The organism is Aeromicrobium camelliae, from assembly GCF_003850045.1.
Classification (GTDB): domain Bacteria; phylum Actinomycetota; class Actinomycetes; order Propionibacteriales; family Nocardioidaceae; genus Aeromicrobium; species Aeromicrobium camelliae.
Window position 1 is genome coordinate 1 of the sequence record NZ_RQJX01000004.1, and the last position, 112687, is coordinate 112687.

The 112687-nt window shown below is 70.2% G+C and carries 109 protein-coding genes, 2 tRNA genes, 1 other RNA gene and 1 pseudogene (1 of these 113 cut by a window edge); 47 read left to right on the forward strand and 66 right to left on the reverse strand.

Annotated elements, in window-relative coordinates; translation table 11 throughout:
• Nucleotides 1-168: 168 nt before the first annotated feature.
• On the reverse strand, nt 169-858 hold the full coding sequence (locus EHW97_RS04095) for a GntR family transcriptional regulator (RefSeq protein WP_124235901.1): 690 nt from the start codon (nt 856-858) through the stop codon (nt 169-171).
• A gap of 20 nt (nt 859-878) precedes the next feature.
• Entirely contained in the window at nt 879-1772 is an 894-nt protein-coding gene (locus EHW97_RS04100; RefSeq protein WP_124235902.1) for a dihydrodipicolinate synthase family protein, read from the reverse strand.
• 114 nt (nt 1773-1886) lie between these two features.
• Between EHW97_RS04100 and EHW97_RS04105 the strand changes: the two genes are divergently transcribed.
• Genes EHW97_RS04105 through EHW97_RS15685 form a run of 3 tightly spaced genes read left to right on the forward strand, consistent with a single transcriptional unit; the run spans nt 1887 to nt 4830 of the window.
• On the forward strand, nt 1887-3218 hold the full coding sequence (locus EHW97_RS04105; RefSeq protein WP_124235903.1) for an MFS transporter: 1332 nt from the start codon (nt 1887-1889) through the stop codon (nt 3216-3218).
• Entirely contained in the window at nt 3215-4204 is a 990-nt protein-coding gene (locus EHW97_RS04110; protein WP_124235904.1) for a dihydroxyacetone kinase subunit DhaK, read from the forward strand. Before EHW97_RS04105 ends, EHW97_RS04110 begins: the two co-directional genes overlap by 4 nt.
• Entirely contained in the window at nt 4201-4830 is a 630-nt protein-coding gene (locus EHW97_RS15685) for a DAK2 domain-containing protein (protein WP_124235905.1), read from the forward strand. Before EHW97_RS04110 ends, EHW97_RS15685 begins: the two co-directional genes overlap by 4 nt.
• A gap of 286 nt (nt 4831-5116) precedes the next feature.
• Here the strand turns inward: EHW97_RS15685 and EHW97_RS15690 are convergent.
• A pseudogene (locus EHW97_RS15690) lies at nt 5117-5491 on the reverse strand (class I SAM-dependent methyltransferase); the annotation flags it as partial.
• Nucleotides 5492-5619: 128 nt separating this feature from the next.
• Between EHW97_RS15690 and EHW97_RS04125 the strand changes: the two are divergent.
• Nucleotides 5620-6294, forward strand: a complete 675-nt coding sequence (locus EHW97_RS04125; protein ID WP_124235906.1) for a hypothetical protein — start codon at nt 5620-5622, stop codon at nt 6292-6294.
• A complete protein-coding gene (locus EHW97_RS04130; RefSeq protein WP_124235907.1) occupies nt 6291-8240 on the forward strand; it encodes an acetoacetate--CoA ligase in 1950 nt (649 codons plus the stop codon). Before EHW97_RS04125 ends, EHW97_RS04130 begins: the two co-directional genes overlap by 4 nt.
• Before the next feature lie 25 nt (nt 8241-8265).
• On the opposite strand, the gene EHW97_RS04135 is transcribed toward EHW97_RS04130, so the two are convergent.
• The 11 genes from EHW97_RS04135 to EHW97_RS04185 all read right to left on the reverse strand — a co-directional run bounded on the left by EHW97_RS04135 (nt 8266) and on the right by EHW97_RS04185 (nt 21107).
• On the reverse strand, nt 8266-9303 hold the full coding sequence (locus EHW97_RS04135) for an aspartate-semialdehyde dehydrogenase (RefSeq protein WP_124235908.1): 1038 nt from the start codon (nt 9301-9303) through the stop codon (nt 8266-8268).
• On the reverse strand, nt 9300-10604 hold the full coding sequence (locus EHW97_RS04140; RefSeq protein ID WP_124235909.1) for an aspartate kinase: 1305 nt from the start codon (nt 10602-10604) through the stop codon (nt 9300-9302). The genes EHW97_RS04135 and EHW97_RS04140 overlap by 4 nt, the downstream gene beginning before the upstream one ends.
• Before the next feature lie 227 nt (nt 10605-10831).
• A complete protein-coding gene (gene recR, locus EHW97_RS04145; protein ID WP_124235910.1) occupies nt 10832-11431 on the reverse strand; it encodes a recombination mediator RecR in 600 nt (199 codons plus the stop codon).
• Nucleotides 11432-11498: 67 nt separating this feature from the next.
• On the reverse strand, nt 11499-12137 hold the full coding sequence (gene cofC / locus EHW97_RS04150; protein WP_124235911.1) for a 2-phospho-L-lactate guanylyltransferase: 639 nt from the start codon (nt 12135-12137) through the stop codon (nt 11499-11501).
• Entirely contained in the window at nt 12134-14632 is a 2499-nt protein-coding gene (locus EHW97_RS04155; protein ID WP_124235912.1) for a bifunctional FO biosynthesis protein CofGH, read from the reverse strand. The genes cofC and EHW97_RS04155 overlap by 4 nt, the downstream gene beginning before the upstream one ends.
• 13 nt (nt 14633-14645) lie before the next feature.
• Nucleotides 14646-15308 carry an NADPH-dependent F420 reductase gene (npdG, locus tag EHW97_RS04160; protein ID WP_124235913.1) on the reverse strand — a complete coding sequence of 221 codons (663 nt, stop codon included), beginning with the start codon at nt 15306-15308 and terminating at the stop codon, nt 14646-14648.
• A gap of 82 nt (nt 15309-15390) precedes the next feature.
• Entirely contained in the window at nt 15391-16314 is a 924-nt protein-coding gene (gene cofE / locus EHW97_RS04165; RefSeq protein ID WP_124235914.1) for a coenzyme F420-0:L-glutamate ligase, read from the reverse strand.
• Nucleotide 16315: 1 nt separating this feature from the next.
• Nucleotides 16316-17293, reverse strand: a complete 978-nt coding sequence (gene cofD / locus EHW97_RS04170) for a 2-phospho-L-lactate transferase (RefSeq protein ID WP_124235915.1) — start codon at nt 17291-17293, stop codon at nt 16316-16318.
• Between the two features lie 16 nt (nt 17294-17309).
• Nucleotides 17310-18119: an SDR family NAD(P)-dependent oxidoreductase gene (locus tag EHW97_RS04175; protein WP_124235916.1), complete on the reverse strand. Its 810-nt coding sequence runs from the start codon at nt 18117-18119 to the stop codon at nt 17310-17312.
• A 17-nt stretch (nt 18120-18136) separates the two neighbouring features.
• Nucleotides 18137-18967, reverse strand: coding sequence for an SDR family NAD(P)-dependent oxidoreductase (locus tag EHW97_RS04180; RefSeq protein ID WP_124235917.1), 831 nt, complete (start codon nt 18965-18967; stop codon nt 18137-18139).
• 85 nt (nt 18968-19052) lie between these two features.
• Nucleotides 19053-21107 (reverse strand): acyl-CoA dehydrogenase family protein, encoded by a 2055-nt coding sequence (locus tag EHW97_RS04185; protein WP_124235918.1) that lies wholly within the window; start codon nt 21105-21107, stop codon nt 19053-19055.
• Nucleotides 21108-21168: 61 nt separating this feature from the next.
• Between EHW97_RS04185 and EHW97_RS04190 the strand changes: the two genes are divergently transcribed.
• A complete protein-coding gene (locus tag EHW97_RS04190) occupies nt 21169-21771 on the forward strand; it encodes a TetR/AcrR family transcriptional regulator (protein ID WP_208001875.1) in 603 nt (200 codons plus the stop codon).
• Here EHW97_RS04190 and EHW97_RS04195 read toward each other — a convergent pair.
• Complete coding sequence (locus tag EHW97_RS04195; RefSeq protein ID WP_124235920.1) at nt 21762-22541, reverse strand: SDR family NAD(P)-dependent oxidoreductase; 780 nt, start codon at nt 22539-22541, stop codon at nt 21762-21764. The two genes, EHW97_RS04190 and EHW97_RS04195, sit on opposite strands and share 10 nt — an antisense overlap.
• Entirely contained in the window at nt 22534-24186 is a 1653-nt protein-coding gene (locus EHW97_RS04200; protein WP_124235921.1) for an FAD-dependent oxidoreductase, read from the reverse strand. The genes EHW97_RS04195 and EHW97_RS04200 overlap by 8 nt, the downstream gene beginning before the upstream one ends.
• Before the next feature lie 73 nt (nt 24187-24259).
• Here EHW97_RS04200 and EHW97_RS04205 point away from each other — a divergent pair, with 73 nt between their 5' ends.
• From EHW97_RS04205 to EHW97_RS04225, 5 genes are all read left to right on the forward strand, one after another.
• A complete protein-coding gene (locus tag EHW97_RS04205) occupies nt 24260-24682 on the forward strand; it encodes a universal stress protein (protein ID WP_124235922.1) in 423 nt (140 codons plus the stop codon).
• 71 nt (nt 24683-24753) lie between these two features.
• Nucleotides 24754-26376, forward strand: coding sequence for a flavin-containing monooxygenase (locus tag EHW97_RS04210; RefSeq protein ID WP_124235923.1), 1623 nt, complete (start codon nt 24754-24756; stop codon nt 26374-26376).
• 15 nt (nt 26377-26391) lie between these two features.
• Nucleotides 26392-27603, forward strand: coding sequence for a CaiB/BaiF CoA transferase family protein (locus EHW97_RS04215; RefSeq protein ID WP_124235924.1), 1212 nt, complete (start codon nt 26392-26394; stop codon nt 27601-27603).
• Nucleotides 27587-28519, forward strand: a complete 933-nt coding sequence (locus EHW97_RS04220) for an alpha/beta hydrolase (RefSeq protein WP_124235925.1) — start codon at nt 27587-27589, stop codon at nt 28517-28519. The genes EHW97_RS04215 and EHW97_RS04220 overlap by 17 nt, the downstream gene beginning before the upstream one ends.
• Before the next feature lie 99 nt (nt 28520-28618).
• Entirely contained in the window at nt 28619-29347 is a 729-nt protein-coding gene (locus tag EHW97_RS04225; protein ID WP_208001876.1) for a FadR/GntR family transcriptional regulator, read from the forward strand.
• Nucleotides 29348-29359: 12 nt separating this feature from the next.
• Here EHW97_RS04225 and EHW97_RS04230 read toward each other — a convergent pair whose 3' ends face one another.
• Genes EHW97_RS04230 through EHW97_RS04245 form a run of 4 tightly spaced genes read right to left on the reverse strand, consistent with a single transcriptional unit; the run spans nt 29360 to nt 33213 of the window.
• Entirely contained in the window at nt 29360-30163 is an 804-nt protein-coding gene (locus EHW97_RS04230) for an amidohydrolase family protein (RefSeq protein WP_124235926.1), read from the reverse strand.
• 4 nt (nt 30164-30167) lie between these two features.
• Entirely contained in the window at nt 30168-30917 is a 750-nt protein-coding gene (locus tag EHW97_RS04235; protein WP_124235927.1) for an SDR family NAD(P)-dependent oxidoreductase, read from the reverse strand.
• A 2-nt stretch (nt 30918-30919) separates the two neighbouring features.
• On the reverse strand, nt 30920-32047 hold the full coding sequence (locus EHW97_RS04240; RefSeq protein WP_124235928.1) for an acyl-CoA dehydrogenase family protein: 1128 nt from the start codon (nt 32045-32047) through the stop codon (nt 30920-30922).
• Nucleotides 32048-32061: 14 nt separating this feature from the next.
• Nucleotides 32062-33213, reverse strand: a complete 1152-nt coding sequence (locus tag EHW97_RS04245) for an acyl-CoA dehydrogenase family protein (RefSeq protein ID WP_208001877.1) — start codon at nt 33211-33213, stop codon at nt 32062-32064.
• A 110-nt stretch (nt 33214-33323) separates the two neighbouring features.
• Here EHW97_RS04245 and EHW97_RS04250 point away from each other — a divergent pair, with 110 nt between their 5' ends.
• From EHW97_RS04250 to EHW97_RS04260, 3 genes are read left to right on the forward strand one after another with little or no spacing between them, the layout of a single operon-like run.
• Nucleotides 33324-34520, forward strand: coding sequence for a thiolase family protein (locus tag EHW97_RS04250; RefSeq protein ID WP_124235929.1), 1197 nt, complete (start codon nt 33324-33326; stop codon nt 34518-34520).
• 25 nt (nt 34521-34545) lie between these two features.
• Entirely contained in the window at nt 34546-35316 is a 771-nt protein-coding gene (locus EHW97_RS04255) for an SDR family NAD(P)-dependent oxidoreductase (RefSeq protein ID WP_208001878.1), read from the forward strand.
• Complete coding sequence (locus tag EHW97_RS04260; protein WP_124235931.1) at nt 35313-36095, forward strand: crotonase/enoyl-CoA hydratase family protein; 783 nt, start codon at nt 35313-35315, stop codon at nt 36093-36095. Before EHW97_RS04255 ends, EHW97_RS04260 begins: the two co-directional genes overlap by 4 nt.
• Before the next feature lie 206 nt (nt 36096-36301).
• Here the strand turns inward: EHW97_RS04260 and EHW97_RS04265 are convergent, their stop codons facing one another.
• The 5 genes from EHW97_RS04265 to EHW97_RS04285 are packed head-to-tail and all read right to left on the reverse strand — an operon-like array spanning nt 36302 to nt 42185.
• Nucleotides 36302-37774 carry an aldehyde dehydrogenase gene (locus EHW97_RS04265; protein WP_124235932.1) on the reverse strand — a complete coding sequence of 491 codons (1473 nt, stop codon included), beginning with the start codon at nt 37772-37774 and terminating at the stop codon, nt 36302-36304.
• A 16-nt stretch (nt 37775-37790) separates the two neighbouring features.
• On the reverse strand, nt 37791-38801 hold the full coding sequence (locus EHW97_RS04270; RefSeq protein WP_124235933.1) for an LLM class flavin-dependent oxidoreductase: 1011 nt from the start codon (nt 38799-38801) through the stop codon (nt 37791-37793).
• A 52-nt stretch (nt 38802-38853) separates the two neighbouring features.
• Nucleotides 38854-39735 carry an HpcH/HpaI aldolase/citrate lyase family protein gene (locus EHW97_RS04275; protein ID WP_124235934.1) on the reverse strand — a complete coding sequence of 294 codons (882 nt, stop codon included), beginning with the start codon at nt 39733-39735 and terminating at the stop codon, nt 38854-38856.
• Nucleotides 39736-39747: 12 nt separating this feature from the next.
• Nucleotides 39748-41403 carry an AMP-binding protein gene (locus EHW97_RS04280; RefSeq protein WP_124235935.1) on the reverse strand — a complete coding sequence of 552 codons (1656 nt, stop codon included), beginning with the start codon at nt 41401-41403 and terminating at the stop codon, nt 39748-39750.
• Nucleotides 41400-42185, reverse strand: coding sequence for an enoyl-CoA hydratase/isomerase family protein (locus tag EHW97_RS04285; protein ID WP_124235936.1), 786 nt, complete (start codon nt 42183-42185; stop codon nt 41400-41402). Before EHW97_RS04285 ends, EHW97_RS04280 begins: the two co-directional genes overlap by 4 nt.
• A gap of 80 nt (nt 42186-42265) precedes the next feature.
• Here EHW97_RS04285 and EHW97_RS04290 point away from each other — a divergent pair, with 80 nt between their 5' ends.
• Entirely contained in the window at nt 42266-43345 is a 1080-nt protein-coding gene (locus tag EHW97_RS04290; RefSeq protein ID WP_124235937.1) for a Zn-dependent alcohol dehydrogenase, read from the forward strand.
• Between the two features lie 84 nt (nt 43346-43429).
• Here EHW97_RS04290 and dctP read toward each other — a convergent pair whose 3' ends face one another.
• The 16 genes from dctP to EHW97_RS04370 all read right to left on the reverse strand — a co-directional run bounded on the left by dctP (nt 43430) and on the right by EHW97_RS04370 (nt 60365).
• Nucleotides 43430-44698, reverse strand: a complete 1269-nt coding sequence (dctP, locus tag EHW97_RS04295; RefSeq protein ID WP_166367385.1) for a TRAP transporter substrate-binding protein DctP — start codon at nt 44696-44698, stop codon at nt 43430-43432.
• 31 nt (nt 44699-44729) lie between these two features.
• Entirely contained in the window at nt 44730-45542 is an 813-nt protein-coding gene (locus tag EHW97_RS04300) for an SDR family NAD(P)-dependent oxidoreductase (protein WP_124235939.1), read from the reverse strand.
• A gap of 9 nt (nt 45543-45551) precedes the next feature.
• A complete protein-coding gene (locus EHW97_RS04305; protein WP_124235940.1) occupies nt 45552-46019 on the reverse strand; it encodes a MaoC family dehydratase in 468 nt (155 codons plus the stop codon).
• A complete protein-coding gene (locus EHW97_RS04310; RefSeq protein WP_124235941.1) occupies nt 46019-47182 on the reverse strand; it encodes an acyl-CoA dehydrogenase family protein in 1164 nt (387 codons plus the stop codon). The genes EHW97_RS04305 and EHW97_RS04310 overlap by 1 nt, the downstream gene beginning before the upstream one ends.
• Nucleotides 47183-47191: 9 nt before the next feature.
• Complete coding sequence (locus EHW97_RS04315; RefSeq protein WP_124235942.1) at nt 47192-48241, reverse strand: alcohol dehydrogenase catalytic domain-containing protein; 1050 nt, start codon at nt 48239-48241, stop codon at nt 47192-47194.
• Entirely contained in the window at nt 48238-48642 is a 405-nt protein-coding gene (locus EHW97_RS04320) for a Zn-ribbon domain-containing OB-fold protein (protein WP_208001880.1), read from the reverse strand. The genes EHW97_RS04315 and EHW97_RS04320 overlap by 4 nt, the downstream gene beginning before the upstream one ends.
• Nucleotides 48639-49799, reverse strand: coding sequence for a thiolase C-terminal domain-containing protein (locus EHW97_RS04325; RefSeq protein ID WP_124235943.1), 1161 nt, complete (start codon nt 49797-49799; stop codon nt 48639-48641). The genes EHW97_RS04320 and EHW97_RS04325 overlap by 4 nt, the downstream gene beginning before the upstream one ends.
• Entirely contained in the window at nt 49796-50254 is a 459-nt protein-coding gene (locus tag EHW97_RS04330) for a hotdog family protein (protein ID WP_124235944.1), read from the reverse strand. The genes EHW97_RS04325 and EHW97_RS04330 overlap by 4 nt, the downstream gene beginning before the upstream one ends.
• Nucleotides 50251-50841 carry an FAS1-like dehydratase domain-containing protein gene (locus EHW97_RS04335; RefSeq protein WP_124235945.1) on the reverse strand — a complete coding sequence of 197 codons (591 nt, stop codon included), beginning with the start codon at nt 50839-50841 and terminating at the stop codon, nt 50251-50253. Before EHW97_RS04335 ends, EHW97_RS04330 begins: the two co-directional genes overlap by 4 nt.
• On the reverse strand, nt 50838-53291 hold the full coding sequence (locus EHW97_RS04340) for a CaiB/BaiF CoA-transferase family protein (protein ID WP_124235946.1): 2454 nt from the start codon (nt 53289-53291) through the stop codon (nt 50838-50840). Before EHW97_RS04340 ends, EHW97_RS04335 begins: the two co-directional genes overlap by 4 nt.
• A complete protein-coding gene (locus tag EHW97_RS04345) occupies nt 53284-53499 on the reverse strand; it encodes a ferredoxin (protein ID WP_124235947.1) in 216 nt (71 codons plus the stop codon). Before EHW97_RS04345 ends, EHW97_RS04340 begins: the two co-directional genes overlap by 8 nt.
• Before the next feature lie 3 nt (nt 53500-53502).
• Nucleotides 53503-54702, reverse strand: coding sequence for a cytochrome P450 (locus EHW97_RS04350; RefSeq protein WP_124235948.1), 1200 nt, complete (start codon nt 54700-54702; stop codon nt 53503-53505).
• A gap of 23 nt (nt 54703-54725) precedes the next feature.
• Entirely contained in the window at nt 54726-56228 is a 1503-nt protein-coding gene (locus tag EHW97_RS04355) for a TRAP transporter large permease (RefSeq protein ID WP_124235949.1), read from the reverse strand.
• The gene (locus EHW97_RS04360) at nt 56225-56752 is read right to left on the reverse strand and encodes a TRAP transporter small permease (RefSeq protein WP_124235950.1); all 528 of its coding nucleotides are present in this window, start codon (nt 56750-56752) and stop codon (nt 56225-56227) included. The genes EHW97_RS04355 and EHW97_RS04360 overlap by 4 nt, the downstream gene beginning before the upstream one ends.
• Nucleotides 56753-56817: 65 nt before the next feature.
• Nucleotides 56818-58104, reverse strand: coding sequence for a type 2 periplasmic-binding domain-containing protein (locus tag EHW97_RS04365; protein WP_208001881.1), 1287 nt, complete (start codon nt 58102-58104; stop codon nt 56818-56820).
• A 128-nt stretch (nt 58105-58232) separates the two neighbouring features.
• Complete coding sequence (locus EHW97_RS04370; protein ID WP_208001882.1) at nt 58233-60365, reverse strand: acetate--CoA ligase family protein; 2133 nt, start codon at nt 60363-60365, stop codon at nt 58233-58235.
• 71 nt (nt 60366-60436) lie between these two features.
• Between EHW97_RS04370 and EHW97_RS04375 the strand changes: the two genes are divergently transcribed.
• Nucleotides 60437-61660, forward strand: a complete 1224-nt coding sequence (locus EHW97_RS04375; protein ID WP_124235952.1) for an NAD(P)/FAD-dependent oxidoreductase — start codon at nt 60437-60439, stop codon at nt 61658-61660.
• On the forward strand, nt 61657-62097 hold the full coding sequence (locus EHW97_RS04380; protein WP_166367386.1) for a nuclear transport factor 2 family protein: 441 nt from the start codon (nt 61657-61659) through the stop codon (nt 62095-62097). The genes EHW97_RS04375 and EHW97_RS04380 overlap by 4 nt, the downstream gene beginning before the upstream one ends.
• A 12-nt stretch (nt 62098-62109) precedes the next feature.
• Here EHW97_RS04380 and EHW97_RS04385 read toward each other — a convergent pair whose 3' ends face one another.
• Genes EHW97_RS04385 through EHW97_RS04395 form a run of 3 tightly spaced genes read right to left on the reverse strand, consistent with a single transcriptional unit; the run spans nt 62110 to nt 67689 of the window.
• Complete coding sequence (locus tag EHW97_RS04385) at nt 62110-64647, reverse strand: chorismate-binding protein (RefSeq protein WP_124235954.1); 2538 nt, start codon at nt 64645-64647, stop codon at nt 62110-62112.
• Nucleotide 64648: 1 nt separating this feature from the next.
• Nucleotides 64649-66664 (reverse strand): DNA polymerase III subunit gamma and tau, encoded by a 2016-nt coding sequence (locus EHW97_RS04390; protein WP_124235955.1) that lies wholly within the window; start codon nt 66662-66664, stop codon nt 64649-64651.
• Nucleotides 66665-66708: 44 nt separating this feature from the next.
• Nucleotides 66709-67689, reverse strand: coding sequence for an alpha/beta hydrolase (locus EHW97_RS04395; protein ID WP_124235956.1), 981 nt, complete (start codon nt 67687-67689; stop codon nt 66709-66711).
• Between the two features lie 136 nt (nt 67690-67825).
• Between EHW97_RS04395 and EHW97_RS04400 the strand changes: the two genes are divergently transcribed.
• Nucleotides 67826-68791, forward strand: coding sequence for a class I SAM-dependent methyltransferase (locus EHW97_RS04400; RefSeq protein WP_208001883.1), 966 nt, complete (start codon nt 67826-67828; stop codon nt 68789-68791).
• Between the two features lie 18 nt (nt 68792-68809).
• Nucleotides 68810-69694, forward strand: a complete 885-nt coding sequence (locus EHW97_RS04405) for a glycosyltransferase family 2 protein (protein ID WP_124235957.1) — start codon at nt 68810-68812, stop codon at nt 69692-69694.
• Here the strand turns inward: EHW97_RS04405 and EHW97_RS04410 are convergent.
• The gene (locus EHW97_RS04410; protein WP_208001884.1) at nt 69680-70429 is read right to left on the reverse strand and encodes a glycosyltransferase; all 750 of its coding nucleotides are present in this window, start codon (nt 70427-70429) and stop codon (nt 69680-69682) included. The genes EHW97_RS04405 and EHW97_RS04410 overlap by 15 nt on opposite strands.
• Before the next feature lie 59 nt (nt 70430-70488).
• Here EHW97_RS04410 and EHW97_RS04415 point away from each other — a divergent pair, with 59 nt between their 5' ends.
• Nucleotides 70489-71724: a polysaccharide biosynthesis protein gene (locus tag EHW97_RS04415; protein WP_124235958.1), complete on the forward strand. Its 1236-nt coding sequence runs from the start codon at nt 70489-70491 to the stop codon at nt 71722-71724.
• Here EHW97_RS04415 and EHW97_RS04420 read toward each other — a convergent pair.
• Genes EHW97_RS04420 through EHW97_RS04435 form a run of 4 tightly spaced genes read right to left on the reverse strand, consistent with a single transcriptional unit; the run spans nt 71666 to nt 75798 of the window.
• Complete coding sequence (locus EHW97_RS04420) at nt 71666-72634, reverse strand: glycosyltransferase (RefSeq protein ID WP_124235959.1); 969 nt, start codon at nt 72632-72634, stop codon at nt 71666-71668. The genes EHW97_RS04415 and EHW97_RS04420 overlap by 59 nt on opposite strands.
• Nucleotides 72627-72992 carry a DUF2304 domain-containing protein gene (locus EHW97_RS04425; RefSeq protein ID WP_124235960.1) on the reverse strand — a complete coding sequence of 122 codons (366 nt, stop codon included), beginning with the start codon at nt 72990-72992 and terminating at the stop codon, nt 72627-72629. Before EHW97_RS04425 ends, EHW97_RS04420 begins: the two co-directional genes overlap by 8 nt.
• Complete coding sequence (locus tag EHW97_RS04430) at nt 72992-73726, reverse strand: glycosyltransferase family 2 protein (protein WP_124235961.1); 735 nt, start codon at nt 73724-73726, stop codon at nt 72992-72994. The genes EHW97_RS04425 and EHW97_RS04430 overlap by 1 nt, the downstream gene beginning before the upstream one ends.
• 44 nt (nt 73727-73770) lie before the next feature.
• Nucleotides 73771-75798 carry a DUF6541 family protein gene (locus tag EHW97_RS04435; RefSeq protein ID WP_124235962.1) on the reverse strand — a complete coding sequence of 676 codons (2028 nt, stop codon included), beginning with the start codon at nt 75796-75798 and terminating at the stop codon, nt 73771-73773.
• A gap of 52 nt (nt 75799-75850) precedes the next feature.
• Here EHW97_RS04435 and EHW97_RS04440 point away from each other — a divergent pair, with 52 nt between their 5' ends.
• The 3 genes from EHW97_RS04440 (at nt 75851) to EHW97_RS04450 (ending at nt 79561) form a co-directional block, all read left to right on the forward strand.
• Nucleotides 75851-77173 carry a threonine/serine exporter family protein gene (locus EHW97_RS04440; RefSeq protein ID WP_243696301.1) on the forward strand — a complete coding sequence of 441 codons (1323 nt, stop codon included), beginning with the start codon at nt 75851-75853 and terminating at the stop codon, nt 77171-77173.
• Nucleotides 77174-77242: 69 nt separating this feature from the next.
• Nucleotides 77243-78403, forward strand: a complete 1161-nt coding sequence (locus EHW97_RS04445; protein WP_124235964.1) for an acyl-CoA dehydrogenase family protein — start codon at nt 77243-77245, stop codon at nt 78401-78403.
• 6 nt (nt 78404-78409) lie between these two features.
• On the forward strand, nt 78410-79561 hold the full coding sequence (locus tag EHW97_RS04450) for an acyl-CoA dehydrogenase family protein (protein ID WP_124235965.1): 1152 nt from the start codon (nt 78410-78412) through the stop codon (nt 79559-79561).
• A 110-nt stretch (nt 79562-79671) separates the two neighbouring features.
• Here EHW97_RS04450 and EHW97_RS04455 read toward each other — a convergent pair whose 3' ends face one another.
• From EHW97_RS04455 to EHW97_RS04465, 3 genes are all read right to left on the reverse strand, one after another.
• Nucleotides 79672-81222, reverse strand: coding sequence for a choice-of-anchor G family protein (locus tag EHW97_RS04455; RefSeq protein WP_124235966.1), 1551 nt, complete (start codon nt 81220-81222; stop codon nt 79672-79674).
• Between the two features lie 104 nt (nt 81223-81326).
• Entirely contained in the window at nt 81327-81989 is a 663-nt protein-coding gene (locus EHW97_RS04460; protein ID WP_243696302.1) for a methyltransferase, read from the reverse strand.
• Between the two features lie 149 nt (nt 81990-82138).
• Nucleotides 82139-82223: transfer RNA gene (locus EHW97_RS04465), tRNA-Ser, on the reverse strand.
• 81 nt (nt 82224-82304) lie between these two features.
• Between EHW97_RS04465 and ffs the strand changes: the two genes are divergently transcribed.
• The 3 genes from ffs (at nt 82305) to EHW97_RS04480 (ending at nt 83366) form a co-directional block, all read left to right on the forward strand.
• Nucleotides 82305-82401, forward strand: an RNA gene (ffs, locus tag EHW97_RS04470) — signal recognition particle sRNA small type.
• A gap of 129 nt (nt 82402-82530) precedes the next feature.
• Complete coding sequence (locus tag EHW97_RS04475) at nt 82531-82836, forward strand: type II toxin-antitoxin system VapB family antitoxin (RefSeq protein WP_124235967.1); 306 nt, start codon at nt 82531-82533, stop codon at nt 82834-82836.
• Nucleotides 82833-83366 (forward strand): LytR C-terminal domain-containing protein, encoded by a 534-nt coding sequence (locus EHW97_RS04480; RefSeq protein ID WP_124235968.1) that lies wholly within the window; start codon nt 82833-82835, stop codon nt 83364-83366. Before EHW97_RS04475 ends, EHW97_RS04480 begins: the two co-directional genes overlap by 4 nt.
• Nucleotides 83367-83369: 3 nt before the next feature.
• Here the strand turns inward: EHW97_RS04480 and aroQ are convergent, their stop codons facing one another.
• Complete coding sequence (aroQ, locus tag EHW97_RS04485) at nt 83370-83804, reverse strand: type II 3-dehydroquinate dehydratase (RefSeq protein ID WP_124235969.1); 435 nt, start codon at nt 83802-83804, stop codon at nt 83370-83372.
• Nucleotides 83801-85588, reverse strand: a complete 1788-nt coding sequence (locus EHW97_RS04490; RefSeq protein WP_124235970.1) for a bifunctional sugar phosphate isomerase/epimerase/4-hydroxyphenylpyruvate dioxygenase family protein — start codon at nt 85586-85588, stop codon at nt 83801-83803. The genes aroQ and EHW97_RS04490 overlap by 4 nt, the downstream gene beginning before the upstream one ends.
• A gap of 89 nt (nt 85589-85677) precedes the next feature.
• Between EHW97_RS04490 and EHW97_RS04495 the strand changes: the two genes are divergently transcribed.
• From EHW97_RS04495 to EHW97_RS04505, 3 genes are all read left to right on the forward strand, one after another.
• Nucleotides 85678-86313: a TetR/AcrR family transcriptional regulator gene (locus tag EHW97_RS04495; RefSeq protein WP_124235971.1), complete on the forward strand. Its 636-nt coding sequence runs from the start codon at nt 85678-85680 to the stop codon at nt 86311-86313.
• A 92-nt stretch (nt 86314-86405) separates the two neighbouring features.
• Nucleotides 86406-87281 (forward strand): shikimate dehydrogenase, encoded by an 876-nt coding sequence (locus EHW97_RS04500; protein ID WP_124235972.1) that lies wholly within the window; start codon nt 86406-86408, stop codon nt 87279-87281.
• A gap of 25 nt (nt 87282-87306) precedes the next feature.
• Nucleotides 87307-88638 carry an MFS transporter gene (locus EHW97_RS04505; protein WP_124235973.1) on the forward strand — a complete coding sequence of 444 codons (1332 nt, stop codon included), beginning with the start codon at nt 87307-87309 and terminating at the stop codon, nt 88636-88638.
• Between the two features lie 41 nt (nt 88639-88679).
• Here EHW97_RS04505 and EHW97_RS04510 read toward each other — a convergent pair whose 3' ends face one another.
• Nucleotides 88680-89432 carry an IclR family transcriptional regulator gene (locus EHW97_RS04510; protein WP_124235974.1) on the reverse strand — a complete coding sequence of 251 codons (753 nt, stop codon included), beginning with the start codon at nt 89430-89432 and terminating at the stop codon, nt 88680-88682.
• 77 nt (nt 89433-89509) lie between these two features.
• Between EHW97_RS04510 and pcaH the strand changes: the two genes are divergently transcribed.
• The 12 genes from pcaH (at nt 89510) to EHW97_RS04570 (ending at nt 99366) form a co-directional block, all read left to right on the forward strand.
• Entirely contained in the window at nt 89510-90304 is a 795-nt protein-coding gene (gene pcaH, locus EHW97_RS04515) for a protocatechuate 3,4-dioxygenase subunit beta (protein WP_124235975.1), read from the forward strand.
• A 4-nt stretch (nt 90305-90308) separates the two neighbouring features.
• Complete coding sequence (gene pcaG / locus EHW97_RS04520) at nt 90309-90866, forward strand: protocatechuate 3,4-dioxygenase subunit alpha (protein ID WP_124235976.1); 558 nt, start codon at nt 90309-90311, stop codon at nt 90864-90866.
• 5 nt (nt 90867-90871) lie between these two features.
• Entirely contained in the window at nt 90872-92080 is a 1209-nt protein-coding gene (locus tag EHW97_RS04525; protein ID WP_124235977.1) for a lyase family protein, read from the forward strand.
• On the forward strand, nt 92077-93264 hold the full coding sequence (gene pcaDC / locus EHW97_RS04530; protein ID WP_124235978.1) for a bifunctional 3-oxoadipate enol-lactonase/4-carboxymuconolactone decarboxylase PcaDC: 1188 nt from the start codon (nt 92077-92079) through the stop codon (nt 93262-93264). Before EHW97_RS04525 ends, pcaDC begins: the two co-directional genes overlap by 4 nt.
• Before the next feature lie 60 nt (nt 93265-93324).
• Complete coding sequence (locus tag EHW97_RS04535; RefSeq protein WP_124235979.1) at nt 93325-94095, forward strand: IclR family transcriptional regulator domain-containing protein; 771 nt, start codon at nt 93325-93327, stop codon at nt 94093-94095.
• 95 nt (nt 94096-94190) lie between these two features.
• Nucleotides 94191-95372 (forward strand): thiolase family protein, encoded by a 1182-nt coding sequence (locus tag EHW97_RS04540; protein ID WP_124235980.1) that lies wholly within the window; start codon nt 94191-94193, stop codon nt 95370-95372.
• Nucleotides 95369-96061, forward strand: a complete 693-nt coding sequence (locus EHW97_RS04545; RefSeq protein WP_124235981.1) for a 3-oxoacid CoA-transferase subunit A — start codon at nt 95369-95371, stop codon at nt 96059-96061. Before EHW97_RS04540 ends, EHW97_RS04545 begins: the two co-directional genes overlap by 4 nt.
• Nucleotides 96058-96738, forward strand: coding sequence for a 3-oxoacid CoA-transferase subunit B (locus tag EHW97_RS04550; protein ID WP_124235982.1), 681 nt, complete (start codon nt 96058-96060; stop codon nt 96736-96738). Before EHW97_RS04545 ends, EHW97_RS04550 begins: the two co-directional genes overlap by 4 nt.
• Nucleotides 96739-96766: 28 nt before the next feature.
• On the forward strand, nt 96767-97141 hold the full coding sequence (locus EHW97_RS04555; protein WP_124235983.1) for a YidH family protein: 375 nt from the start codon (nt 96767-96769) through the stop codon (nt 97139-97141).
• The gene (locus EHW97_RS04560; protein ID WP_124235984.1) at nt 97138-97437 is read left to right on the forward strand and encodes a DUF202 domain-containing protein; all 300 of its coding nucleotides are present in this window, start codon (nt 97138-97140) and stop codon (nt 97435-97437) included. The genes EHW97_RS04555 and EHW97_RS04560 overlap by 4 nt, the downstream gene beginning before the upstream one ends.
• 26 nt (nt 97438-97463) lie before the next feature.
• The gene (locus EHW97_RS04565) at nt 97464-98348 is read left to right on the forward strand and encodes an alpha/beta fold hydrolase (protein ID WP_166367387.1); all 885 of its coding nucleotides are present in this window, start codon (nt 97464-97466) and stop codon (nt 98346-98348) included.
• 7 nt (nt 98349-98355) lie between these two features.
• Complete coding sequence (locus EHW97_RS04570) at nt 98356-99366, forward strand: adenosine deaminase (RefSeq protein WP_124235986.1); 1011 nt, start codon at nt 98356-98358, stop codon at nt 99364-99366.
• A 28-nt stretch (nt 99367-99394) separates the two neighbouring features.
• Here EHW97_RS04570 and EHW97_RS04575 read toward each other — a convergent pair whose 3' ends face one another.
• Nucleotides 99395-100030, reverse strand: coding sequence for a hypothetical protein (locus tag EHW97_RS04575; protein ID WP_124235987.1), 636 nt, complete (start codon nt 100028-100030; stop codon nt 99395-99397).
• 134 nt (nt 100031-100164) lie between these two features.
• Nucleotides 100165-101055 (reverse strand): DMT family transporter, encoded by an 891-nt coding sequence (locus EHW97_RS04580; protein WP_208001886.1) that lies wholly within the window; start codon nt 101053-101055, stop codon nt 100165-100167.
• A gap of 75 nt (nt 101056-101130) precedes the next feature.
• Here EHW97_RS04580 and EHW97_RS04585 point away from each other — a divergent pair, with 75 nt between their 5' ends.
• Nucleotides 101131-101706: a TetR/AcrR family transcriptional regulator gene (locus EHW97_RS04585; protein ID WP_124235989.1), complete on the forward strand. Its 576-nt coding sequence runs from the start codon at nt 101131-101133 to the stop codon at nt 101704-101706.
• Here EHW97_RS04585 and EHW97_RS04590 read toward each other — a convergent pair.
• The 3 genes from EHW97_RS04590 to EHW97_RS04600 form a co-directional block, all read right to left on the reverse strand.
• Nucleotides 101678-102493, reverse strand: coding sequence for a serine hydrolase (locus tag EHW97_RS04590; RefSeq protein ID WP_124235990.1), 816 nt, complete (start codon nt 102491-102493; stop codon nt 101678-101680). The genes EHW97_RS04585 and EHW97_RS04590 overlap by 29 nt on opposite strands.
• A complete protein-coding gene (locus tag EHW97_RS04595; protein WP_124235991.1) occupies nt 102490-103512 on the reverse strand; it encodes an LLM class flavin-dependent oxidoreductase in 1023 nt (340 codons plus the stop codon). Before EHW97_RS04595 ends, EHW97_RS04590 begins: the two co-directional genes overlap by 4 nt.
• A gap of 100 nt (nt 103513-103612) precedes the next feature.
• Entirely contained in the window at nt 103613-104737 is a 1125-nt protein-coding gene (locus tag EHW97_RS04600) for a MalY/PatB family protein (protein WP_124235992.1), read from the reverse strand.
• A gap of 119 nt (nt 104738-104856) precedes the next feature.
• Here EHW97_RS04600 and EHW97_RS04605 point away from each other — a divergent pair, with 119 nt between their 5' ends.
• The 5 genes from EHW97_RS04605 (at nt 104857) to EHW97_RS04625 (ending at nt 109727) form a co-directional block, all read left to right on the forward strand.
• A complete protein-coding gene (locus tag EHW97_RS04605; protein ID WP_124235993.1) occupies nt 104857-105723 on the forward strand; it encodes an isocitrate lyase/PEP mutase family protein in 867 nt (288 codons plus the stop codon).
• 9 nt (nt 105724-105732) lie between these two features.
• The gene (locus EHW97_RS04610) at nt 105733-107001 is read left to right on the forward strand and encodes a 3-isopropylmalate dehydratase large subunit (protein WP_208001887.1); all 1269 of its coding nucleotides are present in this window, start codon (nt 105733-105735) and stop codon (nt 106999-107001) included.
• A complete protein-coding gene (locus EHW97_RS04615; protein WP_124235994.1) occupies nt 106998-107537 on the forward strand; it encodes a 3-isopropylmalate dehydratase small subunit in 540 nt (179 codons plus the stop codon). The genes EHW97_RS04610 and EHW97_RS04615 overlap by 4 nt, the downstream gene beginning before the upstream one ends.
• Nucleotides 107534-108847 carry an MFS transporter gene (locus tag EHW97_RS04620; protein WP_124235995.1) on the forward strand — a complete coding sequence of 438 codons (1314 nt, stop codon included), beginning with the start codon at nt 107534-107536 and terminating at the stop codon, nt 108845-108847. Before EHW97_RS04615 ends, EHW97_RS04620 begins: the two co-directional genes overlap by 4 nt.
• Before the next feature lie 88 nt (nt 108848-108935).
• Nucleotides 108936-109727, forward strand: a complete 792-nt coding sequence (locus tag EHW97_RS04625) for an IclR family transcriptional regulator (protein ID WP_208001888.1) — start codon at nt 108936-108938, stop codon at nt 109725-109727.
• Nucleotides 109728-109739: 12 nt separating this feature from the next.
• On the opposite strand, the gene EHW97_RS04630 is transcribed toward EHW97_RS04625, so the two are convergent.
• The 6 genes from EHW97_RS04630 to EHW97_RS04655 form a co-directional block, all read right to left on the reverse strand.
• Nucleotides 109740-110411 carry a uracil-DNA glycosylase gene (locus tag EHW97_RS04630; RefSeq protein WP_166367388.1) on the reverse strand — a complete coding sequence of 224 codons (672 nt, stop codon included), beginning with the start codon at nt 110409-110411 and terminating at the stop codon, nt 109740-109742.
• Nucleotides 110412-110413: 2 nt separating this feature from the next.
• The gene (locus tag EHW97_RS04635; RefSeq protein ID WP_124235997.1) at nt 110414-110713 is read right to left on the reverse strand and encodes a DUF2277 domain-containing protein; all 300 of its coding nucleotides are present in this window, start codon (nt 110711-110713) and stop codon (nt 110414-110416) included.
• Nucleotides 110714-110802: 89 nt separating this feature from the next.
• Nucleotides 110803-110892 (reverse strand) — tRNA-Ser (locus EHW97_RS04640).
• 147 nt (nt 110893-111039) lie between these two features.
• The gene (locus tag EHW97_RS04645; RefSeq protein ID WP_208001889.1) at nt 111040-111603 is read right to left on the reverse strand and encodes a carboxymuconolactone decarboxylase family protein; all 564 of its coding nucleotides are present in this window, start codon (nt 111601-111603) and stop codon (nt 111040-111042) included.
• Nucleotides 111604-111648: 45 nt separating this feature from the next.
• Nucleotides 111649-112257: a CE1759 family FMN reductase gene (locus EHW97_RS04650; protein WP_124235999.1), complete on the reverse strand. Its 609-nt coding sequence runs from the start codon at nt 112255-112257 to the stop codon at nt 111649-111651.
• Nucleotides 112254-112687, reverse strand: partial view of an LLM class flavin-dependent oxidoreductase gene (locus EHW97_RS04655; protein WP_124236000.1) — the end only. It continues 658 nt past the right edge of the window; the window shows 434 of its 1092 coding nt (coding positions 659-1092); the start codon falls outside the window, past its right edge; the stop codon is at nt 112254-112256. The genes EHW97_RS04650 and EHW97_RS04655 overlap by 4 nt, the downstream gene beginning before the upstream one ends.

A 112687-nucleotide genomic window follows, 5' to 3' on the forward strand; every position in this document is an offset into this window, starting at 1 on the left:
TCGACACCCACGAGCATCAACGAGCGGTCTTGCAGATGACGTGAGACATGCCTTGCAGATGTCCTGAACCAGCACACTGTCACCCCGACTCTCAGAAGATCGACACAGAAGACCCCCGAACCTCTGGTTCGGGGGTCTTCTGTGTCGAGCGACGGAACAGGCCGGCCGTCAGGTGGCGATGAGTCGCGACGACATGTCGTCGAGCGTCCACTCCTCGATTTCGTCCAGGTGCGTGGCCGCATGCGACTGGGCAGCGGCCACGTCACGCTCTGCCATGGCATCGAGGATCTTCAGATGGCGGGCAGTCGAACCCGCGATGCGATTCGCCCCTGTCGCGCCGAGAACTCGAAGCCAGTACACGAACGGTTCGACCGATGATCGCGATGCGATCAGACGCGAGTTGCCGGTGAACTCGATGATCTCCCGGTGAAGCCGGGTGTCGCTCTCGAAGAACGGCTCGAAATCACCGGCTTCCGCTGCCTCGAGAGCCGCGACCGCCTGGGCCCGCAGATCGGCGATCTGCGCCGTTGACATCTTCTGCGCCGCGATTCCCGTCGCCAGCCACTCAAGGCCTTTGCGGAGCTGGCAGACCTCATGGACGTCCTGGCGCGTCGGGCGGACCACGAAGCTGCCCGACCGGGGCCGAGTCTCGACGAGTCGCTCATGCTCGAGTTTGATCAGGGCGTCACGGATCGGCGTCTTGGAGACACCGAACTCAGCGGCGATGGCTCCAGAGTCGATCCGCGAGCCCGGAGCCATGACGCCCGTCGTGATGCGGTGTCGCAAGACGTCGTGCAACTGGTCGGCGATCGACGCAGCCAGCACCGGCCGGCCTGCGACGCCCAGATCGTTCGACATCACGCTCCTCACTCAGTGCATCAGATGTCATCGATCAGATTAGCCGTGACCATCGCCGCGCGGATGCGTTCCTTGTCTTCCGCGGTGGCCGGTGCGAAGGGACGACGCGGCAAGCCTCCCCGGCGGCCTTGCAGCTCAAGGGCCGCCTTGATCTGCGCCGGGAGGTTCGGCCTGTCGATGGCGCGCCACACCGTGAGGATCCGCTCATGAAGCTCGAGAGCCGTCGCGTGGTCGCCCGACCGAACAGCTTCCCACAGCTCCACACTCAGGCGCGGCGTCACCGTCGGGATGGCGGCCAGGGCCCCGTGGGCGCCCATGACGAAGGCCGGGTAGTGCAGATCGTCCAAAGCGGCGAGGATGGTGAACCGGTCCCGCACCCGGTGCAGCAGATCGGCGAGCAGGTGGATGTCGCCACCTGACTGCTTGACGGAGATGACCTGGGGCACCTCGGCGAGCGCTTCGATCGTCTCGATCGACAAGAGCGCCCACGGGACCACGTTGTAGAGGATGATGGGAAGGTCAGTCGCTTCTCCGATCTCCCGGTAGTGCGCGACGTTCTCCTCCTTCGAGGGCGCGAAGACGTAGTGGACCGGAGTCACCTGGAGAACATCCACGCCCGCTTCCTTGAGAGCGAGGGAGTACCGCTTCGCCTGCGCCGTGGAATTCTGGATGACCCCGCCGATCACGGGGACACGACCTGCCACTTCATCCACGACGACTTCGCAGATGGCGACGCTCTCTTCGAGGGACAGCGTCTGCCCCTCTCCGGTACTGCCACAAGCACAGATCGCGGTGACACCCTGCTCCAGGAGGTACTTCACCTCCGCCCTGAGCAACTCGAGGTCGACCTGGTCATCGGCGTCGAACGGCGTCACGACCGTCGAGATCATTCCGCCGAGTTCAACGTGCTTCATAGAGCCCTCCGTGCCACTGTTGCCCGCATCACAACGAGCATGTAATGTCTGATGCATCAGATATTAGCACGTCGTTGATCGACCGCGAAGTGTCGCGACGTTCCAAGGAGCACTATGTCCCAGCAAGCAGTAGAGAGCGCGAAGAAGACCCCGTTGAGGCGGGTGGTGACCGCCAGCGCTCTCGGCACGACCGTCGAGTACTACGATTTCACGTTGTACGCGACGACGGCGGCGCTCGTCTTCGACCGCATCTTCTTTCCCGACGCCTCACCCCTGGTCGGCACTCTCGCCGCGTTCGCAACGTACTTTGTGGGCTACCTCGCCCGCCCCCTCGGCGGCCTGATCTTCGGTCACTACGGTGACAAGCTCGGCCGCAAGAACGTTTTGATCATCACGATGCTGATGATGGGGATCGGCACCTTCGCGATCGGCCTGCTGCCCTCCTACGACCAGATCGGCATCTGGGCACCGCTGCTCCTCGTCCTCATCCGGGTGATCCAAGGGTTGGGCATGGGCGGCGAGTACGGGGGCGGCGTACTCATGGCCCTCGAATACAGCCCTCGCGAACGGCAGGGCCTGTTCACCTCGATCGTCCACGTGGGCACCCCGGCAGGCGTGCTGCTTCCCGTGGCGTTGATCGCCGCGCTCGACCTGGTACTCCCGGCAGACGCCTACGAGAATTGGGCCTGGCGCATCCCGTTCCTCCTCAGCATCCTGCTCATCGGCGTCGGCGTGTACATCCGTCTGCGCGTGACGGAGAGCCCCGAGTTCGTCAAGATGCGCGCTGACCGAGAGGTGCAGAGTCTGCCGGTCCGCGAGGTCGTCACCCGGCAGTCCGCGACGGTTCTTCTCTCGGTGCTCGCGAAGCTCGCCGAGAGCGGCCTCTTCAACATCTACTATGTCGTCGCCATCACCTACGTGACGGTCGAGCTCGACCTGCCTCGCGGCCCGGTCCTCACCGCGGTGCTCATCGCCTGCTTCATCGAGTGCTTCACTCTCCCGCTCTTCGGGCATCTCTCCGACCGCATCGGACGGCGCAAGGTCTACGCGGGCGGTGCCATCTTCCAACTCGTCCTCGCCATCCCGTTCTTCCTGCTGATGCAGACCGGGAACTTCTGGGCGTACACGCTCGGGATGGCGCTCGGGTTGGGCGTCGGTCACGCGGCGATGTACGGAGCCCAGGGAGCACTGTTCGCCAACCTCTACCCGGTGAACGTCCGCTACACGGGGCTCTCGCTCACGCAGCAGGTGGGTGCGACACTCGGTGGCGGCCTTTCGCCGATGATCGGCACCAGCTTGCTGGCCGCCGGTCACGGTAGCTGGCACCTGCTTCCCATCTACTGCTTCACGGTGGCGATCGTCTCGGCCCTCGCCGCCTCCCGGCTCCGATCGGGCGAGGCGCAGTACTCCTCGCGGACCGTGGTCGAGGAGGTTCGGAACTCATGAGCTCACTGTTCCTCACTGACGACGGGGTGGACCTCGCGCTACGGGGCTTCGCTCGCGTTCATCCGCAGGTGTCACTTCACGCGGATCCGACGTACGCGACGACGAACGACCGCCATCCCAACCGTCGCGTCGGCCTCGTCTCTGGCGGCGGTTCCGGCCACGAACCACTCCACGTGGGCATGGTCGGACGAGGGTTGCTCGACGCAGCAGTTCCCGGCCGGATCTTCGCCTCTCCTCACAATCGCCAGGTTCTCGAAGCAAGCCGTCGCGTTGCCGGACCCGAGGGTGTCCTCCACATCGTGAAGAACTACACGGGCGACCGCATCAACTTCGGCATCGCGGCGGAACGGTTGCGGGACGAAGGGATCGCCGTCCAGCGAGTCCTCGTCGACGACGACATCGCCACCGAGAACGCCCAGACAGCGACCGGCCGGCGAGGCACCGCCGGCACCGTCATCGTCGAGAAGGTCCTCGGCGCGGCGGCCGACGAAGGCCATGGCCTCGACGATCTCGTCGAGGTCGGTGCCGACGTGGCCAGGCGGTCACGCAGCGTCGCGGTGGCGCGCCGCGCACAGACGACGCTCAGCGGCGGGCCCGCCTTCACGCTGGCCGATGACGAGCTCGAGTACGGGGTGGGCATTCATGGTGAGCGCGCCGCCGAGACCATCCCTCGCCCCCCGCTCGATGTCCTCGTCGGACGCATGCTCGACGACCTTCTCCAGCGCCACGAGGAGCAGCGCGGCGTTGTCCTCCTCGTCAATGGCCTCGGTGCCACCACGCAGCTGGAACTACTGACGATCGCCGAGCTGGCCGCGGAGCACCTCGGGTCGCGCCGCGTCCGGCTCCTGGATGTTCTCGTGGGGACCTTCGTCCCCGCGCTCGACATGAGCGGATTCTCCCTGACCACGAGCGCAATGACGTCAGACCAGTTGCACTACTGGCGAGCCGAGGCCGACGCCCCCGGCTGGCCGAGGAGGCCACGATGACCCACGCGATCCAGCGAGCCACGGCAGCCGCCCTCGGCGCACACGTCATCTTGACCGAGTACGACCAGCTCAGCGGCGACGGGGACTTCGGCGACAATCTGTGTGAGGGATTGCAGCGCGCGGTCCGGCAGATCGACGCGCGACCTCACGAGGATCCCTTCGCGGTGACCGCACAGGTGTTCCTCGACGAGGTCGGCGGAACGAGCGGGCCGCTACTGGGTCTGCTGTTCAACGAGCTGGCCAAGGCACGCGCATCGGGCGATCCCCGCTGGCTGTCCACGGGCCTCGAAGCCGGTGCGGCGGCGATCCAGCGTGTCGGCGAAGCCCAACGCGGCGACCGCACCCTGCTGGATGCCCTCGTTCCCGCAGCTGAGGCGGCGAAGGCGGATATCGCACCGAGCGCCGTCGCGGATGTGGCGCTACGTGCCGCCTTGGATACTGCCGCATTCACCGCGCGGCGCGGCCGGTCGAGTTACGTCGGCGCGAGGGCCCTCGGCGTGCCGGACCCCGGAGCCGTGGGCATCGCGATCCTGCTCTGGTCGATCGCGCATGAGGACATCGCGCCGGAGGCGGCCGGGGCCGCCGTGACGGCACTGCTTCCCCGCCCCGCGTCGCCGCTGCGTTGAGCGCCCTCGCCTGTGCCGGGGTGAAGTAGGGGTGAAAACCGGGACGAAGATGCCGATTAATGGCACCGTCAGGGTTCGATGACGGGTTGACGGTGCGGCCGTTCGGTGCCGTCACGTTCCGCGGCCCTTCCTCGGCTCTGACCAGCTCCCAGGCGGTGCCCGCAAGCCGCGCCGTGATGCCGTCGGCGTCGGCGGTGGCGGCGCTCGGGTGGTGGTGCTGGTGGTTCGGGGACGCGAGGTGTCCGACGATCAGCAGCGTGCCGCCCGGCGCGACCCAGCGGCTGATCCGCTCGTAGAAGTCGAGCTGCGGAATCTGGGGATGCGCGTAGTGCGTCGTCACCAGATCGAAGGTCTGCGCTGGTTCCCAGGTGGTGAGGTCGGCTTCGACCCGGCGGACAGCGGGAATCTCGGCGCCGGAGACCTCCCCCGCCGCGGCGCGCGCGAGCGCCACGGCGGAGATGTCCACCGCTGTGACGCGCCAGCCCTGCGCGGCGAGCCACAGCGCTTCGGTGCCTTCACCGCTGCCTGCGTCGAGGGCCGTGCCCGGTGAACGCTCTGCGGCTGCGGTGATCAGCGCGGGATGTGGCGGCACCCGGTGGTCGCCTCGTCGTTCCGCGTCCCGCCAGTGTTCTTGCCAGTACGTCGCATCGAACTCACCCATCCGCCTAGCATCCCGACGTGTCTGCCGAACCGCACATCATCTTGCTGCATCAGCAACTTTTTCCTGTGCGCTTCCGCGCGCTCCCTCGCGCGCGCGAGTCGTCATGAGAGCTGTGCCACACTGCTGCCATGGAGGAGCCGGAGTCCCCGCGACGTGTCAAGAAGGTCGTGATCCGGCGGGTCGCACCCCAGACGAAGACCCCGGAATCCGCGCCGGCGGACGAGCGCCGTCCCGTCGCCACGATCCCGCGGGTTCGTCGGCCTCGCCGCCGACCGCGTGACACCGAGCCCACGCCACCCGCAGCTCCCCAGCGCACGCTCGCTGATCGCGCCGCCACCGCCGGGCGCAAGGCATCGGCCGGCGCTCGCCTAGTCGCGGAACTCACGGTCGCCGAACTGCGCCACCTGCACTGGCCGCAGTGGGAGAGCTGGCTGGCAGCCACCGTGGTCGGCGCCGGTGCCGGCGTGCTCATGGCGGCACTCGGTGCCGTCGCCACGGCGATCGTCGCCGCGGTCCGAGGGGTGTCGGGAGGAGCCGGGGCCGCGGGCTTCGCAGCGGTCGCCCTCCTCTCAGTGTTGGTGGTGAGCGCGGCCGCCTTCTGCCTGCGCCGACTCGGTTCCCCCCGCGCCTGGACGGTGGCTTCACTCGGCGCCGTCGTCGTGACGGTGCTGGTCCTCGCACTCTTCCTCCGCCCGGCGGCGACCGCGTGGGCGTTTCTCATTCTTCCGGCGCTGGGAGCGCTCGCCTTCCTCGCCGCCGACCGTGTTCTCGACCTCGCCGAACGCCAAGGAGACGACGCATGACCGCTCCCGTCCTCTGGTCACCACCGCTTGACGGATCGAGCCGGATGGAGGACTTCATGCGGTGGCTGGCGGAGGAATCCGCGGCCGATGTCACGGACTACGACAGCCTCTGGCAGTGGTCTGTGGACGAGCCGGACGCCTTCTGGTCGGCACTCTGGCGCTACTTCGACGTGCCCTCGGACGGCGACCCGACCCTCGCCCTCGCCCACGACGCCATGCCCGGGGCGGTCTGGTTCCCGCACGTGCGCGTCAATTACGCGGAGACGATGCTGCGCCTGCCCGGCCGCGCAGACGACGACATCGTCGTGTTCGGCCGATCCCAGAGCCGCGAGGACGTGGCACTGACGGCCGCCGAGCTCCGCGACCAGGTAGCCCGAGCGCGAGCGGGGCTCGTGCGCGCCGGCGTGAGCGAGGGCGACCGCGTGGCCGCCTACGCACCGAACGTGCCCGAGACGCTGATCCTGATGCTGGCGAGCGCGAGCCTCGGAGCGGTCTTCACCTCGTGCGCACCCGAGTTCGGCACGCAGAGCGTGGTCGACCGGTGGCAGCAGATCGAGCCGACCCTCCTCCTCGTCGTCGACGGTTACCGCTACGGCACCAAGCCGATCGACCGTCACAGCGAGGTCGAGGCGATCCGCGCCGCCCTACCGAGCGTCCGCACGACCGTCTGGCTGCCCTACCTCGACGCGGACGCCTCCGCGCCCGACGGCGCTGTGACGTGGGCCGACTTCACCGCAAAGTCCGCTCAGCTCGAGTTCAGCCGGCTCCCCTTCGCAGCCCCGCTGTACATCCTGTTCTCATCGGGCACCACCGGCCTGCCCAAGCCGATCGTCCACGGCCACGGCGGCATCACGATCGAGCACCTCAAAGCACTCGCGCTGCACTGCGACCTCGGTCCCGGCGACCGGTTCTTCTGGTTCTCCACCACCGGCTGGATGATGTGGAACTTCCTCGTCTCGGGTCTCGCCACGGGCTCGGCGATCGTCATGGTCGACGGCGATCCGGCAAGTCCGGACCTCGGCGCGCTGTGGCGCATGGCCGGCGAGCTGGGCGTGACCTACTTCGGTACCAGCGCGCCGTTCCTGCTGCAGTGCCGCAAGGCGGACATCCATCCGCGGCAGCTCGCGGACCTCTCGGCGCTACGCGCCATCGGCTCCACCGGCGCTCCGTTACCGGCCGAGGGATTCTGGTGGGCCGCCGAGGAGTTCGGGCCGGCCGTGCAGATGTGTTCGGTCTCGGGCGGCACGGACGTGTGCGCCGCATTCGTGGGGTCGGCGCCGATCGTCCCGGTGTACGCAGGCGAGATCTCGTGCCGGTGCCTCGGCTGTGCGGTCGATTCCGTCGACCCCGAGGGCCGCCCGGTGCGCGACCAGCTCGGCGAGCTCGTCGTCACCCGCCCGATGCCGTCGATGCCCGTCGGCTTCTGGGGGGACCCCGACGGCAGCCGTTACCGGGCCGCCTACTTCGAGGACATCCCCGGAATGTGGCGCCACGGCGACTGGATCCGCATCACCGACTACGGCAGCTGCGTCATCACCGGACGCAGCGACGCGACGCTCAACCGTGGCGGAGTCCGGCTGGGCACCTCGGAGTTCTACAGCGTCGTGGAGTCACTGCCGGAGGTCGCCGACAGCCTCGTCGTGCACCTCGAGGACGATGAGGGCGGGGCGGGGCGGCTCCTGCTGTTCGTCGCGACCGCGGACGGCGCCGAGCTCGACGACGACCTCTGCCAGCGCATCCGCGGCGAGCTGCGGTCGCGGCTGTCGCCGCGGCACGTGCCCGACGAGATCCACCAGGTCCGCGGCGCTCCGCGGACGCTGTCGGGCAAGAAGCTCGAGGTGCCCGTCAAGAAGATCCTGCGCGGCACGCCGATCGACGACGCCGCCGCACGCGGAGCCCTCCAGAACCCCGAGGTCCTCGAGGACTACACCGCGTACGGCAGTTGACACCCTCCTTGGGGTGGCAACTCGCTCACACGAGCAGTTCGGCGATCTGGATCGTGTTGAGCGCGGCACCCTTGCGGAGGTTGTCGCCGCTCACGAACAGCACGAGGCCACGGTCGCCCTCGACCGAGCGGTCCTGACGGATGCGGCCCACGAGGCTCTCGTTGCCTCCGGCGGCCGCCAGAGGCGTCGGGACGTCGGTGAGCGTCACGCCGGGCGCCGCAGCGAGCAACTCCGTGGCCCGCGCCGCCGTCAGGTCGCGCGCGAACTCGGCGTGGATCGACAGCGAGTGGCCGGTGAACACCGGAACCCGCACGCAGGTGCCCGCGACGCGCAGGTCGGGGATGCCGAGGATCTTGCGGCTCTCGTTGCGGAGCTTCTGCTCCTCGTCGGTCTCGTTGGAACCGTCATCGACCACTGAACCGGCCATGGGAAGCACGTTGAACGCGATCGGCGCGACGTACTTGTTCGGCTCGGGGAAGCTCACGGCCTGACCGTCGTGCGTCAGCGCGTCGGCCTTGTCGACGACCGCCTTGGCCTGCTCGTGCAGTTCTTCGACGCCGGCGAGACCAGAACCGGAGACCGCCTGGTAGGAGCTCACGACGAGACGGACGAGATCGGCCTCCTCATGCAACGGCTTGAGCACCGGCATCGCGGCCATGGTGGTGCAGTTCGGATTGGCGATGATGCCACGACCGGCGGGTCCGTCACCGACGGGGATGTCGTGCGGATTGACCTCGCTGACGACGAGCGGAATGGCCGGGTCCTTGCGCCATGCGGACGAGTTGTCGATGACGGTGACGCCGGCCTCGGCGAATCGCGGCGCTTGGACGCGGCTCATCGTCGCACCGGCGGAGAACAGGGCGATGTCGAGACCGCTCGGGTCGGCGATCTCCGCGTCCTCGACGACGATGTCCTCGCCCTTCCACGGCAGCGTGGTGCCGGCGGAACGGCTCGACGCGAAGAAGCGCACCGAATCAGCCGGGAAGTCGCGCTCCTCCAGCAGCTTGCGCATGACGGTGCCGACCTGTCCGGTCGCACCGACCACACCCAGTGAGAGAGTCATCGTCCGGTCCCTCCGTACACGACGGCCTCGACCTCATCGGTGCCCAGTCCGAAGGCCTCGTGCGCCGCGCGGACGGCGGCATCGACGTGGCTCTCCGCCACGGTCACCGAGATGCGGATCTCCGAGGTCGAGATCATCTGGATGTTGACGCCGGCCGCGGCCAGCGCCTCGAAGAACGTCGCGGTGATCCCCGGCTGCGAGCGCATGCCGGCGCCGATGATCGACACCTTGCCGACGCCGTCGTCGTACTGCAGGCGCTCGAAGCCCACCTGGTCCTTGAGCCGCGCCAGCGCCGTCATGGCGGTCTGGCCGTCGGCGCGCGGGAGCGTGAAGGAGATGTCGGTCAGCGCCGTGGCGGCCGCCGACACGTTCTGCACGATCATGTCGATGTTGATCTGGGCGTCGCCGAGCGCGCGCAGGATCGCCGCGGCCTCGCCGACCCGGTCGGGGACACCGACGACGGTGATCTTGGCTTCGCTGCGGTCGTGGGCGACGCCGGAGATGATGGCTTGCTCCATGGCGGTGTCACCTTCCGTGGATTCGTTGTCGAGGTAGCGCGCGACCTGGTCGGCGGCCACGACCCACGTGCCCTGCTTCTCGGAGAACGAGGAGCGCACGTGAATGGGCATGTCGTTGCGGCGTGCGTACTCGACGCATCGCAGGTGGAGGATCTTCGCGCCGTTGGCCGCCATCTCCAGCGTCTCCTCGTACGAGAGCGCGGGGATGCGACTCGCCCGGGGCTCGATGCGCGGGTCCGCGGTGAAGATGCCGTCGACGTCGGTGTAGATCTCGCAGACGTCGGCCTTGAGCGCGGCGGCGAGCGCGACGGCCGTGGTGTCCGAGCCACCGCGGCCGAGGGTCGTGATGTCCTTGGTGGTCTGCGAGACGCCCTGGAAACCGGCCACGATGACGATCGCGCCCTCGGTGAGCGCGTCCTGCAGACGGCCGGGCGTGACGTCGATGATCTTGGCGCGGCCGTGCGCGTCGTCGGTGATGACGCCGGCCTGGGAGCCGGTGAACGATCGCGCCTCCTGGCCGAGGTTGCCGATCGCCATGGCCAGCAGCGCCATCGAGATGCGCTCACCTGCGGTGAGGAGCATGTCGAGCTCACGGCCCGGAGGGAGCGGGGAGACCTCGTTGGCGAGATCGATCAGCTCGTCGGTGGTGTCACCCATCGCGGAGACGACCACGACGACGTCGTGACCGGCCTTCTTGGTCGCCACGATGCGTTGGGCGACTCGCTTGATGCTCGTGGCGTCAGCCACGGACGAGCCGCCGTACTTCTGCACGACAATGCCCATGGAGGGTTCCTGATTCTAGTGAGGACGGGAACATGAACGCCACGCTGCGCCATCGCTTAGTCTACGCACTCATCCCTCGACGTCCGCTCCCCTCCCGCGAGATGGGCGCCGACGGCGCGTCGGGCTGCGCGCGGATTACCAGGTTACGTAGGTTCTTTGTCACTCCACCCGGCGAATTCACCCGGTGACGTGAGGGAAAAACTACGTAACCTGGTAATCCGCGCCGCTCACTGACCGACGGACGTGCGGTGCTCGAAGGCGCGGCCGAGGGTGACCTCGTCGGCGTACTCGAGGTCGCCGCCGACGGGCAGGCCGCTGGCGAGTTTGGTGACGCGGATGCCGAGCGGCATCAGCATGCGCATAAGGTAGGTGGCGGTCGCCTCGCCCTCGAGGTTCGGGTCGGTCGCGATGATGACCTCGGTGACGGTGCCGTCCTGGAGCCGGCCGAGCAGTTCCTTGATGCGCAACTGATCGGGACCGATGCCGGCGAGAGGGCTGATCGCCCCGCCGAGCACGTGATAGCGACCGCGGAACTCCCGCGTGCGCTCGATCGCGATGACGTCCTTGCTCTCCTCGACCACGCACAGCACGGCAGGGTCACGCCGCGGATCGGCGCAGATGCGGCATTCTGTCTCGACCGTCACGTTGCCGCACACGACGCAGAAGTGGACCTTGGTCTTGGCGTCGACGAGGGTGGCGGCCAGACGCTTGACGTCCTCGGGGTCGGCGTCGAGCAGATGGAACGCGATGCGCTGAGCGCTCTTCGGACCGATGCCCGGAAGCTGGCCGAGCTCCTCGATGAGGTCCTGGATCACGCTCTCGTACACCTGTCCAGCCTAGTCGGTCGGCTCCAGCACACACCGCAACGCGCGGGGTCCTGCGGCACGCGGCTGACTAGGCGGGGAGAAAGCGCGCAGCAGGAGCGATACCCTGCGTGGCGATCAGCCTCGCGACGCCGGGTCCGACCCCCAACTCGCCGACGCGCTCGAGATCGTCGAGGGTGTCGACATCGTCCCGGACACCGGGCCACGCGCCCGGCATCGCTATCGCGCCGAGTTCGCGATGACGCGCTGCGGAGGCTCCGCCGTAGGCAGCCACCAGTTTGCCGGGACCACTAGCCGTCAGCAGCGTCGTGCCGGAGCCCTGATGGTCGGCCCAGAAAGCAGCTTGGTGTCCGCGAGCAGCGGCGAGGGCGGTGTCGAGACGGCGAGACGTGAGCGCCGGCAAGTCGGCGGGAACCACGGCGACTGGAGCGTGCGGTCGGCGGTCGAGCGCCCAGCGCCGGCCCGCTTCCACCGCGCCCGGCAGCGACCCCGGATCCGGGATGACGATCACATCCGCGCTTCTGGCGACAGCGCTGCCCTCACCCACGAGCACCACAGCAGCGACCTGTTCCGCATCGAGCGCAGCAGTCACGACGTGAAGGGCGAATGCTTGGGCAAGACCCTCGCGCTGCTGCGAGGGCAGCGCGAGCCGTGACTTCGCCCGGCGGTAGCGCTTGACCGGAACAATGGCTGTGTAGCCCGCCGTCAAGCCGGCACCCGCTCGTACGTGGTGGTCCGCTGCACCGCGGGACGACCGGCGAGTGTTGCCATCTGCTCCAGCTCCGCGATGGACTTACGCGAGCCGTTGGTGGAGCCGGCCATGCGGCTAATGGTCTCTTCCATCAGGGTGCCACCGAGGTCGTTGACGCCACCGTCGAGCACCTGCGCGCACAGTGGTGGACCGAGCTTGACCCAGGAGCACTGGATGTTGTCGATGAGGCCATGAAGCATGATGCGCGACATTGCGTGAACGGCGCGGTTGTCACGGACCGTGGGGCCAGGGCGCGCGACGCCCGCAAGGTAGATGGGGCTGGACTGGTGGACGAAGGGCAGCGGGACGAACTCGGTGAAGCCACGAGTGCGGCGCTGGATGTCGGCGAGCGTTCGTAGATGCGCCACCCAATGCCGCGGGTGGTCCACGTGCCCGTACATCATCGTCGCGGTCGTCGGCAGCCCGATGTCGTGTGCGGTCGTAACGACCTCGATCCACTGAGCGGCGGGAAGCTTGCCCTTCGTCAGGACCCAACGAACCTCATCGTCGAGGATCTCCGCGGCGGTGCCAGGCAGCGAATCGACCCCAGCCTCTCGAATCGACACGAGGAACTCGCGGATGCTCAGTCCGGTGCGGGCGACGCCGTTCATGACCTCCATTGGACTGAACGCATGCACGTGCAGGGACGGGGCCGCGGCCTTGACCGTGCGAGCGATCTGCTCGTAGGCGCTGGCGGGCATCGCCGGGTCGATGCCACCTTGCAGGCAGACCTCAGTGGCTCCGACCTCGACGGCCTCGACGGCGCGGGCGGCGATCTCGTCGAGGGAGAGGGTGTAGGCGTCGGCGTCGGTGGCGCGTTGGGCGAACGCACAGAACCGGCAGCCGGTGTAGCAGACATTGGTGAAGTTGATGTTCCGGTTGACCACGTAGGTGACCACGTCACCCACTGCCTCGCGCCGCAAGTCGTTCGCGAGGGCGCACACGGCGTCGAGCGCGGGTCCTTCCTCCGCAGTCATCAACGTCAACGCCTGGGCCTCGGTCAGCTCGGCGGGAGCACGTTCAGCCGACCGCAAGGCCGCCGCCACATCGGTGGAGCCGAGCCACTGCCCGGCCAGATGCGGCGAGGAGCGAACCTGCTCACGCAGCGCCGCCCAGTCACCGTAGACGACGTCGAAGTCGCCGCGCCGGTCCGCTGAGCGGCCTTCGCGGTCGATACCGGTGTGCAGATCGACGCGACCCTTGCTCTGCCAGCCGCCGTCCGGCTCCTGCCACGGCCGCCCGATCGCGCGCGCCTCCGGGTCGGCCAGGCCATCGGGACCGGCCAGCGCTTCGACATGACTGCGCACCCGCGGATCCAGCCACGGCCCGCGCAGATACGGCGGGTGAACCGTCAACCGCTCCCGGAGCTCGAAGCCCTCCTGCTCGCACACACGCGCGAGCCGGTCGATCTGCGGCCACGGACGCTCGGGATTGACGTGATCGGGCGTCAGCGGGCTGATGCCGCCGAAATCGTCGATGCCCGCGTCCAGCAGCGAACGGCATTCGTCGAGCTCCACCAGGTTCGGCGGCGCCTGCAGCCGAACCGCCGGCCCGAGCACCACCCGACAGGCGGCGATCGCGGCCAGATACTCCTCAAGCGGAAGGTCGTCGCTGTGGCGCATGGCGGTATCGGGCTTGGCGCGGAAGTTCTGCACGATCACCTCTTGCACCGACCCGTGCTCACGGTGAATTCGACGAAGGTGGAGCACGGCGTCTGCCCGCTCCTGCAGCGTCTCGCCGATCCCGATCAGCAGACCGGTCGTGAACGGCACGGACAGACGGCCCGCGTCCTCCAGCACACGCAGACGCACCCCGGGATCTTTATCGGGACTGCGGTAATGTGGCTGCCCCTTCTCCAGCAGCCGTGTGCTCGTCGTCTCCAGCATCATGCCCATCGACGGCGCCACCGGCTTGAGCCGGTTCATCTCGCTCCAGCTCATCACCCCAGGGTTCAGATGCGGCAGCAGACCGGTCTCCTCCAGCACCAGAACCGCCATCGCCCGCAGGTACTCCAGTGTCGAGTCGTACCCGGCCTCCTCCAGCCACCGCCGCGCCTGCGGCCAGCGGTCCTCCGGCCGGTCCCCGAGGGTGAATAGGGCCTCCTTACACCCTTGTTCCGCTCCCCGACGCGCGATCTGCAGCACCTCGTCGGCCGACAGATACGGCGACTCGCCCCGCGCCTCCAGCACCGCCGGCGACGTCACGAACGTGCAGTAGTGACAACGATCGCGGCAGAGCCGGGTCAACGGGATGAACACCTTGCGCGAATACGTCACCACACCCGCCAGCCCGGCCTCACGCAGCCCTGCCTCACGCACCCGGCGCGCCGCCGCCATCAGCCGCTCCAGCGCCGCCCCCCGCGCAGCGAACAACGCCGCGATCTCCTCGGAGTCGAGCGTCCGGGCGGCCTCGGCACGCGCGACCGCCCGCGCGATCTGCCGGTCGTTGGGCATCGCGTCCTCCTCATCAGCGATCGGCCGGGATGCCCGTGATCGCCACACCCGAACGAGTCTTGTACCGCTTGTTCATGCTGATCAGCACCGCCGTCAACGGCTCCAGCTGACGCGCCAGCCGCAACGCACCCGCATCGATCCCACGACGACCGGTCACCGACACGGCCAGATCCTGCACCAACGACGTCGCCTCGGCATCATCACCACACACCAGGACGTCCTCATGAGTCAACGGCTCAGCCGTCTTCCACAACGACAACGCCGCCACATGATGGAACGCGCCCACCACCCGAGCCTCCGGAACCAGCCGCTGCGCCTCCTCAGCCGCCGACTCCTGCAACGTCAACCCATACGGGCCCCGTTCATCGAACCCCAGCGGATTGACACAACTGATCACCACCTTGCCCGCCAACTCACCCGCCAGCGAACCCACCAGCTCGGCATGACCGTCCCACGGCACCGCCAACAACACGACGTCCGCCTCGGCCGCAGCCGCCGCGTTACCCGCCCCCGCCACAGAGGCCCCCGCCCGCTCCGCGATCTCAGCCGCCTTCTCCTTCGCCCGCACCTCATCACGCGAACCCACCGTCACGTCATGCCCGGCGAGCGCGAAACGATACGCCAAGCCCCGCCCCTGAGGACCGGTCCCACCGATCACGGCAATGCGCTGCTGCATAGGTCTCCCGCCAATCTGTGATAATCATCTGGCTCATCTAGTGTGTCACAGTCCACACCCGAGCGAAAGAACCACCGCCCACTCACCGACGGACGTCGACCGCGAGCTCCAGCCCCTCGGCGAATGCCACGGCCCGCAGCCGCTCCATGAGCGCTCCCGCGGCGACGGGATCCTCGCGCGCATCGATCGTCACACGGCCGCCTTCACGGCGAGCAGCCACCTCCGCGGCGGCGATGAGGTCGTCCACAACGGCCCAGTCGTCGGTCGGGTCGAGGAAGCCCCGCCGCGACCCCCGCACCGCCGCGGCGCGCACGGCTTCACGGGCGCCGAGCCCGAAGAGGTCCTGGCCTTCGGCACGCACGAGGACTGCGGCCCCGGGCCCGTCGTCGGCGAGCAGCAGGGCAGGGTCGAGTCCTCGGACGATGACGACCGGCCGGCCGCCCAGCTTGCCCGAGACGAGCTCCGCCGCGCCGGCGACCTCGTCGGCGACCGCCGGCGCCGTGACCACCAGCGGGTTGCCGTGAGCGTCCGTCTGCCCCGCGAACGTCTGGACGGGCAGTATCCCGGCGCAGCCGATCGCCATGTCGGTCTGCCCGACCCGCCAGGCGCGGCCCGCCGTGTCGGCGATGATCACGGCGACGGCCAAGCCGGTGGCGGCACGGATCCGAGCGCGCAGCTCGCGGGCCTCGGCGTCGGGATCGCGCGGCAACGGCACGACCGAGCCGGACGCCACGTTGGAAGCGTCGACACCGGCGGCGGCCATCGTGAGCCCGTGCCACGTCCTGACGATCGCGGTGGGGCCGCGGCGCGCGACCACCCGGTCGGTCTCCTCGGCGATGACCTCGTCCCGCGGCCGGCGCGTCACCAGACCGGCTGCCTTGGCGACGATCTTGCTGGTGACGACGAGGACGTCGCCCGCACGCAGCTCCGCGTGCCGGGTCACGACGGCGGCGACGTCGTCCCCCGCGCCGACCTCGCCGATGCCGTCGACGGCGAAGATCTCCACGTCAGCGCCTCCGCACCAGCGCGTCCGCGAGACCGACGGCGTCGGCGGCCAGCTGGCGGGTGGTGGCGTCGTCGTTCATGTAGAGCGGCACGGCACGCGCGGTGATCCCCTGGGCGTGGAGCCGGTCGACTGCGTCGCGATCGGCCGGGTCGACGAGCCAGCCGTCGAGGACGCCCTCGCCCTCGCGCGCGCCGTGATACTCCGCGACGGCCGCGGCGGAGACCTCCAGGCCCAGCCCGCCCAGCAACTGGTCGGCCATGCCCCGGACATGACCCCCGGCGATGATCGGCGAGACGCCGACGACCGGGGCCGCCGACGAGCGCACGAGGTCGCGCAGGCCCGGGACCTCCAGGATGGGGCGCAGCGAGACGACCGGATTGGACGGCGCGAGCACGATGGCGTCGGCCTCGGCGAGCACCTCGGCGACGGCGGGCGCGGGACGCGCCGCCTCGATCCCGGCGTAGCGCAGACTGCGGAGGGGCGCCTCGGCTCGGTACCGGATCCAGTACTCCTGGAAATGCAGGTCGCGCTCGCCCTCGGGGAGCTCCACGACGATGCGCGTCTCGACCTCGTCGTCGGTCATCGGGACCAGCCGCACCCCCGGGCGCCACCGCCGGCACAGCTCCTCGGTCACCTGCGAGAGCGTCGCGCCCGCGCGCAGCCGCGCGGAACGGACCAGATGCGTGGCGAGGTCGCGGTCGCCGAGCCCGAACCACGAGTCCGGCTCACCGTAGTGCCCGAGCTCCTCGCGTGCGTTCCACGTCTCGTCGCGGCGGCCCCAGCGCCGCTGCGGGTCGATGCCTCCGCCGAGCGTGTACATCACCGAGTCCAGGTCCGGGCAGACCCGCACCCCGAAGACCCACAGGTCATCGGCGGTGTTGACGATCGCCGTGACCTCTGCCTCGGGGCAGGCGGCACGGACCCCTTCGAGAAAGCGGGCTCCGCCGATCCCGCCGGAGAGCACCACGATGCGTCGCATCACGCCATTGTGACGGTCAGTCGACGGTGATGTCGTCGCGGACTCCTCGCCACGCCATCGTCCCGCCGTCCACCGGGAGGTTCACGCCCGTGATGAAGGACGCGGCGTCACTGGCCAGGAAGCAGACGGCGGCGGCGATCTCGTCGACCTCGCCGAAGCGCGGGATCAGGTGATTGCCGTACATGGCGCGGGCGCGCGCGACCTTGTCCTCGGCTGCGTCGAGGTGCGACTGGCTCATCGGCGTGCGGATGGACCCCGGTGAGAAGGCGTTGACGCGGATGTGCGGCGAGAGGCCGATCGCCGCGGTGCGTGTCAGCTGGATGACGGCGGCCTTGCTCACCGAGTAGGCCGTCATCCCGGCGCCGGTCATGCCTGCCACGGAGGCCGCGTTGACGATCGACGGACCGTTCGTGGAGGCCATGAGGTGCGGTGTGGCCGCCTTGATGGCGAGCCAGACGGCCTTGAGGTTGATGTTCATGACGGTGTCCCAGACCGCCTCGTCCAGCTGGTGCACCTGGACCTGGTCCGCCGGCGTGAACACGTGGTCGAGCACGCCCGCGTTGTTGACCAGCGTGTCCAGGCCGCCCGCGGCGGCGGCGAAATCGTCGACCATGGCCGTCACGCGGTCGCCGTGGGCGAGGTCGACCTCGAGCTCGGTGACCTCGGCGCCGATCGCGGCGAGCTCGCCGGCGAGGCTGCGCAGGCCCTCGGCGTCGCGGTCGGCGATGCCCACGTGCGCCGCACCCTGCCGCGCCGCCTCCAGCGCGATCTCCCGGCCCATGCCCTGGGCCGCCCCGGTGACGAGGATCAACTTGTCGGTGAGCATCCGTTCCCTTTCTGTCGTCACGAGCTGCGCCCGCCCTCGAGCAGGGCGCCGCGGCCGGCGTAGCTCTCGCGAGCGAAGGCCGCCGAGCCGGAGGCGTGGGTGTAGCCCGCGTCGACGAAGACCTCGCTGCCGGTCATGTAGCGGGCGTCCTCGCTGGCCAGGAAGGCCACGGCACCGGCGATGTCGGCCGGCTGGCCGGCGCGATCGAGCATCGCCGTGCCCGCCATGGCCTCCGTCGCGGCATCGAGGGCGTTCGCGTCGCCGACGACCGCCGAGGCCGTCATCTGCGACACCACCGCGCCGGGAACCAGGGTGTTGACCCGGATGCCCCAGTCGCGCAGCTCCGCGGCGACCGACCGGGCCAGCCCGATCACCCCCGCCTTGGTCGCGCTGTAGACGTGCGGGCCGGCGCCGCCGACGATGCCACCGGGGCTGGCGGTGACGATGATGCTGCCGCTGCGCTGCGGCTGCATGACGCGCGCGGCGTGCTTCAGGCACAGCAGGACGCCGCGCAGGTTGACGGTGATCGTGAGGTCCACGTCGGCGGTCCGCTGCTCGGCGATCGGGCCCACGGCGCCGAACACCGCGGCGTTGGCGAAGAAGACGTCCAGACGCCCGTGCCGCTCGACGACCGTGTCGACGAGCGCGGCGATGCTGGTCTCGTCGGCGACGTCGGTGCGCACGAACTCTGCACCGTCGAGCCGGGCGACCAGTTCGCGCCCAAGCTCCTCCTGGACGTCGGCGACCACGACCTGCGCGCCCTCGGCGTGGAAGCGCTCGACGCACGCGGCGCCGATGCCGGCCGCCCCACCCGTCACGACGACGACGGCTCCGTTCAGACCCCGCATGCGCGTCCTCTCCTGGTGCTAGCTAATTCATGATCACGATATACACCGAGCGGCCAGCTGACCAGACCGGGTTGCCGGCGGCCGATCACTCCCGCGGGAGGCCGAGCCCCCGGGCGATGATGCCGCGCTGGACGTCGTTGGTGCCGCCGCCGATGACGTACATCGGGGCCAGCCGGAGCATGCCCTCGAAGCGTCCGGCGGCGAGGCCCTCGACCCCGAGCAGGTCGAGGGCGAGACGCCCGAAGTCCTCCGCGAGATCGCCGCTCAGCACCGCGGACACCGGTCCGAGCAGACGCGCCTCGTCGCCGTCCATGCCCCGTGTCGCGGCGACCACGAGCGTCCGGGCGGCCTGCAGCCGGGCAGCGAGCGCGGCGAGGCGGTCCAGGTCGGCCGCGGCCGGCGCGGCCGCACCGCGCAGCTGGTCCAGGAGCGCGTCGAAGTGGCTGAGCAGTGTCGCGGCGACGCCTCCCATGAGCACCCGCTCCGCCGCGAGGGCGTCGGTGATGACGCGCCAGCCGCCGTCGACCTCGCCCACCCGCATCGAGTCGGGGACCCGGACGTCGTCGTAGAAGACCGTGCAGGAGATCTCTCCGGACAGCGCCCGGTGCTGGTGGACCGTGATGCCCGGGGTGTCCATCGGCACGAGGAAGATCGTGATGCCGGCGTGGCGCGGGCGCGCATCGGGATCGGTCCGCACGGCGAGCCAGACGTGCGAGGCGGTGTGCGCCCGTGTCGTCCAGAGCTTCTGCCCGTCGATCACCCAGTCGTCCCCGTCGCGCACGGCCCGGGTCGAGAGCGATGCGAGGTCAGAGCCCGCCTCGGGCTCTGAGTATCCGAGGCAGAAGGCGAGCCGGCCGTCGCGCAGCAGCGGCAGGAAGGCGGCGCGCTGCTGGTCGGTCCCATGCCGCAGGAGGGAGTGCCCGATGAGCATCGTCGCGCTCATCGCTCGGTCGACGGGCCCGCCGGCGTACTTCATCTCCTCGTTCACGACGACCTGCTCCTCCAAGCTCGCTCCCCGTCCGCCGTACTCTCGCGGCCAGGCCAGCGCGAAGACGCCGGCATCGGCCGCCGCGGCGCGGAGTCCCTCGACGTCGAAGCCGTCGCCGTCGCGGTGGTCGTCGAGCAGCGACCGGATCTCCGCGCGCAGCGCCTCGGCCTGCGCGCCGAGGCTCAACCGCGGCAGGGGGCGCTCGTGAGCCAGCAGCATCCGCTCGAGCCGCACGGCCTCGGGCAGCGCGCGTTCGATCTCGCGCAGCCAGGTGAGCTCGGCATGGACGAACCGGAACAGCCACGCCACCTCGTGCTCATCGAAGTACCCGATGGCCCCGAGGGTGTGCTGCGCGCCGGCGAGCACCGCGGCCGAGCGGTCCCGGGCATGCCGCGCTGCCAGCGCGCAGGCCATGAGGGGTTCCCCGGACGCGAGGGACTGGACCGCCTCGTCGATCAGCGCGCTCTGGGCGGTGACGTCGATGTGACTGGCCGCGACCCGCTGCTGCACCGCACCGAACGCGCCGATCGGCCGGCCGAACTGCCGGCGCATGGTCGCGTGCGCGACGGACAGCCGGTGAGCGCGCTCCACCGCTCCGGTGAGCCGCGCCGCGGACGTCAGCCGCACGAGGGAGAGCGCTTCCTCCAGCATCGCCGGGTCGACGGCCTGGCCGACCGGCTCGCCGACGCTGACCCGGGACCAGGCCGGCTCGGGCAGACCCGGGACCTCCTCGATGTCACGGACGGGCGCCAGGGTGACCCGGCCGGCGGTCATGTCGACGATCAGCACGTCGGTCAGCCCCGCGCCGGCCGGCACGAGCGGCCGGCTCTGCGACCCCCGACACAACGCGACGCGGCGACGGCCGCTCGCCAGATCGCCGGCGAGTTCGGGAAGGAGGCGGGACGCGACGTACGCGTCCTCGACGAGGAGGGGGCAGGCCCGCTCCCCCAGCAGGCGAGCGAGGGCCACGAGGTGCTCGGCGGCTCCTGCCTCGCCGAGCTCGAACCAGCCCTGTTCGACGGCGAGAGCGTGGAGTGCGGACCAGCGCGGCTCCCCCGCGCTGGTCGCGTCGGGCCACAGATCTGCGAGCGCTCCCGTGACACTGCGCGTGAAGGCGCGCAGCTCCTCATTTCCTGATCGGTTGTCGTACATAAAAGCATATAGTGGACGATGGGCGTCCGAAATCCGAACCCGCCCGGCTACAGTGCCTGACGTGAACGCGCGCAAGTCCCCCGGACGTCCACGGAATCCCGCCGTCGGCGGCCGCATCGCGGCGGCAGCGGTCGAGGTGTTCGCTCGGCAGGGATGGGCAGGGTTCAGCATCGACGCCGTCGCCCGCGCCGCCGGGGTGGGCAAGGCGTCCATCTACCTGCGCTGGGCCGACAAGGAGTCGCTGTTGACCGAGGCGATAGCCGGGGTCTTCGCCCCCATCGCCGAGATCGACACCGGTTCCCTGCGCGGCGATCTCGAACAGCTCGCCCTGCTCCTGCTCGACGTGTATTCCGACGGCGTGCGCGGAACCGCCGCGCGGCGGATCGTCGTGGAGTCGGAGGTCATCGAGACGGTGCGGGGCTATTGGCAGCGCGTCCGTGCCGATCAGATCCGTGCGACCCGCGCGATCGTGCGGCGCGGCGTCGAACGCGGCGAGATCGACGGCGGCGCCCCCATCGCCCTGATGCTCGACACCCTGTGCGGGGCGGCGATGCTCCATCCGGTCGCCGCGCCGGCGGACCGGCCCACGGACAACCGCAGGCATGCGCGGGCGCTGGTCGACTTCGTGCTCGGGCGCTCAGCGCCCCGCCGGGCTCAGGAGTAGTACGCCCTCCCGGCGGTCCCGAGCACCGCGTCGCCGCCGTCGACGACGAGCGTCGCCCCGTTGACCCTCCGGGCCCGGGACAGGAAATACGCCGCCTCCGCCACGTCCTCGCTCGTCGTCGGGACGCCCGAGGACGAGCGTGCGGCCAGCTGCTCATAGGCCGTCCGCAGATCGTCCGGACTCGTGCCGATGAGGCCCGCCGAGAGCGAGCTGACGGTCCCGCCGGGAGCGACCGCGTTGACGGTGAGACCGTACGGGGCGACCTCGACCGCGACGGACTCCACGAGACCCTTCACGGCGTGCTTCGCAGCGGTGTAGGCGTGCGGACCGAGGCCGCCACGGAGGCTGGCCACCGAGGCGGTGGCGACCATCGCCCCGCGGCCACGGTCGCGCATCGTCGCCACGGCGTGCTTGAAGGTCACGAAGACGCTGCCCACGAGCAGGTCCAGGGTGGAGCGGAAGTCCTCCACCGCGGTCTCCACCAGGGTGCCGGTGACCCCGACCGCCCCGGCGTTGGCGTACACCGCGTCCACCGGACCCAGTTCACGCTCGGCGTGGGCGAACACGGCTCGGACGTCCTGCTCGGCAGTCACGTCGGCGCGCAGGAACCGCGCCGACGACCCCAGCCGACCCTCGAGCGCGCGCCCGGCCTCCTCGTCGAGGTCGGCGACCAGGACACGGCCGCCGTCGCGTACGACCGTGCCGGCGATCGCGGCGCCGATGCCCCGAGCGCCGCCGGTGACGACGGCGATCTGGGGCGGTTCAGCCATCGTTGCGGCCGACCGCTATGAGATCGTCGACCCGGACCTGCTTGACCCGCGGCCGTCCGGCCGGGCGCCCCGCCGCCCGCTCGTGGCGGTCGATCCGCTTCCAGGCCGCGGCGTCGAGGTGCTCGGGCAGGATCTCGGCGATGTCGGCGCTCTCCGCCAGCTCCGGCCCGACGACGCCGTCGCGTACGTCGCGCAGCAGCGCCGTGACCGTCTCCTGCGCGCACAGCTTGTTGGTGCCGATGACGCCGGAGGGCCCGCGCTTGATCCAGCCGGCCACATAGGCCCGCCCGGACCACGATCCCTCGGGGTCGACGACCTTGCCCTCACTGTTGGGCACCACGCCACGGTCGCTGTCGAACGGCAACCCGGGGATGGGCTCGCCGTAGTAGCCGACCGAGCGCAGGAGAAGATCGCAACCGAGCTCCTCGGTGACCCCTGTCGGCCTCGCCGCCATCCGCCCCGCTTCGTCGACGAGCTCGTTGACCGCCAGGCGGACGCCCGTCACCCGGTCCTCGCCCAGGACGGCGGTCGGGGAGGCCAGGAAACGCAGCGTGATCGTGCGGTCGCCGGGCCGGGGCTCGCTGGCCGCCGCCTCTCCCAGCACCTCGACCTTGAGCCGGGCGATGTCGTCGGCCGCCGAGATCGCCGCCGGATCGGCGCCCTCCACGCGCACGTGGACGCCTCGCGTGGCGAGCAGGCCGAGCAGTTCGGGCGTGGTGTAGGCGGCCTCGGCGGGTCCGCGCCGGCCCACCACGACCACCTCGCGGATCCGGGAGGACCGCAACGCCTCGAGCGCGTGGTCGGCGATGTCGGACTGCTCCAGGACGGCCACGTCCGCGGTCAGCACGCGCGCGACGTCGAGCGCGACGTTGCCGTTGCCCACGATGACGGCCCGCTCGCCGCTGAGGTCGAACGTCCGGTCGGCGTGGTCGGGGTGGCCGTTGTACCAGCCGACGAACTCGGTGGCCGCGTGGCTGCCCGGGAGCTCCTCACCCTCGACGCCGAGGCGGCGGTCGCGCGTGGCACCGACCGCGAACACCACCGCGTGATAGCGCTCCTGGAGCTGATCGAACGTGACATCACGTCCGACCTCGACGTTGAGGAAGATCCGGAATCCCGATCGCCGGAACAGCGAGGCGAAACTGTCGGCGACGACCTTGGTGTCCTGGTGGTCCGGAGCGACGCCGTAGCGCACCAGGCCGAAGGGCACCGGCAGCCGTTCGAACATGTCGACCTGGACGTCCAACCCTCGGGTCCCGAGCAGTTCCTCGGCCACGTAGCAGGCGGAGGGGCCGGACCCCACGACGGCGACGCGCAGCGGCCCTTCCCACGTTCCGTCCCACTCGCGGTGACGCGGCGCGTTGGGCGTCTGCGGGTAGTCGGCATGCTCGGGGTCGAGGTAGTAGCGGGCGTTGATCTGCTCGTACCGCTCCATCGACTCGGGCAGCTCGTAGTCGGGGGCGATCGCCGACACGGGGCAGACGTCCATGCAGGCGCCGCACTCGACGCAGACGTCCGGGTCGATGTAGAGCATCTCCGCGGTGCGGTAGTCCGGCTCGTCGGGCGTCGGATGGATGCAGTTGACCGGGCAGACCGGCACGCACGAGGCGTCGTTGCAGCAACTGCGCGTGATGACGTAGGGCATCCGATGAGACCTTCCTCACACCTGTGGGGGATTCGGTGTATACGATAGTCATAGATTCCCCGAGGAGGAACCCATGGACCTGATCATCGTCGGCGTCGACGGCAGCAGCACCGCCCTGAGCGCGGCCCGGACCGCCGCCGCTCTCGCCCGAGCGCTCGAGGCACGTCTGCACGTCATCACCGCGGTCACCCGCGACTCCCTCGACTACGAGGACGCCCAGCACCACGTCCAGGTCGACGTCGCCGGCGATGCCGAGGACCTCGCCGCACAGACGGCCGAGACCCTGCGCTCGGTCGCTCCGCAGGTCACCTCCGCGGTGGTCACGGGCCGGCCCGCCGACGCCCTGGTGAGCGAGGCCGAGCGGCTCGGTGCGGACCTCATCGTCGTGGGCAACCGCCGCGTCCAGTCGTCGGTCGCCCGCGTGATGGGGAGCATCGCCACCGCGGTGGCCCACCACGCCCCCTGCGACGTCTACATCGCCCACACGTCGCGATGATGTCCCCCGTGTGGTTGCTGTCACACGCCTAGATCCGTATTATTCATATTCATCGTTTGAGGAGGCTAGGGATGGCGACCACTTCGCACCGCAATCCGGTGCCCGGCGAGCTCGACGTGCTCGTCGTCGGCGCGGGTTTCTCGGGACTGTACAGCGTGTACCGGCTCCGCGAGCTCGGGTTCCGCGTCCACGGGATCGACGCCGGTGACGACGTCGGCGGGGTCTGGTACTGGAACCGCTACCCCGGCGCGCGGTGCGACATCGAGAGCGTCGACTACTGCTACTCCTTCTCCAGCGACCTGGTCCGTGAGTGGGACTGGACCGAGCGCTATCCGGCCCAGCCCGAGATCCTGCGCTACATCAACTTCGTCGCCGACAAGTTCGACCTGCGGGCGAACTTCACCTTCGGCACCCGCGTGAACGGCGTGACGTGGAACGACGAGACGAACCGCTGGCACGTCACGACCGACCACGGGGATCGCGTCACCGCCGCCCACGTGATCATGGCCACCGGCCAGCTCGCCGTCCCCCAGCTTCCCGACATCCCCGGCATCGACGACTTCGCCGGGCGGACGCTGCACACCGGCGCCTGGCCGCACGACGGCGTCGACGTCTCCGGCCAGCGGGTCGCCGTCATCGGCACCGGCTCGTCCGGCGTCCAGGTCATCCCCCAGCTCGCGAAGCAGGCCGACCACCTCACGGTGCTCCAGCGCACGGCGCACTTCGTGGTGCCCGCCAAGAACCACCCGCTCGACCAGGAGTACGCCGAGGATCTCAAGAGCCGGTTCGAGGAGTACCGCGAGGCGGCACGCCACCATCCCGGCGGGACCCACCGCGCGATCGGGACCCGCTCCGCGCTCGAGGTGAGCGAGGAGGAGCTGCGGGAGGCCTTCGACGAGTACTGGGAACGCGGGGGCCCGGACATCCTCGCCGCCTACACCGATCTGCGCACCAGCGAGGAGGCCGCCGAACGGGTGGGCGAGCTGGTCCGCGAGAAGATCCGCGGCATCGTGCACGACCCGCAGACCGCGGAGCTGCTGTGCCCGCGGGGCTACCCCTTCGGCTCCAAGCGCCTGGTCCTCGAGATCGACTACTACACGACGTACAACCGCGAGAACGTCACGCTCGTCGACGTCGCCTCCGATCCGATCGAGCGCATCGTGCCCGAGGGCGTCCGGCTGCGCAGCGGGCGCCTCGTCGAGCTGGACACGCTCGTCTTCGCCACCGGATTCGACGCCCTCACCGGCGCGCTGTTCGCCGCGAACATCACCGGCGTCGGGGGCCTGACGCTCCCCGAGGCATGGAAGGACGGTCCCCGCACCTATCTGGGCATCGGGACGCATCGCTTCCCGAACCTCTACTTCGTCGCCGGCGCGGGCAGCCCCTCGGTGATCAGCAACGTCCTGATCTCGATCGAGCAGCACGTCGAGTGGATCACCGACCACATCGGCTGGCTCCGCGAGCACGGTCACGAGCGCTCGGAGGTGACCGAGGAGGCCCAGGACGACTGGACGCGCCACGTGTTCGAGACCGCCGAGCCCACGCTGTTCATGAAGGGCAACAGCTGGTACGTCGGGGCCAACGTCCCCGGCAAACCACGGGTGTTCGCGCTCTACCTCGGCGGCGTCGGACACTACCGCGCCGTCTGTGCCGACATCGCGAGCCGCGGCTATCCCGGCTTCGCCACGACCTGACACAAGGAGTTCTCGATGCCCGACACCACGACGACACCTCCGCTGGCGGGGGTCCGCGTCATCGAACTCGGCTCCATGTACGCCGCCCCCACCGCGGGCCGGATGCTGCGCGACTTCGGCGCCGAGGTGATCAAGGTCGAGGATCCCCGTCAGGGTGACTTCGCCCGGCAGTGGCAGCCGGCCCACGAGGGCATGGCCATCGGCTTCGCCCGGCTCAACTCCGGCAAGCGCTCGGTGGGCATCGATCTTCGCGAGCCGGCCGGGCGCGAGATCGTCCGCGATCTCGTCCGGGGCGCCGACGTGCTCATCGAGAACTTCCGGCCGGGCCGGCTCGAGGCCTGGGGCATGTCGTACGCCGAGCTGTCGGCCGATCAGCCCGGACTGGTGATGACACGGGTCAGCGGGTTCGGGCAGACCGGCCCCTACCGCGAACGCCCCGGCTTCGGCACGGTGGCCGAGACGGCGAGCGGGTTCGCCTTCCTCAACGGATGGCCCGAGACGCCCCCGACGGCTCCTCCCTTCGGCTTCGCCGACTCCATCGCCGGCATCTCCGCCGCCTTCGGCACCGCGATGGCGCTGTTCCGGCGCGAGATGTCCGGCGGCCGCGGCTCCGAGGTCGACGTCGCGCTGTACGAGCCCCTCATGTTCATCCTCGGCGACGCCGTGCTCAACTACACCGCCAGCGGCACGGTGATGCAGCGGCATGGCAACGCCTCCGGCGCCGCCTCCCCACGGGGGATCTACCAGGCCGCCGACGGCGGATGGCTCTCCATCGCCGCCTCCAACCAGGCGATCGCCATGCGGCTGTTCGAGGCGATGGGCCGTCCCGAGCTCAAGACCGACGAGCGCTACGCCACCAACACCGCCCGCATGGCCAACAACGACACGCTCCAGCAGATCGTCATCGAGTGGGTCGGCTCCTACGACCGTGACGAGGCGCTCAAGATCCTCGACGACCACGAGGTCGTGGCGGCGGCCGTGAACGACTCCCGCGACATCAGCGAGGATCCGCACTTCCTGGAGCGGACGCTGCGTCACCTCCAGAACACCGTGCTCGGGCCGGCCCTCACGCCGGGCCCGGTGCTGCACGTGGCGGGGTACGACGGGCCCGAGTACGACGGCGTTCCGGCCGTCGGCGAGCACACGCACGAGATCCTGCGATCGCTCGCCGGCTACGACGACCGGCGCCTCGCCGAGCTGGCCGAGCGCCATGTCATCTCGGGTTGACCCGCTCGATCCCGCGATCGCCGCCCTGCGCGACGGGGCACGGGGATCGGGGGCGGCGGCACTGGTCGACCTCACGCCCGAGGAGGCCCGCGAGCGCGTGAGCGGGGGCGACGCCGCGTGCGCCGCCGGCCCGCCGGTCGACCACGTCGAGGACCTGCTGGTGCCGACCGCGACCCAGGCGTCCCCGATCCGGGTGCGCCGCTACGAGCACGGAGCTCCGCACGCCACCCTGGTGTACGCGCACGGCGGCGGATGGGTGACCGGCGACCTGGAGTACGCCGACGAGCTGTGCCGGTTCCTCGCCGCGCGCGCCGGTCTGCGCGTCCTGAGCGTCGAGTACCGGCGCGCCCCCGAGCATCGTTGTCCGGCGGCCGTCGACGACGTCGACCGCTGCCTGGCGTGGGCCGCCGAGCAGCACCGGGACCTCCCGTTGTTCGTCGGCGGCGACAGCGCCGGCGGGAACCTCGCGGCGGTCGTCGCCCAGCGGCGCCGGGACCTCGTCACCGGGCTCGTCGCGGTGTATCCGGTGCTGGACCACGACACCACGCGTGACTCGTACCGCGAGCAGCAGGACGGCTTCCCGATCGGAGCCCGTGACATGGCGTGGTTCTTCGACCACTACACCGACCCCGACCAGCGCAGCGATCCCCGCGTGAGCCCGCTGCGCGGCGTCCGGGCCGGTCATCCGCCGACCTACCTGCTGACCGCCGGGCACGACCCCCTGCGCGACGAGGGGTTCGCCTACGCCGACGCGCTGCGCGCCCTCGGCGTCCCCCTGCGCCACGACCACGAGCCCGCCCTCTGCCACGGCTTCCTGCGCACGACCGGGCCGTCCGACGGTGCTCGCGCGGCCCGCGATCGGCTCGTCGAGGCCGTCGCGGGCTTCGTCCGCGATCAGACGTCCGTCCAACAGTGACGCGGTCGCTCGCCTTGAGGACAGATTGATGCATAGGATTCTCGTGAGTGAACGGCCAGTAACCGCCGGCCCACGTTCGATGGAGGAAAGATGGCGTCTGTGACCCACGCGCGACCGCCGAAGACGGCGATGCTGCTCGCGCAGCAGATCGTTGCCGACATCAACCGGCGGGGCAACCACGTCGGCGACCGGCTGCCTCCCGAGCGCCTCATGCTCGAGGAGTACCAGGTCGGCCGCGGCACCCTTCGCGAGTCGCTGCGCTTCCTGGAACTGCAGGGCGTCATCAGCCTGCGCCCGGGTCCCGGCGGCGGTCCGGTGGTCGAGCGCCCGGACTCGACGGCGCTGGCCACCTCGCTGACGCTGCTGCTGCAGTTCGCGAACGCGCCGTTCCGCACCATCGCGGAGTCACGCGCCGGACTCGAGCCCGTCATGGCGCAGCTCGCGGCCGAACGCATGAGCGACGAGCAGCTGGCCGACCTCAAGGCGAGCGTGGACACGATGAAGCGCCATCTGGGTGACCAGCGGATCTTCCTGGAGGAGAACAAGCGCTTCCACGACGTCATCGCCCATGGCTCGGGCAACGCCATGTTCGGCTATCTCATCGACGCACTGCTGGACATCCTCGACGGCTCCGCGATCGGCATCGACTACCCGGAGGTGCGCCGCGAGGCCGTCCAGGACGCCCACGCCCAGATCTACGAGGCGATCGCCTCCCGCGATCCGCTGGCCTCGTCCCAGGCGATGGCCGATCACATCGACCAGTACCTGCGATACGCGGAGCGCAAGTTCCCCGACGTGCTGAACGAGCCGATCAGCTGGACCGGCTGAGACCGCCGACGCTCAGGCGCGCCAGTGCGACGGCAGGTCGAGCATCCGGGCCATCGTGCCGCCCAGCACCAGCTTGACCTCGTCGTCGCTCAGCCCCAGGGCATCGATCGCGGCGATCTCCTCGGCCGGACTCGTCATCGGCCAGTCCGAGCCGAACACGATGCGCTCGGCCCCGTGGTCGCGGATGAGCCGCCGCACGACCTCGGGTCGCAGCGTCGCCAGGCTCGGGGGCCACGAGGTCTCCAGGACCACGTCGACTCCCGAGAGGATCTCGCGCGCGTCGTCGAACAGCTTGTAGCCGCCGAAATGGCAGGCCATGAGCCGCAGCTGCGGGAACTGCCGGGCGATGTCGCGGATCATCCGCGGATTGGACAGGGCGTTGGCCTCCGGCGAGCCACCCTCGCCCACGTGCGTGATGACGGCGATCTCACTGCCGAACGCCTCGAAGATCGCCCAGAGCCGCGGGTCGTCGAGCGCGAAGTTCTGGAACAGCGGGTGGATCTTCACCGCCGTCACGCCGTGCCGGCGCAGGCTCGCCAGGTTCTCCTCCGGCGACAGCTCGACGTGGACGGTGCCGAACCCGAAGCGCTCCGGGGAGCGCAGCGAGGCCACGAACTCGTTGACGCGATCGACGTGCCGGGCCTGGTTGGCGATCCCCAGGCAGCAGGAGAGGCTGACGCCGCTGGCGGACATGTCGGCCATGAGGCCTCCCACGGTCCCGTCGCCGCGGGCCTGCAGGCCCGGGAGGCGGTTGCCGGCGAGCGCGGCGTGGGCGATCTTGTCGGGCCAGACGTGGGCGTGGGCATCGATGATCATCGGATCACAGCTTTCCGGACTCGCCACCGTCGACGACGAAGACGCCACCGGTGGTGAAGGGGGATGCGGGCGAGACGAGCAGGCAGGCGAGCGGCACCAGCTCGGCGGGATCGGCCATGCGTCCGGCTGGGATCTTGGCGACACGCCGGGCGTGAAGCTCCGGCGACTCGGTCACGGCCTTCTGCGCCTCGGTGACGAAGGCACCCGGAGCGATGCAGTTGACCTGCACGTTGTGCCGTGCCCACTCGGCCGCCAGGGCCTCGGTCATGCGCACGACCGCGCCCTTGGAGGTCGAGTAGCCCACCAGATGCGGCTTGCCCCGGACCCCGGTCGTCGAGGCCACGTTGACGATGCGCCCGGCCTGCTGCTCGATCATGTGGCGTCCGGCGGCCTGCGCCAGCATCATCGGCGCGATGACGTTGACCGCGAGCGCGTCCTTCCAGATGGCCGGGTCCTGGTCCACGAACTTGCCCGCCGGCGCGATCCCGGCGTTGTTGATGAGGCCGTCGATCCGGCCGTGGCGGGCGATGACCTCGGGGACGAGCGCGGCCACGGAGGCCTCGTCGCGCATGTCGGTCTCGACGGTGGAGATCCGGCCGCCGCCCTGCTCGGCCACGGCCTCCAGGCTCTGTGCCGAGCGCGCGGCGGCGACGACGTGGGCGCCCTCCGCGGCGAGGGCGATCGCCATCGCGGCACCGAGACCACGGCTCGCTCCGGTGACGACCACCACGCTGTCACGCAATCGCAGATCCATCCTCAGCGTCCCTTCTTGTTCAGCCGGCGGGCCAGGGAGTCGAGCAGGACCTCCGTGGCACCCTCGTAGACGCGCAGCGGGCGGGCGTTGCGGTACAGCCGCTCGATCTTGCTCCCCCGGACGAGCCCGAACCGGCCCATGGTCTGCACCGAACGGTCCACGATGCGGCTCGCCGCTTCGGTCGCGCTGACCTTCGCCATCGAGGAGAAGTCGAGGTGTCCGAGCGGGTCGTTCTTCGCGAGGGCGGCCGCGCGGTACACGAAGGAGCGCGCCGCCTCGGTCTCGGTCCAGGAGAGCGCGAGCGACTGCGAGACCGCACCGAGCTCGGCCAGGGGGCGGCCGAACTGCGTGCGCTCCTGGGCATGGCGCACCGCCTCGTCGAGGGCCGCCTGAGCGAGCCCCACGGCCGAACCGGCCACCGTGACGCGGAAGACCGCGAGCGTCTGGAGCATCAGGGAGAACGCCTTGCCCGGCACCCCGAGACGGTGGGTCGCCGGGACGCGGACGCCGTCGAAGGTCAGCTCGCCGAGGATGTGCGGCGCGATGAGCCCGGCACCCGGCTCGATGCTCAGTCCCGCCGAGTCCGCGGGGACGAGCGCCATCGAGTAGCCGTCCCCCTCGCGAGCGAGCACGCAGTAGAAGTCGGCCGCTCCGCCGTTGGTGATGAAGGACTTGCGGCCGTCGATCACCAGCTCGTCGCCGTCGACCGTCAGGGTGGTGGTGACCGCGCGAAGGTCCGAACCGACGTCGGGCTCCGTCAGCGCCAGGCCGGCGATGGCCTCCAGCGCCGCGACGCGAGGCAGCCAGGTGCGCTTGAGCTCGTCCGAACCGCCGACCGAGAGCGAGTAGCTCCCGACGCCCTGCATGCCGAAGAGCGAGTCCAGGTGCGCCGAGGAGTACATCAAGGCCTCGCGCACCACGGCGATCGTCAGCGGATCGAGCTGCTCGCTCACCCCGCCGTACTCCGCGGGCACGACGTGACGGGCCAGGCCGCTCGCGCGGAGCTCCTTCAGCACGCCCGGATGGACCTCGGTGTACTCGTCGGCCTCGTCGGCGTAGGGGGCGACGGCCGCCGCGACCTCGCGCGCGACCGCCTGGGCATCGAGGTGCTCTCTGGTCAGCTCGAACATGGGTCTACCTTCCCTCACCGTCGCTGGTCGAACTTGCGGCCCAGCAACTCCGAGACGATCCGGATGCGCTGCATCGTCGGCGTGCCGCCGGCGATCGCCCAGCCGTGAGCGTCGCGGTGCAGGCGCTCGATGCCGTACTCCTCGGTGTAGCCGTTGCCGCCGTGCAGCTGCATCGCGATGTCGGTGACGCGCTTGGCCATCTCGTTCGCGGTGCACTTGGCCAGCGAGACCTCATAGGAGTCCGGCAGGCCGACGCCGGCGGTCGCGGCGGCGCGGTCGCGCAGCAGTCGGGCGGCCTCGACCTGCAGCGCCATGTCGGCGAGCAGCACCTGGACGCTCTGGAACTCCACAAGCGGCTTGCCGAACTGCTCGCGCTCCTGGACGTACTTGATCGTCTTGTCCAGCGCGGCCTGGCCGATCGCGATGCTCATCGTCGTGTTGCCGAGGCGCTCGACCGAGAAGACCCCGAACAGCTTCGAGAAGTCGCCCGCCGGCACCACGACGTTCTCCTGCGGCACGCTCACGTTGTCGAAGTAGATGTCGGCCGAGGGAATGCCGCGGAAGCCCATGAGGCGCTCGCCGGCGCCGAAGCTCAGGCCGGGCGTGTCCTTCTCGACCAGGATCGCACCGATGCCCTTCGAGCCCGGTGCGTCCGAGAGGCGGCAGTAGACGAGGTACTGATCGGCCTCACCGCCGTTGGAGATCCACCGCTTGGTGCCGTTGATGACGTACCGTTGGCCCTCGGGCTTGGCCGCCGTGATCATGTCGGTGGCAGCCGAGCCCGCGTCGGGCTCGGAGATGGCGACCGCCATCGTCTTGGCTCCGCTGACGATGTCGGGAAGCCAGCGCTGCTTCTGCTCGTGGGTGCCCAGGTGCGAGATCACCTGAGCCGGGCCGGTGTTGGCCTCGAAAATCTGGAACGCCGCGGGGCGGCACACCTTGCCGAACTCCTCGACCACGGCGAGCGCCTGGGCGAGCGGCGCCCCGGAGCCGCCGTACTCCTCGGGGTGCGCGATGCCGAGAAACCCCAGCGCCCCCAGTTCCATCCGCTGTTCGCGCGAGATGGGCTTGCGCTGAACGTCGAGCTCCTCGGCGATGGGCTCGTACCGCTCACGAGCCACTTGCGCAGCCAGTGCGCGGATCTCTGCCAGATCATCGTGCGCCACGACGATCACCTCCTCATGTGGTTAATCATTATCCTAGATTGTGTGACGTAGGTCAACTCCACCACCCCGGCGGTTGGACGCCCCGGACGAAATCATGATAATGGTTAGCTATGTCACTCCACCCACGCGACACCGTCATCGTCGATGCCGTCCGCACCGCGAGCGGCAAGGGCCGCAGCGGGGGCAGCCTCGCGGAGGTCCACCCGGTGGACCTGCTGGCACAGACCTTCCAGGCGCTCCTGGGCCGCAGCCCCGCGCTCGATCCCGCCGAGGTCGACGACGTCATCGTCGGTTGCGTCTCCCAGGTCGGTGAGCAGTCCGCGACCCCGGGCCGCATGGCCTGGCTCGGCGCCGGGTTCCCGGCCCACGTCCCCGCCACCACCATCGACCGCAAGTGCGGATCGGGGCAGCAGGCCGTCCACTTCGGTGCCCAGGGGATCGCCGCCGGGAGCTACGACGTCGTGGTCGCCGGCGGCGTGGAGTCGATGAGCCGCGTGGTCATGGGCTCCGCCCGGATGGGTGCCGACCCCTACGGATCGCTGGTGGCGGAGCGCTTCGCCCCCGGCCTCGTCTCCCAGGGGGTCGCCGCCGAACTGGTCGCCGAACGCTGGAAGCTCGATCGCGGCGCCCTCGACGGACTGGCGGTCGAGTCGCATCGCCGCGCCGCTGCCGCGCTCGAGGGCGGGCAGTTCAGTCGCGAGACGATCCCCGTGTCGACTCCGGCCGGTCAGGTCGACCGCGACGAGACCGTGCGGCCCGGCAGCAGCATCGAGAAGCTCGCGACGCTCCCGGGTGTCTTCCGCACCGACGAGCTGGCCGACCGCTTCCCGGGGGTGGGCTGGAACGTGACCGCCGGCAACTCCTCCCAGATCACCGACGGCGCGAGCGCCCTGCTGCTCATGAGCGCCGAGCGCGCCGCGGCCCTGGACCTGACCCCGCGCGCCCGCATCCACACCATGGCCGTCGTGGGCGACGACCCGCTGCTGATGCTGACCGCGCCCATCCCCGCGACCCAGCGGGTGCTCGAGCGCTCGGGACTGTCCCTCGACGCGATCGACCACGTCGAGCTCAACGAGGCCTTCGCGTCCGTCCCGCTCGCGTGGATGGCCGAGTTCCCCCAGGTCGATCCCGCCCGGGTCAACCCCCGCGGCGGCGCGATCGCGCTGGGCCACCCGCTCGGTGCCTCCGGCGCGCGGCTCATGACCACGATGCTGCACGCCCTGGAGGACACCGGCGGCCGGTTCGGCCTGCAGCTCATGTGCGAGGCCGGCGGCATGGCCAACGCCACCATCATCGAGCGCCTCTGAGGCGCCGCCACCACCCAGAAGGAGGATGCCCCCTGTGGACGTCTCACACGGTTCAGCGCTCGTCACCGGAGGAGCGTCGGGCCTCGGCGCCGCGACCGCGCGGGCGCTCGCCGCACGCGGAGCGCACGTCGTCGTGCTCGACCTGAACGAGGAGCTCGGGCGGATCGTCGCCGACGAGATCGGCGGCACCTTCGCCCGTGCCGATGTCACCGACACCGCCGCGGTCGACGCCGCTCTCGACGCCGCCGTCTCCCACGCCCCGCTGCGCGCGGTGGTGCACTGCGCCGGCAAGGGCGGCACCGTCCGTGTCGTCGAGCGCGACGGCGAGCCCGGGTCACTCGAGACCTACGAGCAGCTCATCCGGCTGAACCTCGTCGGCACCTTCAACGTCCTGCGGCTGTCCGCGGCGCGCATGGCGCGCCAAGACCTCGTCGAGGACGAGGAGCGCGGCGTCGTCGTGCTGACCGCCTCCGTCGCGGCGTACGAGGGTCAGATCGGCCAGATCCCCTACGCCTCCGCCAAGGCCGGTGTCGTCGGCATGACCCTCGTGGCCGCCCGGGACCTGGCCAGCAAGGCCATCCGGGTCGCCACGATCGCACCGGGGACGTTCGACACCCCGATCCTCGCCCGCTTCGGCCAGGAGGTGCGCGACAAGCTCGCCGCCCAGACGCCGCACCCGCGCCGGCTGGGCCGGCCGGAGGAGTACGCCAGCACGGCGCTGCACATCATCGAGAACCCCATGATCAACGGCGAGACCATTCGCCTGGACGGAGCGATCAGGATGGCCCCGAAGTGACCGCCGCACCGAACTCGGCCCCCGAGCTCCACGTCGAGGAGCGGGGCCGCGTCCTCGTGCTGACGATGGACCGCCCGCAGGCCCGCAACGCGATGTCGATGACCATGGCGCACCAGATCGCCGAGGCGCTCGAGGAGTTCGATCGCCGCGCCGACCTGAGCGTCGCCGTCATCACCGGCGGGGGCGGCACCTTCTGCGCCGGGATGGACCTCAAGGGGTTCGCCCGCGGCGAACGCCCCGTCGTCGAGGGCCGCGGGTTCGCCGGCATCGTCAAGCGCCCCCCGGCCAAGCCGATCATCGCCGCCGTCGAGGGGTACGCCCTGGCCGGCGGGTTCGAGATCGTCCTGTCGTGTGATCTCGTCGTCGCCTCCCGCGAGGCGACCTTCGGCCTCCCGGAGGTCAAGCGCGGCCTCACGGCGGCGGCCGGCGGCCTGCTGCGCCTGCAGCACCGCGTGCCCTACCACCTCGCGATGGAGCTCGTGCTGACCGGGCGCATGTGGCCGGCGACCGAGGCCCACGAGGCAGGGCTGGTCAGCCGCCTGGCCGACGCGGGCGGCGCTCTCGATGCCGCGCTCGAGCTGGCCGAGCAGATCGCCGAGAACGCTCCCCTCGCCCTGGCCGCCTCCAAGCGGGTGCTCGTGGAGTCCGTCGACTGGCCGCTCGCGGAGAAGTTCGACCGCCAAGAGGCGATCGTCAATCCCGTGCGCGAGTCCGAGGACGCCAAGGAGGGCGCCCGGGCCTTCGTCGAGAAGCGCGCACCCCAGTGGTCCGGGCGGTAGCCCGCAGCAGCACAGAACGTCGAACGCCCCCGAGCCTGAGCTCGGGGGCGTTCGACGTTCCCTCCCTCGCCACCTGGCGGTGACTGACGCACCTTTGCATCCCCGCGAGCGGTGAGCAACGCACCTTTCCGCCGCCGCGAAGTGTGCCTCACTCACCGCTCGACCGCGGGAAGGGTGCGTAGCTCACCGCCCCGGGGAGGGGACGCTCAACCGCGGCCGATGGCGATGGACTTCGTCTCCAGGTAGCTGCGGTAGCCGTACTCGCCCATCTCGCGCCCGATCCCGGACTGCTTGTAGCCGCCGAACGGGGCACCGTACGCCTGCGGGTAGCCGTTGATGCTGAGCATCCCCGTGCGCACCCGGCGGGCGACGGCGATCGCCTCGTCCTCGTCGGCGCCCCAGACCGAGCCGGAGAGCCCGTACGGCGAATCGTTCGCGATGGCGACGGCCTCGTCCACCGAGTCGTAGGGCACGACGGCGACGACCGGACCGAAGATCTCCTCACGGACCGCCCGCATCGAGTTGTCGACGCCGGCCAGCAGCGTGGGCGGCACGAACCAGCCGTCGGAGAGCTCCGGCGGCAGGGTCAGCGACGAGCCGATGACCCGGGCGCCCTCCGAACGCGCGAGGTCGACGTAGCCGGTGACCTTCTCGTGCTGATCGCGCGAGACGAGCGGGCCGATCTTCGTGGCCGCGTCCATCGGGTCGCCCACCGTCCAGCTCGCGAGCGCGTCGGCGAAGGCGTCGACGAACTCCTGCTCACGCTGACGCGGCACCAGGATGCGGGTCTGCGCGATGCACAGCTGCCCGTTGACCATGAGCGCCATCGGCAGCACGGCGTTGACGACCTGGCCCGCGTCGGCGTCGGGCAGCACGACGGCCGCGGACTTCCCGCCCAGTTCCAGCGTGACGCGGGCGATCCGCTCGGCCGCGGCGTGCATCATGGCCCGTCCGGCGGCCGTGCTGCCGGTGAAGGCGAGCTTGTCGACCTCGGGGTGCTCGATGAGCGAGCGCGCCGCCACGCGACCGGCCGGCACGATGCTCAGGACACCCTCGGGCAGGCCGGCCTCGCGGAACGCGTCGGCGAAGGCGTAGGCGGTGAGCGGCGTCTGCGACGGCGGCTTGAGGACCACCGAGCATCCCGCGGCGATGGCCGGGGTGATCTTGAGGCTCGGCGAGCTCAGGGGACCGTTCCAGGGCGTGATCGCGCCGACGACCCCGACCGGCTCCTGGGTCACCAGACTGCGGAGACCGGAGTCGTCGGTGATGACATCGTCGAGGTCGTAGTTCTCGGCGAGGCCGGCGTAGTACCGCGTGTGCCGGATGGGATTGGGCACGTGCGCCTGCTGGCTGAACCACAGCGGGCAGCCCAGCTCGGCGGTCAGCACGACCGCGATCTCCTCGGCGCGCTCCTCCAGCAGGTCGGCGGCGCGGCGCATGACCGCGGCCCGCTCGGCGCCGGGGAGATCGCGCCAGCGACCGTCGTCGAAGGCCTCGCGGGCGGCGTCCACCGCCTGCTCGAGGTCGGCCGACGACCCCAGCGCGGCATGGCCGACCACGCTCTGATCGGCAGGATTGCGCACCTCGACGATCTCCCCGCCGGAGGAGTCCTGCCAGTGTCCACCGATGAACAACTGCCGGCGCTCGGCCAGATCCTCAGCCACCGTCACAGACGTCATTGCTTCCTCCTCACCGTCACCGGAAGGCCGGCAACACGTCGTTCTTGAACATGTCGAGCGTGGCCAGCACCTGCTCCTGCGGCAGGCCGTACCACTGCATCCGCAAGATGATGTAGGTCAGCCCCTGGGCCTCGAGCTCCTTGAGCGCCGCGATGGCGCCCTCGGGGTCGGTGAACAGATACGACGCGTCGGCCACATCCGTCGCGGACTGCGCCGACTGCAGGTGGCGGTAGGCGTCGCCCTGCTGGGGGGCGTTGTACTGCGCGTACTGGGCGGTCACGTCGCCACGCGCCTGGAGTCCGATCGCCCGGGCCCGCTCACGGTCGCGGTCCAGCACGAGCTCGCGCCGCACGACCAGGTGCTTCACCGGAAGACCGAGCCGTTCCTTCTCGGCGCGGTAATGCCCCAGGACGACCTTGAGGCGCTCGGGTTCGACGTGCGGCGGGACGATCCAGGCGTCGCCGAGACGCGCCGCGCGCTGCGCGCCCTTCTTGTGCGGCCCCGCGCCGATCCAGATCTCCGGGCCTCCGGGCTGGACCGGACGCAGGCTGATGCTCTGGTCCTCGATCCGGTAGTACTCACCGTCGCGCGTCACCGGCTCGCCGCTCCAGAGGTCGCGGATCATCGCGATGCTCTCCTCGAAGCGCCCGACCCGCTCGTCCAGGCCGATCCCGAAGGACGCGAACTCGTTCTCCCGGTATCCCATCCCGAAGCCGGCCACGGCCCGGCCGCCGGTGATGTGGTCGAGGGTCGAGAACTCCTCGGCGACCTCGACCGGATGCCGCAGCGGGAGGATGAACATGTTGGTGCCCAGCTGCATCTCACCCGCGTCGGCGGCCAGCGCCGCGAGGGTGGGGACCGGCTGCAGCGTGGGCATCCCGCCGAGATAGTGCTGCAGGACCCAGGCCGACGAGATCCCGCTCTGCGACGCCGCACGCACCTGCTCACGCATCGCGGCGATCCGGTCGGCGGGGACGACGTCGGGCGGGAAGTCGTTCATGATGGCAAGGCCGAAGGTCAACGGCATGGTGTCTCCCGTGTGGTGCTGTCGGATGGGTGTGGTGCCACGTCCGGGCCGCTCATTCGCCACGCACCAGGCGGGCGTGAGCGAGCCAGTCACGCGCCTTGTCGGCGTGCGCGAGGTCGACGTGCTGGCCGCGGTAACGCACGGCGCCGTGGCCCCGCGCGGCGGCCTCCTCCACCGCGGCGACGAGTCCTTCGTGATAGGCGACCTCGTCGTCGCTGGGGGTGTAGATCTCGTGGATCACGGGCACGTGGGTGGGGTGGATGGCGATCTGCCCGCGGAAGCCGAGCTGCAGGCCGTAGTCGGCGAACTCGCGCAGGCCCTCCAGGTCGCCGAGGTCCTCCCACAGCCCGGTGAGCGCGTGCAGCCCGTACTGGCGGCAGGCCAGCAGGATCCGGCTGCGCAGGTAGAGCGTCTCGCTGCCCTCGCGGGACTGCCGGTAGCCCACCGCGCGGGCGATGTCGGCGTGCGCGGACGTCGGCCCGATCATCGCGCCGACCCGCTCGGAGGCGCCGGCGATCTCCTGACAGTTGGTGATCGCGTCGACCATCTCGACCGGGACGATCATCTCCAGGCCGTCGGCGCCATTGCGCGCCTCGAACCAGTCCAGCAGCGACTCCCAGCGGATGACGTCTCGCGCATCGCGGATCTTGGGGGCGAACACGCCGTCGAGCTCGGGGCCGACGACGGCCTCGAGGTCGGCGCCGGCCAGACGGGTGTCGAGCGCGTTGGGCCGCACGAACAGACCCACCCGCTCACTGCGCGACCGCAGGTCCCGCAGGGTCTCGCGAGCGGTCTGCCGGCTCGCCTCCTTCAGATCGGCGGGCACCGAGTCCTCGAGATCGATGACGATGCAGTCCGCCCCGCTCGCCAGGGCCTTGGCGGCCCAGTCCGGCTTGTGAGCAGGGGCGAACAGCAGGGAGCGGTACGGGTGCACGTCTGTTCTCCTCTACCGGGCGGACTGTTCGCGGTCGTGCGTGTCGTCGGTGATGCCCAGCTCGCGCAGCTTCGCCTTCTGCACCCGCTGGGACGGGGTCTTGGGCAGCTCGTCGACGAACCGGATGTACCGGGGGATCGCGAACGAGGGGATGCGCTTCTCGAAGTGCGCCCACAGCTCCTGCGCGGTGACCTCCTCGCGCGCGATCACGTAGGCCATCACCTCGTCCTCACCGGCCTCGGAGGAGGCGGGGACCGCGATCACGGCGGTCTCGACCACGGCCGGGTGGCTCAGCACGGCGGTCTCGATCTCATAGGAGGAGATGTTCTCGCCGCGGCGGCGCAGTGCGTCCTTGAAGCGGTCGACGAAGTAGAACCAGCCCTCGGCGTCGCGCTTGAGGGCGTCACCGGTGTGGAACCAGAGGTTGCGCCAGGCCTCCACCGTCTTCTCGGGCATGTTGAAGTAGCCCATCGAGCAGATGAAGGGGACCTTCGGGCGGATGACCAGCTCGCCCACCTCGCCGACCGCGACCTCCTCGTCGGTGTCGGGGTCGACGAGCGCGACATCGAACCACTCGTCGGCGGCGAGCCCGGCCGCGCCGGCGGGACGGTCCTCGCCGTACGGGGAGATGATCGGCGCCGAGGTCTCGGTCAGGCCGAAGACCTCCACGAACGCCTCGATGCCGTAGCGCTGCTTGAGCGGCTCGACGAGGGTCGCGGCGGTGGGCGCGGCGAACACGCAACGCAGCGGGTTGTCGGCGTCGTCGGGCCGCGGGTCCTGCTTGGCGATGAAGTCCATCATGACGCCGATGAAGTTGGTGACCGTCACCTGGCTCTCGCGGATCTGGTCGATCCAGCGACTGGCCGAGAAGCGGCTGCGGGTGACGAATCGCGCGCCGGCCACGAGGGTCGGGTAGGCGGCCATGAACTGCGCGTTGCCGTGGAAGAGCGGCGTCACCGACATCCACGTGTCGAGGCTGCTCAGGCGCACGAGGGAGACGCACTCGTCGGCGAAGAAGTACATCTGGGCATGCGGCATGGCGACGCCCTTGCTCGGACCCGTGGTGCCGGAGGTGAAGAGCACCGAGGCGAGATCCTGCGGGCGCACGTCGGGAAGCTCGATCTCGTCGCTCACGCGGGAGTCCTCGTCGAGGTTCTCCCAGGGCTCGGCCCGCCATCCGGCGGCGCGCAGGGCGGCGATCGCCTCGTCGCGTCGGCCGGTGTCGATCACCCAGAACGTGCCGATGGTCGAGGCGGCCTCGGCCACGTCGACGAACCGGGAGGCGAAGACGTCGTCGATGACGGCGTGCGTCGCCTCGACCGTCCGGACCTGGTGCGCGAGGAAGTCGTGCTCGTACGCGGTGTTGATCGGCACCTCGACGAGCCCGGCGACCGCCGTCCCGACCCAGGTGCGCACGAACTGCGAGGAGTTGGCGGCCACGATGACGACGCGGTCGCCCGGCGCTGCCCCGGCGTCGAGCAGCGTCCGCCCCACCCGCTCGGCGGAGGAGAGCATCTCGGCGAAGGTCCAACGCCGGCCCTCTTCGGGCGCGTCGAGCCAGACAGCACCGGGCCGCTCGGCCGCCTGATGCCGCAGGACGGTGGGCAACGCCCAGTCGCCACGCTCGACGAAGGTGGGCTTGAGGTCTCGGTAGTAGCGGAAGCTCATCGCTCGTCCTCTCGCGCGCTGCGGGCCCCGCGGAAGTCCGGGCGCCGCTTCTCCAGGAAGGCGTTGGCGCCTTCGATCATGTCCTCGCTGCCGATGGCCTGGATCAGCATCCCGAGGCCGGACGACATGTTGTCCTTCGACAGGTTCCACCACTGGTTCGCGCTGATCTTGGCGATCTCCAGATAGCGGGGGCTCAGCTGGTGGATCTCGGCGAGCCAGCGCTCGACGGCGGCCTCGAGGCCGTCATCGGGGACGACCTCGTTGACCAGGCCCATCGCCAGCGCCTGCTCCGCGGAGTACCGACGGCACAGCATGGCCATCTCCCGCGCGCGCTTCTCCCCGATCTGCACCGACATGAGGTTCGTGGCGCCGAGCACGGGAGCCGAACCGACCTTGGGACCGGTCTGGCCGAAGGTCGAACGCTGGGTCGCGATGGCGAAGTCGCAGGCGACGACCAGCTCGTTGCCGCCACCGGCGGCCGCGCCGTCGACGGCCGCGATCACCGGCCGCGGGCACGCACGCAGGGCGTCGACGAGCCGCAGCGACGTCGTGAAGAGTTGGCGCAGGCCCTCGGGGTCGGGCGTGCCGAGGTTGTTGAGGGCGCCGCCGGCGCAGAAGGCGCCCCCGGCCCCGGTGAGCACCACGGCCTCGGCATCCGCGGCGTCTTCGACCGCCGCGATCATCGCGCGCGCCATGTCCAGGTCATAGGCGTTGCGCCGCTCCGGCCGGTTGATCGTGATCCAGACCGCCCCGTCACGTCGTTCGACTTCGACCCCGCTCACGCCACTCCTCCATAATCCATGCCTTTGATGATAAGGAATCTAGTGTAGTGTGCATCACAAGTCAAACCGGAGGGAGTCCCATGCGTGCAGCCGTGCTTCACAGATTCGGATCCGAGGTGCAGATCGAGGACGTCAGGACCGCGGACCCGGCACCCGACGAGGTCCTCGTCCGCACCGCCGCCTCCGGCGTGTGCCACACCGACCGTACGATGCAGAACGGCGCCAACGCGCTGCCCCTCCCCCTGATCCTGGGCCACGAGGTCGCGGGGGTCGTCGAGGCCGTCGGCCGCGATGTCACCGACGTGCGGCCGGGCGACGCCGTGGCGACCTGTGCCTCGTCGTTCTGCGGCGTATGCCGCTGGTGCCAGCGCGGCGCCCTGCAGCACTGCGAGAACAAGGGGCGGTCACGACCCGCCGGAAGCCCGCCCCGGCTCACGCTCGGCGATGCCCCCGTGGAGCCCTTCGTCGGACTGGGCGGCTTCGCCGAGCAGTTGCTCGTCCACGAGCGCACCCTGGTGAAGCTCCCCGGGGACATGCCGCTGGACAAGGCGGCACTGCTGGGCTGTGCCGGGATCACCGGCCTGGGTGCCGTCCGCCACGCGGCCGGCGTCCGCGCCGGGGATACTGTCGCGATCATCGGCTGCGGGGGCGTGGGCCTCAACGCCGTCCTGGGGGCGCGGCTCGTGGGCGCGGCGCGCATCATCGCCATCGATCGCCTCCCCGCCAAGCTGGATCTCGCCCGACGTCTGGGCGCCACGGACACGATCGACGCCTCCGAAGTCGATCCCGTCGAGGCGGTCCGCGAGCTCACCGGTGGCGGCGTCGACCACGCGATCGAGGTCGTGGGCATCGCCGCGACGATCGAGCAGGCGTTCGCGATGCTCGACACGATGGGCACCGCGACCGTCGTCGGCGTCGCCCATCCCGATCTCAAGGTCCAGATCCCGGCCGCTCAACTGCTGCTGGAGAAGCGCCTCCAGGGCACCAAGATGGGCTCGACGCGCTTCCGCCTCGACATCCCGTTCTACTGCGACCTGTACCTGTCGGGCCGTCTCGATCTCGACGCCCTGCTCAGCGAGACGATCGGCCTCGACGAGGTCAATCGCGCGCTCGAGGACCTCGACGCTCCCACCGGGGCCCGGACGGTCATCACCTTCTGAGCCCCGGCGGGACACGGGACGAGCCGGTCTCCCGGCTAGGGCGATGCGCCGAGGTGTCAGGACACCTCGGCGCATCGCCATGGGTCACGCCGGCCTTCTCGCTCCCATCGCGCCTTCCCAGAGAGCGTCGAAGTAGCGCTGCAGGTCAGGGGCACCGTCGGCGTACCACTGCGGGAACTCCTCGTAGGACGTCCCGACACCCTCCAGGCCCAGTGCATCGATCCTGTCGGCCCACTCCTGCTCGAACTCGCGGGCCATCTCCACGAGCGCCTCGCCGTCGGCGACGGCACCACCCTCGGCGACACCGCGCTCCACCTCGTCATGGACGGCTGCGAGAGCGTCGGTCGCCGACGAGGGGAGCGGCGCGAAGGAGCCGCCGGCGCTGAGGACCTGCTCCACGGCCGCACTCGTGTTCTCCCAGGCGCCCTCGAAGTTGGCCTGCATGAGCACGTCGAGTCGGTCGACCATCAGCTGCTGCGCCGCGAGCGGAAGCTCGTTCCAGCGCGCCAGGCTCATCGCGATCGAGCCGCCGGGGGCGTTGAAACCCGTCTCCTCGTCGAACAGCACGTGAGGGGCGGCCGCGATGTATCCGCCGAGCGCCGCTCCGGTCACCGTGGTGAGAGCGCAGTCGACCACCCTGCGCTCGAGCGCCTCGAACATCTCGTTGTAGCTGATCGACATGGGGTTCATCCCCAGCGCCTCGCTCTCACGGTTCTGGACACCGCTCTGGGTCGCCACACCGCGCCCGGCCACATCCTCGGCGGACTCCGCTCCCTCGGCGCAGTAGGGCATGTACGCCCCGGAACCGAACGCGGGAAGCAGCAGCTTCATGTCCTTCGCCTCGTACTCCTCGTCGACGTCATCGATGGCCGCCGACATGTCGAGCATGATCCCGTGCCACTGGAGCATCCAGTCGACGGGAAGCTGGCGGCCCAGGTGACTGAGGTCGTTGAGCGCATTGGCGGCGGGGAACTCGGCCGGCACGAGAGCGGGCATCACCGAGCCGATGTCCAACCGTCCGTCGGCGAGGGCCTGATGCACCTCCGTCGGGGGAGCCACCGCGTTGGAGTAGAAGAAGTTGAAGGTGATCTTGCCGCCCGACCAGTCCTCGACGGCCTCCGCGTAAGCCTCGAAGCGACGCCCGGTGGCCGACCCCTGGGGTCCCGTGGACTGGATGGTCAGCTCGACCGGCTCCATGTCCTGAAGCGCCTCGACGTACTCGGCCCGGTCGGCGCCGTACTCGACGCTCGCACCTCCTCCCCCGTCGCCTGATCCGCCCTGCTCGGCGCATGCCGACGTCACCAGGAGGGCAGCCGCCGCACCCAGCGCGCCGATGATCCGATATCGCCGCATCTGCATCATCCTCTTTCTCTTCTGTCGTGGATCAACTCGTCGTCGGCGCGCCGGTCGCGATCCGTTCTGCCAGCGGCAGCGATCGTCCCGCCAGGAAGCCGCCGTCCACGCCGTAACACGAACCCGTGACGAACCCCGCCTCAGGCGAGGCCAGGAAGGAGACCACCGCCGCGACCTCCTCGGCCTTCGCCAGCCGCCCGACCGGATGCGCCGACGCGAGCTGCGCCAGCTCAGCTGGAGTGCGACGGTCGCGAAGGAACGCCGTGTCGACGAAGCCCGGCACCACGGCGTTGACTCTGATGCCGTCGTCGGCATACTCGAGCGCGGCCGATCGCACGAGACCCGTCAGCGCGTGCTTGGTCGTCGCGTAGGGCGCGGCACCGGCGAAGCCGACCTCGGCCCCGACCGACGACACCACGACGATGCTGCCGCCCCCGCCCGTCGCCGCCATGAGACGCAGCTCTTCACGCAGGCACCGGAACGTGCCGTTGAGGTTGATGTCGACGACGCGCTCCCACTCGTCGTCGCTGTGGGCGTGGAGCCGACGCGCCGGGCCGCCCACGGCCGCGAGATTCACCGCGACGTCCAGACGTCCCCAGCGGTCCGCGATCTCGTCGAACGCCGATCTCACGCTGGCGCTCGAGCGCACGTCGACGGCGATCGCCTCTGCCGCACCCGTCCGGTTCATCGCGGCCGTGGCCCGCTCTGGATCGAGGTCGGCCACGACCACCCGGAATCCGCGGGCGACGAGCGCGGCCACACAGGCCGTTCCGATGGCGCCGGCTCCCCCGACCACCACGGCGATTCCTGGAGAATCAGCGGCGACGTCGGACGGGCGACTCATGCTGCACCCTCAGGACATCACTTCGTGGGCCGGGCGCTTCATCATGAGCCCGGCGCGTTTGCAGACCATCACGAGCACGTCGTCCTGGTTGTAGCCGCGGTGCTCGAACCACACGATCCCGGAGTCATCGCGACTCGTGGACAGCCGCTTGTCGAGGATCGTGGTCTCGCCGCGCAGCGTGTCACCGGCGAAGACCGGTGCCGGGAATCTGACGTCCTCGTAGCCGAGATTCCCCAGTGTCGTTCCCATCGTGAGCTCCGGGACGTGAAAGGCACCGATCAGCGCCACGGTGAAGAGGCTGTTGACCAGCGGCCTGCCGTGGATGGTCGTCTTCGCGTATTCGGCGTCGAGGTGAATCGGGGCGACGTTCATCGTCAGCGACGTGAACAGCACGTTGTCCATCTCGGTGATCGTCCGCCGGAAGGCGTGCTCGTACGTCTTGCCGATCTCGAACTCTTCGAAGTACAGGCCGCGCATCAGTAGCTCCTGGGAAGACCGAGCACGTGCTCGGCCACGTAGTTGAGGACCATCTCTTGACTGATCGGCGCGATCCGCATCAGCCGCGCCTCCCGGAAGTAGCGTTCGACGTGGAACTCCTTGCTGTACCCCATCCCGCCGTGCACCTGGAGGGCGACGTCGGCGGCGTAGTAGCCCGCCTCCGCGCACAGCCACTTGGCGTAGTTGGCCTCCGCCGCACAGGGCTCCTGTCGGTCGACGAGCCAGGTCGCCTTCTGCAGCACCGCATCGGCCGCCTCGATGCGGATCTTCGCCTCGGCCAACTGGAAGGACAGGCCCTGGTTGGCGCCGATCGGGCGACCGAAGACCACACGGTCCTTCGCGTACTGGGTGCCGCGGCGCAGGGCGGCCTCGCCGATGCCGAGCATGGCGTTGGCGGCGACGACGCGCTCGGCGTTGAGGCCGGTCAGGATGACCTTGAAGCCCTTGCCGACCTCGCCGACGACGTCCTCGTCGGCGACGAAGAGCTCGTCGATGAACAGCTCGTTGCTGTCGACCGAGTTGCGCCCCATCTTCGGGATGGCGCGCACCGTGACCTTCTCGCGATCCAGGGGCGCGAAGAAGACCGTGAGTCCGTCGGTCTTCTTCGCGCACTCGCTCTTGGGCGTGGTGCGGGCGAGCAGCAGCATGCGCTCGGCACGCTGGGCATTGGAGATCCAGACCTTCTTGCCCGAGACGAGCCACCCCCCGTCGACCTTCGTGGCGAACGTGGAGATGTTGGTGGTGTCAGTGCCGGCATCCGGCTCGGTGACGGCGAAGGAGATCTGCAGATCCCCCGCCGGCACGCGCGGCAGGAAACGCCGCTTCAGCTCCTCGCTGCCGTGGTGGAGGATGGGCTCGAAGCCGAAGATCCCGATATGGACGGCCGAGCATCCCCCCATCCCGGCGCCTGACGCAGCGATCTCCCGCTCGACGATGGCGGCCTCGGTGACACCGAGGCCGCCTCCCCCGTACTGCTCGGGGATCGTCAACCCCAGCCAGCCGCCCTCCGCGACGGCCTGAAAGAACTCACCGGGGAACTCATGGCGTTCATCGTGCTCGGCCCAGTACTCGTCGGGGAACCGCGAACACAGGGCGCGAACGGCGCTTCGGATGTCGTCGTGAACTGGGCTGGTCTCGTACATCGGGTGTGTTCACCTTCCTCGAGCTGGATCATCGGCGCGCATCCGCACGACCGCCCGGCCGCGGATGTCGCCCTCCGCCAACCGTCGGTACGCCTCAGGCGTCTGTTCGAAGGGAAGCTCCTCCACCACCGCTTCCACCTCGCCCGAGCGCGCGAGCTCGAGCACCTGGTGGAGCTCTGGCCGGGTTCCCCAGAAGGGCAGGTCGGTGCGTGCCCCCAACGGCAGGGCGTGCATGCCGACCGCCAACCGATCGGCACCGACCCCCACGATCGAGACGACTCCGTCGCGGGCCAGGACGGCTCGGGCGAGCTCCAGCGTCGAGTGGTGGGCGACGAAGTCGAGCACCACGTCGGCAAGGCGGCCGTGGGTGAGGTCCCGGATCTCCTCGGCCGTGCCTTCACCACCGAGCACCTGGTCGGCGCCCTGCCGCCGGGCCAGCGTGCGGGCGTCCTCCTCCCGGTCGACCGCGATCACCGTGGCACCCCTGAGCTTGGCCAGCCGCACCGCGAGGTGACCGAGGCCGCCGACACCGATCACCACGACGACGAGGCCGAGAGGCGGTCGGCCGATCATGGCGAACGCACGGTTCAGCGCATGCAGCGCCGTCAGGCCGGCATCGGTCATGACCGCCGCCTGAGCCGGGGGCAGACCCGCCGCCGGGACGAGATGGGACGCCGGGACGGCGACGAACTCCGCGAGTGCGCCGTCGCTGCCCAATCCCAAGGGAAAGGAGGTCGCGCGGCCGTGGCAGTAGTTCTCGGCGCCCGCCGAGCAACGCGAGCACCGACCGCATCCCCGTGGCCCGTAGCCGACGACAGGATCGCCGACCTGGACCTCACCAGCGCCGGCTCCGACCTCGACCACGACGCCGGCGAGCTCGTGACCCAGAACCACGGGCAGGCTGAAGGGATGCTGCCCCGGCGCCCGGGACACCAGGGTCAGATCAGAATGGCACAGACCTGCGGCCGAGGTCTGCACGATCGCGTGCCCTGGCGCTGCCTGCGGGTCGGGAACGTCACGAAAACCGCCTCCCTCCCGGCCGAGTACGAAGGCCCTCACACCACGTGACCGACCGGCAGGTGCTCGCTACCCTCAGGCTGGACGAATCCGATCCGGACCGCCCGGCCGACCGCGAGGCCTGCCGGGTCGCACTCGGGGAGCTGGACCGAGAGCCACGGGCCCTCGTCCAGTTCGACGATGCCGATGACGGTGTCGGGCGTGACGACGTCGTCGCGCCGCCGGCCCGGCTTCACGGTCCAGGTGACGAGGTGGCCCGTCCCTGCCGCCTCCCGCCACTCCAGATCGGCTGCCTGAGTCGTGGAGCAGACCAGCGCCGCGGGCTCGGACCAGGTGTCCTGGCTCGGCGAATAGCGCAGCAGCAGCCTGCCCTCGGCGGCCGCCTCGAAGAACGGCGCGGAGAAGTCGTCACGGACGACTGCGGCGAGTGTCACGGTGGTCACCGTCCCTTCCGGTGCGGGCTGAGGATGAGCGTGGAGTGGAAGTCCAGGACGCCGCCGTTGCCCGAGACCATCACCACGTCGTGCCGGTCGACCTGGCGCTCGCCGGCCTGCCCACGCGCCTGAATCACGGCCTCCGACAGCGGCGTCATCCCCCACATGTAGAACGAGGAGAGCTCGCCGCCTCCGGTGTTGGTGGGATGGGATCCGCCGGGGGCGAGAGCCCCGCTGGCCACGAACTCGCCGCCTTCGCCCTTGGCGCAGAAGCCGTAGTCCTCGAGCGTGACGAGGGTCGTGAAGGTGAAGCAGTCGTAGAGCTGGCGAAGATCCACCTCGTCGACGCTCACGCCGGCCATCTTGAGGGCGTCGGGTCCGGACTTCGCGGCGCCGGTCACGAGACCGAACTGGCTGTCGCGGTGCTGCACGTAGCCCGGATGCGCCTGGCCCCAGCCCCACACGTGGACGGGAGGCTGACGCAGCGTCGCGGCGCGGTCGGCGCTCGTGACGATGATCGCGACGGCACCGTTGCTCACCAGGCAGCAGTCGAGCAGCCGCAACGGGTCGGCGATCATCCGGGAGGCCTGATGGTCCTCGAGCGTGAGCGGATCGCGCATCTGGGCCGCGGGGTTCATCGCCGCCCACTGGCGCGCCGCCACCGCGACCGCGCCGAACTGCTCGCTGGTGGTGCCGTAGGTCTCCATGTGCCGGCGGGCCGCCACGGCGTACCGCTCGGGTGCCGCCTTGAGACCCGCGGCGAAGGGCAGCGATCCCACGCCCACCATGGCACGCGCCTGGCCCGGATAGGCGTCCGAGGAGCGCTTGCCCTCCTTGAGCGGGGCGTCGGCGTACACGCAGGCGACGACGTCGGCCATGCCGGCCTCGATCGCCATCGCGGCGTACTGGACCATCTGGCCGGCCGACGAGCCGAAGCCCTGGATCGTGGCCAGGACGCGGGTGTCGCGCATCTGCAGCGCCGACTGCAGCCGCAGATCGGTGTCGTTCTTGACCCCCGGGTTGACGTAGAGGCCGTCGATGTCCGCGAGCGAGAGACCCGCGTCCTCGGCCGCCCGGCTGATCGCCTCGACCGCGAACTGCGTCGCGGTGCGTCCGTAGACCTTGCCCATCTCGGTCATCCCGAGTCCCACGATGGCCGCGCTCATCGCTCGTCCTCCCCACCGGTGGGCAGGACGACCTCGACGACGCCGGGGCCGACGGTGACGCCGGAGGAGTTCTCGCATCGCACCGTGACCTCGACGACGCCGTCCTGGCCGTCCCTACGGGTCGCGGTGACCTCGCCGAGGACGCGCATCGTGTCGCCCACATAGTTGAAGGAGCGCATCCGGAAGCCGCGGATCGCGCGGAGCCGGGCGCCCGGGCCCGCCCAGTCACGGACGAGCCTCTCCCACGAGCTCATGAGGAACGACGTGTTCGCGTACATCTCCTCCGCTCCCGTGGACCGGGCGTACTCACTGTTGTGGTGGATCGAGTTGAAGTCGCGGTTGCTCCCTGCCGCCATCACGAGGCGGTAGACGGTCAGCGGCAGACGCACCTCGGGAAGCTGGTCGCCGACCGCGACCTCCTCGAAGACGCGCGTGGCCGCCTGCGCGGTGGTCACGACTGTTCTCCCTTCTGGTGGGGGACATAGGCGTAGGTGCCGATGCGGATCAGGCCGACCACGTCACCGCGGTCGCTGACGATCTCGCTCTCCCAGGTCATGAAGGCGCCCCGGCCGACGCCCGTCTCCTTCGGGGTGCACGCCACGAGCCGGCGGCCCCGGCGGCCGATCCGCTCGCCGGCGACGACCTCGCGGTGGAAGTCGACCTCGATGTCCGTCCCGAAGAACCCGGTGGTCTTCGGGCCGATCGGCATGTCGGCGTTGTTGATCGCCGTGTGGACGGGCTGGGCGTCGCGGTCGGCGGAATCGAACAACGTCTCCCCGGGCCGCCACGCGGCCGGGATCGTCCACGCGATGACGCCGGTGTAGGGCATCGTGACGTCCTCGAAGCCCGCGGCCCGCGCGACCTCGGGATCGGTGTGCAGCGCACAGTCGAACTCGAGCGGCTCCAGATAGCGCCGGATCGCGCCGCGTTCCACCGGATCGCCGCCCCACGTGATCTCCCCGTCGGCGAAATCACGGCCGACGGCGTCGACCACCGGCTGCCACGCGGCCTTCCATTCCGTCTCGGTCTCCGTCGCGGTCATCGCAGGATTCCTTTCGTCTCCAGTCGCTCGATCGTCGCCTCGTCATAGCCCAGGACGGACTCCAGGACGCGGCGGTTGTGCTGGCCGAGGGTCGGTGCGCACGAACGCGGGCCGCCCGGGGTGGCATCGAGACGGACCCGAGCACCCTCGACCACCGTCATGCCGTGCAGTGGATGGGCCAGCTCCACCAGGTGCTGGCGGTGCACCACCTGGGCGTCGCGGGGATAGTCCTCGGGGCGCAGCGCGAGATAGGCGGGGATCCCCGCCTCCTGGAGCCGGCGCTCCACCAGCTCGCCGTCGCGCTCTGTGGTCCACGCGGCGATGGCGGCGTCGAGCTCCGTGGTCGCCGCACGACGTCCGGCCGCCGTCGCGAGATCCTCCCGGACGAGGTCCGGCCGGCCCAGCACCGCGACGAGCCGCTGCCACTGCAGGTCGTCGGTCACCGCGATCGCGACGAACCGCTCGCCGTGCTCGTCGGGCGACACCGGATAGACGCCGTGGGGAGCCCACCGTGCGTCGTCGTTGCCGCGGCGCTCGGCCACGGTGCCGTCGAACCCGAAGTGCGCGATCTGCGGCGCGAGGAAGTACACCCCGCTCTCGACCTGGGACACGTCGATGTAGCAGCCGTCCCCGGTGCGGGCCCGGTGCCGCAGCGCGGCGAGCAGTGCGACCAGCGCCGTGCGGGGACCCAGGTAGTCGGTGTACGGCCCGAACGGGCCCATCGGCAGGCGATCGGACCAGCCCACGAGGTGCTGGAAGCCGCTCAGCGACGAGCCCACGTTGCCGAAGCCGGCGAGCTTGGACCAGGGACCATGCTGACCCGCGATGGAACTGCTGAGCATGACGAGCCCGGGATTGACGGCGCGCAGCGCCTCCTCGTCGAGTCCCCACTTGGCCAGCTGGCCGGGCGAGAACGACTCGATCACCACGTCGGCCCAGCGGGCCAGGTCACGCACGACCTGCTGGCCCTCCGACGTCGTGAGATCGAGTGTCATCCCGAGCTTGCCGGCGTTGCAGTTGCCGAACAGCGCCGACCCCTCACGGTCGGGGCGGCCGTCGTGGAACGGTTGCATCATCCGCGCGGTCTCGACCCGCACCCCGGATTCCACTCGCACCACGGTCGCCCCGAAGTCGGCCAGCGTGCGCCCGATGAGCGGACCGGCCACGACCCAGGAAAGGTCCAGGACCTTCAGTCCCTCCAGCGGGAGCGTACGGCCGCGCGACGGCACGGCGGACTGTGGCACGACGGTCGCGAGCCAGTCGCGCGCGACCTCCTCGTGGTGCTCCCCCACCTTGGGTGCCCGGGCCCGCACGTGCGGGCCCGGCGCGCCGCGCACGTGCGCGAACACGGAGGGGACGGGCACCGCCACGCCCTCGATGTCGAGGTCCGCGAAGAACCCGCGCTGCGCCAGGTGCTCACTCGAGGCCACGTCGGCGACGTCGAAGATCGCCATGGACAGCAGGCGGCGGCGCAGCGCCTGCTCCACCACCTCCGCCTTGGTCTTCGTCGCGAGGAAGGCACGCACCGCCGCGCGCGCGTCGTCGAGGTCGGCGAGATCCAGCGTCCCCTCGGCCACGAGCGACGGGACCTCCCGCCAGTCCCACGCCGCGATGCGGTCGTCGACGGCTCCCTCCTCGTGCATCCAAGCGAAGAGCCTGTTCGTGAAGGCGCCGGCGGCGGCACCGATCGACAGGTGCAGCTCGATCATGCCGTCACGACAGTGCCACTTCTTGAGGCTGTTGGGGGTCGCTGCCCCGCTCCCGGACTGGTCGGCGCGGGCGGTCGGCTGCTGCTGCCACTCGGGGTTGTCGTCGCCCACGGCGTGCGCGAGGATGCGCGCGAGCGTGGCCTGCCCGACCGAGCTCTGGGCGGAGACGTCGACGAACTGTCCTCGGCCGCTGCGATCGCGTTCGAGCAGGGCGAGCAGGACTCCCGTCGCCGCGTCCGCGGCCGCATGCAGGAAGGCCTGGGGGACGCTGATCCGCAGCGGCGGGCGATCACCGTCACGATGGGGAGCGAGCGGACCGCCCGCCGCCCAGACCGTGAGATCGCTCGCCGCCAGCCGCGAACGCGGTCCGTCCCATCCGTAGGCCGTGATGGCCGCCACCACGGCCTGGGGTGCGAGGGACAGCACCTCGTCGGGCGTCATGCCCCAGCGCTCGAGCTCGGCGTGGTCCCACGAGGTGACGACGGCGTCGGCCCGGCGCACCAGGTCCTGGAGCAGTTCTCGGTCGCGCTCGGGATCGAGCGCGATGCCTCGCTTGCCGGCCGCGAACGTCTGCCACGTGAACGAGATGCCGGTGCTCGGGTCGACCGGGTCGGCCGTGCGGGCCGGCGACCCGCTCAGCGGCTCGACCTGCACGACATCGGCCCCGAGATCGGCGAGCAGCCGACCGCAGAGCAGACCCCGTTCGTCGGTCAGGTCGAGGACGCGCAGACCGTCAAGCATCGACGGGAGCGGCCGAACTGACGGCGATCGCGCCTTCGGGGCAGGCGTCGACGGCTTCCTGCGCCTGGTCCAGCAGGTCCGCCGGCACCTCCCAGCGCTGTCCTCGCTCGGCGACGAACCCCTCGTCGTCATCGGTCAGCAGGTCGGGGGCGACGGCGTAGCAGCGCCCATGACCCATGCACTTGGTCGCGTCGATCTCGATGAACATCCTTCAGACCTCCCACTCCAGCGGCAGCGACTGCAACGTCAGCTGCCCCCCTCGTTCCTTCAGCTCGGTACCGGCGGCGATGCGGTAATCCGGAATGCGCTCGTGCCACTGCTCCAGCACGACCTTGAGTTCGAGCCGTGCCAGGTGCATGCCCAGGCACCGGTGCGGTCCGCCGCCGAACGCGAGGTGCTGGTTGGCGCCCGGGCGGTCGATGATGAACTCGTCGGGATCCTCGAACTTGCGGGGATCGCGGTTGGCCTGACCGATGCCGAGCCACACGACGTCGCCCTTCTTGAGCTCGAGGCCCTCGAACTCCTGATCCTCCTGGACCTCACGCCCGGCCTGGAAGACCAGCGGGTAGAGCCGCAGGAACTCCTCCACCGCCTTGCCGATGAGATCGGGATCCTCCACGAGCTCACGACGGTGGTCCTGGTGCGTGGCCAGGTGGGTGTAGACGTAGCCCAGGGCCGAGCGGGTGGTGTCCAGACCCGCGAGCATGAGGGTCAGCAGGATCGTGAGGATCTGGTCCTGCGTCAACGGCTCGTCGTCGATCCGCGCCTCGAGCAGGCGCGTCACCATGTCGGTGGCCGGGTCGCCCGGGTTGGCGCGGCGCTCCTCCAGGGCCTTCTCGAAGTAGTCCGTGATGTTCTTCTTCGCCAGCGCCGCCCGGGTCGGTTCGCCCGCGAGCATCGCCGAGAACAGCTCCTCGGACCATTCGAGGAACATCTGACCGTCGGAGACGGGCAGGCCCAGCAGCGCCAGGAAGAGGTCGGTCGGGTACCGGATGGCGAACTCCGCCACGAAGTCGCACGACCCCTTGGGCTTCAGCTCCTCGATGAGCTCGATGCACCGCTGCGTCGCGAGCGGCTCCAGCCGCCGCACCGCGGCCGGCGCGAAGAACTGGTTGAGGATCTTGCGCAGCTTGACGTGCTCCTCGCCGTTGAGGTCCTGCGGCAGCAGCGGCTCACCGACGCCCGGGCGCAGCGCGCTGCGGACCGCGGTCGTCCAGTTCTGATGCTGCTGGAAGCCCGCCTGCACGTCGTCGTACCGCTGCAGCATCACGAAACCACGCTCGGTGGAGTCGTTGAACAGGAACCGGTCCCGTTCGCGGTCGGCGTTGAGGAGCGCGTAGTGCTCGAAGATCGGCGTGGTCGTCGTGTAGTCGGTGTGGGTGACGGGGCACCCGCGGTGGGTTTCGGTCATAGCTCAGTTCCTTGGGTCGGGGATCAGCCACCGGCACCCGAGCTCGCCAGCTCGGGGATCCAGGTGCTGATCTCGGGGAAGAAGATCAGGATCAACGTGACGACGATCGCCATCGGCAGGAACCACGCGGTGGCCACGAAGACGTCGCCGAGGCTGATGTGGTGTCCCTGGTTGACCTCGGGCTCACGGGTGATCGAGTGGATGATGAACGCCAGGATCCCCACCGGCGGCGTCACGACCGCGATCTCGGCCATGAACACCGCGAACACGCCGTACCACAGCAGGGAGATGTCGAGCGAGTGGAGCGTCGGGATGAGGATCGGGATCGTCAGCACCATCATCGCGAGCGGCTCCATGAAGGTGCCCAGCACGATGTAGACGACCATCATCAGCAGCAGGAAGGTCACCCGGCTGAGGTTCAGCGCCGTGACGAGCTCGGCGAATCCCTCGCTGATCCCGGTCAGCGTGAACATCCGCGACAGCGCGGCCACGCCGACCAGCATGAAGAAGATCGCGCCGACGCTGGCGACCGCACCGGTGGCGGACTCTGCCACCGCCCGGAACGCCCCGGTCTTGCGCCGCCAGATGACGGTGATGATCAGCGACAGCAGTGCGGCGACGGCACCGGCCTCGGTGGCGGTGAACGCGCCCGAGAACATGCCGACGACGATCACGGCCATGAGCAGCGGCACGGGCCAGATGCCCACGATCGTGCGCAGCCGCCCCTTGCCGCCGGCCGACGGTGTCGGCGCCGTCTCCGGCGCGTTCTTGGCCCACCGCGTTGCGAAGACCACGATCATCAGCGAGAACATGATCGCGACGAGGATGCCGGGGCCGATGCCCGCGAGCAGCTGCGGTCCGACCGGCACCTCGGCGATGCCGGCGTAGATCACCAGCATGATGCTCGGCGGGATCAGCTGACCGGGGAGCCCCGCCACGATGACCGCGCCGAGTGCGAGCCGCTTGTCGTAGCCGGCCTTGAGCATCTCCGGCACGCCGATCCGGGCCAGGGCGTACGTCGTCCCGACCGACGAACCGCTCACCGAGGCCAGGCCCGCACCGGCGACGTTCGTGCCGATGGCGAGGCCACCGGGGAGCCAGCCCAGGAACTGACGCGCCGCATCGTAGATGCTCTCGGTCAGCCCGGCACGCCAGAGCAGCAGCCCCATGAGGATGAACATGGGCACGACGCTCAGCGACCAGCTGGCCACCTCGCCGTAGGGCAACGACGTCATCGTGCTGGCCACCAGCGCCGATCCCCGCATGGCGTACATGCCCAGCAGCGCCGGGATCAGCAGCGCCATCGCCACCGGAACCCGCAGGAAGATCAGGCAGAGCATCATGATGATGCCCATGCCGCCGATGGCTTCGGGGACCAGGGGAAGGAACATGCCGACGGTGCTGCCGACCAGGAAGACCATGGTCACCCAGAACACGGGCCACGACGCGCGCCGAGCGACGATCGGCGGCGCTGCGGGGGTCTGCCCCGTGGGCCCGCCCTGCGGCGTCTCCACCTCGATGGTCATGAGCCGTTCCTCTCCGTCTGGGACTCCTCATCGGTGCGACGCCAGGCACGCACCGCGGCGAACGCGAACTGGCAGGTCAGCGACCCGAACGCCAGGGGCGCGAGGAAGTAGGTGGGCCACGCCGGCAGGTCGCTGACTCCGGCCGTCCGCCGGATCGTGAAGGCGTGGGTGGCCTCGTGCCAGCCGTACCAGGCGAACCCGGCGCTGATCGCGGCGATCACCACGAACGTCACGATCTTGACCCAGCGCTGCGCCAGCGCGGGCAGCACGCCGTAGATCAGGTCGGCACTCACGTGCTGACCGCGTCGCTGGGCCGCGATGAAGCCCAGGAAGGCGATGATGGGCACGTACCAGTACTGGGTGATCTCCAGGGTGTTCCGCAACGGAGCACCCCAGAAGGTCCGCAGCGCGGCGTTCAGCGAGATGTGGACCATCATCGCGAACGTGATGATCACCGCCGGCACCTCGATCAGCAGATCGATGCTCAGGCGGCGACGCACGGGGGGATCGACGGCTACGCTCATGCTCTCTTCTCCTCTCACGACCGGGCGGGTGGCCATCGCGGACGCGATGGCCACCCAGCCTCGAGTCAGGACGGACGGTGCTCCGCGAACGTGTCGTCGAGCAGCTTCTGCAGGAACGGCTCGATGTCGATCGCGTCCTCGGTGTACCAGGTGTCGAAGTCGTTGTACCCGACCTCGTCGGCGTAGCCGAGGTCGCCGCCGACGATCTCCAGCCAGCGCTCCGCCGCCTCCAGCATCGAGTCGACGAAGGCGTCACCGTCACCGACGGCCCGCACGTCGCGCAGATCGTCCAGCAGCTCCTCGTTCACGGCCTGCAGCGCGGCGCGCGCGTCGTCACTGAAGGCCTGGATCGACCCGCCGGACTCCTTGGCCACGGCCGCGGCCTCGACGCTGTTCGGCCAGATCTTGCTCACGATGTTGCCGCCGATGAAGACGTCGAGCTTGTCCCAGAAGAGCTGCTGGGCCACGAGCGGCAGCTCTTCCCACTTCGCCTTGCTGAAGGCCATGCCGCCCGGAGCCAGCGCGAATCCGGCGGCGGGGTCGATGACGACGTGGGGCGCCTGCGGCAGGTAGCCGCCGAGCACCGCGACCGTGGGGCTCGAGACGGTGCAGCCGACGACGCCGCGCTCCAGGCTCTCGTAGAGCTCGGTGTACGCGACGGACGCGGGTGATCCGCCGAGCGCCTCGATCTGCTTGCTCTGCGCCGTGCCACCGGAGCCGACGGCCGTGCCGGAGATCGAGGAGAGATCATTGCGCTCCTGGCTGCAGAACAGGCCGTTGGAACCGGAGTTGTACACCGGCACGAGCGGCACGAGGCCGTGCGCGTCCCATTCCTCCATGATCTCGGGGGTGTTGAACGCGACGTCGTTGGGCCAGGCGTTCGACTGCAGCGCGCCGACCACGGGGCTCTGGTCGGAGATGAAGCCGCCTTCGATCAGCGCGGCCGTGGCGGGGTACTCGGAAGGCTCGTAGATCGGGAGCACCTGTCCCAGGTCCAGCCGTCCGTCGTTGAGCGCGTCGTCGATCTCGGCGGGCTGCGCCACGGCGTTCGCATAGGCGATGTCGAAGGTGATCTTGCCGCCGGACCATTCCTCGACGGCGGCCAGGTAGTCCTCGACGTTCTTGCCCGTCGTCGAGCCCTTCGGGGCGGGTGTCTGCGTGCGGATCTCGATGGGATCGAGATCCTCGAACGCGGCGATGTAGTCCTCCTTGGTGGCGCCGGGCTCGAGGCCCTCGCCGCCGGCCGAGTTGCCGCTGCCCCCCTGCTCAGCGCAGGCGCTGAGAGTTACCAGTCCGACCACGGCCAAGGTCGCCAGCAGGCGTCCCGCCTTCGAGTTGCTTCGCGTTGCCATCATCCTGTCTCCGTCTGTAGGTGGTGTCGTGGGGATCGACACCGTGACCTCATCTCGTGACCTCGATCACAAGATGTGAATATCATTCGCCTAGATTTGGGTGACGTCAAGCTCTCTGGAGATCAATCTCACGATTTCTCCTCCCGGAGCACGACGAGCGCGTCCAGCGCCTCCACGTTCGCCCCGTCGACCCGCAGCGGATTGACCTCCAACGCCTCGAGCCGCGGGCCCAGGGCGGCGGCGGTCGTCGCGATCGCCGCGACGACCGAGACGACCGCGTCGAGGTCGGCAGCAGGACGCCCGCGCACCCCACCGAGGAGCCGCGCACCTCTCAGCTGCGACAGCAACCGCCGCACCCCGGTCTCGTCGACCGGCAGGGGGGCGATCGCCACGTCGTCGAGCATCTCCACGAGCACGCCGCCGAGACCGACGGCCAGCAGCAGCCCCCAGTCCGGATCACGCGTGACGCCGACCAGAAGCTCCGTGGCCGGATCGCGCTGCGGGCCGACCAGCACACCGTCGATGCGGGCCTGGGGCACCGCGGCGGCGACGTCGTGCATCATCTGGCCCGCGACCTCGCCCACGTCGTGAGGCGCGACGTGGAGCCGGACGCCTCCCACGTCGGTCTTGTGAGCGATGTCCGGTGAGACGATCTTGACCACGAGCGGGCCCGATCCGAACTGCGCGGCTGCGGCCACGGCTTCGTCCGCCGTGGACGCGAACGCCGCCGGGACCACGGGGACGCCGTGCCGTTGCAGGAGTGCGCGCGCATCGGCCTCGCTCAGCGCGGCGCCGCCGGCCCTCTCCTGCGTATCCGGCGGCGGCCAGACCGGCTCCCGCACCGCCGCGTCGAGCCGCTGACTCCAGTCGCGGATCCGTGCGACCGCGTCCACGGCGGCCCTCAGGCCGGCCACCTGATGGGGCACGCCCGCCTGGGCGAGGATGTCGCGGGCCTGCGGCCCGAAGGGCTGCCCGACCTGTGTCACGTACAGCCCCGGGACGGGGGCCTCGGCCAGCGCCCGCCCGATCTGGTCGACATAGGGCTGTCCGTAGAACGGCCTGCCGTCTTCGCGCCAGGGCAGGCTGTTGACCGCCAGCACGACGCCCACGGCAGGATCGGCGGCCACCGCCTCGATCGCCGCGCCCCACAGCGGAGGGTCGGTGATGGCGGCCCCTGTGATGTCGAGGGGGTTGTGGGCGTGCCCGAAGTCGGGCAGCCGGGCCCGCAGTCGCTCCTGGGTCTGCGGCGTGAACTCGGGGATCTCCACCGCCGCGCTCTCGGCGAGATCGGCGATGATGTCGCAGGCGCCGCCGGAGATCGACACGACGCCCAGGCCGCCCTCGATCGGCCCCGCATAGGCGCCGAGGCCGGCGGTGACGAGCATGTCCTCGATGGTGTCGACGCGCACGACCCCGAGCGCGGAGAAGACCGCGTCCACCACCCGATCGTCCCCGACGAGCGCGCCCGTGTGAGACGCGGCGGCGCGCGCGGCGAGCTCACTGCGGCCGGCCTTGAGCACGACGATGGGCTTGCCCGCCGCGGCGGCACGGCGAGCGGCGGCCGCGAAGAGCTGGGGCTCCTTCACCGCCTCCATGAAGATCGCGATGGCACCCACGCGGTCGTCGTCCACCAGGAAGTCGACGAGGTGGGCGATGGTGACCATGGCCTCGTTGCCGACGGTCAGGACGTGTGAGAGCTCCACCCCCGCAAGTTCGGCGAAGTCCTTCATGGCCCCGCAGCTGGCCCCGCTCTGCGAGATCAGGGCGACGCGCCCCGGCCGCTGCGGAGGGTCGGACAGCGCCATCGCCGGGATGCCGTCGAGAACGTTGACGACACCCAGGACGTTGGGGCCGAGCATCGTGATGCCGAGGCTCTCGGCGAGCGCGACGAGCTCGGCCTGCCGCTGCCGCCCCTCCTCGCCGGCCTCCGCGTAGCCGCTGCTCAGCACGATCGCCGCACTCGCCCCGGCCTCGGTGGCGTCCCGCAAGGCGTCCGGGGCGAGGCGCGCCGGCACCATCACGAAGGCGAGGTCGACACCGCCCGCGATGTCGCGGCACCGGGCCACGGTGGCTTGACCGTGCACCTCCGGCGACCGAGGGTTGACGAGGTGCACGTCGTCACCGCGACCGGCCCCCCGCAGGTTCGCGACGACGAGCGAGGAGAAGGTCGACTTGTCACTCGCGCCGATGAGGGCGAACGACTGCGGACTGAGCAGGGCCTGGAGGCCCTTGCGGGTGACCACGACGGCAGGTCCTTTCACCGGCGGGAATATTGCTTATAATCAAATGTATCATCTATGGTGATGTGGGACACACCAGGTCAGGAGGACGCGTGACGGTCGGAACGCTCATCGTCGGCGGAGGGATCGCCGCAGTGCGCTGCGCCGAGCGGCTGAGACGCGCCGGGGACACCGATCCAGTCACCATCGTCGCCGCGGAGGACGGCCTACCTTACGACCGGCCCCCGCTGTCCAAGCAGGCCCTGCTCGACTCCGCCGTCGACCGCCCCGTGCTCAAGAGCTCAGAAGCCCTCGACGCTCTCGGCGTGCGCCTGCTGCAAGCACGACACGCCCTCCGCCTGCATCGCGCTGAGCGACGCGTCGACCTCGACTCCGGCGAGTCCCTGTCCTACGACGACCTGGTGATCGCCACCGGTTCGGTTCCACGGCGGCTCCCGCTCCTCGATGATGCCGCACCGCATTACCTGCGTACGTGGGACGACGCGCTGCGGCTCCGGAACGCCCTGCGGCCGGCGAGCGGGCATGTGCTCGTCGTCGGGGCCGGCGTCCTCGGGCTCGAGATCGCAGCCACGAGCCGCGCTCTCGGCCATGAAGTCACCGTCGTCGACGCCGCACCCCGCGTACTTCCCCGGCTGGGCGGACCGGGCCTGAGCGAGATCGTCATGGCCCTGCACGAGCAGCACGGCGTCCGCTTCGCCCTCGGCGTCACGGTCGGCTCGGTCATCCCCGCGGGGGACGGGGCGGCCACCCTGGCATTGAGCGACGGCACCCGCGTGGACGCCGACGTCGTCGTCGTGGCCATCGGCGCGGTCCCCGCGACCGGCTGGCTCCACGGCTCGGAGCTGGCCGGGCATGACGGCGTCGAGACCGACGCGGCCTGTCGTACCCGGGACGACCGCATCTTTGCGATCGGCGACGTCGCGCGAGTGGAACGGTCCCCGGGAGTCCACGAGCGACTCGAGCACTGGACGAGCGCCGGGGACACCGCAGCCGTCGCAGCCCGCAACATCCTCGCGCGGCGCCGCGATGAACCTCCCGTCCAGTTGGAGGAGCTCCCCTACGTATGGAGCGACCAATTCGACGGCAAACTACAGATCCTCGGCACCATCGGACCCGACGACGACCTGCTGCCAGCGGTCGACGACACAGAGTCGGGACGATGGCTGCGCCTGGCGAGTCGCGAAGGGAACCTTGTCGGCGTCGTCGGCTGGAACATGCCTGCCGCCGTCAACCGCTGTCGCACCGCCATCGCCGCTCGCGCGGCGGTCACCGACGTGGTCACCGCCGCCCCCTGGGAAAGGATGGGCCGCCCGTGAACGAGGAGCTCCGACGTCGCGTCGAGCGGCTGGAACGCCGCGAACTCGCGCGCGACACAGCTGCGCATTATGCCGACGCAGTGGATTCCGGTGACCCCGCGCAGATCGCCGCAGTCTTCCATCCGGAGGGAACTCTCACCATTCCGAGCGAGACTTTCCGGGGCCGCGATGCCATCGCCGCGTTCTACGCTCGCAGGGCCCGCGGGGCCGACCGACGGCACTTCGTCACCAACATCACCGTCGACGACACCGTCATCGACACACGGTTCGCTGTCACGGCGTACTTCCTGTTCACCAGCCGCGAGCCCGGCCGCTCCGCGCTGGGCTGGGGAGTCTACGACGATCTCGTCGAGGTCGCCGGAGGCATCCCTCTGCTGCTCTCCAAACGCATCACTCCGGCGCTGTTCACCGACCTCGACGACGGGTGGCCCGCCTGACCGAAACGCTCGTCAGCGCGCGGCGAGGAACCTTCCGAGCAGCGCGTGGCCGTGCCGGGTCAGGATCGACTCGGGGTGGAACTGCACGCCCTCGATCGGGAGTTCGCGGTGGCGGAGCCCCATGACGATGCCAGATCCCGTCCGGGCCGTCACCTCGAGCTCCGCCGGCGGCTCCTCGACCACCAGCGAGTGATAACGCGCGGCGGCGAACGGCGACGGGAGACCGGCGAGGACACCCTGCCCGCGGTGTTCGACGAGGGTCGGCTTGCCGTGCACGGGCTCGACCGCTCGAACGACCCGGGCACCGAACACCTCTGCGATGACCTGGTGACCGAGGCAGACGCCGAGCAGCGGCACCCCGTGCGCGGCGGCGGCTTGGACGGCATCCCGGCTGGAGCCGGCCTCACGCGGCCCTCCTGGGCCCGGCGAGATCACCACGTGGCTGAACGCGCTGACGTCGGGTAGCGCGGCGTCCGACCGCACGATCGTGGCCCGCGCCCCGAGTTCGCGCGCGTACTGAACGAGGTTGAACACGAACGAGTCGTGGTTGTCGATGAACAGGACGTCGGCTCCCGCGATCGCATCGACGCGAGCCGGCGGGGGCGGCGGCGTCGACAGCAGCGACGCGACGGGACCCGGGACGGCCCACCGCCCCACTCCCGCGACCTGGTGCACCGGCACGATGCCGCGCAGCGCGTTGGTGGCGAACACTTCGGACGCATGCGACAGTTCCCCGAGCCGGATGGAGCGCTCGTAGACCGGGACACCGTGACCACGTGCTCGCTCCAGCACTATGGCGCGCATCGTGCCCGGGAGGATGCGCCCGTCGAGCGGTGGCGTGTGCAGGCCGTCGTCGAGGACCACGAACACGGACCCGCGACCCGTCTCCAGCACGTCGTCGCCGTCGAGCAGCAGCGGTTCGTCCGGTCCGTCCGGCAATGCACGACGATCGGCCCACTTGTGGGCGCCGAGTCCGCCCCGAAGCGGAAACGGGACGAGCGCCCACGATGCCGGGCCGGTATCGAGCGGGGCGGCGGTCGCGGTGAGCCGGCCCGCCGGCGACACCTCGATCCGCAGCCGCTGCGTGCCCGCCAGATCACGCGCCCGTTCGACGGCGAGTGCCCGTGCCGGAACGGCGACGTCGTGCCCGTAGAGCTCGGCGGCGCTGGCGGCGAGCCGCGAGACGTGGGCGTCGAGCTGCTCGGGTCGGCCCTCACGTACGAGAAGGGTGGTGAACACTCCCGCGGCCGGATCTCCCGCGGGGGCGCCGGGGCTCGCGCGACGGCCGGGGGCGGCCGCAGCCGTTTCGACGTCGTCGGCCAGCACCGTGCCGAGGACGCGAGCGAGCGGGCGGGCCTTCACGAAGCACTCCGTGAGTTCAGCGGACGGGTCACTGTCGGCCACGATGCCCCCTCCGACCCCGAACCAGACGCGGTCGCCGACGAACTCCAGCGTGCGGATCGCGACGTTGAGTTCGAGGCCCGCAGCGCTGACGTAGCCGATCGCCCCGGTGTAGGCCTCGCGCGCGGTGGTCTCGAGTTCGGTGGCCACGAGTTCCATGGCTCGCACCTTGGGCGCTCCCGTCACCGAGCCGGGCGGGAACGTGGCGCGCAGCAGCGCGGAGTCGGGCGCACGAACCTGCGCGGCGACGTCGGAGACGAGGTGCCACACGGCGTGGCGTTCGAGGCGAGTGAGAGCGGGCACGGCCACACTGCCGGGCTCCGCCACCCGCCCCAGGTCGTTGCGCATGAGGTCGACGATCATGACGTTCTCGGCGCGGTCCTTGCGGGAGGCGAGGAGCTGCGCCGGGTCGGCGTCGAGCGGGGCGGTGCCCTTGATCGGCGACGTGAGGACAGTGTCGCCTTGCCGCCGCAGGAACAGTTCGGGGGACCAGCTGGCGACGGCACCGTGGTCGTCGGCGACGTACGCGGCGAAAGCGGGGGCGAGTTGCTCGACACCGGAACAGAACGCATCGAGCGGATCGCCGTGGAACGCCCCCTCCAGGCGTGCGCACACGTTGACCTGGAAGACGTCACCGGCGTTGATGTGGTCGATGGTGCGGGCGACGGCTCGCCGATGCTCCTCGGGCGACGGGGTGAGCGCCAGCGGGCCGGCAGTGAACGGACGCGCCGCGGCGTCGCCGGTCACGGCGTCGCGCAGCGCGGTGACGCGCGCTGGATCCGCGTCGTGGAGCCATTCCAGCCACCACTGTCCGTCCACGCGGCGAAGCACCACGTCATAGAAGCCGACCCGCAGAGCCGGGGTCGGGATGGGCCGTGACGGGACCGGCGGCAGCGCTTCGACCTCGCCGGCCAACTGGTAGCCCCACGACCCGATCCAGCCGCCACCGAACCCCTCAGGGTCGGCGTCGCGCGGCAGGTCGACGGCGTCCCAGGTGGCGAGTTCGCGAACGGGCTCGCAGGCGATGACCGCCTCTCCGACGCTCCAGCCCGAGCCGATGAGCGCGACCAGGCGCGAACGATCACGTAGCGCCCGGAGGACGTCGGTCGGCGAGGCGTCGAGCGCTATCGGCTCACGGCCGACGGCCACCTCAACCCTCGGACTCGTCGATGATCTGCGCGCCGAGCTGCTCGGCGAGCAGGGCCTCGGCGTCGGCAGCTCCGCTGTCGAGGACCGGGTCGTCGGGGTCGACGCCCGCGTCGGGGTCGACCGCCGCTGCGCGTTGCGGCGCGGGTTCGCGCAGCGCTTGGCGGACGGCGTCGGGGACGCGGGCCACGGGGCGGCTCGGCTCCGGGGCGGCGGGCGGAGCGGCGGCCTGGCCCCCACCGGTTCCGGGACCGGGCTGTGTCGCCGGATCGACTATGGCCTCGATCCGCCATTCGACGCCGAGCACGTCCTGGAGCGCTTGGGCGACGATGCGATCCGATCCGCTGTTCATGAACGAGTCGCGCGCGCCGGCATTGACCAAGGAGATGGTCAGCGTCGAGCCCTGCACTCCGGCCACCTGCGCGTTCTGGCTCAGCATGACCCAGGTGAAGCGGCGCAGATGCTGGATGCGGTCGAGGATCTGCGGCCAGAGTCGGCGGACGTCAGCCGTGGACAGCGCGCCGGGGGCGGGCTGCTCCGGCGCAGGCGTCGCGGGTGCGGCGGAACCGGGCGCAGGCGCCGGGGGCTCAGCCGGTGGTGCGGAGGGCGCGGACGGTGCCGGCGGCTGCGGGGCCGGACCCGCGTTCTCCTGCGGGCGCGGGGCCGACTCGCCCCACGGTTCCGGCGCAGAGTCGGGCGCGGTCTGGGGCCGCGGCGCGGGCGCCGGCGCCGGCGGGCTCGGCTCCTGAGGGCGCGACGGAGCGACGCTCGGGGCCGACGCCGGCCCGGCGGCCGGGGGCGAGGATACGGCCGGCGGCACGGGAGCGTGATCGGGCGCGGGTGCGGTGCCACCCCCGGACAGGCGTCGTTCGATCCGCTCGAGTCGAGCTTGGAAGCCCTCCGTGGAATTGTCCGCGCCCGGGACGAGGATGCGGGCGCACATGAGTTCGAGCATGAGCCGCGGGGCCGTGGCGCCACGGAAGTCGGTCAGGGCCGCGCTGACGATGTCGGCAGCCCGGGTGAGTTCGGAGGGGCCGAAGCCCGCGACCTGCTGCGCGAGACGTTCGGCGCGGTCACCGGGAACGTCGAGCAGCCCGGTCTCGACGGCCGTGGGGACGGCCGCGAGGATCACGAGGTCACGCAAGCGCTGCAGGAGGTCCTCGGCGAAGCGACGCGGGTCCTGGCCGGACTCGATGACCTTGTCGACCACCGAGAAGACGGTGCCGCCGTCGCGCGCAGCGAACGCTGAGACCGCCTCGTCCAGCAACGAATCGGGGGTGTAGCCCAGCAGTTGCACGGCGAGCTCGTACGTCACGCCCTCAGGGCCGGCGCCGCCCAGGAGCTGATCGAGGACGCTGAGGGTGTCGCGCACCGAGCCCGCGCCGGCGCGTACGACGAGCGGCAGTGCGGTGGGCTCCAGTCGCACTCCCTCCGCCTCGCACAGCTGGTGCAGGTAGTCGCCGAGCTGCTTGGGCGGCACCAGCCGGAACGGATAGTGGTGCGTCCGCGACCGGATCGTGCCGATGACCTTGTCCGGCTCCGTGGTGGCGAAGATGAACTTGAGGTGCGGCGGCGGCTCCTCGACGAGCTTGAGCAGCGCATTGAAGCCCTGCGGCGAGACCATGTGGGCCTCGTCGATGATGTAGACCTTGTAGCGGCTGCTCACGGGCGCGAAGAACGCTCGCTCACGCAGGTCGCGCGCATCGTCGACGCCACCGTGGCTGGCCGCGTCGATCTCGATGACGTCGACGCTGCCGGGCCCCCCGCGGGCGAGGTCGCGACAGCTTTGGCACTCGCCGCACGGATCGGCGATCGGCGCGCGTTCGCAGTTCAGCGCCCGGGCCAGGATGCGTGCGCTGGTGGTCTTGCCGCAGCCGCGCGGACCGGAGAACAGGTAGGCGTGGTGGACCCGGTTCGCCGCGAGAGCGTGACGGAGCGGCTCGGTGACGTGATCTTGGCCGATGACCTCGGCGAAGGTCTCGGGCCGGTAACGGCGGTAGAGAGCCAGGGGAGCATCCACGGGTTGAGCCTAACGATCGGGGGCGACAGGCCGCCGCGGACCGGTCACCGAACCGGGGGAAGGTGCCGGGTCAACCAGTCGTCGAGCACCGCATACGCGTGATCGCGGGCGTCCTTGCGCGAGAGGAAGACGTCGTGCCGGGCGTTCGGGATCGGCACGGAGGTCACCTCGTCGCCCAGGCAACCTGCCCATCGGGCGATCTGACGGACGTCCAGCACCGCGTCCACCGTGTCGATCTCCTCGCTCGACCGCGCCAGCAACCGTGACCGGTGCGAGCGCAGCACGAGCGAGGGCACCCCCACGTCGAGACCCCGATGGAAGCGGGCGTGACCGCGGCGGATGGCGTTGAGCCACCCCACGGTGACCGGGAACCCGGTGAGGGGCTTGAGCGCGAGGTCGTAGTCCCACTCCCCACCGCGGGAGACGTGCAGGCTCGCGCCATAGGCGTCGAGCGCGGGCAGCTGGATGACCGTCTTCGGCTTCAGGCGGGCCGCGACACGAACCGCCTCCGTCCCGATGCTCCGCATCCACGGCGCGCCCTGCAGGTCGAACCACGGGCTGTTGAGGATGAGGCCCGCGATGCCGCGCGCCCGCGTCCCTCCGGAGCGGTTCATCCGGTCGAGCCACAGCGGCAGGATGAGACCGCCGGTCGAGTGCGCGGCGAGGTACACCGGCACGCCCGTCTCCTCCTGCACGATCCGCAGCGATTCCTCGAGCTCGGCGTCGTAGAAGGCCAAGTCCGAGACGTAGTGCGCGGTATGCCCGTCGCGCAGGGACCGCCCGCACTTGCGCAGGTCGAGGGAGTAGAAGGCGATCTGCCGGTCGGAGAAGAACTCGGCGAACTCCTTCTGGAAGAAGTAGTCGGTGAACCCGTGGACGTAGATCACGGCGGCCCGCGGCGCGTCGGTACCGTTGCGGCGCACGAGGGTCGCGCTGACAGTTCCCTCCCCATCGGGGTCGACTCCCAGTTCGAGAATCCGTCGTTCGTACGGCTCTCCCAGGATGTCCGTCGTCCAGTCACTCATGGCCGCTCCTCTCGCGTCGAGCCCACGATAGTGCCGCGCGGCCGCCGCGCGGGCACCTTCCGCCTCCGCGAGGCGGTATCCTCCCAAGTGCACGACCGAGCCGACCCGGAGGACCGACGTGACTTTCCGTGAAACTGTGATCCACACCCTCCGGCGCAAGTCCGAGCAGCGAATCCCCTCGCTCCTCCTCCGCTATGGCAACAACGCGCGGAGGACCGTGGAGGACGCCATCGACCGGTCCGGGCGGCGCCAGGAGCGTCTTGAGCGGCTGGGCCGCCATCGCGTGGAAGACGCCGTCAACCAGCAGACCAACCTCGGTTGGGTCACCGGCGACCGAATCGAGTCGTTCCCCATCGGTCCCATGGGTCGGCACGACCTGCTCGCCGGGCTGCATCGTGCGCTCCGGCCGCGGAGTTACTTCGAGATCGGGGTTCACCGTGGAGCGGGACTGGCGCTGGCGGCGACTCGTTCCATCGGCGTGGACCCGGCACCGATCATTTCGCAGCCGTTGGGCGACGACGTCAAGGTGTACGAGGAGACGAGCGACGATTTCTTCGCGCGCAGCGACGCCTTCGCTCACTTCGAAGGTCTCCCGGTCGACCTCGGATTCATCGACGGCATGCACCTCTCGGAATTCGCTCTCCGCGACTTCATGAACCTCGAGAAGCACATGGCGAAGACCGGGGTCATCGTCTTCGACGACATGCTGCCGCGCAACTCGCTCGAGGCCTACCGCACCCGGCGTACCCGCTGGTGGGCCGGCGATGTCTACAAGGTCACCGAGATCCTGCGGAAATGGCGTCCCGATCTCGTTCTTCTCCCGGTGAACACCAACCCGACGGGCACTCTCGTCGTGCTGGGGTGCGATCCGGACTCGCGGGTTCTCGACGACGCCTATGAGGAACTGGAGACGTACTGCATCACTCCGGATCCTCAGCACGTCGCGTCGGAATGGACCCGCCGGGAGTCGGCGGTGGATCCGCGGGAGCTTCTCGCTAGTCCCGCATGGCAGCTGCTGCTGCAGATCCGCGATGGTGAGTCCGATCCCGATCGGCTGCCGGAGGCACTCGAGCAACTGCGTTCCCTCGCCCCCATGCGCTGACTCCTAGACTGACTGCTCGTGGCCGCCGTCGACATCGTGATCCCCTACTGGGGGGATCCGGACCTGCTGACGCTCACCGTGGACTCCGTCCTCGGGCAGGACGACGACGACTGGACGTTGACGATCCTCGACGACCACTACCCCGATCTCACCGCGTACGAGCGGTACCGCGATCACCCTGACCCCCGCGTCACCTACGTCCGACACGAGCAGAACGTGGGGATCACCGCCAACTTCGCCCAGGCGGCGCAACGGGCGACCGCCGACTACGTCTGCATCCCGGGCAGTGACGACCTCTTCGACCCCGGTTACGTGCGCACCGTCAAGGGTGCGATCGCACGGCATCCGGGTGTCGACATCGTCCAGCCGGGCGTCCGCGTCATCGACCAGCACGGTGAGCCGTCGCTGCCGCTCGTGGATCGCGTCAAGCGCCGGATGCTGGCGCCGCGCGAGGAGACCGTCCTCGCCGCCGAGGACCTCGCGACGAGCCTCATCCGCGGGAACTGGCTGTACTGGCCCTCGCTGACGTTCCGCACCGAGACCCTGCGCCGGCACGACTTCCGTGACGGCTTCCCCGTCATCCAGGACCTCGCGCTGCTCATGGACATCGCGTACACCGGGGGGTCGCTCGTGTACACGCCGGAGGTCGCCTTCGCCTACCGCCGCCACGACGGAAGCGCGTCGATGGCGGCACTCGTGGGCGGTTCGCGGTTCCGCGACGAACGGCGCTACTACCGACTGGCGCACCGCCTCGCCGTCGATCACGGGTGGCGACGGACGGCGCGGGCCGCGCGGCTGAGGATCTTCTCGCGTCTCCACGCGGCGACGGTGCTGCCAAGGGCTCTGCTGCAGCGCGACGGACAGGGCATCCGCTCAGCGCTCGCGCATCTACTGGGTCCGTGACCGGCGGCGCCTGGCCTCCAGCGCCAGGCGCAGCAACATGACCCGTGCGCGCAGCACGGGGCCGATCGCCCGCGGACGGGAGGTCGAGGCGTTGGTGTCGTGCAACCGCCGCCAGACCACCACCTCGTCGAGATGACGGATCGATCGGTCGACGTTGGCGACGGTCGCGATCCACAGGTCGTGCGACTCGCCCAGGTACGCCGGCAGCGGCAGCACCCGCTCGAGCGCCGACCGGCGCAGCGCCATGGCCGAGCCGAAATACGGGATGACACCGGCCCAGATCCGCAGCAGATTGCGCCGATGCTGACGCGACGTCGACGACGACAGGTGCCACGGCCGACGCCGCACGGGGGAGGGCAACGGCCGACGGTGCTCGAGGTCGACGACGTTGCCGACCGCCACTTCCGCCTCGCCGAGCGCCGCCACGAGCGCCTCGACCCGCCCTTGCGGCCAGATGTCGTCCTGGTCGCTCAGCACGAGATACTCGCCGCGCGCTGCACTGAGCGCCTCCCCGAAGGCGCCGACGTACCCGAGATTGCGAGCGGTGCGGCGCACGCTGATACGCGGGTCGCCGAACGATTCGAGCATCGCGAGGGTCTCGTCCGTGCTGCCGTCGTCGATGACGACGAGCTCGTCCGCCTCCGTGAGCTGGCTCAGGATCGAGTCGACCTGTTCGGCCAGGTACTTCGCCCCGTTGTAGGTCGCCATGCACACGCTCACGCGTACCGAGCTCACGGATCGCCCCTCTTCACGTCGGACACCAGGACTGGCGCGGCACCGTAGACTTCGGCTCTGTGCGCCGCTCCATCACCACGAGGCTAGCGGGCTTCACCGGCGGGCCGGTGCTCGCCGCCTTCGCTCCGATGCTCATCCTGCCCGTCATCACGCGGGCCGCGCCCGAGGGCTGGGCCAGCTTCGCCGCGGGCCAGAGCATCGGCCTCATCGGCATGATCGTGATGATGTTCGGCTGGAGCATCGCCGGGCCGGTGCGTATCGCCCGAGCGGCCGACCAGGGCGAGCGCGCCCACATCCTCGCGGAGAGCCTCTACACCCGCGCGGTGGCCGCCGCGGTCGTGCTGCCGGTCGCGGCGCTCATCGCCGCAGCCGTCGCGGACCCGGCCTACCGTTTCGACGCCGTCGCGATCGCGATCGCGTCCGCCGTGGGCGGTTTCAGCCCGTCCTGGTTCTGCATCGGCGCGGGTCAGCCGGCCAAGCTCACCGTCTACGACGTGTCACCGAAGCTGGCTGCGGCCGCGCTCGCCGTCGTCCTGGTTCTCCTGACCGGGCAGATCACCTGGTACGCGGTGTTGCTCGCCGTGTTCTGTGCCGCCGCCTACCTCGCCCACGCGCGCCGGGAGATGCGCGGCCACCACAGCGGTCGCCTCACCGTGCGCGAGATCCGCAGCGCGTTGCGAGCGCAGCTGCCGACCGCGGCCATCGACACAGTCTCCAACAGCTACGGCGCGACTCCGGTGCCGATCGCGTCGGCGGGGCTGCCCGTCGTCGACGCGAACCCGTTCGCGTCCGCGGACCGCGTCTACCGGCTGGGGCTGCTCGCGGTGGTGGCCTTCGGCAACGCCTTCCAGGGCTGGGTGCTGGAGAAGGACGCGACCGACCGCACGGCGCGTCACCGGCTCGCGATCGTCTGCCATGTGGCGCTCGGAGCCGTCGGGGGTCTCGGTATCGCGATCCTCGGTCCGTGGGCCACCGGCATCGCCTTCGGTCAGGACGTCAAGGCCACTCCCCTGGCCTGCGTGCTGTTCGGGCTGGCGTTCGTGTGCATCTCGTCTACCACCCCGTTCATCCGCAACGTCCTCGTGCCGCACGGACGGTTCCGACTCGTTCTGGCGGTCACCTGCGTGTCCGCGATCGCCGGACTCACGGTGATGATCTCCGGTGCCGCGACCGGCTCGGCCACCACGATCGCGGTCGGAGTGCTGACCTCCGAGGTCATCACGATGACCGCGCTGGTCATTCCGGCCGCTCGGCTCCTGAAGCGAGAGGCCGCAGCCGCCAGCGCACGTCCATGAGGTCGGCCTGAACGCTGGCGGGCATGCGTCCGAGGCTCCGGCCGGATCCCCCGTCTCGCCATGCCCGCAGGACGACCCGCAGCATCCGAGAGCGCGGCCGGGCGAAGGCGATGACCTCGACCAGGTGAAGCGCCTCCACGACGCTCGCGATCGTCAGCCGCCGACGGAACCGGCCACCGTACGCCCGATTGATCACCCGCCGGTTGCGGACACGGTAGTAGTACCGGAACGGCGTACTGAGCGTGACCGCGGAGGGCAGCGGAGACCCCGCGAATCGGCCCGCCCACCACGGCCGGCGATAGGCCGCGCCGAGCCGGTGGCCGAGACGGGTTCCCGGCGCCGCGACCGGCGGCATCCCGGCCGCCTCGGCACGCAGTGCGTACTCCACGTCGACCAGGTCGATGAACAGGTCCTCGCGCAGCGGCCCGAGTCGGTCCCACGTGGACCGGGGGAGGTACGTCCCGGACTGGATGGGCTCGCGCGCGAGCAAGACCCCCGAGGGGTCGGTCGCCATCACCTGGCGAGTCTGGGACCAGAACTCGGGCACGGCGTACGAGACGTCGACTCCCTTCGCGCGCGCCTGCTCCAGCGCGTCACGCAGCGCCGCCACCATCCCCGCCGGGGGCACCGAATCCTGATCGAAGAGCACGACGGCCCCGGCACCGCGCTCGAACGCCGCCGCGATGCCGCGATTGAGTGCGGCGGCGATCCCGAGGTTGTCCGGCTGCCGGAACACCTCGACCCCCTCGTCGACCAACGCGGCGAAGACGTCCTCGTCGGGGTCGGGCCCGTGATCGTCCACGACGACGACGGCATCCACCTGCTCACGGATCGCCCCGACGTTCGCCAGGAGGGAGCCGTCCGGTGAGAAGACCGAGAGCACGGCCCACGTCGAGACGGGCTCAGACATCGTCGGCGTCGGTCGGGGCGACGTCGGGCGTGATGCGCTCCATCTCGGCCCGCAGCAGCGTGACCTCCTCCGCAACCCGTCGGATCTCGTCCTCGGCGCGCGACAACTCCCACGACAGGTGCAGACTCACGCCGAGCAGCAGGGTGATGCCGAGGAAGAACAGCAGGTTGGACGGCACTTGCACACCCGCGACGGAGGCCAGCCAGCCGAGGAGCGGCGGGGACACCTCGAGCACGAGCATCGCGACGCCGACCACGATCCACAGGACGGCGTACTTCTCCTGCAGTTGGCGGCGCAGCAGCATGAGCACGACGGCCGCGATGAACAGCACCGTCATGGCGGTGATGACGAAGATCATCAGAGTGTCTCCTCCCGCGGAGCGACGGGCTGGCGCATGACCGCGAAGACGAGCGCGAACACCGAGCGGAACAGGTAGACCATGGCGCCGATCGGCCGCTGGCTCGGTTTGCCGTGTCGCCGCTGCCGCATCTCCACCGGCACCTGCGTGACCGTGAGCCCGTTGTGCACTGCGGCGACGAGCGAGTCGATCGTGTCGCCCAGGTACTCGGCGGGGTAGTACGCGACGTACTGGCGGATCGCGCGCCGGTTGGCCGCGCGGAACCCGGACGTGACATCGGTCAGCTTCGTGCGGGCGATGCGCGAGAGCACGAACGCCAGCAGCACCATCGCCCAGCGACGTGGACCGCGCACCGTGTACTCGCCGCGCTCGGCGAACCGCGCCCCGATCGAGATGTCGGCCTCCTCGAGACCGTCGAGCACCCGGAGGATGTCGGCGGGATCGTGCTGGCCGTCGGCGTCCACCTGGATCGCCCGGTCGTAGTCGTGGCGCTCGGCGTAACGGAAACCAGTCCGCATGGCCCCGCCCACACCGAGATTGAACGGCAGCTGCAACACCGTCGCGCCGGCGTCGCGGGCCTCACGCGCGGTGTGGTCGGTCGACCCGTCGTCGATGACCACGACGTCGAAATCCGGCGTCGCCGAACGGATCTCCCGCACCGTGCTCGCGATGTTGGCTTGTTCGTTCCAGGCGGGCACGATCACGAGCGTGCGCTGGTCAGTCGAGGCTGTCATGACGACACGAGCCTAACGGCATGTCGCCGCAGGTCGTGTATCCCTCACAGGTCGTCGCACACCGTCACGCGGTACAACTGGACCGAACCTTCCGTAGCGACCAGTTCGGTGGTCTGCGGATCGGGCCGGCGCAGTCCGGCCAGCAGGGTGTTGCGGTAGCCGGCGCCGTTGAAGTCCGCGATGTACAGCTCGGAGGAGTCGGCGAGTTCGTCGGCGGCGGCGCAGAGGCGGTCGCGGTTCTCCGGCCGGTCGGCGTGCTCGATCGAGTGGAAGATCTCCAGCTCCTCCTCACTCGCCTCGTAGAACATGTACGCAGGGGCCGTGCGGATTCCCGTGAGGGCGTAGATGAACGGCGTGCCGGCCCCCGGCTCGCCCAGGATGAGCGCGTCGTCGGGCACGATCTCGGGAAGCCGTTCGATCATCCGCAGCTCCTCGCGATCGATGAGCTGCGAACGCTGCGTCGGCACATAAGCGGACGTGGTCCAGGCCATCGCCTGGCCGATCGTCTGCTGGAACGTCAGGAGCGCGCAGCCGACGGCGAACAACGCGATCGCGACCGGCGCCGCGAACCGCCGGCCCGGCAGGTACCGGCGGACGAGCACGGCCACCGCCTTGCCGACCGCGACCGCGCCCACCACCGTCGGGACGAGCGCCCCGACCGCGGTCAGCGCGGCGAGGCGCGGGTTGTCTTGGTAGAAGACGCCGACGACGTACTCGCGCAGCGCTCCGTTGGGCACTCCCGTGGAGACGATGAACAGCAGGCCGAAGACGAGCCAGGCGGCGACGAACGCGAACTGCCGACGCCACACCAGGACACCGACGCCCACGAGCATGAAGACCGTGACGACCCAGGGGATCGACGAACCGAGCGGACTGACCGTGAGCCACTCACGCACGGCCCCGACCGGTCCCTGGTACGCCTTCCACGGAGCGACGTCGAGCGACGGACGCAGCCGATTCCACACGGCTGCGAACCCGCCGACCAGGACGATCCCGGCGACGATCGCGATCACCAGCGTCTGCCCGCGTTGGGAACGACGGCTGGTCACCCACTCGCCGAGCCGCACGAGCACCATCGCGAGCGCGGCGAGGCCCCACGCCATCACCGCGTTCGGGTGCGCGAGCAGGGCGCCTGGAAGCGCCGCGATCGCGATCAGCAGGGCCACCAGGATCGAGCCCTCGGCATGCGTGCCGCGCACCCGCAACACCAGGACGGTGAGCGCCAGGAGCGCCGGCAGCAGTGTCACACCGAAGAAGTTCGGGTAGAGCGTTCCCCAGTTGAGCAGCAGCAGGGGGAACGCCTGGAAGCCGCAGGCGACGAGGGCCGCGGCCCACGGGACGGCGCGGTGTCGGCCGACGGTCACCGACGCCAGGAAGATCGTGCCGGCGACCCATCCGAGCGAGGCCGCCGCGATGTTGGCGGCGTTGATCGCCGCCGGAACGGACACGCCGGTCACCTCGGCGATGAGCGCCGCGAAGCCGTGCCAGGCGGCCGGATACAGGCTCGATTCGCCGTCGAAGTTCGCGAACGAGGAGATGCTGAGCGAGGACGCGTTGCCGGTTTCCAGCGCCCACCGGATCGCGCTCGTGTGGAAGGCGTTGTCGAACCGCATCGAGAAGTTCTCCGGTGACTTGACCGACTGCGCGATGAGGTAGGTCATGAGCACCGTGCCGAGGACGAGTGCCCCGGCGAGGGGCCAGAACGGCGCGGAAGCCGGCATCCGTCGCGACGAGGTGTCCCGGTTCCTGCGCACGACCCACCCGAGGCCGGCGGCCACCAGCAGGCCGGCCAGCCAGACGAGGGCGACGGGGACCAGTCCCCAGCCGAGACCAAGCCAGGGCGCGACGATCGCCGCGCCGCTGATCACGGTGACGCCCACGGGAACGCCGGCGGCGACGATGCCGAAGCCCCTCAGGCCGAGGGCGGCGACGAGCGTCGCCCCCGGTAGGACGAGCAGGGCCGCGGCCACGACGACGCTGGGCGTCAGTGCGATCCAATCGAGCACGCCGAGTCCTCTCCTTCGCTGAAGCCGACGCTCGATCTTCTCCGGCGTGCGGCGCAGATCGGGCACCCCAGCCGATCTCCGTCTGTCGAACCTAGCCCACGCCACCACAATGGGAGCCGTGGACACTCCGAGGCGAACCTTGCGCACGCTCGATCTGGCGCTTCGCATCGGAGAGACGCTGCTGGCCAACGGGGCCGGCACCGCGGACGTGCAGGCGACGATGTCGTCGATCTGCCACCACCTGGGACTGCGCGGCACCTATGTGGACGTCACCTACGTCATGCTGACGATCATCCACCAGCACGACCTCGACGAGGTGCCGCTGGCGCTGCGTCGCAACGTGCAGCACCGCGAGACCGACTTCGAGGACCTCACCGATGTCGACCTGGTCGTGTCGCGGCTCCTCGCCGACGAGATCGACCTCGACGAGGCGCGTCGTCAGATCGCGGCGATCTCGACGCGCGGCCACCCTCGGCCGCGCTGGTCGGTGATCGCCAGCGGCGGACTCGTCGGCGCCGGGATCGCACTGCTCATCGGCGGCGACTGGATCGTCGCTCTCATCGCCGCGGTGGCGGCCTGGCTCATCGAGGTCATCCGGCACCGGATGGCTCGCCGTCGTCTCCCCGAGTTCTACATCCAGGTCGCCGGCGGCCTGTGCGCCTCCCTGCTCGCCGTAGGCGCGGCGGCCCTGCACATCCCGGCGAACCCGTCCCTCGTCATCTCGGCGAACATCGTGGTCCTGCTCGCGGGACTCGGCTTCATCGGTGCCATCCAGGACGCGCTGACCGGCTACTACCTCACCGCCGGTGCCCGTGTCTTCGAGGTGCTGCTCTCGACCGTCGGCATCATCGTCGGCGTCAGCACCGGGCTGATGGCGGGCGGGATGCTCGGCGTCGACGTGGCGAACCAGACCTCCTTGCCCGCGTTGTCGCAGCTGCCGGCCGTCATCGGCGGTGCCGCGCTCGCGGCGATGGCCTTCGCACACTCCTCGTATGCGCCCTGGCGCATCATCGTTCCCGTCGGGCTGATCGCCGGTCCCGCAGCAGGTCTCATCACGGCGATCGGGAACACGGGTCTGGACCGCTCGTTCGCCGCGGCCGTGGGCGCCATCGCGATCGGCGTCGTCAGCTATCCGGTCTCGCGCTGGGGGCGCGTGCCGACGCTCGTGGTGGTCGTCTCGGCGATCGTGCCGATGCTGCCCGGCCTCACGATCTACCGCTCGCTTTCGCAGCTTGCGGAAGAGAATCTGTCCGGGATCTTCCAGGGCATCACCGCCGGCGGTATCGCGGTGGCGCTCGCAGCCGGCGTCATCTTCGGGGAGTACATCGCTCAGCCGCTCGCGCGGGAGACCCGTCGCCTGGAACGGCGGCTCGCCGGCCCCCGTCTCGTGGGGCCGTTCCGGGCCAAGTCCCGCCGGCGCGAACTCAAGCATCTGTCATAACGCTGGTGCCGGCTCCCACCGATGGGTTACCGTGCGGTAAGCAAGCGCTTAGTGAGTGGGAGCACAGGTATGAGACGTCAGTTGTCCGCCGAGGACGCGAAGTTCCGCGACGAGTTGCGCGAGTTCTTCACGACCCGGATTCCCGAGGAGATCCGCGAGGCCGTGCGGTCGCGCCGTGAGCTGACCAAGGAGCAGATGGTCGAGAGCCAACGCATCCTCAACGCGGCCGGGCTCGCCGTCCCGCAATGGCCGGTCGAGTGGGGAGGTCAGGACTGGACTCAGCTCCAGCGCCACATCTGGCACGAGGAGATGGCGCTCGCGTGCGTCCCGCCGCCGCTGACCTTCAACACGAACATGGTCGGGCCGGTCATCGCGACCTTCGGCTCCCAGGAGCAGAAGGAGCGGTTCCTCCCTGCGACGGCCAACCTCGACATCTGGTGGTCGCAGGGCTTCTCCGAGCCCGACGCCGGCTCCGACCTCGCCTCACTGCGCACGACCGCCGTCCGCGACGGCGACGAGTACATCGTCAACGGGCAGAAGACCTGGACGACGCTCGGCCAGCACGGCGACTGGATCTTCACCCTCGTGCGCACCGACCCGACGGCGCCCAAGCGTCAGCAGGGCATCAGCTTCCTGCTCATCGACATGACCACGCCGGGACTCACCGTGCGCCCGATCGAACTCATCGACGGCGGCGTGGAGGTCAACGAGGTCTTCTTCGAGAACGTGCGCGTCCCCGCCGAGAACCTGGTCGGCGAGGAGAACAAGGGCTGGACCTACGCCAAGTTCCTGCTCGGCAACGAGCGCACGGGCATCGCGTCGGTGGGTGCCACCAAGCGGAACCTCGCGACGGCCAAGCAGCACGCGGCCGAACTCGGCCTCCTCGACGACCCGTCGTACGCGGGCCGCATCGCGGAGCTGGAGAACCAGCTGCTGGCGCTCGAGCTCACCGCGCTGCGCGTGGCCGGCAACTCGACGGACGGCAAGCCCGATCCGGCGTCGTCGATCCTCAAACTGCAGGGCACGGTGCTCCAGCAGGCCGTGACGGAGCTGGCGGTCGACCTCGCGGGGCCCGCGGCCCTCGCCTCGGGGGCAGGGGACACCAGCGAGCTGCCCGAGTGGGCGCGGCTGGCCACGCCGGTCTACCTGAACTACCGCAAGACTTCCATCTACGGCGGCTCGAACGAGGTGCAGCGCACCATCATCGCCGGCACCATCCTGGGACTGTGAGCTGACATGGACTTCACGATCGACGCAGAACAAGAAGCCCTCAAGGGCGCCGTCCGCGGCCTCCTCGCTCGGGCGTACCCGTCCTCGGAGACCCGCCGCGAGGTCGTCACGACCGAGCCGGGCTTCGGCGAGGACACCTGGGGCAAGCTCGCCGAGATGGGCCTGCTGGGCCTGCCGTTCGCCGAGGCGGACGGCGGCACGGGCGCGGGGCCGGTGGAAGTCTCGCTCGTCGCCGAGGAGCTCGGCCGCGTGCTCGCGCCGGAGCCGTTCGTCGAGGCCGTCGTGCTCGCCGGCGGCCTCATCGCCTCCGCCGCCGACGACCAGCAGCGCGCCTCGCTGCTCGAACCGCTCGCCGCCGGGGAGAGTGTTCCCGCCGTCGCGTGGCTCGAGCCCGGCCGCCGCTGGGAGACCCGCGCCGAAGGAGTCACCGCGACCTGGGCGAACGAGGGCTGGACGCTCACCGGTGTCAAAGAGCCGGTGCTGTGGGGCGCACGAGCCGATCTGCTCGTCGTCAGCGCAGCGACGGACGTCGGCACCGGCTTGTTCCTCGTGACCCCCGAGGCCACCGGGCTCACCCGCGACGGGTACACGACTCACGACGGCCTGCGCGCTGCTCGCGTCGAGTTCCGCGCGACCCCGGCCACGCCGCTCGGCGACGTCAGTCGCGACCAGACGGCGTTGCTCGACGCGGCGGTCGACGCGGCACGCGTCGCCTACGCCCATGAGGCCCTCGGCGCGATGTCGACGGCCCTGGACACCACGGTCGGCTACCTGAAGACCCGCAAGCAGTTCGGCGTCACCCTCAACACGTTCCAGGCGCTGACGTTCCGCGCTGCCGACATGTACGTCTCGTTGGAGCTGGCCCGCAGCACCATCACGTGGGCGACGATCGTGCTCGATGCGGCCGCCGAGGGCCAGGACGTCGACGTTCCGACCGCGGTGGCCCAGGCCGCGCTCCAGGTCAGCCGCGCCGGCCGGCACATCGGTCAGGACGCGATCCAGTTGCACGGCGGCATCGGCATGACCGCCGAGTACAGCGTCGGCCACTACACGAGTCGGCTCACCGCGATCGAGCACCTCATCGGAGACGGCGCCTTTCACCGCGCTCGGCTCGCTGCCCGGGTGAGCGACCACGAGGTCATCGACCCGATCGGCTGAGCGGAGGTACCCGCCTCCCTCGTTCTCCGGTCGCTACTCGACCGCGACACGCACACGACGAAGGGCCGCAGCCCCCCGAGCTGCGGCCCTTCGTGGTCGGTGGGGGTGCTCTAGCTCAGCCCGAGCGGCCCGGCCTCGTCGTCCTTACCCCGGCGGGTGAGCAGGTAGCCCGTGCCGAGGATGGCGAGTCCGCCGAAGAGCACGGGGGCGAGCAGGCCGACGCCGGTGCGCGGCAGCCAGCCGTCGGGACCGGCGGTGCCGGTGTCACCCCCGCCGCCGGCTCCAGGATCGCCGTCGCAGTCCGTGGTGCACGGCGGGATGGCCGTGGCCGCGGTGTCGACGAGGCTGTTGCCGAGCAGCAGGTCGGCGAGCTGGCCCTGTTCGCCCCCGACGGCGAGCAGCTTGACCCGCAGCGCGGAGATCGAGGCGGCGCGGTCGGTCAGCTCGGTCTCGCCGCTGTAGCGCGCCGCATACTCGTTCGGCACGTTGACGAGGACCTGGGCGATGTTCGCGAGGGCGTCGGTCAGTTGGGTAAGCCCGGCACCGAGCGGCTCGGCGAGCGTCTCGAGGCCGTTGACCAGCTGGGTGCGGATCTGCTCGACCACGGTCTCCAGGACACCGGTGAGCTGGTCGAGCGGAAGCGGGGTGGCCGCTCCGCCGGGCGCGACGACCGAGATCGTGAGGTCACCCAGGGTGTCCTCGACGACCGCGAGGAAGTTGTCGACGAAGGTGGGGAGCTCGTTGACCAGCGCCGGCAGCGCGTAGTGGAGGAGGTCGGTGTTCTCCGGCAGGTTGTTGAGGTCCAGGCCGAGGCTGCGGAACAGCTGCTCCAGGTCGAGGACCAGAGCACCGAGTTCCGCGTCGTACCGAAGCCCGCCCTGCGTGGGCTGCTCCAGCCCGTCGAGCAGTGTGCCGACACCCGTCACCCGCAGGCCGCCGATGTCGGGGACCTGGGCGCAGGACTCGGTATCGAGCTGCAGCAGGCCGAGCAGCGTCTCGCAGACTCCCGGACCGGTCAGGTCGATGGTCGACAGATCGACAGCGTCCGAACCGAGGCCCTCGGCGATCGCGCGGAGCGCGGGAACCTCGAGCACGATCTGCGAACCGGCGAGCGAGTAGCTGCGCTGCAGTTCCTGGTCAGCCGTCTCGTAGCGCGCCTGCGAGGTCACGGCGCCCAGCTCGAGACGCAGGTCGGCCACGTACTGCGTGAGCGGCTCGAGGGCACCGCCGGAGAGCCGGAGCGTGGCCGCGTTGGTGGCGGGCTGGGACTCTCCGCCGACGTGGACGATACCGTCGCGGGTCACCGCGCCACTGGCGGCGTAGGCGAGGCCCCCCTGTCCGGTCTGGGCGTAGGAGCCGACGGCGCCGATCTCGCTCGCGAGCAGGGTGTCACCCACGGGGATCGTCAGCTGGTCAAGTGCCTGCAGCGGACTCTCGGTGAACTGCTCCCCGCCCTCGGGGAACGTCGACGAGGCGCCTTCCTCCTCCACGCCGTCACCGACGATGTCGACGAGTTCGCCGAGGGCGTTCTTGCCGGCGAGGAACTGCGATTCGGCGTACGACGTGTACGCGACCGCGTTTTCTGCAGACGCCGGGAGCGGCGCTGCGACCAGAAGGGCGCTGAGCCCCGTGACCAGGAGGCTGGAACCGAGAATCCTCATGGAGTGCCTTTGCGTATCGAGCGAAGTCTGTCGTGCGGCTCAACGAGGGCTCGCGACAAAAGTTACGGCGCACTCCGGATAAGTTGTGACTCTGTTCAGGATTATCAGGAGTCGCGATTCACGCGCAGCAGGGTTCCCTTTCCTGGGACGTCGCGGATCTCGTCGGCGACGAGGGACACACCCTGCGTCGGCAACCACTCGCCGAGCGCCTCGGCCTGCGCGACCGTGCCGACCTGGAGGATGACCGCTCCGCCCTCGAGCAGGTGCCGTCCGGCGACTACGAGGCAGGAACGAGCGAGGTCCAAGCCGTCAGCGCCGCCGTCGATAGCGGTGAGGGGATCCTCGGGGTAGTCCTGCGTGCGTTCGCTCTCCACCCACGGCGGGTCCGCCACGATGAGAGCGAACCGTTCGCCGGGCGTGATCGCCGACTCCAGCGGACCGCAGCGCACCTCGGTGTACGCGGCACGGCGCGATGCGCGAACGTTGTCCCAGGCGAGGCGGCACGCCACGGGATCGGCATCGACCAGGACGAGGTCGCGATCGCTCTCATGCGCCGCCAGCAGACCGATCTGTCCCGCACCGGTGCACAACTCGAGGATGGGGCCGTCGGGGACGACGGAGAGCAGGTCGGCAGCCCAGGCCGACTGCACCGCTGTCCACGGCCGAGGGCGCAGCACACGCTCATCGAACGCGATGGTCAGCGGACCGAAATCGATGGTCTCGCGAGGCGGCTCAGCCACGGCGGTGTCGTCGTCGGGTGAGGGCACGGGACGACGATAGGGCCAGCATCACGAGTCGGCATCCCGAGACGTTCTGCGACCGTGTCGCGGGCAGCAAGCCCCCTCTACCACCGACGAACGAAGAAACCAGCGCGACTCTCGACTAGCGAGCGTCGCGCTGGCTCCTTGCGTGGCAGCGGAGGATAGGGGATTCGAACCCCTGAGGGCGTTAACCCAACCCGCTTTCCAAGCGAGCGCACTAGGCCACTATGCGAATCCTCCGCGGACGAGCGTACCGGGCCGACCCAGGAGCGAGGGAATCGGCCCCGGTCCGCTCGGCCTGGCCGAGCCCGTATGATGGGGGACAGCCCCTCGCGTGGCGGCACATCACCCAACTCCCCCAGGGCAGGAATGCAGCAAGGGTCAGTGATCCCTGTCGGGTACGCGAGGGGTCCTTTCGTTCCCGGGAGATTCACTGCCACCTGGTGACCGCAGAACTCCCCTGAGGCGTCAGTTTTCGAAGTTCACCTGGTCAACCGCACCCTGACGGGTGCGGGAGGGCTGTGGTGTACGCCCTAGACTGAGCGGCGTGATCTTTCGACGCGTGGGGGACGGTCGACCCTATCCGGACCACGGCCTGACCCAGAACGACTGGGCGCAGATCTCGCCGACCCAGGTGCGCCTCGACGATCTCACCACCACCAAGAAGGAGCTCGACCTCGCGACGCTCCTCGACGACGACTCCACGTACTTCGGCGATCTCTTCGCCCACGTCGTCAGCTGGCGCGGCGAGCTGTTCTTGGAGGACGGCCTCCACCGGGCGCTGCGCGCGGCGCTCCAGCAGCGCACGATGCTGCACGCCCGGGTCTACTCGTTCGGGGGAAGGAAGTCATGAGTTCCCTGCGCGAGAAGCTCTTCCTCGGCGCGGCCGGCCTGACGTTCGTCGGGGCCACCGCCATCGGCGTCAACCTCCTGTTCGCCTCGGCCGACACGGCGGAGGACGACAGCGAGACCTGCGAGACCCAGGTGATCGCCGCCGGCGAGCCCGTGCAGAGCAGCATGGTGACGGTCAACATCTTCAATGCGAGCGACGCCGCCGGGTTGGCGAACCGCGTGCGCATCAATCTCGAGGGCAAGGGCTTCCTCGGCGGGCGCATCGGCAACAGCGAGAGCGAAGTTCCCGCCGACAACGTCACGATCCTCACCAACGGCCAGGACGATCCGACCGTGCAGTTGGTGGCTCAGCAGTTCAACGGGGACGTGCAGTTCGCCGAGCCGGACATCACGCTCGACGACGGCGTCACGGTGATCCTCGGACCCAACTACCAGGACCTGCGCGGCGACGCGCCGACCGAGATCCCCGCATCGCAGGAGACCACGGTCTGCGTCCCCACGATCGACCTCTCCGAGGTCGACCAGGGCTGACGGTCAGCCGAGCAGACGAGCGAGCCGTCGCACGGCGAACTCGTATCCCTGGACGCCCGCGCCCACGATGGTGCAGCTGGCGATCGGCGAGATGTAGGAGTGGTGCCGGAACTCCTCGCGCGCGTGCACGTTCGTGAGGTGCACCTCGACGACGGGGAGCTGGACTCCGGTCAGCGCGTCGCGCAGCGCGACGGAGGTGTGCGTGAGACCGCCGGGATTGATGATGATGCCGGCGCAGTCGGTGCGGGCCTCGTGGATCGCATCGATCAACACGCCCTCGTGGTTGCTCTGCACGGCACGCACATCGAACTCGAGCTCGGCGGCCGTCGTCGTCACGAGCGCCACGACGTCGTCGAGGGTCTCGTGCCCGTAGATCGCAGGCTCGCGCGTGCCGAGCAGGTTGAGGTTCGGGCCGTTGAGGAGAAGGAGACGCTTCACGCGGTCACCGTACCGTTTTCCCGCTGCGCGGCGAGCCGGACCGGGGCGTTGGGCGCTCCGTACCCGTCGTACGCACCACGACGCTCGACGAGTTCGAGGAACACGCCACCGACGATCGGCGTGTAGAAGTGGATGAACTCGCCGTCGGCGTCTCGGTCGTAGAGCAGATCGAGCTCACGCAGCACGTCCAGAGTGCTCGGGTCGAGGCCGAAGCGCGCCGCGAGGTCGTCGTAGTAGTTGTCCGGAATCGGCAGGAACCGCAGCCCGCGCTGACGGGCCTCGCGGGCGACGGCGACGACGTCGTCGCACCGCACTGCCACGTGCTGTGCCGGCACCGGCGCGGTCGGCGGGGCGAGGTTCAGCGGGATGCGCAGCACTCCGTCGTCCGTGCGCATGACCTGGCTGCGGACCAGGCCGCTGGGACCCGGCACGTCGGTGGACGACTCCGCGGCGAGGCCCAACACGCTGCTGTAGAACAGCACGGCCTCGTCGAAGTCCTGCCACGGCTGGGCGAGGTTGATGTGGTCGACCACGCCGGACAACTGCTGCTCCGGTCCCCCGCCGTCGAACTCCGCGACCCACGAGGACTCCGCAGGCTGATCGTTCCAGTAGACCTCGGTGCCGTCCGGGGCGGCGACGGCGCGAAGGTCCTGCTCGCCCGCGTAGGTCCGGCGGAAGACGCGCGGCGCGCCGAGCGACTCGGCGCGGTCGGCTGCCTCGGCGGCGTCGTCGACGCGGACGCCGATCGCGGCCAGCTGCGGCGCCTCGTGCCGGGCCTTCTCGTTGAGGATGACGCGCGTCTCGCCCGCGGACCACAACCGGACAGGCTTGCTGCGGTGCCGACCGCGGAAGGTGAAGCCGATCCGATCGAGCATCTCCTCGAGCGGGCCGAGGTTCTCGCCCTTGAACTCGACGAAGTCGACGGCCAGCGGCGCTGCTGCAGCGGTCAGGCGATCGGTGCTCCAGCCGGCGGCCTCCGCGGTGCGGTCGGCCAGCCAGGTCAGCGAGCGGCGGGCGTGGGCGGCGGTGCGGACCACGTCGGTCTGGCGGAACGTGTCGTTGAAGACCTCGAGCGAAAGCGGGCCGGCGTACCCGGCGCGCAGCACATGCCCGAGGAAGGCCGTCAGGTCGAAGCTGCCCTCGCCGGGGAAGAGGCGGTGGTGACGGCTCCACGAGAGGACGTCCATGTCGAGCGCCGGAGCGTCGGCCAGCTGGAGGAAGAAGATCTTCTCACCGGGGATGTCCTCGATCGCGGAGGGATCGTGCCCGCGCGAGAGGATGTGGAAGCTGTCGAGGCACGTCCCCAGGTTGGGCCGATCGGCCATCTCGACGATACGCCAGGCGTGGCGATAGTCGTCGACGAAGCGGCCCCAGGCGAGCGCCTCGTAGGCGATGCGGATGCCACGTTCGGCGGCTCGATCGGCCAGCTCACCGAGCTGGCGGGCGGCAACTTCGTCATCGCCGATCGTCGCGGTCGCCACGTTGCTGCACACGAGCACGGTGTCGGCCCCGAGGCGTTGCATGACGTCGAACTTCGCCTCCGCGCGACGCAGGTTGTCCGCGAAGGTCGCCTCGTCGACCCCTTCGAAGTCCCGGAACGGCTGGAAAAGGTCGACCGTGAGTCCGAGCCGGTCGCACAGAGCGCGGATCTCCTCGGGGGACTCATAGGCGGCGACGAGGTCGGCATCCATGATCTCGACCCCGTCGAAGCCGGCCGCCGCGCAGGCGTGCAGCTTCTCGACGAGCCCTCCCGACAGACAGACCGTGGCAATCGCGGTACGCATGCCGAGAATGTACCAACGGGTACATTGCCGTGGTGGACGGCGGGTGACGCCCGCCACGCTCAGGGAGGGGCCCCGCTAGGGTGGCGCGTGTGAGCGACCAGCCGATCCGCCAGCGCGATGCCGAGCGCACGCGGGCCGAGCTCCTGGCCGTAGCGACCGAGGTGTTCGCCGAGTCGGGGTACTCCGGCGCTCGTGTCGATGAGATCGCCGAGCGGACGCGCACCACCAAGCGGATGATCTACTACTACTTCGGCGGCAAGGAGCAGCTGTACCTCGCCGTCCTGGAGGAGGCGTACCGCGGCATCCGCGAGGCTGAACGCGGCCTGGACGTCGGCGAACTGGGCCCGGTGGAGGCGATGCGACGGCTCGCCGAGCTGACGTACGACCATCATCTGGAGCACCAGGCGTTCATCCGCCTCGTGGCGATCGAGAACATCCATCGCGGCGAGCACATTCAGCGCCTGCAGAGCCTGCGCGACCTCGGCCAGCCGGCCATGTCGCTGCTCGACGAGATCCTCGAGCGCGGCCGCGTCGAGGGCGTGTTCCGCGACGATGTCGACGCCTTCGACGTCCACCTCATCATCAGCGCCTACTGCGTCTTCCAGGTCGCCAACCAGTACACCTTCGGCTACCTCTTCTCGCGCGATCTGCACGCCCCCGAGAGCCGCACGCATCTGCGCGCGCTCATCGGCGACGTCGTCGTCTCCTGGCTCAGCCGCCGCTGAGCTCCAGCCACCACCCCCTTGACAGCCCTGGGCGGCACTGTGATTCACTTCACGTACGTACCGGTTAGTACATTAGCTAGTTCAGGAGAAGGATGCCGTCCCGTCCCCCCTACCTCGTCGGCCTCGTCGGCAACGGGGTTCGTCCGTCGCTCACCCCGCCGCTGCACATGGCCGAAGCCGCCGCGCTGGGTCTCGACTACGTGTACCGCCCGATCGACCTGCTGGAGCACGACCTGCCCGCCACGGCGATCGGCGACCTGCTGCGTCAGGCGCGCGTGTTCGGCTTCGACGCACTCAACATCACCCACCCGTGCAAGCAGCTCGTGATCGACCACCTCGACGCGCTCTCGCCGACAGCGGCCGCTCTCGGCGCCGTGAACACCGTCGTCTTCGGCGCGGACGGGAGCACGACGGGCTACAACACCGACACCACGGGGTTCGAGACGTCGATCCGCACCGCTCTGCCCGGAGCCTCTCTCGCGCACGTCGTGATGCTCGGCGCCGGCGGAGCCGGTGCGGCCGTCGCCGACGCGCTCGCGCGCCTGGGGACCACGCACCTCGTCGTCGTCGACGTCGAGCCGTCCCGCGCGGCGAGCCTCGCCGCCGACCTCGGCGGCCGTCACAGCGAGACCCGCGTCGACTCCGCGGGGCCCGACGAGCTTCCCGGCCTGCTGGCTGCGGCGACCGGGGTCGTCCACTGCACGCCGACCGGCATGGCCGACCATCCCGGCCTGCCCTTCGACGCGTCCTTGCTGGACCCGCAGTTCTGGGTGGCCGACATCGTGTACCGGCCGCTGGACACCGCACTCCTGCAGGCGGCCCGCGAGGCCGGCTGCCGCACGCTCGACGGCGGCCACATGGCCGTGCACCAGGCCGTCGACGCCTTCCGGCTCATCACCGGCATCGACCCCGACGTCGACCGCATGAGCCGTCACTTCCGCACCCTCGTCGCCGCCGACGAGGACTGAGTCCCCGCAATCAGGAGAACGACCAATGGAGACATCCCGCCACGCGGCCGAGCCGGAGGCCACCACCAAGACGCCGGTCCGCGCCGCCGCCAGCTTCATGGGCAGCGCCGTCGAGTACTACGACTTCTTCATCTTCGGCTCCGCCGCCGCACTGATCTTCCCCACCGTGTTCTTCCCGAGCGACAACCAGGCGTCGCTCGTGATGAGCTTCGCGACGTTCGGATTCGCCTACGTGGCCCGCCCCTTCGGCGCCGTCATCCTCGGCCACTTCGGCGACCGCGTGGGCCGGCAGAAGGTCCTCATGTTCACGCTGCTGCTCATGGGGTTGTCGACCTTCATCATCGGCTGCCTGCCGAGCTTCGAGCAGATCGGCTGGTTCGCGCCCGCCCTGCTGGTGCTGTGCCGGCTGATGCAGGGGCTGTCGGCGGCGGGCGAGCAGGCCGGTGCCAGTTCGCTGACCCTCGAGCACGCGCCCGACGACCGCCGCTCCTTCTACACGTCCTGGACGTTGACGGGCACGCAGGGCGGCCAGATCCTCGCCGCGCTCATCTTCATCCCGGTCGTCGCGTTGCCCGACGACATCAAGTACAGCTGGGGCTGGCGCGTGCCGTTCTGGCTCAGCGCCGTGGTCGTCATCGTGGCCTACTTCATCCGCCGGTCGCTGCACGAGCCGCCGACGTTCGCCAAGGCCAAGGCCCAGGGCGACGTGGCCAAGATCCCGGTCGTCGAGCTGCTGCGCACCCACGGCTGGGACGTGACCCGCGTGATCGCCTGCGCCTTCATCGCGGCCGTGTCGACCGTGTTCGGCAACCTCGCCATCGCGTACGGCACCGAGGTCGGCCTGCGCGAGTCGATCACGCTGTGGCTCGTCGTGGTGGCCAACATCGTCGCCCTGGTGACTCAGCCGCTGTTCGGGATGCTCGCCGACCGGATCGGCCGCAAGCCCGTCTTCATCTACGGCGCCGTCGCGAGCGCGGTGCTGATGCCGTTCTACATGCGGTCCATGTCCGGCGACAGCGAGCTGCTGGTGTTCGCCCTCGCGATCGCGACATTCTCCTTCGGGTACGCCGCGGCCAACGCCGTCTGGCCCTCGTTCTACGGCGAGATGTTCAGTGCCAAGGTGCGCTTCTCGGGCATGGCGATCGGCACGCAGCTCGGCTTCCTCATGGCCGGGTTCGCGCCGTCGATCGTGACCGCACTGGGCGGCGTCCAGGAGGGCGGCTGGGTCGTCATCGCGGGCTTCACGGCGACGATCTGCGCGATCGCCTCCCTTGCCGCGCTCACCGCCCGCGAAACCAGGGACGTGCCGACCGAGCAGCTCGGGACGCCGGCGAAGGACACGCAGCTCGGCGCGTGAGCGTCCGCTCCCCGCGAGGCACCACGTCTCGCGGGGAGCGCTCAGCGCGTGGAGAGCTGCCGGGAGATCCCGCGCGCGGCGACCTGCAGCGCGGCCAGCAACCGGGGGCGGTCACGCCGCAGGCTCGCCACCACCACGCCGATGGCGGCCACCGCCTCGTCGTCGCGCAGCACCGGCACCGCAAGAGAGGCGGCGCCGAGGCTCATCTCCTCGCTGGTGGTGGCATACCCGTCATTGCGCACCCGGTCCAGCTGTTCGGCCAGGACGGACGGCTGCGTGATGGTGTACGGCGTGACCCGGGTGAGCTGCCCGAGTACCCGCTGCTGCACGTCGGCCGGCGCGTGGGCGAGGAGCACCTTGCCCACGCCGGTCGAGTGCATCGGCAGGGTCGAACCGACCGTACTCACGACCGGCACCGAGGCCCTGCCGCGCATCCGCTCCAGGTAGAGCACCTGATCGCCGTCGCGTACCGCGAGGTGCACCGTCGCCCTCGTCGTGGCGTGGACGTCGTGGAGGACCGGCTCGGCCACGCGCCGCAGGCCCGCCTCCACAGGAGCGAGCAGGCCGACGTCCCACAGCAGCCGGCCGATGACGTAATCGCCCTGCGGCCGGCGCGTGAGCGCTCCACCGGCCACCAGCTCCTGCACCAGTCGGTGCGCCGTCGCGAGGGGAAGCCTCGCTCTGTCGGCCACCTCGCTCAGCGTCAGCTGCCGGTGGTGTTCATCGAAGGCGGCCAGGATCGCGAGCACCCGCGAGGCCACGCTCGCCCCGGGCGTGGACGTGTTCCCAGCCACATTCGCTCCTCGGTCGTTTCCGCTGAGCGAAATCGTACGCTTCACCCGCGCACCCCGAGGGGCCTAGGGTGCCGGGCATGACCACCCAGCCGATCTCCACCGACCCGGACAGCGCCTCGGCCAGCCAAGAGCAGATCAACGGCGAGATCGCGGCCATCGCGGAGGACTACCGCGCCTCGGGCGTGGAGGAGACGCAACCGCGCCTCGACTACGCGCCGTACCGCAGCTCGCTGCTGCGTCACCCCACCAAGTCACTGCACCACGCCGATCCGGAGACGATCGAGCTGTGGGCCCCGTGCTTCGGGCACCGCGATGTGCATCCCCTCGAGGCCGACCTCACGATCCAGCACGGCGGCGAGCCGCTGGGCGAACGCATGCGGCTGGTCGGCCGCATCGTCGACGGTGACGGCCGGCCGGTGCGCAACCAGCTGGTCGAGATCTGGCAGGCCAACGCCGGCGGACGGTACGTGCACAAGCGCGACCAGCACCCCGCGCCGATCGATCCGAACTTCACGGGCGTCGGCCGCTGCCTGACCGACGACGACGGCAACTACGCGTTCACGACGATCAAGCCGGGCCCGTACCCGTGGAAGAACCACCGCAACGCGTGGCGCCCGGCGCACATCCACTTCTCGCTGTTCGGCACCGACTTCACGCAGCGGATGATCACCCAGATGTACTTCCCGGGCGATCCGCTGTTCGCGCTCGATCCGATCTTCCAGTCGATCACCGACCCGAAGGCGCGCGAGCGGCTCGTCGCGCAGTACGACCATTCGGTGACGACCCACGAGTGGGCCACCGGCTACCGCTGGGACATCGTGCTGACGGGCAGCCACCGCACGCCGCTCGAGACCGAGACCGACGAGGACTGACGACATGGCAGATCTGATCGCAACGCCCGGCCAGACCATCGGGCCCTTCTACGGCTACGCGCTGCCCTACGAAGGCGACAACGAACTCGTCCCGCCCGGTCGCGCCGACGCCATCCGGCTGCACGGCCAAGTGCTCGACGGTGCCGGCGCGCCCGTTCCCGACGCTTTGCTCGAACTGTGGCAGGCCGACGCGGACGGCAACGTCGTCCAGCAGCCGGGCTCGCTGAAGCGCGACGGGTGGACCTTCACCGGATGGGGTCGCGCGGCCACCGACGACGCCGGGCACTACACGTTCTCGACGCTGCGCCCGGGCCCGACCGAGCCCGGAAAGGCGCCGTTCTTCCTGGTGACCGTGTTCGGACGCGGGGTGCTCAACCGTCTCTTCACCCGGGCCTACCTGCCCGAGGACAGGGAGGCGCTCGCCGCCGATCCCCTGCTGACGTCGCTGCCGGCCGAGCGCCGCGATTCCTGCATCGCCGCTGCCGACGCGCACGGGTACCGATTCGATATCCGGCTCCAGGGCGAGGACGAGACCGTCTTTCTGACGTATCCGCGACACTGAACAACGTGACTGATCTGTTGTGGCCCGGCGACGAGCGGGCGGAGCGAGTCTTCTCCGATCCGGCGATCGTCGAGGCGATGGTGGCTGTCGAAGACGCCTGGTTGGGCGCGCTCGTCGCCAACGGCGTCGCACCTGCGAGCGCCGCGGGCGCGCTGACCGGGCTCGTCGGCGACGACGACGTGGTGGGTCTGGCGACCGGCGCGGAGTCGGGCGGCAACCCGGTGATCGGGCTCGTCGCGCTGCTGCGCGAGCGGACCGATGGGGAGACGGCGCGGTGGTTGCACCGCGGGCTGACGAGCCAGGACGTCCTCGATACGGCGCTCGTGCTGTGCGCCCGCGATGCCATCAACGCGATCGACGAGGCGGTCCGCGGACAACTCGGGGCGATCGTCCGGCTCGCTACCGAGCACCGTGACACTCCGATGGTGGCCCGGACCCTGACGCAGCCGGCCGTGCCCCAGACCTTCGGGGCCAAGGTCGCGCGGTGGGGCGAGGGGATCGTCGACGCCGCTGCCGGGCTCCGGCGAGTGCGTTCCTCGCTGCCGGTCCAGCTCGGCGGGGCGGCAGGAACGATGGCGGCCGCCACCGAGCTCTCCGGCGACCAGGCCGTCGCCCTCGCCCTCGTCCGCGAGACGGCCGAACGCCTCGGGCTCGACACGAGCCTGCCGTGGCACACTTCCCGCGGCCGCCTCACCGAGATCGGCGACGCGCTCGTGACGTGCACGGATGCGTGGGGGCACGTGGCCGCGGACGTCCTGGTGATGACCCGCCCGGAGATCGGCGAGGTCAGCGAGGGCACGGGCGGGGGCTCGTCGACCATGCCGCACAAGAGCAATCCGGTGATGTCCGTCCTCCTGCGCCGCACCGCCCTCGTCGCCCCGGGTCTCGCGCAGACACTGCACCTGGCGGCCGCGACGATGGAGGACGAGCGGGCCGCCGGAGCCTGGCACGCCGAGTGGGACGCGCTCCGCCTGCTGGCCCGCCGCACCCTGGTCGCCGCCCGTCACGCGGAGGTCCTGCTCGGCGGGCTGCGCGTCGACGTCGAACGCATGTCCTTCAACCTCGCCTCGGCCACCGGGGTCGAGGCGGAGCAACAGTCGATGGTGAAGCTGACCGGACGCCTCCCGTCGAGCTCCTATCTGGGCATCGCGCCGCTGCTGGCGGACTCCGCGGTGTCCTCGATCCGCGACTTCCTCGAGGAGGACCCTGCATGACCGTTCCCCGCATCACCGGTGTCGAGCTCAGCCCCGCGGGGACGGGGCCGCTGGTACTGCTCGGGCCCTCGCTGGGCACGAGCGCCACCGCTCTGTGGTCGGCGGCCGCCGCGCCGCTCGCCGCGGACTTCCATGTCGTGGCGTGGAACCTGCCCGGGCACGGAGCCAACACGACCGTGGGGGAACCGTTCACCATGGCCGAGCTGGCCGCCGGCGTCGTCGCGCTCGCGGACGCCCTCGCGCCCGGCGAGCCCTTCTACTACGCGGGCGACTCGGTGGGCGGCGCCGTCGGGCTGCAGCTGCTGCTCGATCATCCCGATCGAGTCCGTTCGGCCGCCCTGCTCGCGACCGGAGCGAAGATCGGCGAGGAGTCCGGCTGGCGCGAACGCGCCGCCACGGTCCGGGCCAGCGGCACACCGTCGATGGTGACCGGGTCGGCGCAGCGCTGGTTCGGCCCGGGCTTCATGGAACGGGAGCCGGAGGTCGCCACCGAGTTGCTGCACTCGCTCCAGGACGCGGACGCCGAGGGCTACGCGCAGGTGTGCGAAGCGTTGGCGACCTTCGACGTCCGCGAGCGACTCGGGCAGATCGGTGCGCCCGTCCTCGCGATCGCGGGCGCCGAGGACGGGCCGACACCGCCGGCCAGCCTCGGACAGATCGCCGACGCGGTGCAGCACGGCCGGCTCGTCGTCCTCGACGGCGTGGCCCATCTGCCTCCGGCCGAGCGGCCGCACGAGGTGGGCGTACTGCTGCTGGAGCACTTCACCGGCGCGGGCGACGTCGTCACCGCGTTGACGACCGGCGCCACGAGCGAGCAGGTGTACGACGCGGGGATGTCGGTGCGCCGCGAGGTGCTCGGCGACGCTCACGTCGACCGGGCGACCGCCTCGATCACGGACTTCACCGAGGAGTTCCAGCGCTTCATCACGCAGTACGCCTGGGGCGGCATCTGGACCCGCCCCGGGCTCGACCGGCGCACCCGATCGTTCATCACGCTCACCGCGCTCCTCGCTCGCGGGCATCACGAGGAGTTCGCGATGCACGTCCGCGCCGCCAAGCGCAACGGGCTGAGCGATGACGAGATCAAGGAACTCATCCTCCAGTGCGCGATCTACTGCGGCGTCCCGGATGCGAACAACGCCTTCAAGATCGCCCAGCGCGTCCTGGCCGAGCCGGCGGAGTGAGAGGTCCTCTCCGCCGCCCGCTCGCCCGAAGTCGCGGCGTTCGAGGTTTAGGCTGACGACATGAACCCGCCCGGCGACCAGTTCGTCCAGTCCCTTGCCCGGGGACTGGCGGTCATCACGGCGTTCGACTCCGAGCACCCGGAGATGTCGCTCACCGAGGTCGCGCAGCGCACCGGTTTCAGCCGGGCGACCGCGCGGCGGTTCCTCCACACGCTGGTGGAGCTGGGGTACATGCGCACCGACGGCAAGACGTTCGCGCTCACCCCGCAGGTCATGCGGCTCGGCACCGCTTACCTCTCCGGACTCGGTCTGCCGCAGCTGGCGCAGCCGCACCTCGAGCGGATGTCCGCCGCACTCGGCGAGTCCACTTCCGCCGCCGTCCTCGACGGCACCGAGATCGTCTACGTCGCGCGGGTAGCCACCCGTCGCATCATGAGTGTCGGGATCACGGTCGGCACCCGGTTCCCCGCCTATGCGACCTCGATGGGACGGGTCCTGCTCGCGGCCCTCGACGCTCCCGCCCTCGATGCCTACTTCGCCGAGGCGACGCTGGTTCCCCGCACGCCGCGCACGCTGCACACCGAGCCGGCACTGCGCGACGAGCTCGACCGGGTGCGCGAGCGGGGATGGTGTCTCGTGGACCAGGAACTCGAGCGGGGGCTGACCTCGATGGCGGCGCCCGTGCGGGACCGGAACGGCTCCACGGTGGCTGCCGTGAACATCTCGATGACGCACACGGACACCGGCGAAGGGCACCAGGAGGCGCTCGCCGCGCTGCTGGAGTGCGCCGCTGCCGTGAGCAAAGACGTCGCGGAGCACGGCCTGAACTGAGCCTGTGCTCGTTGATCTCCCTGGGGAGGGCGGGGTACAGTAGCGACGTTCGTTCCACGAACTTGTGTTCGCATAGCGAACAGAAGGAGACTCTCATGGCTCATCTGTACGCCGCCGTCCGCACGCCGTTCGGCAAGTTCAACGGCGCCCTCGCCGGGGTCCGCCCCGACGACCTCGCCGCCACCGCCGTCACCGGCGTGCTGAGCAAGACGCCCGGACTCGACCCCGCCGCCATCGGCGACGTCGTGTGGGGCAACGCCAACGGCGCCGGTGAGGACAACCGGAACGTCGGACGCATGGCCGTCCTCCTCGCCGGGCTCCCCGTGAGCGTCCCGGCCACCACCGTCAACCGCCTGTGCGGCTCCAGCCTCGACGCGGCCATGATCGCCTCGCGCACGGTGGACACCGGCGACGCCGACGTCGTCCTCGCCGGCGGCGTCGAGTCGATGACACGCGCGCCCTGGGTCCTGCCGAAGCCCCATCGCGGCTTCCCGGCCGGTGACGTCACCGCCGTGTCCACCACGCTCGGCTGGCGTCTGGTGAATCCGGAGATGCCGAAGGAATGGACCATCTCCCTGGGCGAGGCCAACGAGCAGCTCGCCGACAAGTTCGGCATCAGCCGGGAGCGGCAGGACGAGTTCGCCGCGCGCTCGCACGCCCTCGCGGACGCGGCCTGGAACGACGGCTTCTACGACGACCTCACCGTGAGCGTCCCGGGTGTCGAGCTGACCCGCGACGAGGGCATCCGCCCGGGCACCACCGTGGAGAAGCTCTCGACGCTCCGCCCGGCCTTCCGGCCCGACGGTCTCATCACCGCCGGCAACGCGTCGCCGCTCAACGACGGAGCCTCGGCCCTCGTCATCGGCTCCGAACGCGCCCGCGACCAGATCGGCGTCGATCCGATCGCCCGCATCGCCGGCCGCGGTGCCGCAGCGCTCGAGCCGCAGATGTTCGGATACGCGCCCGTCGAGGCGGCCAACCAGGCCCTCGCGCGCGCCGGCATCAGCTGGAGCGACGTCGGCGCCGTCGAGCTCAACGAGGCCTTCGCGGTCCAGTCGCTGGCCTGCGTCGACGCCTGGAAGGTCGACCCGGAGATCGTCAACGTCAAGGGCGGCGCGATCGCCATCGGCCACCCCCTCGGCGCCTCCGGCGGACGCGTCCTCGGCACTCTCGCGCACGTGCTGCGCGAGCGCGGCGAGCGGTGGGGCGTCGCGGCGATCTGCATCGGCGTCGGCCAGGGTCTCGCCGTCGTGCTGGAGAACGAGGAGGCTGCGTGAGCCGCGCACAGATCGTCACCTCCCCCGCCGAGGCGGTCGCCGGGATCGAGGACGGATCGACCGTCCTCGTGGGCGGGTTCGGCATGGCGGGCATGCCGGTCACGCTCATCGACGCGCTGATCGAGCAAGGCGCCTCCGACCTCACGATCGTCAGCAACAACGCCGGGAACGGTGACACCGGCCTCGCGGCCCTGCTCGCCGCCGGGCGGGTGCGCAAGGTCATCTGCTCGTTCCCGCGTCAGCACGACTCCTACGTCTTCGACGACCTCTACCGCTCCGGCAAGCTCGAGCTCGAAGTCGTCCCGCAGGGCAACCTCGCCGAGCGCATGCGCGCCGCCGGTGCCGGGATCGGTGCCTTCTACTGCCCCACCGGGGTCGGCACGCCGCTCGCCGAGGGCAAGGAGCGACGCACGATCGACGGCCGCGACTACGTGCTGGAGTACCCGATCCAGGGCGACTACGCCCTCATCGGCGCGCAGACGGCCGACCCGATGGGCAACCTGCTGTACCGCAAGACCGCCCGCAACTTCGGGCCGGTGATGGCCACCGCGGCCCGCACCACGATCGTCGAGGTCCGCGAGACCGTCGGGCTCGGCGAGATCGACCCCGAGGCCGTGGTGACCCCGGGCATCTACGTGGACCGCATCCTCGATCTGTCCGCCCTCGCTTCCCAGGAGGTGGCGTCGTGAGCATCGCCGTCGCTGCGACCCAGACCCTCGAGCACCTCGACCGCGGCCCGCTGAGCAAGGACGAGCTGGCCGCCCTCGTGGCCCGCGACATCCCGCAGGGCTCCTACGTCAACCTCGGCATCGGCCAGCCGACGACGGTCGCCGATCACCTCAGCGCCGACAGTGGCGTCGTGCTGCACACCGAGAACGGCATGCTCGGCATGGGGCGGGCCGCGCAAGGCGACGAGATCGACCCGGACCTCATCAACGCGGGCAAGGTTCCCGTCACCGAGCCTCCGGGCGCGGCGTACTTCCATCACGCCGACTCGTTCGCCATGATGCGCGGCGGCCACCTCGACGTGTGCGTGCTCGGCGCGTTCCAGGTGAGCGCCACCGGCGACCTCGCCAACTGGCACACCGGCGCACCGGACGCCATCCCCGCCGTGGGTGGCGCGATGGACCTCGCCATCGGCGCCAAGGACGTCTTCGTGATGATGACCTTGTTCGCCAAGGACGGGACGGCGAAGCTGGTGTCCGAGTGCACGTATCCGCTGACGGGAGTGGGGTGCGTGAGCCGCGTGTACACCGATCGCGCCTTGTTCCTCGTCGGCGCTGACGGCGCGACGGTCGTGGAGACGTTCGGGATGAGTGTCGAGGAGCTCGACGAGCGTCTCGACATCGACCTGCGCACGCTCTGACCCGGCCGGCCACGACTAGGCTCGGGTCGTGAGCGCTGACGAGTCCCGAAGCCGTCTGGCTCAGTGGCTGCTCCCCGGTGGCGAGGAACCGGACCCGCGGTTCACGCTCGCCAACGAGCGGACGTTCCTCGCGTGGATTCGCACTGCGCTCGCGTTCATCGCCGCCGGCGTCGCCCTCGAAGCGTTCGGCGACGAGCTCTTCCACCCCGGACTGCGCCGCGCGGTCTCGCTCATCGTGGTGGCGATCGGGCTCTTCATCGCGCTCAGCGCGGGCGCGCGGTGGCGCCGGGTGGAGAACAGCCTGCGCCGCCATGCGCCGCTCCCGCCGCCGGCGCTGCTTCCGTTGCTCGCGCTCGGTACCGTGCTCGCCGCCGGCGTGGTCGTCGCGCTGGTGCTGACGTGAGCCTGGAGACGCAACCCGAGCGCACGCGGTTGGCATGGGGCCGCACAGCCCTCTCGCTGCTCATCGTCGGCGCTCTTTTCTTGCGCTGGGCCCCGACCGCCGGCCCGCTCGTCCTCGCGCCGGTCGTGGTCAGCGCGGCCTTCGCGTTCGCGATCTCGACTGCGCAGCGGAAGCGGTACACCACGCAGACCCTCGAGCGGGAGAACGCGGACCGCGCGGTAGCGAGCATCATCCTGACGACGGCCGGGGTGGCCGTCCTGGCGATCTTCGCGCTCATCGCGGTCGCCACCATCTGACGCGCCGGTCTGCCACCATGAGGAGCATGGCTCTCCCGCCCGCTCTCGAAGGTTTCACTGAACGCAGCCTCGATGTGAACGGCGTCCGCCTGCACGTCGTCGAAGGCGGCACCGAGCACGACGGCCCTCCGATCGTGCTCGTGCACGGGTGGCCGCAGCACTGGTGGATCTGGCGCGACGTCATGCCGGTGCTCGCCCGACGGCACCACGTCGTGGCGGTCGACCTCCGCGGCCACGGCTGGAGTGCCGCACCCCGCGCTCGTGGCGACGCCTACGACAAGCGGGTGCTGGCCCGCGAACTGCTCGCGCTGCTCGACGAGTTGGGCCTCGACCGGCCGGTGCTCGTCGGGCACGACTGGGGCGGATGGGTCTCGCTCGTCGCGGCCTCGCTGGCCCCGGAGCGACTGCACGGCGTCGTCGGCATCGCGATCGTCGCCCCGTGGGCCACCGTCCCGCTGCGCGACCTCTGGCGGTTCGGCTATCAGCTCGTGGTCGGCGGTCCGCTCGGCTACCTCGCGCACACCGCGATGAAGCAGCGCTTTCTGCGCCTCGTGTTCCGCCTCGGAGCCGGGCGCGGGCGTCGCCTCGCGAGCGACGAGCAGAAGGTGTACCTCGAGCGCTTCCGCGAACCCGCGCGGGCACGCGCGGGCGTGGCGATGTACCGGCGCTTCCTCACCCACGAGATGCCGGCCGCGCTGCGGGGTCGTTACGCGCGCCCGGTGCCCACGGATTTTCCCGTCCTGCTCCTGCCAGGCCGTGACGACGGCGTGCTCGCTCCCGAGCTCGTCCGCCGGGCCGAGGCTCCGAACGTGGAGGTGCGGGTCGTCGAGGGCGCCGGACACTGGGTGCCCGAACAGCAGCCGGAGGTCGTCGTGGAGCAGGTCGAGCGCTTCGTGTCGGCGATGCCATGATGACGAGGTGAGCCTCGACGACTTCATCGCCGGCCTCCCGAAGGCCGAACTCCACGTCCACCACGTCGGTTCGGCCTCGCCGCGCACGGTGGCTGAGCTCGCTGCGCGGCACGCGGGCGAGACCCCGGTCCCCGCTGACCCGGAACGGCTGGCGGAGTACTTCACGTTCACCGACTTCGCGCACTTCGTCGAGGTGTACCTGTCGGTCGTCGATCTGCTCCGCACGCCCGAGGACATCTGGACGCTCACGCACGAGGTCGCGCGGGACCTGGCCGGCCAGAACGTGCGGTACGCCGAGCTGACGATGACGCCGTACACGTCCATCGTCCGCGGCATCTCCGCCGAGGCGTACGTCGAGGCCATCGAGGACGCGCGCCGCACTGCCGAGCGCGACTTCGGGCTGACGTTGCGCTGGTGCTTCGACATCCCCGGCGAGTCGGGCCTGGAGGCCGCGGACGTCACGCTCGAGACGGCGTTGCGGCTGCGGCCGGAGGGTCTCGTCTCGTTCGGCCTCGGCGGCCCGGAGATCGGCGTTCCCCGGCCACAGTTCGCCCCGCATTTCGAGCAGGCGATCGCGGCCGGCTTGCGGTCGGTGCCGCATGCCGGGGAATCGACAGGACCGGAGACGATCTGGGAGGCCATCCGGTTCCTCGGCGCCGAACGCATCGGCCACGGGATCTCCGCGGCCCAGGACACCCGACTCCTCGAGTACCTCGCCGAGCACGGCATCGTCCTGGAGGTGTGCCCGACCTCGAACGTCCGCACCCGGTCGACCCCGTCGTTCGAGGAGCATCCGCTGCCGGCCCTCGTGGCCGCCGGCGTTCCGGTGACGATCAACTCCGACGACCCGCCGATGTTCGGCACCACACTCAACCGCGAGTATGCGGTCGCCGCGGAACTACTCGGCCTGGACGAACGAGGGGTCGCCGACCTGGCCCGGGGCGCCGTTCGCGCCAGCTTCGCCGACGACTCCGTGCAGCGGGAGATCCTCGACGAGATCGAGCGCTACGCGAGCTGATCGGCTGACGGTCGAGTTCCCAGCGCTCTCATCGGGAAGCGTTGTGCTTGCCGATGTCCTCGAGGATGCCGTTCAGCTCAGGGTGGATCGTGTGACTCATCCGCGTGATGAGGCCTCGACTCGCCAGGAGTCTCGGCGAGAGGGAACTCAGGGCGCGGTTCAGCTCAGCCGGATCGAGCCGCTCCGTCACCGGATCCTGGAACCGGGTGCTCACGCCTCGACCGAACTCCCCGATCGACACGGTGCGCTTGTCCTCCGGATGCGAGCAACCAGGGCGGTCGACGGTGAGCACGTGAGCGGGGGCGGCGTCCTCTGCCGCAGATGGCACGACGCGGCCGAACCCGTACTGCATCACCGAGGGTTCCTTCCTTCTCCAGGACGTACTGGGCTGGACCACGACCAGCGCATGGGACTTGCGATCATGGCGGTATAGAGCCTCCGCCAAGGACGCCGCGAAGTGCTCCTGGCGCGTGCCGTGCACCTCGTCGACGGGGAAGCTCAGCCACAGCGTCTTGCGGTTCGACGACGAGCGGTACTCCTCCACCGCGTTGATCTCGACTCCGCGGGTCACGGGGTAGATCACGTGATGGGAGGCGACGATCATCCACTTCCGTCCCAGCACGCGGCTGCGGCTGGGGACGTCGAAGGGCCGGCGGCGGAACATGGTGACTCCTTGGTCTGAGCGAACGTCGTGCGGACGGCGCGGCGCTGCCTTCTTCGCTGCTCATGCTGCCAGGCGCTTGAGTGGAGGGCGTCCAGGGTCGGCACCCGCGGCCTCGCTGGTCGCCGCGCGCACGCTTAGGCCGGCTGGCGTGAGAGTTCTCGCCGTGGGGCCACGACCAGCAAGGTGGCGACCAGCGCGAGCCCGAGCCCGGCGGCGGTCAGCGCGGTGAGCGGTTCGTCGAACATCGCCGCTCCCCACACCGTCGTCACGGGCGGCACGAGGAACATCAGGCTGTTGACCGTGGTCACGCCGGTCCTCCTCAGCAGCAGCCAGTACAGACCGTAGCCGCCGAAGGTCGACAGGACGACGAGCCACGTCATCGCGACCCAGAAGGAGGCGGTCGCCGGCGGGATCGCGTCCCCGGCGACCACGGCCATCCCAGTGAAGCTCACTGCCGAGGTCAGGCAATGGATGGTCAGCGCGCTGAGCGGCGCCGTCGGAGCGGGAGCGCGCCGTTCGATGAACGTCGCGGCCACGAGCGACACCATGCCGGCGAACGGCACCGCGTAGGCCCACCACGGCGTTCCGCTCGCGACGTGGGTGGCGTCCACCCACGTCACCAACGCGACCCCGACCAGCCCGAGCACGAGCCCGATCCACTGCCGCCCCGTTACCGCCGTTCCCAGGAGGGGTCCGACGAGCGCCGCGACCACGAGCGGCTGGATGCCGTCGATGAGGGCGGTGGTGCCGGTGCTCACCCCCAGGTCGATCGCCCAGTACACGGTCAGCAGATACCCCGATTGGGAGAGCGCGCCGACCGCCACCTGGCGCCCGACACCGCGTCGCGCCAGTCGCTGCTTCCCGGACTGGTTCCTCAGGAAGAACGGCACCAGGACGAGAGCCAACGGGAGGAACCGCCACATCAGGATCGTCGGCACCGCCGCGTCCTGCGCGCCGAGCTTGGCGCCGATGAAGCCGGACGACCAGCAGATCACGAACAGCGCGGCGAGGCCGAGTGTGATCACGCCATGGCGACCCACTGGTATACCGATCGGTTTAGTCATAGACCGACCGTATACCGATCGGTATAAAATGGCCACATGACGACGACGCTGACACCCAAGGCCCGCGCAGTGCTGACCGCCGCCTCGGAGCTGTTCTACGCCCAGGGCATTCACGCGGTGGGCGTCGACGCGATCGCTGAGCGTGCCGGGGTCACCAAGAAGACGTTGTACGACCGTTTCGGCTCCAAGGACCGTCTCGTCGTCGAGTATCTGCGCGATCGAGACGCGCAGTGGCGCACCTTCCTCGACCCGCGGATCGAGGCCGCGGGGCCGGTGCCGGCGCAACGACTGGCCGCGATCTTCGACGCGTCAGCCGAGTGGGCGGCCGAACGCGGGACCAAGGGCTGCGGCATGGTCAACGCGCACGCGGAGATCAGCGACCCCGACCATCCCGCCTATCGGGTCATCGTCGGGCAGAAGCAGTGGATGCTGCGGTTGTTCCGCGAACTGGCCGAGGCGGCTGGGGCGGGCGACCAGACGGAGTCGCTGGCCGAGGAGATCCTCCTCCTGCACGAAGGGGCGCTGGTCGCCGCGGGCATCGGGGTGCTTCCCGACGCCTTCGCGCGAGCACGCGACCTTGCCGTCAGTCGGCTCGCCGCAGCCGTCCGCTGACCCACTGGCCGATGGCGGCCATCGCGCTGAGCACATCGTCGCGCCGGTCGCCGCCGTCAGGATCCCACTGCGCCAGCACGGCATACGCGATCGCGGCGTCGGGTCCGCCGACCACGCCGACATCGGCGCGAACGCCCGCATCGGTCCCGGTCTTATTGGCCAGGCGCACGCTGCGGTCCGCCTCCCGATGCGCCAGCGGGTCGAGACCGAAGGCCGAGGCGACCATGGAGAGGTCCGTGTTCACCCGCAGCCACCCGAGCACCTGTTCACTCACCGGCGCGGCGAGGACCTCTGCCCGCGACATCCGGACCATGAGGTCGGCCAGCTCCGCGGCGGTACCGACCGAGAGCGCGGGCGGGTCGTCGGGTGCCCGCTGATCGCGGACCCGGTCGAGCAGCCGCGAGTCGGTGAAACCGAGCGTCTTGGTCAACGCCGTGACCGACTCGAGCCCCAACCGCCGCAGCAGCGCATTGGTGGCGAGGTTGTCGCTGACGGCCCCGACGAGCCAGCACGCGTCCTCCGCGCTCAGTTCCGGTTGTCGCAGCACCTGCCAGAGGCCGGAATCGGCGACCTGGTCCTCGCGGTCCCGGCTCAGCTGCTCGGCAGGATCGAGCTCTCCTGACGCGAAACGCCGCGCCGCCTCGATGAGGACGAACAGCTTCCCGACGCTCGCAGTGGAGACGACGGCGTCCGGCTGGTGGGCCGCGATGACCTCGCCCGTGCGGGCGTCACGCAGGCACACCGACCACGACACTCCGGCAGGAAGGGCCGGCAGCGCCGGGGTCACCGATTCGGTTCCCAGCCGATCGCCGGCAGGACGTGCTCGGCGAGCGCGCCGAGCAGTCGCGCGTTGTAATCCACGCCCAGCTGGTTGGGGACTGTGAGCAGCAGGGTGTCGGCCTCGCGTACGGCCTGATCCTGGGCGAGTTCCTGGGCGAGGGCATCGGGTTCGCCGACGTAGGACTTGCCGAAACGCGCGAGACCGCCGTCGAGGAACCCGACCTGGTCCTCTCCGGAGCGGTCGCCGAAGTACATGCGGTCGCGGTCGTCGAGGAGCGGGATGACACTGCGGCTCACCGAGACCCGCGGCTCGCGGTCCCATCCCGCCTCCGCCCACGTGCTCCGGAACCGCTGGATCTGTTCGGTCTGCAACTCGTCGAAGGGGACTCCGGTGTCCTCGGTCAGCAGCGTCGAGCTCATGAGGTTCATGCCCTGGCGAGCGGTCCACTCGGCGGTCGCCCGCGTGCCCGAACCCCACCAGATGCGCTCGGGGAGGCCGGGCGCTTGAGGCTGGATCGGCAAGGGGACCTCCTGGCCGGTCATCTTCGGGTCGGACGTCGCGATGCCGGCGCCGGCGATCGCGGCGCGGAACAGTTCGGCGTGGGCGCGGGCCATGTCCGCGTCGGTCAGGCCCTCCGGCGGCACGTGCCCGAAAGCCTCGTAACCGCGCTGAGCCGGCTCCGGTGACCCGCGGCTGATGCCGAGCTGGAGTCGCCCTCCGGCGATGAGGTCGGCCGCGGCGGCCTCCTCAGCCATGTAGAGCGGGTTCTCGTAGCGCATGTCGATCACCCCGGTGCCGATCTCGATGCGCGAGGTCCGCGCACCGATCGCCGCCAGCAAGGGGAACGGTGCGGCGAGTTGGCGGGCGAAGTGATGAACGCGCACGTACGCGCCGTCGATGCCGATCTCCTCGGCGGCGACGGCCAACTCGATCGACTGCAGCAGCGCATCGGCCCCGGTGCGGGCCTGCGAGCCCGGCACCGCCTGCCAATGACCGAAGGACAGAAACCCGACTCGCTTCTTCACGACTTCACCCTACGCCGGGCACGCTCCCCACCAGATGTGGTCAGCACTGGGTCACCGAAGCTGGTCGAAGTGACCCGGAAGTGACCACATCTCGCCGACGTCAGCGCACGGCGGTCGCGATGCGCGTGATGCCGGCTTCGAGGAGCTCGGGCGTGGTGGCGTAGTTGAGCCGGGCGTGCCGCCGGCCTCCCTCGCCGAACGGCAGCCCGGAGTTCAGCGCGACCCTCCCACGCTCGAGGATCCGGGCCGCGGGGTCGTCGCCCAGCGCGGCCGGGAACTCGAGCCAGGCGAGGTACCCGCCGGGGCCTTGCGTCCACCGGACGTCCGGAAGATGCGTGGAGAGAAGGCCGCGAAGGATCGCCCGGTTCTCCTCCAGATCACCGATGAGCGCGTTCAGCCACTCGCGGCCTTCGCTCACCGCGGCGACGTGCGCGGCCAGGCCGAACTGGCTCGCACCGTGGCCCGCGAGCGGCGGCAGCGTGGCGAGCTCGTCGGCTGCCTCCGGTCCGGCGAAGAGCAGACCCGCCTTCACGCCCGCCAGATTGAAACCCTTGGACGCCGAGGTGGCCACGTAGGACCGCTCGCTCCCGGCGACGGAGAGGAACGGCACGAACCCCGCAGGCACGAGCAGCGCGTGGATCTCGTCGACGAGCACGCGGGCGCCGCGCTCGGCGGCGATGCGCGCCACGGCCTCGAGTTCGGCCCGCGTGTGGACCGCGCCGGTGGGATTGTGCGGGCTGCACAGCAGATAGGCAGCGCCGGGTCCGACGCGCCGGAGCACGGTGTCCAGTCGGTCGAGGTCGAGGCGGCCGTCCGGTCCGAGCGGCGCCGTTTCGAGCCGCCTCCCGGTCCACTCGATGACGTCGAAGAACGGCGGATAGACGGGCGGGTTGAGCACGAGGGGCGCCCCGGGTTCCGTGCTCAACTCGATGGCCGTGCGCAACCCCGTCATGACGTCGGCGACCTCGAGACCGGTCTCCGCGGAGGGCGCCCACCCCCAGCGAGCGGAAGCGAAATCGGCGAAGGCCCGCAGGTAGTGCCCCGACTGCGGGTACCCGACGTCTCCGCGCTCGAGCAGCGCGGTCACCGCCCGGCGCACCGGCTCCGGCGGCGCCACGTCCATCTCCGCCACCCACATCGGCAGGACGTCCGACGGGTACTCGCTCCACTTGAGGCTGGTGCGCTGACGCAACTGCTCTTCGGTCATCTCCCGCAACGGCCGCATGCGTCCATCGTGCCCGCTCCCGCAACGGAACGGGCGAGGAAGGGCTTGACAGTGTGACGTGCATCTCTCCTATGATCCGTATTACGTAAAGCGTTCCGTAAAGTGAAACGAGGAGTTCGATGCCCAACCGATTGCGCGCTCAGCTGGACGACGACCTGGTGATCGCACCCGGCGTCTGGGACGGGCTCACCGCGGTACTCGCCGAGCAGGCCGGGTTCTCCGCGCTCTGCGCGTCCGGCTTCGCGATCTCCGCGTCGCTGGGCTACCCCGACGCGGAGCTCTACACGATGACCGAGAACCTCCAGGCGGTGCGCACGATCCGCGAGGCCAGTTCCCTGCCGCTCGTCGCGGACATCGACACCGGCTACGGCAACGCCGTCAACGCGGTGCGCACCGCCCGTCGCTTCCTCGACGCCGGGGTGGAAGCGGTCTTCATGGAGGACCAGGAGTCGCCGAAGCGATGCCCGCTGACCACCGGCGCCGCCCTCCCGCTTCTCGACGTCACGACCGCTGCCGGAAAGGTACGGGCCGTGAAGGACACCGTCGGCGATGAGGTCCTCGTCATCGCCCGCACCGACGCGCGCGGCGACGAGGCGATCCGGCGCGCGCTGGCCTACGTCGAGGCCGGAGCCGACCTCATCATGCCGGTGACCAAGACCTTCAGCACGGTCGAGGAGTGGGCACGCTGCCATGCCGAGGTGGGTGTCCCGCTGATGGCCACGCTCACCGCGTCGGCGTGGACGGAGAAGGCGTTCACGCCCGCCGTCATGCGCGAGATCGGTGTCGGGCTGGCCATCTTGCCCACGCAGCTCCTGATGACCGTCGCCGGCGCCGCTGAGCGCACGCTGGCGCGCCTCGCCCGCGGTGACGACCCCGCCACCGTCGGCACGGCAGAGAACGCGATGGCGCACGATCGGTTCGTCGATCTCATCGGGACCGCGGACGTCGAACGGCTCCAGCACACCTACCTGCCCGAGAGCGCTTGAGGGGGACCGGTGCCACAGACCATCGTTGAGAAGATCCTCGCGCGCACCGCAGGCCGTGACGAGGTCCGCGCCGGCGAGAACCTGCCGTGCCGGCCGGATTACATGATCGCCTACGACTTCCCGGGCTATACCGACGTGATGTTCCGGCAGATGCACGACGACTTCGGCATCACGAAGCTCGCCGAACCCGAGCGCTATCTCGTGTTCATCGACCACATGCTCACGCGCGGCGACCAGCGCGAACAGGATGTTCACCGTGTCACCCGAGAGTGGTGCGAGTTCTACGGCATCCGGCTGCACGAGGCGGACGGCATCGGCCATCAGGTCATGGTCGAGCGCGGCTACGCAGCCCCGGGCAACTTCCTCATCCACTTCGACGGACACATCTCCGGCGCGGGCGCGTTCAACGCCCTCGGCTGGGGCGTGCGGCGCGACCTCCTCGAGGGCTGGGTCAAGGGTGAGCTCTTCCTCGACATCCCCGCCACGACCCGATTCGAGCTGGTCGGCGAGTTCCAGCCCGGCGTCGACAGTCGCGACCTGGTTCACGAGATCATCGCGCGGCTGGGCGCCGACGGCTGCGCCCACCAGGTGATGGAATTCGGCGGGCCCGGCGCACGCGCGATGAAGATCGACCACCGCCAGGCGCTGTGCGGCATGGCGATGTTCACCGGCGCGGTGTCGGCGATCTTCGAGCCCGACGACACGATCCTCGAGCGGGCCGGGCAGGTCACCGAGGGGGAGCTGGCCCCGGTCTGGCCGGACCCCGACGCGACGTACGCGGCCGTCCACACGATCGATCTGTCGCAACTGCGACCCCGCGTCGTCACGCCGGGATCCGCCCGAGCGGCCAACACCAAGCTGGCCGACGAGCTCACCGGAACCGCCGTCACGAAGGCCTTCATCGGGTCCTGCGCGAGCGGGCGGATCGAGGACATCCGCGCGGCCGCGTCCGTCCTCGACGGGCGCACCGTCGCACCGGGGGTGACACTGAACGTCGTCCCGACGTCGAAGGCGGTCCACGATCAGGCCGAGCGCGAAGGACTCCTCGACGTCCTGCGGGCGGCCGGCGCGCAGATCGCGCAATCGAGTTGCGACTTCTGCTTCGGCTACCAGAAACCCCTGCAACCCGAGGACGTGTGCATCTCCACGGGGGTCCTCAACATCTCCGGACGGATGGGCAGCACAGACGCGGGCATCTACATGGGTTCGGCGTTCACCGTGGCGGCGAGCGCCGTGAGCGGACACATCAACACAGCGGCGGAGGTGACGCGCGAATGACCGGCTACCCACCTCCCCCCGATCTCATCGAGGGCCGCGTCGCCTGGGTGTTCGGCGACGACTTCGACGTCGACCTCGTCATCGGCGTCGAGAACATCAAGACCTACGACGCGGACGAGCTGCGCGCCGTGACGATGAAGGCGTACGACGAGAGCTTCGTCGACCGGGTGCGTCCCGGCGACGTCATCGTCGGAGGCCGGAACTTCGGCTACGGGCACCCGCACTATCCACCGATGGTGGCGCTGCGCAACCTCGGCATCGCCGCGGTGCTGGCCGAGTCGTTCTCGCCGGGGTTCTGGCGCGGCGAGACCTACAACGGGATGCCCTTGCTGACGGTGCCGGGCATCAGCCAGACGGTCCGCCTCGGCGACCCGGTCACGGTGGACTGGCGCACGGCGACGGTTCACATCCAGCGTGCGGACGGCACGCAGACTCTCACGGGCCAGGCGCCCAGCGATCGGGTTCAGCGCATCATCAGCGCCGGCGGATCGTTCAACCTCATGCTCGCCGAGCACGCACAGGAAGAAAGCAGATGACCGACACCACCTCGTCCTCGACGTCGACTCCGCCGGCGGTCTCCGAATCGACGGCGCGACGCGCTGCCGTCGCCGGCGGCGTCGGCACGCTGATCGAGTACTACGACTTCAGCGTCTACGCGTTCCTCGCCCTCACCATCGGCCCGCTGTTCTTCCCCAGCGACAAGCCGGCCGTCTCGCTCCTGCTGACCCTCGCGGTGTTCGGCTCCGCCTACGTCATGCGCCCGCTCGGCGGCTGGTTCTTCGGCCGACTCGGCGACCGGCGCGGCCGGCGCCACGCGCTCGTCATCACCGTCGTCGCGATGGGCATGTGCTGCGCGCTGCTCGGCCTGCTGCCGACGTATGCGCAGGTCGGCGTCCTCGCGCCGATCCTCCTGGTGCTGATCCGGCTCGCGCAGGGCTTCTCCGCCGGCGGCGAGATCGGCGGTGCGGCGACCTACATCGCAGAGTCCTCGCCCGCGGGCCGCCGCGGCATCTACGGCTCGCTGACGCCCATCGGCTCCACCCTCGGCTTCGCCGTGGCCGCGACCATCGTCGGCATCGTCTCGCAGGTCACCACCGACGAGCAGATGGCGGCGTGGGGCTGGCGCATCCCGTTCCTCATCTCGATCCCCCTGGCCGCGCTGTGCCTGTGGGCTCGGGTGAAGCTCGAGGACACGCCGGAGTTCGAGGAGATGGCCGACAAGGCCGAGGTCGTGCGCAGCCCGCTCATGCAGGTGGTGCGCGAGCACCCGATGTCGGTCCTGCGGGTCATCGGCATCGCGATCGCGATGAACGGCACCGGCTACATCGGCCTGACGTACTTCAACATCTACCTCGTCGACGAGGGGTTCGCGCAGCAGTCGGTGTACTGGACCTCCGCGATCGCCATCGCCCTGGCGTGCGCATCGTTCCCGGTCGCCGGGATGCTGACGGACCGGTTCGGTCGTCGCCCGGTGCTCCTCGGCGCGTATGCCGCGTACGTGATCATCGCCTGGCCGGCGTTCGCGATCATGGGCGCGACGGGCAGCCTCCTCGTGGTCGCGCTGGTCTACATCGTCTACATGATGTTCAACGGATTGGCGCAGGTGCCGGCGTTCCCGCAGTTCACCGAGCTGTTCCCGCGTCAGGTGCGGTACACGGGCGTCGCGCTCGGGTTCAACATCGGCACGATCGTCGCCGGTGGCAGCGCTCCGTACATCGCCGCTCAGCTGGTGGAGTCGACCGGCAACTCGATGGCACCGGCGTACTGGGTCATGGCCGTCGCGCTCATCGGCATCGTCACCGTCTCGACGATGCGCGAGACCGGCAAGGCGGCGCTGCCGAAGTGACGAGGTGACTCGTAGCGCCGCGGGACCGTGGTCCCGCGGCGCTACTCTGTCCGCACAGCAGCAGCCGAGCACAGAAGGGAGTGCCGCGGTGGCACCCGAGCCCGACGCGACCCAGGGCATCGATCAACGCAACTACGTGGGCTCGGTGCTCAAGGCGTGTCGGTTGATGGCGTACTTCGACCATCAGCGACCCGAACTCACCTTGGCCGAGGTTGCCGAGCGCTCGGGGATGAACAAGACGACGGCCTACCGCCTGCTCAACACGCTGGTCATGGCCGGTTGGCTCGCGCGCAGTGAGAGCAACGCGTACCGCCCGACGATGCGCGTGTTCCAGATCGGCTCCGTCGCGCTCGCGTCCACGAACCTTCCCACCGAGGCCAAGCCCGTGCTGCGCTCCCTCGCCGACCGATTCGGCGACACCGCGTACCTGATGGTGCCGAGCGGGCGGAACGCCGTCTGCATCGACGCGATCACCGGGGACTCGCCGGTGACGGTGAACGCGGTCGCCGTAGGGTCCAGCCTGCCGCTGCACGCAGCCGCGGGCCCGGTCACCATGCTCGCCTTCGTGCCGGGCCTCCTCGAGGAGGAGTTGAGCCACGACGATCGTGAGCCGTTCACGCCGGGCACGATCACCGACCCCGAGCACCTGCGTTCCGTGGTGGAGAAGGTGCGCGAGCAGGGCTACGCCGTCAGCGAAGGCGACTTCCTCTCCGACGTCGCCGCCGTCGCCGCCCCGATCTTCGGCTCCGACGGCGCCTGCGTCGGCACGATCAGTCTCGGCGGAACGGTCGACCGCATCCGCGGCGCACGTTTCGACGATATCGTCGCCGGCGTCGTCGCAGCAGGCAAGGACCTCACCGCCCGCCTCCAGGGCCGCTGACCAGGCCCTGATTCAGACGCGCTCGGGGGCGTCAGCGGACTCGATGACTTCCTTCGCTCGGCGAAAGGCGCCGATCGTGGCCTCGCGCCCGATACGGCCAGACGCCTGATCGAGTCGGTTCCAGGCCAAGTTGCTGGGGTGCGGGCACCGCACCGTAGCGATAGGCAGAGGCGCAGCCGCATCCCAAGCGCGCTGTGCCTCCTTGCCGAGCAGGACGACGAGTTCAAGATTCGGCAGCAGACCAACGAGCTCGACCAGGTAGGTACCCGCCCGATGCGCTTGCGCTTGGAAGGTTCGACGTGGTTGATGCGCTTGGTCGGGATCCTTGACCCACCATGGGATGACGTTCCAGTGAAGAGCACGCTGGTAGTCAAGCCCCGACGCTTCATACGCCTTGGTGCAGTTGTGGGCGGTCTGGTCGTTGTTGTCGATCGAGATGAACCCCGAGCCGTCCGCGACTGCCGACGGGTCCTGCAGCAGAAACAACACCTGCGCCTGAATGCCTCCCGATCGCGGGTCGAAGGCTGGCACCTTCTCGCCGGTGCGCTCGGCCACCGAGGTTGCCCAGGCGTGGAGGGGTCCAATATGAGCACGGTCGAGTTGAGCGCGCCGCTCCGCGATCGAACCCGGCCTCTCGCGCTCGTCCAGCAAGGTCCCGTTCTGCCAGGCCAGCCGGTTGAACACCGTCATGACGTCGGGGCCGTGCGGATGCGTACTTCGCGCTCCATGCGTTTCTCGTGGCGCTGGCGCCCTTTGACCGCCTCCAGCTCGCGATTCTTGGGCGGCGCCTTGGTCACGAGATCGTCGAGCAGCCGGCGCGTGGCGTGGGCGATCTCGTCGACAGCCCGGTCGAACGCCTCTTCGTTCGCGCGGGAAGGGCGGGTCGATCCGCTGACCTTCCGAACGAACTGCAGAGCGGCTTCGCGGACCTCGTCATCGGTGGTGGGCGGGTCGAAGTTGTGAAGAACCCGGATGTTCCGGCACATGACGTGATGCTACGCGCGGACGTCGGACCTGGGGAAGCGGAAAAGGCCCCCGATCCGGCTGAGAATCAGCAGGATCGAAGGCCTTTCCATGGCGGTGGCGGTGGGATTTGAACCCACGGTGGGTTTGACCCCACACATCATTTCGAGTGATGCACCTTCGGCCGCTCGGACACGCCACCGGGAGGTACCTTACCGGACCGGCCAAGACGCCAGAAAACCGGGCCCGTCCCGGTCTCCGTCGCTCACCGACGCGCTGATTGTGACGATGGGGAGCCCGAATGACCGGCATCGCAGCCGAAACGCCACGCTCTCGGCGTGGTCGCGGGTCAGTCTTCCGGCACTCCGACGTCGAAGAGCGCCATCGTCTGCGCGAGCATCCGGTAGTAGCCGACGAGGACCGACAGTTCCACGAGCTGCTGTTCGCCGAGGACTGCCACCGCGCGGGCGTAGTCCTCGTCGCCGAGAGTCTCGCCCCGCAGGAGATCGGTGGCGAGCGCATAGGCCGTCGACTCGGCCTCGTCCGCGCCAACGAACTCGTCGGTGCGGATCGCGTCGATCTCCTGGCGGGCGAGTCCAGTGGCGAGCGCGATACGCTCGTGCGCCCACCACTGGAACTCACTGCCCAGCCGATCCGCGACGAGGAGGATGACGATCTCGCGGATACGGTCGGACAGGCTCGTCCGGAAGCGCAGCGCGGCGCCGAGCTCCTGCAGCGGCCCGCCGACACGCGGCGCGTGCAGCATCACCCCATACGGGCCGTTCAGCGACCCGTCGGCCTGCGCCAACGGGAAGAGCTGCGGCCCGCGGGAGCGGTCACCGCCCGCGATCGCCTCGTACACCTCACGCTGATCCTCGTCGAGCTCACTCGGAACGAGCTTGCGCAACCTCACCGGCACCACCTGATCCTCTCGTCGAGGACCACCGTAGGGGACCGGTCAGCGCAGGTCCGGGTTGCTGATCGAGAGCATGGTGTCGCTGAACAGGTCGATCTCGTCCTCACGCGTCCGACCCGTGCCGCCACCGCCGAGCATGCTCGCGAGCTCGCCCGTCGCGCGGTCGATCCGGCGTTGCAGGGCGTGCTCGCCCGAGGAACCCCAGTCGTGCGGCGAGGCGAAGATGCCCGTCGGCACGATGAAGGCCTGCAGGTAGGAGAACAACGGGCGCAGCGCCATGTCGATCGCCAGCGAGTGCCGCGCGGTACCGCCGGTCGCCGCGAGCAGCACCGGCTTGCCGATGATCGCGTCGGTCTCCATGGCGTCCACGAAGGACTTGAACAGGCCCGGGTAGGACACCTTGAAGATCGGCACGGCGACGATCAGCGCGTCGGCGGCGGCCACCTGGTCGTACACGTGCTGCAGCCGCGCGGAGGCGAAGCCGGTGAGGCTCGCGTCGGTGATGTCGTGAGCAAGCTCGCGCAGGCTCACGACCTCGACGCTGACGTCCCCGAGGCGCTCGCGGGCCGACGCGACGACCTTGTCGGCGAGCATGCGGGTGGTCGACGGCTCGCCCAGCCCGGCGGACAGGGCGACGATCGAGACGGTCATGCCTGGACCTCCTTCTCCGCGTTCTTGGCGTCGACGCGAGCCGCGTGGGTGGGCGCGTCCGGGACGTTCGCCGGGCGGCGCTTGGCGAACTCCTCCCGCATCGTCGGAAGGATCTCGCCGAGCAGGTCGAGCTGCTCGAGCACGGTCTTGAGCGGCAGGCCGGCGTGATCGACGAGGAACAGCTGGCGCTGGTAATCGCCGAAGAAGTCGGCGAACTGCAGCGTCCGCTCCAGCACCTGCTGCGGGCTGCCGACGGTCAACGGGGTGGCCTCCGTGAACTCCTCGAGGCTCGGCCCGTGGCCGTACACCGGGGCGACGTCGAAGTACGGACGGAACTCGTTCACCGCGTCCTGGCTGTTCTTGCGCATGAAGAACTGTCCGCCGAGCCCGACGATCGCCTGCTCCGGATCGCCGTGCCCGTAGTGGGCGT

Bases quoted from the DNA above. Each gene is read 5' to 3' on its own strand.
- EHW97_RS04540 (WP_124235980.1), top strand. From the start codon at position 94,191: ATGGCTCATCTGTACGCCGCCGTCCGCACGCCGTTCGGCAAGTTCAAC.
- EHW97_RS04335 (WP_124235945.1), bottom strand. From the start codon at position 50,841: ATGACCGCGACGGAGACCGAGACGGAATGGAAGGCCGCGTGGCAGCCG.
- EHW97_RS04395 (WP_124235956.1), bottom strand. From the start codon at position 67,689: ATGAGTGACTGGACGACGGACATCCTGGGAGAGCCGTACGAACGACGG.
- EHW97_RS04250 (WP_124235929.1), top strand. From the start codon at position 33,324: ATGTCACTCCACCCACGCGACACCGTCATCGTCGATGCCGTCCGCACC.
- cofD (WP_124235915.1), bottom strand. From the start codon at position 17,293: ATGCGACGCATCGTGGTGCTCTCCGGCGGGATCGGCGGAGCCCGCTTT.
- EHW97_RS04345 (WP_124235947.1), bottom strand. From the start codon at position 53,499: ATGTTCATCGAGATCGACGCGACCAAGTGCATGGGTCATGGGCGCTGC.
- EHW97_RS04205 (WP_124235922.1), top strand. From the start codon at position 24,260: ATGGACCTGATCATCGTCGGCGTCGACGGCAGCAGCACCGCCCTGAGC.
- EHW97_RS04565 (WP_166367387.1), top strand. From the start codon at position 97,464: ATGGCTCTCCCGCCCGCTCTCGAAGGTTTCACTGAACGCAGCCTCGAT.
- EHW97_RS04365 (WP_208001881.1), bottom strand. From the start codon at position 58,104: ATGGCAACGCGAAGCAACTCGAAGGCGGGACGCCTGCTGGCGACCTTG.
- EHW97_RS04425 (WP_124235960.1), bottom strand. From the start codon at position 72,992: ATGATCTTCGTCATCACCGCCATGACGGTGCTGTTCATCGCGGCCGTC.
- EHW97_RS04200 (WP_124235921.1), bottom strand. From the start codon at position 24,186: ATGCCCTACGTCATCACGCGCAGTTGCTGCAACGACGCCTCGTGCGTG.
- EHW97_RS04195 (WP_124235920.1), bottom strand. From the start codon at position 22,541: ATGGCTGAACCGCCCCAGATCGCCGTCGTCACCGGCGGCGCTCGGGGC.
- EHW97_RS04430 (WP_124235961.1), bottom strand. From the start codon at position 73,726: ATGACAGCCTCGACTGACCAGCGCACGCTCGTGATCGTGCCCGCCTGG.
- EHW97_RS04135 (WP_124235908.1), bottom strand. From the start codon at position 9,303: ATGACTCTCTCACTGGGTGTGGTCGGTGCGACCGGACAGGTCGGCACC.
- EHW97_RS04180 (WP_124235917.1), bottom strand. From the start codon at position 18,967: ATGCGGGGTCTGAACGGAGCCGTCGTCGTCGTGACGGGTGGGGCGGCC.
- EHW97_RS04140 (WP_124235909.1), bottom strand. From the start codon at position 10,604: ATGGGCATTGTCGTGCAGAAGTACGGCGGCTCGTCCGTGGCTGACGCC.
- EHW97_RS04575 (WP_124235987.1), bottom strand. From the start codon at position 100,030: ATGTTCCGCCGCCGGCCCTTCGACGTCCCCAGCCGCAGCCGCGTGCTG.
- EHW97_RS04125 (WP_124235906.1), top strand. From the start codon at position 5,620: ATGGAGGAGCCGGAGTCCCCGCGACGTGTCAAGAAGGTCGTGATCCGG.
- EHW97_RS04210 (WP_124235923.1), top strand. From the start codon at position 24,754: ATGGCGACCACTTCGCACCGCAATCCGGTGCCCGGCGAGCTCGACGTG.
- EHW97_RS04310 (WP_124235941.1), bottom strand. From the start codon at position 47,182: ATGTACGAGACCAGCCCAGTTCACGACGACATCCGAAGCGCCGTTCGC.
- EHW97_RS04500 (WP_124235972.1), top strand. From the start codon at position 86,406: ATGCCGTCCCGTCCCCCCTACCTCGTCGGCCTCGTCGGCAACGGGGTT.
- EHW97_RS04255 (WP_208001878.1), top strand. From the start codon at position 34,546: ATGCCCCCTGTGGACGTCTCACACGGTTCAGCGCTCGTCACCGGAGGA.
- EHW97_RS04265 (WP_124235932.1), bottom strand. From the start codon at position 37,774: ATGACGTCTGTGACGGTGGCTGAGGATCTGGCCGAGCGCCGGCAGTTG.
- EHW97_RS04605 (WP_124235993.1), top strand. From the start codon at position 104,857: ATGCCCAACCGATTGCGCGCTCAGCTGGACGACGACCTGGTGATCGCA.
- EHW97_RS04325 (WP_124235943.1), bottom strand. From the start codon at position 49,799: ATGAGCGCGGCCATCGTGGGACTCGGGATGACCGAGATGGGCAAGGTC.
- EHW97_RS04280 (WP_124235935.1), bottom strand. From the start codon at position 41,403: ATGAGCTTCCGCTACTACCGAGACCTCAAGCCCACCTTCGTCGAGCGT.
- EHW97_RS04305 (WP_124235940.1), bottom strand. From the start codon at position 46,019: ATGCGCGGCCTGTACTTCGAAGAGTTCGAGATCGGCAAGACGTACGAG.
- EHW97_RS04600 (WP_124235992.1), bottom strand. From the start codon at position 104,737: ATGCGGCCGTTGCGGGAGATGACCGAAGAGCAGTTGCGTCAGCGCACC.
- EHW97_RS04420 (WP_124235959.1), bottom strand. From the start codon at position 72,634: ATGTCTGAGCCCGTCTCGACGTGGGCCGTGCTCTCGGTCTTCTCACCG.
- EHW97_RS04340 (WP_124235946.1), bottom strand. From the start codon at position 53,291: ATGCTTGACGGTCTGCGCGTCCTCGACCTGACCGACGAACGGGGTCTG.
- EHW97_RS04100 (WP_124235902.1), bottom strand. From the start codon at position 1,772: ATGAAGCACGTTGAACTCGGCGGAATGATCTCGACGGTCGTGACGCCG.
- pcaH (WP_124235975.1), top strand. From the start codon at position 89,510: ATGACCACCCAGCCGATCTCCACCGACCCGGACAGCGCCTCGGCCAGC.
- EHW97_RS04240 (WP_124235928.1), bottom strand. From the start codon at position 32,047: ATGTTCGAGCTGACCAGAGAGCACCTCGATGCCCAGGCGGTCGCGCGC.
- EHW97_RS04235 (WP_124235927.1), bottom strand. From the start codon at position 30,917: ATGGATCTGCGATTGCGTGACAGCGTGGTGGTCGTCACCGGAGCGAGC.
- EHW97_RS04585 (WP_124235989.1), top strand. From the start codon at position 101,131: ATGACGACGACGCTGACACCCAAGGCCCGCGCAGTGCTGACCGCCGCC.
- EHW97_RS04455 (WP_124235966.1), bottom strand. From the start codon at position 81,222: ATGAGGATTCTCGGTTCCAGCCTCCTGGTCACGGGGCTCAGCGCCCTT.
- EHW97_RS04615 (WP_124235994.1), top strand. From the start codon at position 106,998: ATGACCGGCTACCCACCTCCCCCCGATCTCATCGAGGGCCGCGTCGCC.
- EHW97_RS04445 (WP_124235964.1), top strand. From the start codon at position 77,243: ATGAGACGTCAGTTGTCCGCCGAGGACGCGAAGTTCCGCGACGAGTTG.
- EHW97_RS04175 (WP_124235916.1), bottom strand. From the start codon at position 18,119: ATGCTCACCGACAAGTTGATCCTCGTCACCGGGGCGGCCCAGGGCATG.
- EHW97_RS04350 (WP_124235948.1), bottom strand. From the start codon at position 54,702: ATGACCGAAACCCACCGCGGGTGCCCCGTCACCCACACCGACTACACG.
- EHW97_RS04450 (WP_124235965.1), top strand. From the start codon at position 78,410: ATGGACTTCACGATCGACGCAGAACAAGAAGCCCTCAAGGGCGCCGTC.
- EHW97_RS04105 (WP_124235903.1), top strand. From the start codon at position 1,887: ATGTCCCAGCAAGCAGTAGAGAGCGCGAAGAAGACCCCGTTGAGGCGG.
- EHW97_RS04290 (WP_124235937.1), top strand. From the start codon at position 42,266: ATGCGTGCAGCCGTGCTTCACAGATTCGGATCCGAGGTGCAGATCGAG.
- EHW97_RS04635 (WP_124235997.1), bottom strand. From the start codon at position 110,713: ATGTGCCGGAACATCCGGGTTCTTCACAACTTCGACCCGCCCACCACC.
- EHW97_RS04270 (WP_124235933.1), bottom strand. From the start codon at position 38,801: ATGCCGTTGACCTTCGGCCTTGCCATCATGAACGACTTCCCGCCCGAC.
- pcaDC (WP_124235978.1), top strand. From the start codon at position 92,077: ATGACCGTTCCCCGCATCACCGGTGTCGAGCTCAGCCCCGCGGGGACG.
- EHW97_RS04095 (WP_124235901.1), bottom strand. From the start codon at position 858: ATGTCGAACGATCTGGGCGTCGCAGGCCGGCCGGTGCTGGCTGCGTCG.
- EHW97_RS04650 (WP_124235999.1), bottom strand. From the start codon at position 112,257: ATGACCGTCTCGATCGTCGCCCTGTCCGCCGGGCTGGGCGAGCCGTCG.
- pcaG (WP_124235976.1), top strand. From the start codon at position 90,309: ATGGCAGATCTGATCGCAACGCCCGGCCAGACCATCGGGCCCTTCTAC.
- EHW97_RS04155 (WP_124235912.1), bottom strand. From the start codon at position 14,632: ATGCCCAACGACCGGCAGATCGCGCGGGCGGTCGCGCGTGCCGAGGCC.
- EHW97_RS04230 (WP_124235926.1), bottom strand. From the start codon at position 30,163: ATGATCATCGATGCCCACGCCCACGTCTGGCCCGACAAGATCGCCCAC.
- EHW97_RS04220 (WP_124235925.1), top strand. From the start codon at position 27,587: ATGTCATCTCGGGTTGACCCGCTCGATCCCGCGATCGCCGCCCTGCGC.
- EHW97_RS04620 (WP_124235995.1), top strand. From the start codon at position 107,534: ATGACCGACACCACCTCGTCCTCGACGTCGACTCCGCCGGCGGTCTCC.
- EHW97_RS04130 (WP_124235907.1), top strand. From the start codon at position 6,291: ATGACCGCTCCCGTCCTCTGGTCACCACCGCTTGACGGATCGAGCCGG.
- EHW97_RS04355 (WP_124235949.1), bottom strand. From the start codon at position 56,228: ATGACCATCGAGGTGGAGACGCCGCAGGGCGGGCCCACGGGGCAGACC.
- EHW97_RS04535 (WP_124235979.1), top strand. From the start codon at position 93,325: ATGAACCCGCCCGGCGACCAGTTCGTCCAGTCCCTTGCCCGGGGACTG.
- EHW97_RS04185 (WP_124235918.1), bottom strand. From the start codon at position 21,107: ATGTACGACAACCGATCAGGAAATGAGGAGCTGCGCGCCTTCACGCGC.
- EHW97_RS04360 (WP_124235950.1), bottom strand. From the start codon at position 56,752: ATGAGCGTAGCCGTCGATCCCCCCGTGCGTCGCCGCCTGAGCATCGAT.
- EHW97_RS04505 (WP_124235973.1), top strand. From the start codon at position 87,307: ATGGAGACATCCCGCCACGCGGCCGAGCCGGAGGCCACCACCAAGACG.
- EHW97_RS04300 (WP_124235939.1), bottom strand. From the start codon at position 45,542: ATGAGTCGCCCGTCCGACGTCGCCGCTGATTCTCCAGGAATCGCCGTG.
- dctP (WP_166367385.1), bottom strand. From the start codon at position 44,698: ATGCGGCGATATCGGATCATCGGCGCGCTGGGTGCGGCGGCTGCCCTC.
- npdG (WP_124235913.1), bottom strand. From the start codon at position 15,308: ATGCAGCAGCGCATTGCCGTGATCGGTGGGACCGGTCCTCAGGGGCGG.
- EHW97_RS15685 (WP_124235905.1), top strand. From the start codon at position 4,201: ATGACCCACGCGATCCAGCGAGCCACGGCAGCCGCCCTCGGCGCACAC.
- EHW97_RS04110 (WP_124235904.1), top strand. From the start codon at position 3,215: ATGAGCTCACTGTTCCTCACTGACGACGGGGTGGACCTCGCGCTACGG.
- EHW97_RS04215 (WP_124235924.1), top strand. From the start codon at position 26,392: ATGCCCGACACCACGACGACACCTCCGCTGGCGGGGGTCCGCGTCATC.
- EHW97_RS04490 (WP_124235970.1), bottom strand. From the start codon at position 85,588: ATGCGTACCGCGATTGCCACGGTCTGTCTGTCGGGAGGGCTCGTCGAG.
- EHW97_RS04480 (WP_124235968.1), top strand. From the start codon at position 82,833: ATGAGTTCCCTGCGCGAGAAGCTCTTCCTCGGCGCGGCCGGCCTGACG.